The organism is Streptomyces sp. NPDC041129, assembly GCF_055592265.1.
In genome coordinates, this window is record NZ_JBVIYV010000002.1 from 748,277 (window position 1) to 859,061 (window position 110,785).

The 110,785-nt window shown below is 72.0% G+C and carries 108 protein-coding genes, 2 tRNA genes and 1 riboswitch (2 of these 111 cut by a window edge); of the genes, 56 read left to right on the forward strand and 54 right to left on the reverse strand.

What is annotated here, in order from left to right; genetic code table 11:
- The 4 genes from ACZ6B1_RS11580 to ACZ6B1_RS11595 all read left to right on the forward strand — a co-directional run.
- Window positions 1–272: the end of a UPF0182 family membrane protein gene (locus ACZ6B1_RS11580; protein ID WP_468777497.1), read on the forward strand. Its footprint begins 2,626 nt before the window's first position; the window shows 272 of its 2,898 coding nt (coding positions 2,627–2,898); the start codon falls outside the window, past its left edge; its stop codon occupies window positions 270–272.
- Between the two features lie 41 nt (window positions 273–313).
- Window positions 314–387 (forward strand) — tRNA-Met (locus tag ACZ6B1_RS11585).
- 208 nt (window positions 388–595) lie between these two features.
- Complete coding sequence (locus ACZ6B1_RS11590; protein WP_468777097.1) at window positions 596–2,416, forward strand: tetratricopeptide repeat protein; 1,821 nt, start codon at window positions 596–598, stop codon at window positions 2,414–2,416.
- A 67-nt stretch (window positions 2,417–2,483) separates the two neighbouring features.
- Window positions 2,484–2,557, forward strand: a tRNA-Met gene (locus ACZ6B1_RS11595).
- 129 nt (window positions 2,558–2,686) lie between these two features.
- Here the strand turns inward: ACZ6B1_RS11595 and ACZ6B1_RS11600 are convergent.
- Window positions 2,687–3,103: a Fur family transcriptional regulator gene (locus tag ACZ6B1_RS11600; RefSeq protein WP_468777099.1), complete on the reverse strand. Its 417-nt coding sequence runs from the start codon at window positions 3,101–3,103 to the stop codon at window positions 2,687–2,689.
- Window positions 3,104–3,246: 143 nt separating this feature from the next.
- Here ACZ6B1_RS11600 and ACZ6B1_RS11605 point away from each other — a divergent pair, with 143 nt between their 5' ends.
- Complete coding sequence (locus ACZ6B1_RS11605; protein ID WP_468777101.1) at window positions 3,247–4,701, forward strand: catalase; 1,455 nt, start codon at window positions 3,247–3,249, stop codon at window positions 4,699–4,701.
- Window positions 4,702–4,776: 75 nt separating this feature from the next.
- On the opposite strand, the gene ACZ6B1_RS11610 is transcribed toward ACZ6B1_RS11605, so the two are convergent.
- The gene (locus ACZ6B1_RS11610; protein ID WP_468777103.1) at window positions 4,777–5,172 is read right to left on the reverse strand and encodes a CBS domain-containing protein; all 396 of its coding nucleotides are present in this window, start codon (window positions 5,170–5,172) and stop codon (window positions 4,777–4,779) included.
- A gap of 150 nt (window positions 5,173–5,322) precedes the next feature.
- On the reverse strand, window positions 5,323–6,129 hold the full coding sequence (hisN, locus tag ACZ6B1_RS11615; RefSeq protein ID WP_468777105.1) for a histidinol-phosphatase: 807 nt from the start codon (window positions 6,127–6,129) through the stop codon (window positions 5,323–5,325).
- Between the two features lie 138 nt (window positions 6,130–6,267).
- Between hisN and ACZ6B1_RS11620 the strand changes: the two genes are divergently transcribed.
- Window positions 6,268–6,876, forward strand: coding sequence for a TetR/AcrR family transcriptional regulator (locus ACZ6B1_RS11620; RefSeq protein WP_468777107.1), 609 nt, complete (start codon window positions 6,268–6,270; stop codon window positions 6,874–6,876).
- 189 nt (window positions 6,877–7,065) lie between these two features.
- Here ACZ6B1_RS11620 and ACZ6B1_RS11625 read toward each other — a convergent pair whose 3' ends face one another.
- The 4 genes from ACZ6B1_RS11625 to ACZ6B1_RS11640 all read right to left on the reverse strand — a co-directional run bounded on the left by ACZ6B1_RS11625 (window position 7,066) and on the right by ACZ6B1_RS11640 (window position 10,556).
- Entirely contained in the window at window positions 7,066–7,389 is a 324-nt protein-coding gene (locus tag ACZ6B1_RS11625; RefSeq protein WP_358927546.1) for a DMT family transporter, read from the reverse strand.
- 84 nt (window positions 7,390–7,473) lie between these two features.
- The gene (gene rsgA, locus ACZ6B1_RS11630) at window positions 7,474–8,484 is read right to left on the reverse strand and encodes a ribosome small subunit-dependent GTPase A (RefSeq protein ID WP_468777109.1); all 1,011 of its coding nucleotides are present in this window, start codon (window positions 8,482–8,484) and stop codon (window positions 7,474–7,476) included.
- 16 nt (window positions 8,485–8,500) lie between these two features.
- Complete coding sequence (gene aroA, locus ACZ6B1_RS11635; RefSeq protein WP_468777111.1) at window positions 8,501–9,817, reverse strand: 3-phosphoshikimate 1-carboxyvinyltransferase; 1,317 nt, start codon at window positions 9,815–9,817, stop codon at window positions 8,501–8,503.
- A gap of 28 nt (window positions 9,818–9,845) precedes the next feature.
- The gene (locus ACZ6B1_RS11640) at window positions 9,846–10,556 is read right to left on the reverse strand and encodes a M50 family metallopeptidase (protein ID WP_468777113.1); all 711 of its coding nucleotides are present in this window, start codon (window positions 10,554–10,556) and stop codon (window positions 9,846–9,848) included.
- 50 nt (window positions 10,557–10,606) lie between these two features.
- On the opposite strand from ACZ6B1_RS11640, the gene ACZ6B1_RS11645 reads away from it, so the two are divergent.
- The 10 genes from ACZ6B1_RS11645 to ACZ6B1_RS11690 all read left to right on the forward strand — a co-directional run bounded on the left by ACZ6B1_RS11645 (window position 10,607) and on the right by ACZ6B1_RS11690 (window position 20,546).
- The gene (locus ACZ6B1_RS11645) at window positions 10,607–11,422 is read left to right on the forward strand and encodes an SOS response-associated peptidase (protein ID WP_468777115.1); all 816 of its coding nucleotides are present in this window, start codon (window positions 10,607–10,609) and stop codon (window positions 11,420–11,422) included.
- 10 nt (window positions 11,423–11,432) lie between these two features.
- The gene (locus ACZ6B1_RS11650; protein WP_468777117.1) at window positions 11,433–12,062 is read left to right on the forward strand and encodes an alpha/beta hydrolase family protein; all 630 of its coding nucleotides are present in this window, start codon (window positions 11,433–11,435) and stop codon (window positions 12,060–12,062) included.
- Window positions 12,063–12,316: 254 nt separating this feature from the next.
- Entirely contained in the window at window positions 12,317–13,018 is a 702-nt protein-coding gene (gene sigR / locus ACZ6B1_RS11655) for an RNA polymerase sigma factor SigR (protein WP_468777119.1), read from the forward strand.
- Window positions 13,015–13,326 (forward strand): mycothiol system anti-sigma-R factor, encoded by a 312-nt coding sequence (rsrA, locus tag ACZ6B1_RS11660; protein ID WP_468777121.1) that lies wholly within the window; start codon window positions 13,015–13,017, stop codon window positions 13,324–13,326. Before sigR ends, rsrA begins: the two co-directional genes overlap by 4 nt.
- Window positions 13,327–13,452: 126 nt before the next feature.
- A complete protein-coding gene (locus ACZ6B1_RS11665) occupies window positions 13,453–14,796 on the forward strand; it encodes an HD-GYP domain-containing protein (RefSeq protein ID WP_468777123.1) in 1,344 nt (447 codons plus the stop codon).
- Window positions 14,793–16,034: an HD-GYP domain-containing protein gene (locus ACZ6B1_RS11670; RefSeq protein ID WP_468777125.1), complete on the forward strand. Its 1,242-nt coding sequence runs from the start codon at window positions 14,793–14,795 to the stop codon at window positions 16,032–16,034. The genes ACZ6B1_RS11665 and ACZ6B1_RS11670 overlap by 4 nt, the downstream gene beginning before the upstream one ends.
- A gap of 100 nt (window positions 16,035–16,134) precedes the next feature.
- On the forward strand, window positions 16,135–17,115 hold the full coding sequence (locus tag ACZ6B1_RS11675; RefSeq protein ID WP_468777127.1) for a hypothetical protein: 981 nt from the start codon (window positions 16,135–16,137) through the stop codon (window positions 17,113–17,115).
- A gap of 69 nt (window positions 17,116–17,184) precedes the next feature.
- Window positions 17,185–17,835: a peptide deformylase gene (gene def, locus ACZ6B1_RS11680; RefSeq protein WP_468777128.1), complete on the forward strand. Its 651-nt coding sequence runs from the start codon at window positions 17,185–17,187 to the stop codon at window positions 17,833–17,835.
- 258 nt (window positions 17,836–18,093) lie between these two features.
- Entirely contained in the window at window positions 18,094–19,179 is a 1,086-nt protein-coding gene (gene cyc1 / locus ACZ6B1_RS11685; RefSeq protein ID WP_468777131.1) for an epi-isozizaene synthase, read from the forward strand.
- Complete coding sequence (locus ACZ6B1_RS11690) at window positions 19,176–20,546, forward strand: bifunctional albaflavenone monooxygenase/terpene synthase (RefSeq protein WP_468777133.1); 1,371 nt, start codon at window positions 19,176–19,178, stop codon at window positions 20,544–20,546. The genes cyc1 and ACZ6B1_RS11690 overlap by 4 nt, the downstream gene beginning before the upstream one ends.
- Before the next feature lie 19 nt (window positions 20,547–20,565).
- Here the strand turns inward: ACZ6B1_RS11690 and ACZ6B1_RS11695 are convergent, their stop codons facing one another.
- Window positions 20,566–21,531 (reverse strand): helix-turn-helix domain-containing protein, encoded by a 966-nt coding sequence (locus ACZ6B1_RS11695; protein WP_468777136.1) that lies wholly within the window; start codon window positions 21,529–21,531, stop codon window positions 20,566–20,568.
- 92 nt (window positions 21,532–21,623) lie between these two features.
- Between ACZ6B1_RS11695 and ACZ6B1_RS11700 the strand changes: the two genes are divergently transcribed.
- The gene (locus ACZ6B1_RS11700; RefSeq protein WP_390051347.1) at window positions 21,624–21,878 is read left to right on the forward strand and encodes a hypothetical protein; all 255 of its coding nucleotides are present in this window, start codon (window positions 21,624–21,626) and stop codon (window positions 21,876–21,878) included.
- Here the strand turns inward: ACZ6B1_RS11700 and ACZ6B1_RS11705 are convergent.
- The 6 genes from ACZ6B1_RS11705 to nagB all read right to left on the reverse strand — a co-directional run bounded on the left by ACZ6B1_RS11705 (window position 21,791) and on the right by nagB (window position 29,361).
- Window positions 21,791–22,804 (reverse strand): ribonucleotide-diphosphate reductase subunit beta, encoded by a 1,014-nt coding sequence (locus tag ACZ6B1_RS11705; protein ID WP_468777140.1) that lies wholly within the window; start codon window positions 22,802–22,804, stop codon window positions 21,791–21,793. The two genes, ACZ6B1_RS11700 and ACZ6B1_RS11705, sit on opposite strands and share 88 nt — an antisense overlap.
- Window positions 22,804–25,188, reverse strand: a complete 2,385-nt coding sequence (locus ACZ6B1_RS11710) for a ribonucleoside-diphosphate reductase subunit alpha (RefSeq protein WP_468777142.1) — start codon at window positions 25,186–25,188, stop codon at window positions 22,804–22,806. Before ACZ6B1_RS11710 ends, ACZ6B1_RS11705 begins: the two co-directional genes overlap by 1 nt.
- 124 nt (window positions 25,189–25,312) lie before the next feature.
- Window positions 25,313–25,437: riboswitch (cobalamin riboswitch) on the reverse strand.
- Between the two features lie 147 nt (window positions 25,438–25,584).
- Window positions 25,585–27,213 carry a monocarboxylate uptake permease MctP gene (gene mctP / locus ACZ6B1_RS11715; RefSeq protein ID WP_468777143.1) on the reverse strand — a complete coding sequence of 543 codons (1,629 nt, stop codon included), beginning with the start codon at window positions 27,211–27,213 and terminating at the stop codon, window positions 25,585–25,587.
- Window positions 27,210–27,473, reverse strand: a complete 264-nt coding sequence (locus ACZ6B1_RS11720) for a DUF3311 domain-containing protein (protein ID WP_468777145.1) — start codon at window positions 27,471–27,473, stop codon at window positions 27,210–27,212. Before ACZ6B1_RS11720 ends, mctP begins: the two co-directional genes overlap by 4 nt.
- Window positions 27,474–27,610: 137 nt before the next feature.
- A complete protein-coding gene (locus tag ACZ6B1_RS11725; RefSeq protein WP_390051355.1) occupies window positions 27,611–28,375 on the reverse strand; it encodes a GntR family transcriptional regulator in 765 nt (254 codons plus the stop codon).
- A 200-nt stretch (window positions 28,376–28,575) separates the two neighbouring features.
- Window positions 28,576–29,361, reverse strand: a complete 786-nt coding sequence (gene nagB / locus ACZ6B1_RS11730; protein WP_468777146.1) for a glucosamine-6-phosphate deaminase — start codon at window positions 29,359–29,361, stop codon at window positions 28,576–28,578.
- Between the two features lie 191 nt (window positions 29,362–29,552).
- Between nagB and ACZ6B1_RS11735 the strand changes: the two genes are divergently transcribed.
- Together ACZ6B1_RS11735 and ACZ6B1_RS11740 are read left to right on the forward strand one after the other, a co-directional pair.
- Window positions 29,553–30,182: a TetR/AcrR family transcriptional regulator gene (locus ACZ6B1_RS11735; RefSeq protein WP_468777147.1), complete on the forward strand. Its 630-nt coding sequence runs from the start codon at window positions 29,553–29,555 to the stop codon at window positions 30,180–30,182.
- A gap of 344 nt (window positions 30,183–30,526) precedes the next feature.
- The gene (locus ACZ6B1_RS11740) at window positions 30,527–31,993 is read left to right on the forward strand and encodes a sensor histidine kinase (protein WP_468777500.1); all 1,467 of its coding nucleotides are present in this window, start codon (window positions 30,527–30,529) and stop codon (window positions 31,991–31,993) included.
- Window positions 31,994–32,157: 164 nt separating this feature from the next.
- On the opposite strand, the gene ACZ6B1_RS11745 is transcribed toward ACZ6B1_RS11740, so the two are convergent.
- A complete protein-coding gene (locus tag ACZ6B1_RS11745; protein WP_003992873.1) occupies window positions 32,158–32,415 on the reverse strand; it encodes a WhiB family transcriptional regulator in 258 nt (85 codons plus the stop codon).
- A 321-nt stretch (window positions 32,416–32,736) separates the two neighbouring features.
- Window positions 32,737–33,705 carry a diacylglycerol/lipid kinase family protein gene (locus ACZ6B1_RS11750; protein ID WP_468777149.1) on the reverse strand — a complete coding sequence of 323 codons (969 nt, stop codon included), beginning with the start codon at window positions 33,703–33,705 and terminating at the stop codon, window positions 32,737–32,739.
- 157 nt (window positions 33,706–33,862) lie between these two features.
- Between ACZ6B1_RS11750 and ACZ6B1_RS11755 the strand changes: the two genes are divergently transcribed.
- Entirely contained in the window at window positions 33,863–34,315 is a 453-nt protein-coding gene (locus ACZ6B1_RS11755) for a hypothetical protein (protein WP_468777151.1), read from the forward strand.
- A gap of 19 nt (window positions 34,316–34,334) precedes the next feature.
- Here ACZ6B1_RS11755 and ACZ6B1_RS11760 read toward each other — a convergent pair whose 3' ends face one another.
- The 3 genes from ACZ6B1_RS11760 to ACZ6B1_RS11770 form a co-directional block, all read right to left on the reverse strand.
- The gene (locus ACZ6B1_RS11760; RefSeq protein ID WP_468777153.1) at window positions 34,335–35,408 is read right to left on the reverse strand and encodes an RNA polymerase sigma factor SigF; all 1,074 of its coding nucleotides are present in this window, start codon (window positions 35,406–35,408) and stop codon (window positions 34,335–34,337) included.
- A 17-nt stretch (window positions 35,409–35,425) separates the two neighbouring features.
- Window positions 35,426–35,839 carry an ATP-binding protein gene (locus tag ACZ6B1_RS11765; RefSeq protein WP_004925829.1) on the reverse strand — a complete coding sequence of 138 codons (414 nt, stop codon included), beginning with the start codon at window positions 35,837–35,839 and terminating at the stop codon, window positions 35,426–35,428.
- Between the two features lie 261 nt (window positions 35,840–36,100).
- Entirely contained in the window at window positions 36,101–36,361 is a 261-nt protein-coding gene (locus ACZ6B1_RS11770; RefSeq protein WP_468777155.1) for a UBP-type zinc finger domain-containing protein, read from the reverse strand.
- 62 nt (window positions 36,362–36,423) lie between these two features.
- On the opposite strand from ACZ6B1_RS11770, the gene ACZ6B1_RS11775 reads away from it, so the two are divergent.
- Complete coding sequence (locus tag ACZ6B1_RS11775; RefSeq protein WP_468777157.1) at window positions 36,424–38,019, forward strand: Na+/H+ antiporter; 1,596 nt, start codon at window positions 36,424–36,426, stop codon at window positions 38,017–38,019.
- A 52-nt stretch (window positions 38,020–38,071) separates the two neighbouring features.
- Here the strand turns inward: ACZ6B1_RS11775 and ACZ6B1_RS11780 are convergent, their stop codons facing one another.
- On the reverse strand, window positions 38,072–38,965 hold the full coding sequence (locus ACZ6B1_RS11780; protein WP_468777158.1) for a 1-aminocyclopropane-1-carboxylate deaminase/D-cysteine desulfhydrase: 894 nt from the start codon (window positions 38,963–38,965) through the stop codon (window positions 38,072–38,074).
- A 34-nt stretch (window positions 38,966–38,999) separates the two neighbouring features.
- Window positions 39,000–39,593 carry an N-acetylmuramoyl-L-alanine amidase gene (locus ACZ6B1_RS11785; protein WP_468777160.1) on the reverse strand — a complete coding sequence of 198 codons (594 nt, stop codon included), beginning with the start codon at window positions 39,591–39,593 and terminating at the stop codon, window positions 39,000–39,002.
- A gap of 289 nt (window positions 39,594–39,882) precedes the next feature.
- Here ACZ6B1_RS11785 and ACZ6B1_RS11790 point away from each other — a divergent pair, with 289 nt between their 5' ends.
- Both ACZ6B1_RS11790 and ACZ6B1_RS11795 read left to right on the forward strand, forming a co-directional pair.
- Complete coding sequence (locus tag ACZ6B1_RS11790) at window positions 39,883–41,289, forward strand: family 2B encapsulin nanocompartment shell protein (RefSeq protein WP_468777162.1); 1,407 nt, start codon at window positions 39,883–39,885, stop codon at window positions 41,287–41,289.
- 112 nt (window positions 41,290–41,401) lie between these two features.
- Complete coding sequence (locus ACZ6B1_RS11795) at window positions 41,402–42,532, forward strand: family 2 encapsulin nanocompartment cargo protein polyprenyl transferase (RefSeq protein ID WP_468777164.1); 1,131 nt, start codon at window positions 41,402–41,404, stop codon at window positions 42,530–42,532.
- A 184-nt stretch (window positions 42,533–42,716) separates the two neighbouring features.
- On the opposite strand, the gene ACZ6B1_RS11800 is transcribed toward ACZ6B1_RS11795, so the two are convergent.
- Complete coding sequence (locus ACZ6B1_RS11800; protein WP_468777166.1) at window positions 42,717–43,307, reverse strand: TetR/AcrR family transcriptional regulator; 591 nt, start codon at window positions 43,305–43,307, stop codon at window positions 42,717–42,719.
- A 143-nt stretch (window positions 43,308–43,450) separates the two neighbouring features.
- On the opposite strand from ACZ6B1_RS11800, the gene ACZ6B1_RS11805 reads away from it, so the two are divergent.
- Window positions 43,451–44,035: a dihydrofolate reductase family protein gene (locus ACZ6B1_RS11805; RefSeq protein ID WP_468777168.1), complete on the forward strand. Its 585-nt coding sequence runs from the start codon at window positions 43,451–43,453 to the stop codon at window positions 44,033–44,035.
- 323 nt (window positions 44,036–44,358) lie between these two features.
- Window positions 44,359–44,691: a DUF952 domain-containing protein gene (locus ACZ6B1_RS11810; protein WP_468777171.1), complete on the forward strand. Its 333-nt coding sequence runs from the start codon at window positions 44,359–44,361 to the stop codon at window positions 44,689–44,691.
- 125 nt (window positions 44,692–44,816) lie between these two features.
- Here the strand turns inward: ACZ6B1_RS11810 and ACZ6B1_RS11815 are convergent, their stop codons facing one another.
- The 3 genes from ACZ6B1_RS11815 to ACZ6B1_RS11825 form a co-directional block, all read right to left on the reverse strand.
- Window positions 44,817–45,566 carry a VOC family protein gene (locus ACZ6B1_RS11815; protein WP_468777173.1) on the reverse strand — a complete coding sequence of 250 codons (750 nt, stop codon included), beginning with the start codon at window positions 45,564–45,566 and terminating at the stop codon, window positions 44,817–44,819.
- Between the two features lie 42 nt (window positions 45,567–45,608).
- The gene (locus ACZ6B1_RS11820) at window positions 45,609–46,064 is read right to left on the reverse strand and encodes a VOC family protein (RefSeq protein WP_468777174.1); all 456 of its coding nucleotides are present in this window, start codon (window positions 46,062–46,064) and stop codon (window positions 45,609–45,611) included.
- Window positions 46,065–46,143: 79 nt separating this feature from the next.
- Entirely contained in the window at window positions 46,144–46,542 is a 399-nt protein-coding gene (locus ACZ6B1_RS11825; RefSeq protein WP_445049486.1) for a helix-turn-helix transcriptional regulator, read from the reverse strand.
- A gap of 138 nt (window positions 46,543–46,680) precedes the next feature.
- Between ACZ6B1_RS11825 and ACZ6B1_RS11830 the strand changes: the two genes are divergently transcribed.
- From ACZ6B1_RS11830 to ACZ6B1_RS11855, 6 genes are all read left to right on the forward strand, one after another.
- Window positions 46,681–47,127, forward strand: coding sequence for a GNAT family N-acetyltransferase (locus ACZ6B1_RS11830; RefSeq protein WP_468777502.1), 447 nt, complete (start codon window positions 46,681–46,683; stop codon window positions 47,125–47,127).
- 47 nt (window positions 47,128–47,174) lie between these two features.
- The gene (locus ACZ6B1_RS11835) at window positions 47,175–47,612 is read left to right on the forward strand and encodes a VOC family protein (RefSeq protein WP_468777175.1); all 438 of its coding nucleotides are present in this window, start codon (window positions 47,175–47,177) and stop codon (window positions 47,610–47,612) included.
- A gap of 162 nt (window positions 47,613–47,774) precedes the next feature.
- Window positions 47,775–48,752: a magnesium transporter CorA family protein gene (locus tag ACZ6B1_RS11840; protein ID WP_468777176.1), complete on the forward strand. Its 978-nt coding sequence runs from the start codon at window positions 47,775–47,777 to the stop codon at window positions 48,750–48,752.
- Window positions 48,753–48,946: 194 nt separating this feature from the next.
- Complete coding sequence (locus tag ACZ6B1_RS11845) at window positions 48,947–49,480, forward strand: DUF5994 family protein (protein ID WP_468777177.1); 534 nt, start codon at window positions 48,947–48,949, stop codon at window positions 49,478–49,480.
- Window positions 49,477–50,031: a hypothetical protein gene (locus tag ACZ6B1_RS11850; RefSeq protein ID WP_468777178.1), complete on the forward strand. Its 555-nt coding sequence runs from the start codon at window positions 49,477–49,479 to the stop codon at window positions 50,029–50,031. The genes ACZ6B1_RS11845 and ACZ6B1_RS11850 overlap by 4 nt, the downstream gene beginning before the upstream one ends.
- Complete coding sequence (locus tag ACZ6B1_RS11855; RefSeq protein ID WP_468777179.1) at window positions 50,028–50,519, forward strand: DUF5994 family protein; 492 nt, start codon at window positions 50,028–50,030, stop codon at window positions 50,517–50,519. Before ACZ6B1_RS11850 ends, ACZ6B1_RS11855 begins: the two co-directional genes overlap by 4 nt.
- 31 nt (window positions 50,520–50,550) lie before the next feature.
- Here ACZ6B1_RS11855 and ACZ6B1_RS11860 read toward each other — a convergent pair whose 3' ends face one another.
- The 6 genes from ACZ6B1_RS11860 to ACZ6B1_RS11885 all read right to left on the reverse strand — a co-directional run bounded on the left by ACZ6B1_RS11860 (window position 50,551) and on the right by ACZ6B1_RS11885 (window position 53,300).
- A complete protein-coding gene (locus ACZ6B1_RS11860; protein ID WP_380970841.1) occupies window positions 50,551–50,706 on the reverse strand; it encodes a DUF6131 family protein in 156 nt (51 codons plus the stop codon).
- Between the two features lie 86 nt (window positions 50,707–50,792).
- Entirely contained in the window at window positions 50,793–51,398 is a 606-nt protein-coding gene (locus tag ACZ6B1_RS11865; protein ID WP_468777180.1) for an alkaline shock response membrane anchor protein AmaP, read from the reverse strand.
- 28 nt (window positions 51,399–51,426) lie between these two features.
- Complete coding sequence (locus tag ACZ6B1_RS11870; protein WP_468777181.1) at window positions 51,427–52,053, reverse strand: DUF6286 domain-containing protein; 627 nt, start codon at window positions 52,051–52,053, stop codon at window positions 51,427–51,429.
- A 112-nt stretch (window positions 52,054–52,165) separates the two neighbouring features.
- On the reverse strand, window positions 52,166–52,573 hold the full coding sequence (locus tag ACZ6B1_RS11875; protein WP_468777182.1) for an Asp23/Gls24 family envelope stress response protein: 408 nt from the start codon (window positions 52,571–52,573) through the stop codon (window positions 52,166–52,168).
- A complete protein-coding gene (locus tag ACZ6B1_RS11880) occupies window positions 52,570–52,737 on the reverse strand; it encodes a hypothetical protein (RefSeq protein ID WP_030645371.1) in 168 nt (55 codons plus the stop codon). Before ACZ6B1_RS11880 ends, ACZ6B1_RS11875 begins: the two co-directional genes overlap by 4 nt.
- A gap of 74 nt (window positions 52,738–52,811) precedes the next feature.
- Window positions 52,812–53,300, reverse strand: a complete 489-nt coding sequence (locus tag ACZ6B1_RS11885; protein ID WP_468777505.1) for an Asp23/Gls24 family envelope stress response protein — start codon at window positions 53,298–53,300, stop codon at window positions 52,812–52,814.
- Window positions 53,301–53,454: 154 nt separating this feature from the next.
- On the opposite strand from ACZ6B1_RS11885, the gene ACZ6B1_RS11890 reads away from it, so the two are divergent.
- Genes ACZ6B1_RS11890 through ACZ6B1_RS11900 form a run of 3 tightly spaced genes read left to right on the forward strand, consistent with a single transcriptional unit; the run spans window position 53,455 to window position 55,081 of the window.
- On the forward strand, window positions 53,455–54,045 hold the full coding sequence (locus ACZ6B1_RS11890) for an RNA polymerase sigma factor (RefSeq protein WP_468777183.1): 591 nt from the start codon (window positions 53,455–53,457) through the stop codon (window positions 54,043–54,045).
- Entirely contained in the window at window positions 54,036–54,707 is a 672-nt protein-coding gene (locus ACZ6B1_RS11895) for a hypothetical protein (protein ID WP_468777184.1), read from the forward strand. Before ACZ6B1_RS11890 ends, ACZ6B1_RS11895 begins: the two co-directional genes overlap by 10 nt.
- Window positions 54,707–55,081, forward strand: coding sequence for an Asp23/Gls24 family envelope stress response protein (locus ACZ6B1_RS11900; protein WP_468777185.1), 375 nt, complete (start codon window positions 54,707–54,709; stop codon window positions 55,079–55,081). The genes ACZ6B1_RS11895 and ACZ6B1_RS11900 overlap by 1 nt, the downstream gene beginning before the upstream one ends.
- A gap of 318 nt (window positions 55,082–55,399) precedes the next feature.
- Here the strand turns inward: ACZ6B1_RS11900 and sodN are convergent, their stop codons facing one another.
- The gene (gene sodN, locus ACZ6B1_RS11905) at window positions 55,400–55,795 is read right to left on the reverse strand and encodes a superoxide dismutase, Ni (protein ID WP_004983535.1); all 396 of its coding nucleotides are present in this window, start codon (window positions 55,793–55,795) and stop codon (window positions 55,400–55,402) included.
- Window positions 55,796–55,939: 144 nt separating this feature from the next.
- On the opposite strand from sodN, the gene sodX reads away from it, so the two are divergent.
- A complete protein-coding gene (gene sodX, locus ACZ6B1_RS11910) occupies window positions 55,940–56,374 on the forward strand; it encodes a nickel-type superoxide dismutase maturation protease (protein ID WP_468777186.1) in 435 nt (144 codons plus the stop codon).
- Here the strand turns inward: sodX and ACZ6B1_RS11915 are convergent.
- On the reverse strand, window positions 56,278–56,907 hold the full coding sequence (locus ACZ6B1_RS11915; RefSeq protein ID WP_468777187.1) for a CGNR zinc finger domain-containing protein: 630 nt from the start codon (window positions 56,905–56,907) through the stop codon (window positions 56,278–56,280). The two genes, sodX and ACZ6B1_RS11915, sit on opposite strands and share 97 nt — an antisense overlap.
- A 101-nt stretch (window positions 56,908–57,008) precedes the next feature.
- Between ACZ6B1_RS11915 and ACZ6B1_RS11920 the strand changes: the two genes are divergently transcribed.
- Window positions 57,009–57,773, forward strand: coding sequence for a class I SAM-dependent methyltransferase (locus ACZ6B1_RS11920; RefSeq protein WP_468777188.1), 765 nt, complete (start codon window positions 57,009–57,011; stop codon window positions 57,771–57,773).
- Window positions 57,774–57,887: 114 nt separating this feature from the next.
- Here the strand turns inward: ACZ6B1_RS11920 and ACZ6B1_RS11925 are convergent, their stop codons facing one another.
- From ACZ6B1_RS11925 to ACZ6B1_RS11935, 3 genes are read right to left on the reverse strand one after another with little or no spacing between them, the layout of a single operon-like run.
- Window positions 57,888–58,691 (reverse strand): amino acid ABC transporter ATP-binding protein, encoded by an 804-nt coding sequence (locus ACZ6B1_RS11925; protein ID WP_468777189.1) that lies wholly within the window; start codon window positions 58,689–58,691, stop codon window positions 57,888–57,890.
- Window positions 58,688–59,629 carry an amino acid ABC transporter permease gene (locus ACZ6B1_RS11930; protein ID WP_468777190.1) on the reverse strand — a complete coding sequence of 314 codons (942 nt, stop codon included), beginning with the start codon at window positions 59,627–59,629 and terminating at the stop codon, window positions 58,688–58,690. Before ACZ6B1_RS11930 ends, ACZ6B1_RS11925 begins: the two co-directional genes overlap by 4 nt.
- A 37-nt stretch (window positions 59,630–59,666) precedes the next feature.
- On the reverse strand, window positions 59,667–60,623 hold the full coding sequence (locus tag ACZ6B1_RS11935) for an ABC transporter substrate-binding protein (protein ID WP_359545761.1): 957 nt from the start codon (window positions 60,621–60,623) through the stop codon (window positions 59,667–59,669).
- A 567-nt stretch (window positions 60,624–61,190) separates the two neighbouring features.
- Between ACZ6B1_RS11935 and ACZ6B1_RS11940 the strand changes: the two genes are divergently transcribed.
- Both ACZ6B1_RS11940 and ACZ6B1_RS11945 read left to right on the forward strand, forming a co-directional pair.
- Entirely contained in the window at window positions 61,191–62,411 is a 1,221-nt protein-coding gene (locus ACZ6B1_RS11940) for an NAD(P)-dependent malic enzyme (RefSeq protein WP_468777191.1), read from the forward strand.
- A 216-nt stretch (window positions 62,412–62,627) separates the two neighbouring features.
- Window positions 62,628–63,593: a zinc-binding dehydrogenase gene (locus ACZ6B1_RS11945; RefSeq protein WP_468777192.1), complete on the forward strand. Its 966-nt coding sequence runs from the start codon at window positions 62,628–62,630 to the stop codon at window positions 63,591–63,593.
- A gap of 72 nt (window positions 63,594–63,665) precedes the next feature.
- Here ACZ6B1_RS11945 and ACZ6B1_RS11950 read toward each other — a convergent pair whose 3' ends face one another.
- Together ACZ6B1_RS11950 and ACZ6B1_RS11955 are read right to left on the reverse strand one after the other, a co-directional pair.
- Window positions 63,666–64,742 (reverse strand): helix-turn-helix transcriptional regulator, encoded by a 1,077-nt coding sequence (locus tag ACZ6B1_RS11950; protein ID WP_468777193.1) that lies wholly within the window; start codon window positions 64,740–64,742, stop codon window positions 63,666–63,668.
- Between the two features lies 1 nt (window position 64,743).
- Window positions 64,744–65,625 (reverse strand): DUF4097 family beta strand repeat-containing protein, encoded by an 882-nt coding sequence (locus ACZ6B1_RS11955; protein ID WP_468777194.1) that lies wholly within the window; start codon window positions 65,623–65,625, stop codon window positions 64,744–64,746.
- Window positions 65,626–65,769: 144 nt separating this feature from the next.
- Here ACZ6B1_RS11955 and ACZ6B1_RS11960 point away from each other — a divergent pair, with 144 nt between their 5' ends.
- The 8 genes from ACZ6B1_RS11960 (at window position 65,770) to fxsT (ending at window position 78,364) form a co-directional block, all read left to right on the forward strand.
- Window positions 65,770–65,949, forward strand: coding sequence for a DUF6104 family protein (locus ACZ6B1_RS11960; RefSeq protein WP_003992906.1), 180 nt, complete (start codon window positions 65,770–65,772; stop codon window positions 65,947–65,949).
- 77 nt (window positions 65,950–66,026) lie between these two features.
- A complete protein-coding gene (locus ACZ6B1_RS11965) occupies window positions 66,027–66,437 on the forward strand; it encodes a CU044_2847 family protein (RefSeq protein ID WP_468777195.1) in 411 nt (136 codons plus the stop codon).
- Window positions 66,438–66,451: 14 nt separating this feature from the next.
- Window positions 66,452–68,899: a VMAP-C domain-containing protein gene (locus ACZ6B1_RS11970; RefSeq protein WP_468777518.1), complete on the forward strand. Its 2,448-nt coding sequence runs from the start codon at window positions 66,452–66,454 to the stop codon at window positions 68,897–68,899.
- A 297-nt stretch (window positions 68,900–69,196) separates the two neighbouring features.
- Complete coding sequence (locus ACZ6B1_RS11975) at window positions 69,197–70,210, forward strand: AAA family ATPase (RefSeq protein ID WP_468777196.1); 1,014 nt, start codon at window positions 69,197–69,199, stop codon at window positions 70,208–70,210.
- Between the two features lie 7 nt (window positions 70,211–70,217).
- Complete coding sequence (locus ACZ6B1_RS11980; protein ID WP_468777197.1) at window positions 70,218–73,637, forward strand: SAV_2336 N-terminal domain-related protein; 3,420 nt, start codon at window positions 70,218–70,220, stop codon at window positions 73,635–73,637.
- 91 nt (window positions 73,638–73,728) lie between these two features.
- A complete protein-coding gene (locus tag ACZ6B1_RS11985; protein ID WP_468777198.1) occupies window positions 73,729–74,001 on the forward strand; it encodes a hypothetical protein in 273 nt (90 codons plus the stop codon).
- Window positions 73,998–75,287 carry an aKG-HExxH-type peptide beta-hydroxylase gene (locus tag ACZ6B1_RS11990; RefSeq protein WP_468777199.1) on the forward strand — a complete coding sequence of 430 codons (1,290 nt, stop codon included), beginning with the start codon at window positions 73,998–74,000 and terminating at the stop codon, window positions 75,285–75,287. Before ACZ6B1_RS11985 ends, ACZ6B1_RS11990 begins: the two co-directional genes overlap by 4 nt.
- Before the next feature lie 74 nt (window positions 75,288–75,361).
- Window positions 75,362–78,364 (forward strand): FxSxx-COOH system tetratricopeptide repeat protein, encoded by a 3,003-nt coding sequence (fxsT, locus tag ACZ6B1_RS11995; protein ID WP_468777200.1) that lies wholly within the window; start codon window positions 75,362–75,364, stop codon window positions 78,362–78,364.
- A gap of 130 nt (window positions 78,365–78,494) precedes the next feature.
- Here fxsT and ACZ6B1_RS12000 read toward each other — a convergent pair whose 3' ends face one another.
- The 4 genes from ACZ6B1_RS12000 to ACZ6B1_RS12015 all read right to left on the reverse strand — a co-directional run bounded on the left by ACZ6B1_RS12000 (window position 78,495) and on the right by ACZ6B1_RS12015 (window position 85,255).
- Complete coding sequence (locus ACZ6B1_RS12000) at window positions 78,495–82,307, reverse strand: multifunctional oxoglutarate decarboxylase/oxoglutarate dehydrogenase thiamine pyrophosphate-binding subunit/dihydrolipoyllysine-residue succinyltransferase subunit (RefSeq protein ID WP_468777201.1); 3,813 nt, start codon at window positions 82,305–82,307, stop codon at window positions 78,495–78,497.
- Between the two features lie 302 nt (window positions 82,308–82,609).
- Window positions 82,610–83,731: a HAMP domain-containing sensor histidine kinase gene (locus tag ACZ6B1_RS12005; protein WP_468777202.1), complete on the reverse strand. Its 1,122-nt coding sequence runs from the start codon at window positions 83,729–83,731 to the stop codon at window positions 82,610–82,612.
- A complete protein-coding gene (locus tag ACZ6B1_RS12010) occupies window positions 83,728–84,468 on the reverse strand; it encodes a response regulator transcription factor (RefSeq protein WP_199211973.1) in 741 nt (246 codons plus the stop codon). Before ACZ6B1_RS12010 ends, ACZ6B1_RS12005 begins: the two co-directional genes overlap by 4 nt.
- Before the next feature lie 109 nt (window positions 84,469–84,577).
- Window positions 84,578–85,255, reverse strand: a complete 678-nt coding sequence (locus ACZ6B1_RS12015) for a spermidine synthase family protein (protein WP_468777203.1) — start codon at window positions 85,253–85,255, stop codon at window positions 84,578–84,580.
- A gap of 138 nt (window positions 85,256–85,393) precedes the next feature.
- Here ACZ6B1_RS12015 and lon point away from each other — a divergent pair, with 138 nt between their 5' ends.
- Window positions 85,394–87,814, forward strand: coding sequence for an endopeptidase La (gene lon / locus ACZ6B1_RS12020; protein ID WP_468777204.1), 2,421 nt, complete (start codon window positions 85,394–85,396; stop codon window positions 87,812–87,814).
- An 82-nt stretch (window positions 87,815–87,896) separates the two neighbouring features.
- On the opposite strand, the gene ACZ6B1_RS12025 is transcribed toward lon, so the two are convergent.
- Window positions 87,897–90,269: a SpoIIE family protein phosphatase gene (locus tag ACZ6B1_RS12025; RefSeq protein WP_468777205.1), complete on the reverse strand. Its 2,373-nt coding sequence runs from the start codon at window positions 90,267–90,269 to the stop codon at window positions 87,897–87,899.
- 130 nt (window positions 90,270–90,399) lie between these two features.
- Window positions 90,400–91,224 carry a lysozyme gene (locus ACZ6B1_RS12030; protein WP_468777206.1) on the reverse strand — a complete coding sequence of 275 codons (825 nt, stop codon included), beginning with the start codon at window positions 91,222–91,224 and terminating at the stop codon, window positions 90,400–90,402.
- 228 nt (window positions 91,225–91,452) lie between these two features.
- On the opposite strand from ACZ6B1_RS12030, the gene ACZ6B1_RS12035 reads away from it, so the two are divergent.
- A complete protein-coding gene (locus ACZ6B1_RS12035; RefSeq protein ID WP_468777207.1) occupies window positions 91,453–91,944 on the forward strand; it encodes a MarR family winged helix-turn-helix transcriptional regulator in 492 nt (163 codons plus the stop codon).
- A gap of 10 nt (window positions 91,945–91,954) precedes the next feature.
- Here ACZ6B1_RS12035 and ACZ6B1_RS12040 read toward each other — a convergent pair whose 3' ends face one another.
- Window positions 91,955–92,743 (reverse strand): hypothetical protein, encoded by a 789-nt coding sequence (locus ACZ6B1_RS12040; protein ID WP_468777209.1) that lies wholly within the window; start codon window positions 92,741–92,743, stop codon window positions 91,955–91,957.
- Window positions 92,744–93,127: 384 nt separating this feature from the next.
- Between ACZ6B1_RS12040 and ACZ6B1_RS12045 the strand changes: the two genes are divergently transcribed.
- The 5 genes from ACZ6B1_RS12045 to ACZ6B1_RS12065 are packed head-to-tail and all read left to right on the forward strand — an operon-like array spanning window position 93,128 to window position 98,646.
- On the forward strand, window positions 93,128–95,845 hold the full coding sequence (locus ACZ6B1_RS12045; protein ID WP_468777211.1) for a sensor histidine kinase: 2,718 nt from the start codon (window positions 93,128–93,130) through the stop codon (window positions 95,843–95,845).
- Window positions 95,842–96,339 carry a roadblock/LC7 domain-containing protein gene (locus ACZ6B1_RS12050; RefSeq protein WP_468777214.1) on the forward strand — a complete coding sequence of 166 codons (498 nt, stop codon included), beginning with the start codon at window positions 95,842–95,844 and terminating at the stop codon, window positions 96,337–96,339. Before ACZ6B1_RS12045 ends, ACZ6B1_RS12050 begins: the two co-directional genes overlap by 4 nt.
- Complete coding sequence (locus ACZ6B1_RS12055; RefSeq protein WP_199211981.1) at window positions 96,336–96,746, forward strand: DUF742 domain-containing protein; 411 nt, start codon at window positions 96,336–96,338, stop codon at window positions 96,744–96,746. Before ACZ6B1_RS12050 ends, ACZ6B1_RS12055 begins: the two co-directional genes overlap by 4 nt.
- A complete protein-coding gene (locus ACZ6B1_RS12060) occupies window positions 96,727–97,374 on the forward strand; it encodes a GTP-binding protein (protein WP_468777217.1) in 648 nt (215 codons plus the stop codon). Before ACZ6B1_RS12055 ends, ACZ6B1_RS12060 begins: the two co-directional genes overlap by 20 nt.
- Before the next feature lie 24 nt (window positions 97,375–97,398).
- A complete protein-coding gene (locus ACZ6B1_RS12065) occupies window positions 97,399–98,646 on the forward strand; it encodes a styrene monooxygenase/indole monooxygenase family protein (protein WP_468777219.1) in 1,248 nt (415 codons plus the stop codon).
- Here the strand turns inward: ACZ6B1_RS12065 and ACZ6B1_RS12070 are convergent.
- The 4 genes from ACZ6B1_RS12070 to ACZ6B1_RS12085 form a co-directional block, all read right to left on the reverse strand.
- On the reverse strand, window positions 98,625–99,683 hold the full coding sequence (locus ACZ6B1_RS12070) for a C40 family peptidase (protein WP_468777221.1): 1,059 nt from the start codon (window positions 99,681–99,683) through the stop codon (window positions 98,625–98,627). The two genes, ACZ6B1_RS12065 and ACZ6B1_RS12070, sit on opposite strands and share 22 nt — an antisense overlap.
- A 111-nt stretch (window positions 99,684–99,794) precedes the next feature.
- The gene (locus ACZ6B1_RS12075) at window positions 99,795–100,097 is read right to left on the reverse strand and encodes a hypothetical protein (protein WP_468777223.1); all 303 of its coding nucleotides are present in this window, start codon (window positions 100,095–100,097) and stop codon (window positions 99,795–99,797) included.
- An 11-nt stretch (window positions 100,098–100,108) separates the two neighbouring features.
- Window positions 100,109–100,762, reverse strand: coding sequence for a TetR/AcrR family transcriptional regulator (locus tag ACZ6B1_RS12080; RefSeq protein WP_468777225.1), 654 nt, complete (start codon window positions 100,760–100,762; stop codon window positions 100,109–100,111).
- Window positions 100,763–100,843: 81 nt separating this feature from the next.
- Complete coding sequence (locus ACZ6B1_RS12085; RefSeq protein ID WP_468777227.1) at window positions 100,844–101,782, reverse strand: AurF N-oxygenase family protein; 939 nt, start codon at window positions 101,780–101,782, stop codon at window positions 100,844–100,846.
- Window positions 101,783–101,902: 120 nt separating this feature from the next.
- On the opposite strand from ACZ6B1_RS12085, the gene ACZ6B1_RS12090 reads away from it, so the two are divergent.
- Window positions 101,903–103,012: a ferritin-like domain-containing protein gene (locus ACZ6B1_RS12090; RefSeq protein ID WP_468777229.1), complete on the forward strand. Its 1,110-nt coding sequence runs from the start codon at window positions 101,903–101,905 to the stop codon at window positions 103,010–103,012.
- A gap of 36 nt (window positions 103,013–103,048) precedes the next feature.
- Window positions 103,049–103,897 carry a hypothetical protein gene (locus ACZ6B1_RS12095; RefSeq protein WP_468777520.1) on the forward strand — a complete coding sequence of 283 codons (849 nt, stop codon included), beginning with the start codon at window positions 103,049–103,051 and terminating at the stop codon, window positions 103,895–103,897.
- A gap of 75 nt (window positions 103,898–103,972) precedes the next feature.
- On the opposite strand, the gene ACZ6B1_RS12100 is transcribed toward ACZ6B1_RS12095, so the two are convergent.
- The 4 genes from ACZ6B1_RS12100 to ACZ6B1_RS12115 all read right to left on the reverse strand — a co-directional run bounded on the left by ACZ6B1_RS12100 (window position 103,973) and on the right by ACZ6B1_RS12115 (window position 109,091).
- The gene (locus ACZ6B1_RS12100; RefSeq protein WP_468777231.1) at window positions 103,973–105,430 is read right to left on the reverse strand and encodes a penicillin-binding transpeptidase domain-containing protein; all 1,458 of its coding nucleotides are present in this window, start codon (window positions 105,428–105,430) and stop codon (window positions 103,973–103,975) included.
- A 139-nt stretch (window positions 105,431–105,569) separates the two neighbouring features.
- Window positions 105,570–106,931 (reverse strand): FtsW/RodA/SpoVE family cell cycle protein, encoded by a 1,362-nt coding sequence (locus ACZ6B1_RS12105; RefSeq protein ID WP_468777233.1) that lies wholly within the window; start codon window positions 106,929–106,931, stop codon window positions 105,570–105,572.
- A 184-nt stretch (window positions 106,932–107,115) separates the two neighbouring features.
- Window positions 107,116–108,357: an ATP-binding protein gene (locus ACZ6B1_RS12110; protein WP_468777235.1), complete on the reverse strand. Its 1,242-nt coding sequence runs from the start codon at window positions 108,355–108,357 to the stop codon at window positions 107,116–107,118.
- Window positions 108,354–109,091: a hypothetical protein gene (locus tag ACZ6B1_RS12115; protein ID WP_468777237.1), complete on the reverse strand. Its 738-nt coding sequence runs from the start codon at window positions 109,089–109,091 to the stop codon at window positions 108,354–108,356. Before ACZ6B1_RS12115 ends, ACZ6B1_RS12110 begins: the two co-directional genes overlap by 4 nt.
- 246 nt (window positions 109,092–109,337) lie before the next feature.
- On the opposite strand from ACZ6B1_RS12115, the gene ACZ6B1_RS12120 reads away from it, so the two are divergent.
- Entirely contained in the window at window positions 109,338–110,141 is an 804-nt protein-coding gene (locus ACZ6B1_RS12120) for a nuclease-related domain-containing protein (protein WP_468777522.1), read from the forward strand.
- Between the two features lie 74 nt (window positions 110,142–110,215).
- On the opposite strand, the gene ligD is transcribed toward ACZ6B1_RS12120, so the two are convergent.
- Window positions 110,216–110,785 carry the 3' portion of a non-homologous end-joining DNA ligase gene (gene ligD / locus ACZ6B1_RS12125; protein WP_468777238.1) on the reverse strand. It continues 312 nt past the right edge of the window, so the window shows 570 of its 882 coding nt (coding positions 313–882); its start codon lies off the right edge, out of view — the gene reads right to left on this strand; the stop codon is at window positions 110,216–110,218.

Sequence of the window (110,785 nt, forward strand, 5' to 3'; positions counted from 1 at the left end):
AGGTGTTCGGCGTGCAGGGTTCGACGACACCTCCGAAGACCGGGAACAACCCGCCCGACACCGGTGACCCGACGGTCAGGCAGGCGCTCGACGACGCCCAGAAGGCGTTCGAGGCCGGGCAGGAGGCCCTGCAGAAGCCGAAGCCCGACTGGGCCGCGTACGCCAAGGCGCAGGACGATCTCGAGGCGGCGCTGAAGCGGGCCGAAGAGGCGCAGGCCAAGGCGGACAAGGCCGCCGGCAGCGGCAAGGCCTCCGGCGGCGACAAGAGCTGATCAAGACCTCCCCGCGCCGTGATACGGTTGCTGAACAACGGCGCGGGGTGGAGCAGCTCGGTAGCTCGCTGGGCTCATAACCCAGAGGTCGCAGGTTCAAATCCTGTCCCCGCTACTGAAGACGAAGGCCCGGATTCCTTACAGGGATCCGGGCCTTCGTGGTGTGCGAACTCATGTACAGATCGGGGGAGACGGCCGCGCCGCCGTGGGGAGTTGGGCTGTCTGTGTTTGACTTATCTCTCTGTGGGCATGTCGACAAAACGCTGAAGTGACCTCACGGGCTGCGGTATACCGGGTGTACCCAGGTTGCAGGTGGTGCGACGATGGACGTTATGGGGGACAAGGCAACTCTGTTCGAGACAGGGCGATTTGTGCAGTCTGCGGGTGAGGGGCCGACCCGGGACGAAATGGGCGACATGGGGGATGCCGCCGAGGACGTACGCCTCCGGCTCGCCGCGCGGACCGGCGACACCGAGGCGATGAGCGTCCTCGGTGCCATGCTGCTGCGCAGCGGAGACCTCGACGGGGCCGAGCCCCACCTGCGCGCCGCCACCGCGGCCGGCGACCGCGCCGCCGCCAACAACCTGGGTGTCCTCCTGCACCAGCGCGGCTACGCCGAGGAGGCCGCCGGCTGGTGGCGGATCGCCGCCGTGGCCGGCTCCGCCGCCGCCGCGCACGCGCTGGGCCGCCACCACCGTGAGCGCGGGGACGAGCCCGCCGCCGAGTACTGGCTGCGCCAGTCCGCCGAGCAGGGCCATGCCCTGGGCGCCTACGCGCTCGCCGACCTGCTGGAGCACCGCGGGGACGCCTCGGCCGGGGACTGGATGCGGGCCGCCGCCGAGCGCGGGCACCGTGAGGCCGCCTACCGGCTGGCGCGCGTGCTCGACCGGAAGGCCGGAGCCGAGGACGAGGCCGGGTCCGACAACGCTGTCGAGGAGATCGAGCAGTGGTACCGGCAGGCCGCCGCCCGCGGTCACCGGCGGGCCGCGCTGCACCTCGGGGCGATCCTCGAGAAGCGCGGGGATCTCAAGGAGGCCGGACGCTGGTACCTGACCTCCGCCAAGGACGGGGAGGCCCGGGCCGCCTGCGCGCTGGGCTTCCTGCTGCGCGACGCCGGGGACACCGAGAGCGCGGCCGTGTGGTGGCTCAGGGCCGCCCAGGACGGCGACGGCAACGCGGCCAACGCGCTGGGCGCGCTGCACGCCGAGCGCGGCGAGACCCAGACCGCCGAGCGCTGGTACCGGGCCGCGCTGGACGCCGGGGACGACAACGGGGCCTACAACCTCGGGCTGCTCTGCGCCGAGCAGGGCCGGACCGCGCAGGCCGAGCAGTGGTACCGGCGAGCGGCGTACGCCGGGCACCGGGAGGCGGCGAACGCGCTGGCCATCCTGCTGCTCCAGGGCGACGACCCGGCCGGTGCGGAGCCCTGGTTCTCCAAGGCGGCCGAGGCCGGCAGTGTGGACGCCGCGTTCAACCTGGGCATCCTGCACGCCGGGCGGGGCACCGGGGAGGACGCCGGGATCGCGCTGCGCTGGTACGAGCGCGCGGCCGCCGCCGGGCACACCGAGGCCGCCCTGCAGGTCGGGATCGCCCGGCTGCGTGAGGGCGACGAGCAGGGGGCCGAGCGGCACCTGCGCTGCGCGGCCGGCGGTGGCAACCCGGAGGCGGCGTACCGGCTCGCGACCCTGCTGGACGCGCGGCGGCCCCCGGAGCCGGCGCACGAGCTGGGCGAGATCGTGCACGAGAAGACCGAGTGCGAGGAGTGGTACGAGCGGGCGGCCTCCCAGGGGCACCGCCGTGCCCAGGTGCGGGTGGGCATGCTCGCCGCGGCCCGGGGGGACGTGGTCGAGGCCGCGCGGTGGTACCGGGCGGCGGCAGAGGCCGGATCGCGCAACGGGGCGTTCAACCTCGGCCTGCTGCTGGCCCGGGAGGGCAGCGAGCCCGAGGCGGCGGTGTGGTGGACCCGGGCCGCCGACGCCGGGCACGGCCGGGCGGCGCTCCGGCTGGCCCTGGTCTACGCGCGTCGTGGCGAGCTGGCGGAGGGACAGAGATGGGCCGACCGCGCGGTGGCGCTGGGGCCGGCGGAGGTGTCCGAACGGGCGGGCCGGCTGCGGGACGCCCTGCGGGAGGAGCTCTCGGCGTGACCCCGGCCACTCGCCGGTAATGGATTTGCTTCCGCGGGCTTCCCTCCCGTAGTGTCGTGTTCACCGACGCGGGGTGGAGCAGCTCGGTAGCTCGCTGGGCTCATAACCCAGAGGTCGCAGGTTCAAATCCTGTCCCCGCTACTGAAGGCCGAGGGCCGGAATCCAGAAATGGATTCCGGCCCTCGGTCGTTTCGCTTCCCGGTAGCGAGCGCGCGAAAGGAGAGGGGCCGCGGCCCCTCTCCTCGTATGTCTGGCGTCAGATGCCCTGTGTCACGCGCCGGCGCAGTTCGGGCAGAGCCCCCGGTACGTCACCTCGACGTCCGACACCGTGAAGCCGAAGCGCTCGGTGTCGGGGAGGTCGGCGAGCGGGTTGCCCGTGGGATGCACGTCACGGATCGCGCCGCAGTGAGCGCAGACCAGGTGGTGGTGCGGCTGGTGTGCGTTCGGGTCGTAGCGCTTGGCGCGCTTGTCCGTCGTGACCTCGATCACCTCGCCGAGGGTCACCAGCTCGCCCAGCGTGTTGTAGACGGTCGCCCGGGAGATCTCCGGCAGCTTCGTGACGGCCCGCGCATGGACCTCGTCGGCCGTCATGTGGACGTGCTCGCCGTCGAGAACCTCGGCCACCACGCGTCGCTGTGCGGTCATCCGCCATCCGCGTCCGCGCAGCCGTTCCAGTAGGTCGCTCATGGAAGCAGCGTAACAGCAAGAGGACCAGATTCCGAACAGGTGTGACTTTGGAATAACATTTGACTTGGACAATGTCCAATGTAGGATCGAAGCCGGCTTTGACCAATGGACAGGACTGGTCGGTAATGACGCAGGAGGCGTACGTGACGCAGGGACCGCTCACCACGGAGGCCGGTGCACCGGTGGCCGACAACCAGAACAGCGAGACCGCAGGCGTCGGCGGCCCGGTGCTCGTGCAGGACCAGCTGCTCCTGGAGAAGCTGGCCCACTTCAACCGCGAGCGCATCCCGGAGCGCGTCGTGCACGCCCGGGGCGCGGGGGCGTACGGCACCTTCACGGTGACCGCCGACGTCACCCCGTACACGCGCGCCGCCTTCCTCTCCGAGGTCGGCAAGGAGACCGAGACGTTCCTGCGCTTCTCGACCGTGGCCGGCAATCTGGGCGCGGCGGACGCGGTCCGGGACCCGCGCGGCTTCGCGCTGAAGTTCTACACCGAGGAGGGCAACTACGACCTCGTCGGCAACAACACCCCGGTGTTCTTCATCCGCGACGCGATCAAGTTCCCGGACTTCATCCACACCCAGAAGCGCGACCCGTACACCGGTTCCACCGAGGCGGACAACGTCTGGGACTTCTGGAGCCTGAGCCCGGAGAGCACCCACCAGGTCACCTGGCTGTTCGGCGACCGAGGCATCCCGGCCTCGTACCGGCACATGGACGGCTTCGGCTCGCACACCTACCAGTGGAGCAACGAGGCCGGCGAGGTCTTCTGGGTGAAGTACCACTTCAAGACCGACCAGGGGATCCGGAACCTCACCGCCGAGGAGGCCGAGGTCCTGGCGGGCAGGGACCCCGACTCCCACCAGCGCGACCTGCGCGAGGCGATCGAGCGCGGCGAGTTCCCGAGCTGGACCGTGGGCGTGCAGATCATGCCGGCGGCGGACGCGGCGACGTACCGCTTCAACCCGTTCGACCTGACCAAGGTCTGGCCGCACGCGGACTACCCGGTCATGGAGATCGGCAGGCTGGAGCTGAACCGCAACCCGCGGAACGTCTTCGCCGAGGTCGAGCAGTCGATCTTCTCGCCCGCGCACTTCGTGCCCGGTATCGGCCCCTCGCCCGACAAGATGCTCCAGGGCCGCCTGTTCGCCTACGGCGACGCGCACCGCTACCGCGTCGGCGTCAACGCGGACCACCTTCCGGTGAACCGCCCGCACGCCGCCGAGGCGCGCACCAACTCCCGGGACGGCCACCTCTACGACGGCCGGCACGGCGGTGCGAAGAACTACGAGCCGAACAGCTTCGGGGGGCCGCGGCAGACCGGCCGGCCCCTGTGGCAGCCGTTCGACGGCTTCCCCGCCGGCACCGGCGCCCACCCGACGCCGCTGCACGCCGAGGACGACGACTTCGTGCAGGCGGGCGACCTCTACCGGCTGATGTCGGAGGAGGAGAAGGAGCGCCTGGTCGGCAACCTGGCCGGGGCGATCTCCCAGGTCTCGCGCGAGGACATCGCCGACCGCGCGATCGGCAACTTCCGCAGCGCCGACGCCGACTTCGGCAAGCGGCTGGAGGCCGCGGTACAGGCGCTGCGCGGCTGAGCCGCCCCTGCTGCCGACCTGAGCGCCCTTGAGGGCGGGCCGGATCCCCGATGGGGCCGGCCCGCCCTTATGCGCTCAGAGCGCCGGTGCCGGCTCCCGGGCCGGGACCCAGCAGCGGATGATGTCGCGGACCGACACGATGCCGACGGGCTCGCCGCGGTCGAGGACCACCAGGTGCCGGAAGTTGCCGCGGGTCATGGCCCGGGCCGCCTCCTGGAGGGTCCAGGTCGGGGTGGCGAAGACGACGTCGGTGGTGGTGTGGGCGTGGGTGCGTTCCGTGTCCGGGTTCTGGCCGAGGCCGACGGAGTTGAGGATGTCGCGTTCGGTGAGGATGCCGACGCCGCCGGCGTCGGGGTCGAGGACCACGGCGGCGCCGACGTGGCGGGCGGACATCAGGGCGGCTGCCTGACGCAGGGTGTGGGCGGGGCCGACGGTGAGGACCACCGTGCTCATGGCGTCTCGGACGAGCATGGGATGAGGCCACCTCCTAGGAATCCATGACGTTGTGCACGGATTCACAAGTTCACAAGTGGGGGTCGACCTCAGAGTGCCCGGTAAAGAGCGGGTCAACAAGAGGGCGCGCGCGGCCAGTTGAGGGCGTGCGCGGAACTCGCCGGGTGCTCAGGGGCGCCGGCGCTGGTCGAGGTGGTCCAGCAGGAGGTCGTGCAGCAGGCCGTTCGACGCCGCCGCGTTGCCGCTGTGCGGGCCCGGACGGCCGTCCAGCCCGGTGAAGGTGCCGCCGGCCTCGGTGACGATGATCGCGTTCGCCGCCATGTCCCACAGGGACAGCTCCGGCTCGGCGCAGATGTCGACGGAGCCCTCCGCGACCATCATGTAGGGCCAGAAGTCGCCGTACGCGCGCGTGCGCCACACCTCGCGGGTCAGGTCCAGGAAGCCGTCCAGGCGGCCCTGCTCCTCCCAGCCGGAGAGCGAGGAGTACGCGAAGGACGCGTCCCCCAGCTCGCCGACCTGGGAGACGTGGATGCGGGACGCGGAGGTCAGACTGCGGCCGGTGAAGGCGCCGTGGCCCTTGGCGGCCCACCAGCGGCGGCCGAGGGCGGGGGCGGAGACGAGGCCGACGACCGGGTGGTAGCCGCCCTCGCCCGCCTCCATCAGCGAGATGAGGGTGGCCCAGACCGGAACGCCCCGGACGTAGTTCTTCGTGCCGTCGATCGGGTCGATCACCCAGCGGCGGGGCCCCGTGCCCTCGACGCCGTACTCCTCCCCGAGGACCGCGTCCCGCGGTCGGGCGCGCTTGAGGTGGCCGCGGATGAGTTCCTCCGCCGCTTTGTCCGCCTCGCTCACCGGGGTCATGTCCGGCTTCGTCTCCACCTTCAGGTCGAGCGCCTTGAAACGGTCCATGGTGGTGGCGTCGGCCGCGTCCGCGAGTACGTGGGCGAGGCGGAGGTCGTCGAGGTAGTCCGGCATGCCTTGACCGTATCTGCCATGGACGCCACGGGGCCACAAGGGGCCGGGGCCGGGCGGGGTGGAAGGGTGGCCCGCGCACCCTTGACAGTGCGGGGGAGCGCGTCAAATCTGGGCAGAGTTGTCCGCCCCAGGGAGGCGATGATGCCTGCGGCCCGGGAATCCCTACTGGACGCCGCCGCCACGGCGCTCGCGCGCCGGCCGTGGTCCGCGGTGCGGATGGTCGACGTGGCCGCGGCGGCCGGGGTGTCCCGGCAGACGCTGTACAACGAGTTCGGGAGCAAGGAGGGGCTGGCCAGGGCGCTGGTGCGGCGGGAGGCCGACGGATATCTCGCCGGGGTGGAACGGGCCCTCGCCGCGCATACCGACCCGCGCGACCGGCTCACCGCCACCGCCGAGTGGATGGCGTCGGCTGCCCGGGGGAGCGCGCTGGTACGGGCCATGCTCACCGGGTGCTGGAGCGAACGCCTCCCGGCGCCGGCGCTCGCCGCGGTGCGGTCCTCCTCCCCGGTACCCGCGCAGCGCCGGGCGGACGGGCCGCTGCCCTCGCCCGGCGACTTCGTGCGGCTGGTACGGGACCGGGCGGTGACCGTGCTGGCCGGGCCCGCCGCGGCCACGGAGGACACCGCCGACCTGACCCGTTCCTGCGAACTGGCCGTACGCCTCGCCCTGTCCTGCGTCGCGGCGCCACCGGAGGAGGAAGGCGTGGCGGAACTGGTGCGCGGCGTCCTGGTTCGTCACCTGGTGTGACCCGCGGCCTCCGGGCCGGGGGCGAGAGAGAACGCCCGGCGGTGGCCCGAGCGGTGGCCGGCCTCAGGGCGTCGACGGCGAGCCGGCCGGGGCGCGCCGCCGTGGCAGGCTCAGGGTGGCGAATTCAGCCGCAGCCGTGCCACAGGGTGCCGGCCACGACCGGCCCCGCGGACGCGAGCCGTCGCTCTCTCAGTGCGCCGAGCCCGACAGCTGGAGGCCGATCACGCCGATGATGACGAAAGAGATCGAGACGATCTTCAGGGTCGACACCAGGTCGCCGAGGAAGACCATGCCGTAGATCGCGGTGCCCGCCGCGCCGATCCCGGTCCACACCGCGTACGCGGGGCCGACGTCGAGCTTCTTCAGGGACAGGGTCAGCAGGCCGAAGCTGCCGAGGGCGAAGGACGCGAACGCGATCGTCGGCCACAGCCGGGTGAACCCGTGCGAGAGCTTGAGGCACACGGCGAAACCGGTCTCCAGAATCCCGGCCACTATGACCAGCAGCCACGCCATGTGCGGTCCTCCCGTAGGTCCGGATCTCCGGCTCGGTGCGATTATGCACTTACCGAACGCGACCCCCGGCAAACCCCGCGGCCCTCAGTCGCCGTCCCTGCGGTCCCGCGTGGCCAGCAGCCGGCGCAGCGAGTAGAGCCGCGCCGGATCGGCGTGACCCTCCTCGACGTACGCGTCCAGCGCGCAGTCCGGCTCGTCGTGACTGCACGCGCGCGGGCAGCCCTCGGTGCCCGGCTGCAGGTCCGGGAAGGCGAGGATCACCCGGGAGGGATCGATGTGCGCCAGGCCGAAGGAGCGCACGCCCGGGGTGTCGACGACCCATTCGGCCGCCCCGGCGAGGGGCAGCGCCAGGGCGGAGGTGGTGGTGTGGCGGCCGCGGCCCGTCACCGCGTTGACATGGCCGGTCGTACGCCGCAGGTCCGCCGGGACGAGCGCGTTGACCAGGGTCGTCTTGCCCACGCCCGAGTGGCCCACGAACGCGGTGATCCGGCCTTCCAGGTGCTCGCGCACCCGGTCGGCGGCGTCGCCGTTCTCCAGTTCCTCCCGGCTGGTGACGACGTACGGGATGTCGAGCGCGCCGTACAGCTCCAGCAGTTTGTCCGGCGGGGCCAGGTCGGACTTCGTCATCACCAGCAGCGGCTCCAAGCCGCCGTCGTAGGCCGCCACCAGGCAGCGGTCGATCAGGCGCGGGCGCGGCTCGGGGTCGGCGAGAGCCGTGACGATCGCCAGTTGGTCGGCGTTTGCGACGACCACCCGCTCGTAGGGGTCGTCGTCGTCCGCGGTGCGGCGCAGCACCGAGGTGCGCTCCTCGATGCGCACGATCCGCGCGAGAGTGTCCTTCCTGCCGGACAGATCGCCGACCAGGGCCACCCGGTCGCCCACGACGGCCGCCTTGCGGCCCAGCTCCCGGGCCTTCATCGCCAGCACGGTCCGGTCCCCGACCAGGCATGTCAGCCGGCCCCGGTCGACGGTGAGGACCATGCCCTCGGCCGCGTCCTCGTGCTTGGGCCGGATATTGGTACGCGGCCGGTTGCCCTTGCGGTTGGGGCGGCTGCGGATGTCGTCCTCGTCGGTGTGCTTGCCGTAGCGGCGCATGATCCCAGTCCGCCCGTCAGTTCCCCAGCATCCCGGTCCACAACTCGGGGAAGTCCGGCAGGGTCTTCGCCGTCGTCGCCACGTTCTCGATCCGCACACCCTCGACCGCCAGGCCGATGATCGCACCGGCGGTGGCCATGCGGTGGTCCTCGTAGGTGTGGAACACCCCTCCGTGCAGCGGGCGCGGGCGGATGTGCAGGCCGTCGGCCGTCTCGGTGACGTCGCCGCCGAGTTCGTTGATCTCCTTGGTGAGCGCGGCCAGCCGGTCCGTCTCGTGCAGCCGCAGATGGGCCACGCCCCGCAGGGTCGAGGGGGAGTCGGCGAGCGCGGCCACCGCGGCGATGCCCGGGGTCAGCTCGCCGACGTCGCTCAGGTCGACGTCGATGCCGTGCACGGCGCCCGAGCCGGTGAACACCAGCCCGAACTCGGTCAGCTCGCAGGAGCCGCCCATTTCGGTGAAGATCTCGCGCAGCCGGTCACCCGGCTGGGTGGTCCGCTCCGGCCAGTCCGGGATCAGCACCTTGCCGCCCGTGACCAGGGCCGCCGCCAGGAACGGCTGGGCGTTGGAGAGGTCCGGCTCGATCGTCAGGTCCCGGCCGAGCAGCGCACCCGGCGTCACCCGCCACACGTTCGGCTCGCCGCCCGACTCCGGGGTGTCCACCTGGGCGCCGACCGCGCGCAGCATGTCCACGGTCATCCGGATGTGCGGCAGGGAGGGCAGGGAGGCCCCGGTGTGCCGGACCTCGACACCCTGGTTGAAGCGCGGAGCGGAGAGCAGCAGCGCGGAGACGAACTGGGAGGACGAGGAGGCGTCGATCGACACCGGACCACCGTCCAGCGCTCCGGCGCCGTGCACCGTCAGCGGCAGCGCGCCCCGGCCGTCGTCGTCGATCCGGGCACCGAGCACCCGCAGCGCGTCGATCACGCCGTTGAGCGGACGCTCGTACGACCGCGGGTCCCCGTCGAACCGGATCGGGCCGTCGGCCAGCGCGGCCACCGGCGGCAGGAAGCGCATCACCGTGCCGGCGTTGCCGACGTCGACCGTGGCCGGACCGTGCAGGCCGGTCGGCAGCACGCGCCAGGCCTCACCGGAGCCGTCCGGGCCGACCCCTTCCTCGATCTCCACGCCCATGGTCCGCAGGGCGCCGGCCATCAGCAGGGTGTCGCGGGAGCGCAGCGGACGGCGCAACCAGCCGGGCTCGGAGGCGAGGGCGGCCAGCACGAGGGCTCGGTTGGTCACCGACTTGGACCCGGGCACGTGGACCGTCGCGTCGACGGCTCCGCTCGCGTGCGGGGCGGGCCAGAGGGCGGGGTGGGCGGTGTTCGGGGCCATGGGGCCACTTTATAAGGAGGGCCCGGTATCAACCTTCCAGCAGCCAGCGGCCCCCGCCGATCAAGGAGCACAGGGACACCGCGTGGAACAGGAACAGCCACAGGCCCGCCGGGACGTGCGTGAGGCGGGAAAGCTGGTCCGCGTCGGAGTCGCCCGCGCCTCCCCGCGTCCGCTTGGCCTGCAGCTCGAACGGCGGCCGTACCCCGCCGAGCAGCAGGAACCACACCACCGCGTACGCGAACGCCGCCTGCACCTGCGGCCCGGTGAGCCACGACACCAGCAGGAAGGCGCCGCCGGCCAGCACCACGGTCAGTACGCCGTACGCGTTGCGGATCATCACCAGCATGACGACCAGCAGGGCGGTCGCCGCCCAGAGCAGCAGGGTGATGTGGCCGGCGGCCAGCAGCGCGGCACCGCCCAGGCCCAGCAGGGAGGGCGCCGTGTACCCCGCCGCCGCGGTGAGGATCATGCCCAGGCCGTACGGCTTGCCCCGGCTGAGCGTGAGGCCGCTGGTGTCGGAGTGCAGGCGGATACCGGTGAGCTGCCGGCCGGTGAGCAGCGCCACCAGGCCGTGTCCGCCCTCGTGCGCGATGGTGATGGCGTTGCGGGCTATGCGCCACAGGGTGTGCGGTACGACGACGGCGAGCGCGGCGACCCCGGTGGCCAGCACCACCCACAGGTCGGGATCGGGCTGGCTGCCGATGAGCCGGTCCCAGAGGCTGGCGGTGAGGCTTTCCATATGACCGAGTGGCTCCCTGTCCTCGTACGGAGTCTGGCAGTGTGGCACGTATGTGCGGACGGTATGCATCCAGTCGTAGGCCCGAGGATCTCGCAGGAATCTTCGAGATCGAGAAGTGGGAGCCGGAGGAGACCCTGGAGCCGGACTACAACGTGGCTCCCACCAAGGAGGTCTACGCCGTCCTGGACCGTCCGTTGAAAGACGCCGCGGACCCGCGTCCGGTTCGGCAGCTCCGCAGGCTGAAGTGGGGCCTGGTGCCCTCCTGGTCGAAGACGCCCGAGGGCGGCGCCCGGATGATCAACGCGCGCGCCGAGACCGTGCACGAGAAGCCCGCCTACCGCCGCGCCTTCGCCGCCCGGCGCTGCATCCTGCCCGCCGACGGCTACTACGAGTGGGTCACCGGCACCCAGGAGCGCGAGCTGGAGGTCGAGGGGAAGAAGAAGCGGCCGCGCAAACAGCCGTACTTCGTGCTGCCCGCCGACGGCTCGGTCTTCGCGATGGCCGGCCTGTACGAGTTCTGGCGGGACCGGACCCTGCCCGACGACCACCCCGGCGCCTGGTGGGTGACCTGCTCGGTGATCACCACGGAGGCGGAGCGGACCCCGCTGGCGGTCGCCCCCGCCGAGGGACCGCACTCCCTGGCCGACATCCACCCCCGCATGCCGCTCATGCTCACCCCGGACCGCTGGGACGCCTGGCTGGACCCCTCCCGCACCGACCCCGACGGCCTGCGCGAGCTGCTCGACCCGCCCCCGCACGGCCTGATGCGCGCCTATCCGGTCTCCACCGCCGTCAGCAACGTCCGCAACGGCGGCCCGGAGCTGCTGAAGGAGCTCGAGGCGGCGGAAGTCGGCACACTCTTCTGACGTGACCACCATGACCACACAGACCGTCCCGACCGACGCCGGCGACGCCCGGATCACCTGGCACCGGGCGGGCGGAGCCCGGCTCGTCCTCGCGGTGAGCCATGGCGCCGGGGGCGGCATCGAGGCCCGGGACCTCCAGGCGCTCGCCCGGGTGCTCCCCGCACACGGGGTGACCGTGGCCCTCGTCGAGCAGCCCTGGCGGGTGGCCGGCAAGAAGCTCGCGCCCGCACCGAAGACGCTGGACACCGGCTGGCGGGGCCTGTGGCCCGCCCTGGCGGAGCCGGGACTTCCCGTCGTCTCCGGCGGCCGCAGCGCGGGCGCCCGGGTCGCCTGCCGCACCGCCGCCGAGCTGGGCGCGCACGCCGTACTCGCGCTGAGCTTCCCGCTGCACCCGCCGGGCAGGCCGGAGAAGTCCCGCGCCGCGGAACTGCTCGGTGCCGGGGTGCCCACCCTGGTCGTGCAGGGCGGGAACGACCCCTTCGGCAGACCGGCGGAGTTCCCCGAGGGAGCCCACCGGCTGATCGAGGTGCCCGGCGGCGATCACGGCTTCGCCGTGCCCAAGCGCGCGGAGATCACCCAGGAACAGGCTCTGGAGATCATCACCGACGGCGTCGTGGAGTGGACCGGCTCACTCGGGTGACCCGGGAATGCCCGGCGACGGGGCGCTGTTGAGGCGGACAGAAGTGCTGAGGGATCAGCGCCGACGTCGTTGGAAAGGAAGTCCGCCGCATGGGTTCGACGTACTGCCCGAGCCGCAGCAGCCGCGCTGACCTGGACTGGACGGTGCTGCACGCGGCCAGGACCGCTCCTATTCGAGCGGCGGCAGGTACGGGTCGTGTTCTATCCTCCGAAACAGGTGGGACCGGTTTCGGTCCCGTCCGGGAACTTGAGGAGGTGGGTCCGGTCACCGGTACCGACGCAGGGACCGACAACGGCCAGGCGGAGCAGCCCGAGGGCCAGGGCACGAGCGCGGACACGGGGACCGGCTCCGAGTCGACCGCGGAGCGCAGCGCGCGCTTCGAGCGGGACGCGCTGGAATTCCTCGACCAGATGTACTCGGCCGCCCTGCGCATGACGCGCAATCCGGCCGACGCCGAGGACCTGGTACAGGAGACCTACGCCAAGGCGTACGGGTCCTTCCACCAGTTCCGCGAGGGCACCAACCTCAAGGCGTGGCTGTACCGGATCCTGACCAACACCTTCATCAACTCGTACCGCAAGAAGCAGCGCGAACCCCAGCGCAGCGCGGCCGAGGAGATCGAGGACTGGCAGCTCGCCCGCGCCGAGTCGCACATGTCGACGGGCCTGCGCTCCGCCGAGTCGCAGGCGCTCGACCACCTGCCCGACTCGGACGTGAAGGAAGCGCTGCAGGCGATCCCCGAGGAGTTCCGCATCGCCGTCTACCTCGCGGACGTAGAGGGCTTTGCGTACAAGGAGATCGCGGACATCATGGGGACACCCATCGGTACGGTGATGTCCCGGCTGCACCGGGGCCGCCGTCAGCTGCGCGGCATGCTGGAGGACTACGCCCGGGAACGCGGACTGGTCCCGGCGGGCGCCGGAGAGTCGAACGAAGCGAAAGGCTCGGGCTCATGAGCTGCGGAGAGCCGCACGAGACGGACTGCAGTGAGGTCCTCGACCACCTCTACGAGTTCCTCGACAGCGAGATGCCGGACGTCGACCGCGACAAGTTCCAGCACCACTTCGAGGAATGCTCGCCGTGCCTGGAGAAGTACGGCCTGGAGCAGGCCGTGAAGAAGCTCGTCAAGCGGTGCTGCGGCCATGACGACGTGCCCGCCGACCTGCGTGCCAAGGTCATGGGGCGGATCGACCTGATCCGCTCCGGGCAGACCGTCCCCGAGCACGACGTCACCAAGGCGCCGGTGACACCGCAGGAGTCCTGACCCGCGCCCTCCGGCCGGCCGCCCCTATCACCCGAACGTGCTAATCCTCGGGTCATGGGCCCCCGGACCCCCCGAATCCCGCCCTAGGCTCCGAGCCTGCACCGGCACGGTCGGGGGAGGGGCGCGATGGAGGCGGCGGTTCCGGCGAGAGCGCAAGGCTATGTGGCCTGTGTCGCCCTGCTCGCCGCGCTCTGTGTCCTGCCCCTGCACGCCACCCGCACGCCCTGGTGGGCGCTGGCCCTGCTGGCCGCGCTGTACGCGGCCTGCGAGCACGTCGTACGGCGCCGCTTCGGCGGAACGTTCTATCCGGTGCTGCTCGCCGGTGCCTTCCTGCTGCCGCCGCCCGCCGCCGCGCTGGTCCCGCTGCCGGCCGCCCTGCTCGCCCATGTCGAGCACGGGCCGGTGCTGCCCCGGCGCGTCTGGCGGGCCGCGCGGCCGGCGCTCGCCGTGTGGGCCGCGGCCCAGGTCCACTGGGCGCTGGGCGGCCGGGACGCCGTCGTGGCCCACGCCTTCCCCTACGCCCTCGTGCCCGCGGGGGCGGCCGTGCTCGCCTTCTGCGTGGTGCTCGCCGCGCTGGACGGCGGTGTCCTCGTAGCGGGCGTGGGGGCTCCCACGCCCGTCGGGCAGTGGGGGAGGGAACCGGCGCGCAGGGCCTGGCGCGGGCTGCTGTCCCGCTCGCTGGCGCCGGTCGCGGTGCACGGGCTCGCCGGGCTGATGATGGCCGTACTGTGGCGCAGCCGGTACGGCCCCGTCTCCGCGCTGCTCGTCCTGCTGCCGATGGGCGTCTCCTGCTGGGTCTTCGCCCAGTACCACCGGGAGCGGGCCGCCCACCAGGCCACCATCCGCGCCCTGGTGCAGGCCGTCGACATCAAGGACGGCTACACCCGCGGCCACAGCGAGCGGGTCGGCCGCGCCTCGGTGCTGATCGCCCGCGAACTCGGCCTGGACGACGAACGCGTCGAGGTGCTGCGCTTCGCCGGCATCCTGCACGACGTCGGCAAACTCGGCGTCCCCACCCGGCTGCTGCGCAAGGACGGCCCGCTGACCCCCGAGGAGCGGCGGATCATCGAACTGCACCCGGAGTACGGCCACGAGATGGTCCGCGGGATCTCCTTCCTCGGTGAGGCCCGCGCGGCGATCCTGCACCACCATGAACGGCTCGACGGCAGCGGCTACCCGTACGGGCTGGCGGGCGGTCAGATCCCCGAGTGCGCCCGTGTGGTCGCCGTCGCCGACGCCTTCGACGCGATGACCTCCACCCGGTCCTACAGCAGGGCCCGCCCGGTGGAGGCGGCGGTCAAGGAGCTGGAGCGCTGCGCGGGCACCCACTTCGACCCGCGCATGGTCACGGCACTCGTCCGGGCGCTGAGCCGGCACGGCTGGCACCCGGCCGTCACCGCCGACGACGCCCCGCCCACGGTCCCGGCCCAGCATCCGGCCGCGGGCCGCCACAGCGGGGCACACCGGTGACCGCTCTCCGCCTCATCCACGCCTGCGCCGCCCTCACCGCCGCCGTCTGCCTCGCCCTCACCCTGTGGACCGGCGTCGACGACCCGGGCGTCGCGCTCGCCTTCGGCGTGCTCATAGCCGTCGGTGAGCTGACCCGGTGGTCCGGCACCGGGGCGCGCCGGACCGCGCCGCTGGGCACCGCCGGGTCGCTGTCGTACGCCCTGCTGGGGCCCGACGCCGGACATCCCACCGGGCACAGCGCCGCGCAGGTCGTCACCGTCGTCCTCGCCGCCTCCCTGCTCGGCGGCGTTCCGCACATCTGGTGCGGCCGCTCGCCCACCCTCGACCATCTCGCCCGTCGCGTCCTGACCGCCGGCTTCGCCGCCGTCTGCTTCCAACCCCTCTTCAACAGGGGGGCGTTCCGGAGCTGGGACGGTCCCGCCTACGCCCTGCTGCTCGTCGCGCTGCTCGTCCTCACCGCGCTCTGCGACGCCGTCCTCGCCGCCGCCCTCGCCCACTCCCGCACCCGCTGGCGCTTCGGCCCGCTGCTGCGCGACGAACTGCGCGGACTGCTCGGCATCGGCTCCGCCGTGTGCGCGACCGGCGCGGTCATGGCGCTCGCGGTCGCCGTGGCCGGGCTCTGGGCGCTGCCCGTGTTCTGCCTGCCGCTGCTGCTCACCCAGCTCTCGGTCCGCCGCTACGCCGCCGTGCGGGCCACCTACCGGCAGACCATCGCCTCCCTCGCCCGGGCCACCGAGGTGGCCGGCTGCACCCCCGCCGGGCACGCCCACCGGGTCGCGGCGCTCAGCCGGGCCGTCGGCCGCGACCTGGGTCTTTCCCGGCCCGAGCTGACCGTGCTCGAGTACGCGGCGCTGATGCACGACATCGGCCAGCTCAGCCTCGTCGACCCGGTCCCGGCCGGAGCCACCGCCACACTGCCCGGCGATGAGCAGCGGCGCATCGCGCTGCTCGGCGGCGCCGTCGTGCGGCAGACCGGGGTGGACGCGGCGGTCGCCACGGTCGTGGAGCGGCAGGCCGATCCGTACCCGGAGCAGCCGCTGGCCGCGCGGATCGTGCGGGCCGTGAACGCCTACGAGGAGAAGGCCCGCGACGCCGGGCCCGAGGGGCCGCTCATGGCCCTGGAGGAGCTACGCCTGGCCACCGCGGGGGACTACGCTCCCGAGGTTGTCGAATCCCTTGCCCGGGTACTCTCCCAGGCGCTGTCTGACCCTGCGGGTGACGGGGTAACCCATGGGTAATGAGCGCCTTTGAGGCCGTACGTGGTTGGATGCGAGGGAGAGGGTGTCCGGGGGCACAAGCCAGCCCACTGTGCGGAAATGGAACTGGCAGGCGGGAATCGTGAGGATCTTCGGAAAGGGACGACACCGGCCCTCCGCCTCCTGGCGGCAGGCCACTGACCGGGCGTTCACGCTCATCGGCGACGGCCGGTACGAGGACGCGGGCGAGCTGCTGACACGCGCCGCGGACCTGGAGCCCTGGCTGGCGGAGTCCTGGTTCAACCTCGCCCTGCTGCACAAGTTCCGGCACGACTGGGAGCAGGCCCGCGCCGCCGGTCTGCGGGCGGTCGCGCTGCTGGACCGGGAGACCGGCGCCCCCGACTGGTGGAACGTCGGCATCGCCGCGACCGCCCTGCAGGACTGGCCGCTGGCCCGCCGTGCCTGGCAGGCCTACGGGCTGCGGGTGCCCGGCGGGGCCACCGCCGCCGGCGAGCCGCTCGGCATGGACCTGGGCAGCGCCGCCGTACGGCTCTCCCCGGAGGGCGAGGCCGAGGTGGTGTGGGGCCGCAGGCTGGACCCGGCGCGGATCGAGGTGCTGTCCATTCCGCTGCCCTCGTCCGGGCGGCGCTGGGGGGAGGTCGTCCTGCACGACGGCGTCCCGCACGGCGAGCGCACCACGTCCGCCGGGCACTCGTTCCCGGTGTTCGACGAGATCGAGCTGTGGGCCCCCTCGCCTGTGCCGACCTGGGTGGTGCTGCTGGAGGCGGCCACGGAGGCCGACCGGGACGCCCTGGAACAGCTCGCGGCGGACGCCGGGTTCGCCGCGGAGGACTGGTCCTCCTCGGTGCGGCTGCTGTGCCGGATGTGCTCGGAGTCGCAGATGCCGTCGGACGAGGGCGACGGCGTGCACCTGGACCCCCACGACCACAGTGAACCCGGTCACCCCGGACCCCTCGGGCACCGTACCGACGGGCAGCTCTGGGTGCCGGAGCGGGAGTGCGGGGTCGCCGCGCCGGCGTCGCTCGTCCGGGGGCTGCTCGACGGGTGGGTCGCGGACAGCCCGGACTCCAGGGACTGGCGCGATCTCGAAGAGGTTTGCTGACCACCGGTGACCGGCCACCTTTAGGCTGTACCCGAGAATTCAAGGCTTGCAGGAAGGCATACGTCGGTCATGGCGCAGCAGGACACCGATCAGCAGCACGCGGGCGTGCTCCCCGTCGACGACGAGGGCTACGTCGTGGACACGGGGGACTGCGAGGAGCGCGAGGGGACCTGGCGTGAGCGCGGCACCTCGCGGCCGATCACGGTCGTCGGCAACCCGGTGCTGCACAAGGAGTGCAAGGACGTCACCGACTTCGGCGCGGAGCTCGACCAGCTGGTCGCCGACATGTTCGCCAGCCAGCGCACCGCCGAGGGCGTGGGCCTGGCCGCCAACCAGATCGGCGTCGACCTGAAGGTCTTCGTGTACGACTGCCAGGACGACGAGGGCGTCCGGCACGTCGGCGTGGTGTGCAACCCGAAGCTGGTCGACCTGCCCGCCGACCGTCGCAGGCTGGACGACAGCAACGAGGGCTGCCTGTCCGTGCCCACGGCGTACGCGCCGCTCGCGCGCCCCGACTACGCCGAGGTGACCGGTCAGGACGAGAAGGGCAGCCCGATCAAGGTCCGCGGCACCGGCTACTTCGCACGCTGTTTGCAGCACGAGACCGATCACCTCTACGGCTACCTGTACATCGACCGCCTGTCCAAGCGTGACCGCAAGGACGCCCTGCGCCAGATGGCCGAGAACGAGCCACGCTACCCCGTGGTCGCCAACGACTGAGCCGCCCGGCCGGAACCCCGGCCACCGCGCGGAGCAGCGACGACGTCGGTCACGACGCCCGTCCGGGATCCTTCCCGGCCGGGCGTCGTTCATTTGTTCGTCAAGCGAATCCCGGCAACCTGGGGTGGTGATTGAAGCAAATCCGTTCCCTCGGCGGTCAGTTGTGGTGCTGAATGGGAAGTGCGGAGATACGCAACGGCGCACGCCCGGCACGACGACGAGGGCGGTGCGCGCCTGGCGGCTGAGAGGGGACAGTTCGTGCACGCTTTCTCACACGGCACCACATCGACGACCTCGGTGGCGGTACCGCCGTCTCTCGCACTTCCGGTGATCGAGGACTCCTTTCCACGACAACTCCACCCGTATTGGCCGAAGCTCCAGGAGAAGACCCGGCAGTGGCTGCTCGAAAAGCGGCTGATGCCGGCGGACAAGGTGCGGGAATATGCCGACGGACTGTGCTACACCGACCTCATGGCGGGGTACTACACCGACGCCCCCGACGAGGTCCTGCAGGCCATCGCCGACTACAGCGCCTGGTTCTTCGTCTGGGACGACCGCCACGACCGTGACATCGTCCACGGCCGGGCCGCCGACTGGCGGCGCCTGCGGCACCGGCTGCACGCGGCCCTCGACGAGCCCCGGCAGCACCTGGGCCATCCCGACCCGGTGGTCGCGGGGCTCGCGGACAGCGTGCTGCGGCTGTTCTCGTTCCTGCCGCACACCTGGAACCAGCGGTTCACCCGGCACTTCCACTCGGTGATCGACGCCTACGACCGCGAGTTCCGCAACCGCACCCGGGCGTACGTCCCGCAGGTGGAGGAGTACCTCGCCCTGCGGCGGCTCACCTTCGCCCACTGGATATGGACGGACCTCCTGGAACCGAGCGCCGGACGTGAACTCCCGGACGCCGTAAGGAAAAACCCGGCCTATCGTCGTCCGGCACTGCTGAGCCAGGAATTCGCAGCCTGGTACAACGACCTCTGCTCACTGCCCAAGGAACTCGCGGGCGACGAGGTGCACAATCTCGGAATCAGTCTCGTCACACATCAGGGACTGACCCTCGAGGAGGCGGTCGAGGAAATCAGACGGCGCGTCGAGAAATGCATCGCCGAATTCATCGGCGCCGAAGACGAAGCGCTCCGGTTCGCCGACGAACTCGCCGACGACGGAACGGTTTCCGGAAAGGAACTCGGCGCCGCCGTCCGCGCCTGTGTCGGGAATATGCGGAACTGGTTCAGCTCCGTCTACTGGTTCCACCACGAGTCGGGCCGGTACATGGTCGACAGCTGGGAGGACCGGTCCACGCCCCCGTACGTCAACAACGAAGCGGCAGGTGAGAAATGACCGTCGAGTCCGTGAAGCCCCAGACAGCCGAGACGGCGGAACCGCGCGAGGCACCCCTGGCCGGCGGCGCCGTCCCGGTCCTCGGCCACGGCCTGAGACTGGTCCGCGACCCGCTCGCCTTCATGTCCGGGCTGCGCGCGCACGGTGACGTGGTGCGCCTGAAGCTCGGCCCCAAGACGGTGTACGCCGTCACCACCCCCGAGCTCACCGGCGCGCTCGCGCTCAGCACCGACTACCGGATCGACGGGCCGCTGTGGGAGTCCCTGGAAGGCCTGCTCGGCAAGGAGGGCGTGGCCACCGCCAACGGCCCCCGGCACCGGCGTCAGCGGCGCACCATCCAGCCCGCGTTCCGGCTCGACGCGATCCCCGCGTACGGGCCGGTCATGGAGGAGGAGGCGCACGCGCTGACCGAGCGCTGGCGGCCCGGCGAGACCGTCGACTGCACCGCGGAGTCCTTCCGGGTCGCGGTGCGCGTCGCCGCCCGCTGCCTGCTGCGCGGTGAGTACATGGACGAGCGCGCCGAGCGGCTGAGCGCGGACCTCGCCACCGTGTTCCGCGGTATGTACCGCAGGATGGTCGTACCACTGGGACCGTTGTACCGGCTGCCGTTCCCGGCCAACCGCGAATTCAACCGGGCACTGGCCGATTTGCATCTCCTGGTCGACGAGATCGTCGCCGAGCGGAGGGCATCTGGTCAAAAGCCGGACGATTTGCTGACGGCCTTGCTGGAGGCGAAGGACGACAATGGCGAGCCCATCGGGGAACAGGAGATCCACGACCAGGTGGTGGCGATAGTCACCCCGGGCAGCGAAACAGTCGCCTCCACGATCATGTGGCTGCTCCAGGTGCTCGCGGAACATCCGGAACACGCGGAGAAGGTGCGCGCCGAGGTCGAATCCGTGACCGGAGGCCAGCCCGTTGGATTCGAGCACGTCCGCCGTCTCACGCACACCAACAATGTCGTCGTCGAGGCCATGCGGCTGCGGCCCGCCGTGTGGATTCTGACGCGGCGCGCGATCACCGACACCACGCTCGGCGGCTTTTCGATTCCGGCGGGCGCGGACATCGTCTACAGCCCGTACGCCATCCAGCGCGACGCCCGCTCCTACGGCGCCCACCTCGACTTCGACCCCGACCGCTGGCTGCCGGAGCGGGTCAGGGAAGTGCCGAAGTACGCCATGAGCCCCTTCAGCGTCGGCAACCGCAAGTGCCCCAGCGACCACTTCTCCATGGCCCAGCTGACCCTGATCACCGCGGCGATCTCGGCGAAGTACCGCTTCGAGCAGGTCAGCGGGTCGAACGACACCACCCGGGTGGGCATCACGCTCCGGCCGCAGAAGCTGCTGCTGAAGCCGGTGCCCTGGTAGGCCACCGCTGCCGGCGCGGTCAGGCGGCCTCCGGGCCCCGGAACGCGCGCCGGTAGGCGTTGGGGGTCGTGCCGAGGGCACGGACGAACTGGTGGCGCAGAGCCGCCGCCGTACCGAAGCCGGTGCGGGAGGCGATGGCGTCCATGGTCTCGTCCGTGCCCTCCAGCAATTCCTGCGCCAGCAGCACCCGCTGGCGCAGCAGCCAGCGGTAGGGGGTCGTCCCCGTCTCCTGCTGGAAGCGGCGGGCGAAGGTGCGCGGGGCCATGTGGGCGCGGGCGGCGAGCTGTTCCACGGTCACCTCCTGGCCGAGGTGCCCCTCCATCCACACCAGCACCTCGCCGACCGTGTCGCACGGGGTCTCGGGCAGCGGCCGCTCGATGTACTGCGCCTGTCCGCCGTCCCGGTGCGGCGGCACCACCATCCGCCGGGCGATCTTCCTGGCGACCTCCGGGCCCTGCTCCTTGCGTACGAGGTGCAGGCAGGCGTCGATGCCGGCCGCGGTGCCGGCGGAGGTGATCACGGGGTCCTCGTCGACGTAGAGGACGTCCGGTTCGATGACCGCCCGGGGATTGCGCAGTGCCAGCTCCCTCGCCTGCCGCCAGTGCACACTGCACCGCCGCCCGTCGAGCAGTCCGGCGGCACCGAGCACGAACACGCCCGAGCACACGCTGAGCACCCGGGTGCCCCGCTCCACGGCCCGCACGAGGGCGTCGAGCAGGGCGGGCGGATACTCCCGGGTCACGTACTCGCTCCCGGCCGGCACCGCGATCAGGTCGGCCTCCTCCAGCCGCTCCAGACCGTACGGGGTCGACACGGTGAGCCCGCCGACATGGGTGCTCAGCGCCGGGCCCTCCGCCGAGACCACGGCGAAGTCGTACACCGGCAGACCCTCGTCACTGCGGTCGATGCCGAACACCTCGCACACCACCCCCAGCTCGAAGGGATGCACGCCGTCCAGCAGCACTGCCGCCACGTTCCTCAGCATGCTGCCAGTGTGCCCCGAAGCTGGCAGTAAATCGAGGGTGGGCGGCAGTCCTGCCACTGTTGGTAAGGAGCATCCGGCGCGACAGTGGTGTCATGACCGGAAACCAGATCGAAGGCCTGATCGGAATGCTCACCACCCTCGGCATCCTGGTCCTCCTGATCCTCCCCTCCGTCCTCGGCATCGCCCGCGACAGGCGGGTCGACCGGCAACTCAGGGAGGCTCAGGAGGCCCGGGGTGCGAAGAGCCGGGAGAAGGAGGCTCAGAAGTCCTCGTCCAGGTCGACCGTGCCCTCCACGGCCACCTGGTACGCCGACGGGCGGCGCTCGAAGAAGTTCGTCAGCTCCTGAACACCCTGCAGCTCCATGAAGGAGAACGGGTTCTCCGAGCCGTACACGGGGGCGAAGCCCAGGCGCGTCAGGCGCTGGTCGGCGACGCACTCCAGGTACTGCCGCATCGACTCGGTGTTCATACCCGGGAGGCCGTCACCGCACAGGTCGCGCGCGAACTGCAGCTCGGCCTCGACGGCCTCCCGCAGCATGTCCGTGACCTGCCCGCGCAGCTCGTCGTCGAACAGGTCGGGCTCCTCCTTGCGGACGGTGTCGACCACGTCGAAGGCGAACGACATGTGCATCGTCTCGTCGCGGAACACCCAGTTGGTGCCGGTGGCCAGACCGTGCAGCAGACCCCGGCTGCGGAACCAGTAGACGTACGCGAAGGCACCGTAGAAGAACAGGCCCTCGATGCACGCGGCGAAGCAGATGAGGTTCAGCAGGAAGCGGCGGCGGTCGGCCCTGGACTCCAGCCGGTCCAGCTTCTCGACCTCGTTGATCCACTTGAAGCAGAACTCGGCCTTCTCCCGGATGGAGGGGATGTTCTCCACCGCCGCGAACGCCGCCGCCCGGTCGGCCGGGTCGGGCAGGTAGGTGTCCAGCAGCGTGAGATAGAACTGGACGTGGACGGCCTCCTCGAAGAGCTGGCGGCTCAGGTAGAGCCGGGCCTCGGGGGAGTTGATGTGCTTGTAGAGGGTCAGCACCAGGTTGTTCGCGACGATCGAGTCGCCCGTCGCGAAGAAGGCGACCAGACGGCCGATCAGATGCTGCTCGGCCGGCATCAGCTTCGCGAGGTCGGCGACGTCCGAGTGGAGGTCGACCTCCTCGACGGTCCAGGTGTTCTTGATGGCGTCCCGGTAGCGCTCGTAGAAGTCCGGGTAGCGCATCGGGCGGAGAGTCAGCTCGAAGCCCGGGTCGAGCAGGTTCTTGGCTTCGGTGGTCATTACTGGCAGGCCTCGCAGGACTCGGGGTTCTCAAGGGAGCAGGCGACCGCGTCGGGGTCGGCGATCTGCTGTACGGGGACAGTGGCTGGGGTCTGCGCCCGCGCGGCGCGGGCGATCCTCGTCGCCGGGCGGGAGCGCAGGTAGTACGTCGTCTTCAGGCCCGACTTCCAGGCGTAGGCGTACATCGAGGAGAGCTTGCCGATGGTCGGCGTCTCCAGGAACAGGTTCAGCGACTGCGCCTGGTCGAGGAACGGGGTCCGCGCCGCCGCCATGTCGATCAGGCCGCGCTGCGGGATCTCCCACGCCGTGCGGTACAGGGCCCGTACGTCGGCCGGGATCCAGGCGAAGTCCTGCACCGAGCCGTTCGAGTCGCGCAGCGCCTCGCGGGTACGGGCGTCCCACACGCCCAGGTCCTTCAGTTCCTTCACCAGGTACGAGTTGACCTGAAGGAACTCACCGGAGAGCGTCTCGCGCTTGAACAGGTTGGAGACCTGCGGCTCGATGCACTCGTACACGCCCGCGATGGACGCGATGGTGGCCGTGGGCGCGATGGCCAGGAGCAGCGAGTTGCGCATGCCGACCTCGGCGATCCGCGTGCGCAGCGCCGCCCAACGCTCCGGCCAGGTGAACTCGACGCCGTAGTGATCGGGGTGCAGGACGCCCTGCGCGGTACGGGTCTTCCGCCAGGCCGGCAGCGGGCCGTTGCGCTCGGCGAGGTCCGCGGAGGCCTCGTACGCGGCGAGCATGATCCGCTCGGCGATCCGCGAGGACAGGGCCCTGGCCTCGGGGGAGTCGAAGGGCAGCCGCAGCTTGAAGAAGACGTCCTGCAGGCCCATCGCGCCCAGACCCACCGGACGCCAGTTGGCGTTCGACCGGCCCGCCTGCTCGGTCGGGTAGAAGTTGATGTCGACCACGCGGTCGAGGAAGGTGACGGCCGTGCGGACGGTCTCGTCGAGCCTCTCCCAGTCGAGGTCGCCGGTCGCCGTGTCCACGAAGGCGCCGAGGTTGACCGACCCCAGGTTGCAGACCGCGGTCTCGCCGTCGTCGGTGACCTCCAGGATCTCGGTGCACAGGTTGGAGGAGTGCACGACATGGCCCGCGGTCGCCGTCTGGTTGGCGGTGCGGTTGGCCGCGTCCTTGAAGGTCATCCAGCCGTTGCCGGTCTGCGCGAGGGTGCGCATCATGCGGCCGTACAGGTCCCGGGCGGGCATCGTCTTCTTCGCGAGCCCGGCGGCCTCCGCCCTGCGGTACGCGGCGTCGAACTCCTCGCCCCACAGGTCCACCAGCTCCGGCACGTCCGCCGGGGAGAACAGCGACCACCGCCCGTCGGCGTCGACCCGGCGCATGAACTCGTCCGGGATCCAGTGCGCGAGGTTCAGGTTGTGCGTCCGGCGGGCGTCCTCACCGGTGTTGTCGCGCAGCTCCAGGAACTCCTCGATGTCGGAGTGCCAGGTCTCCAGGTACACCGCGGCGGCGCCCTTGCGCCGGCCGCCCTGGTTCACCGCGGCCACCGAGGCGTCCAGCGTCTTCAGGAACGGCACGATGCCGTTGGAGTGCCCGTTGGTGCCCCGGATCAGCGAACCGCGGCTGCGGATACGGGAGTACGACAGGCCGATGCCGCCGGCGTGCTTGGAGAGGCGGGCGACCTGGTGGTAGCGGTCGTAGATGGAGTCCAGCTCGTCCAGCGGGGAGTCGAGGAGGTAGCAGGACGACATCTGCGGATGCCGGGTGCCGGAGTTGAAGAGGGTGGGGGAGGAGGGCAGGTAGTCGAGCCGGCTCATCAGCCCGTAGAGCGCGGCGACTTCGTCCACCGAGCGGGCGGTGTCGTCCTCGGCCAGTCCGGCGGCGACGCGCAGCATGAAGTGCTGGGGCGTCTCGATCACCTCGCGGGTGATGGGGTGGCGGAGCAGGTAGCGGCTGTGCAGCGTGCGCAGGCCGAAGTAGCCGAAGCGGTCGTCGGCGGCCGTGTCGACCAGCGCGTCGAGCCGCTCGGCGTGCAGCCGTACGAACTCCGCGGTGCGGTCGGCGATGAGACCCTCGCGGTGGCCCACGGCGACGGACCCGGTGAAGGACGTGACGCCCTGCGAGGCGGCCTCGGCGCGGATGGAGATGGTCAGCAGCCGGGCGCCCAGCCGGGAGTAGGCGGGGTCCTCGGAGATCAGTCCGGCGGCCGCCTCCGTGGCCAGCTCGCGCAACTCCGCCTCGTCTGCCCGGGCGGACCGGCCGCGCAGCGCGGCCGCGGCGACCCGGCCGGGGTCGGCGTCGGGGAGGTCGGCGGTCAGCTCGGTCAGGGTCCGCAGCAGCGCGGCACCGGGACCGTCGGTCTCCACCGGGGCTCCGCTCGCCGGGATGGCTGAAGCCGGGTCGGCTGGCGCGATGGTCACGTGGGGCTCTCCCTCGCTCGGCATGGGGCCTTGCGGAGGGCAGGGGGCAGCGCGAGCGCGCACGGCGTCGCGTCCCCGGCCCATTCCGCGAGGCCCGGACGTCGATGAGCACCCGGACCGGACGGCCGGGCGCGCGCTGACGGCAGGTCCTCGGACTGGAACAGGCGTGCGGAAACACGCAGGTACACCGTTGCGGGACAGTTCCGGATTCGCACCGGATTCCCCTGCGGCGACAGCGAGCATGAGCATACATCTAGTGCCGGGCTGTCGTGTCACCCCCACATGTTGTGCCTGTTGCGTGTTGTGGTGGCTCCGCAGGGTCAGCTCGCACGACAGCGGGCCGCCGTGGGTGGTGCCCTCGGCGGCCCGCTGCGGGGTGGTGCGTGACCGGTCGCGCTAGTGGGTGCTTCCCGCGGTGGCGGGCGGGAGCTCCACCTCGACCCCCGGGTCGCCCGCGTCCGCCGTGTAGTCCTCCGGCCTGGTCTCGTCGAGGCCCTCCGGGGCCTTCACGGCCTTCAGGACGAAGGTGAGCACCACGGTGACCACGACATTGAGCACGAACGCGGTGAGGCCGATGTAGCCGATCTCCCCGATGCCCGGGATCTCCTTCGCGGAGCCGCCGAAGTGCTTCTGGGTCGGCGAGGCCACCCCGTACGCGGCGAGCGTGCCGTACACCATGCCGACCGCCCAGCCGGCGAGCAGCGCCCAGCGGTGGAACCAGCGGGTGAACAGACCGCCGACCAGGGCCGGGAAGGTCTGCAGGATCCAGATGCCGCCCAGCAGCTGGAAGTTGATGGCGACCGTCTTGTCCATCGTCAGGACGAAGACCAGCGCGCCCACCTTCACCAGCAGCGACACGATCTTGGAGACCCGGGTCTCCTCCTTCGGCGTGGCGTCCGGCTTGATGAAGTCCTTGTAGATGTTGCGGGTGAACAGGTTCGCCGCCGCGATGGACATGATGGCCGCGGGCACCAGCGCGCCGATGCCGATCGCCGCGAAGGCCACACCCGCGAACCAGTCCGGGAACATGTTCTCGAAGAGCTGCGGGATCGCCAGCTGGCCGTTGGTGACCTTCACCCCGGCCGCGATCGCCATGAAGCCGAGCAGGGCCAGCAGACCCAGCATCAGCGAGTACAGCGGCAGGAGCGTGGTGTTGCGGCGGATCACCTCACGGCTCTTGGACGACAGGGTCGCGGTGATCGAGTGCGGGTACATGAACAGGGCGAGCGCGGATCCGAGCGCCAGGGTGGCGTACGTCCACTGGCCGGCCTCCGGCGGTGCGAGCGCGCCGCGCGGCTTGCCGGTCGCCGGGTTGACCTGGCTGAAGGCGTCGCCGGCCTTGGCGAAGACGTCGTCGAACCCGCCCAGCTTGATCGGGATGTAGATGATCGCCACCGCGATGACGATGTAGATCAGCGTGTCCTTCACGAACGCGATCAGGGCGGGGGCACGCAGCCCGGACGAGTAGGTGTACGCGGCCAGCACGCCGAAGGCGATCAGCAGCGGCAGGTCCTTCACGAACCAGTTGGTGCTCTCGCCGCCGCCGACGCCCATCACGTCCAGCACCGCCTGGATGCCCACGAGCTGGAGCGCGATGTACGGCATCGTCGCGAGGATGCCGGTGACCGCCACGGCCAGCGACAGGCCCTTGGAGCCGAACCGGCCGCGCACGAAGTCCGAGGTGGTGACGTAGCCGTGGCGGTGCGAGACCGACCAGAGGCGGGGCAGGAACGTGAAGATCAGCGGGTAGACGAGGATCGTGTACGGGACCGCGAAGAAGCCGGCCGCGCCCGCCGCGTAGATCGCCGCCGGTACGGCGACGAAGGTGTACGCCGTGTACAGGTCGCCGCCGAGCAGGAACCATGTGATCCAGGTGCCGAACGACCTTCCGCCCAGGCCCCATTCGTCCAGGGAGTGCTCGTTGTCGGCCTTGCGCCAGCGTGCGGCCAGGAAGCCCATGACCGTGACGGCCAGGAAGAAGAAGATGAAGACGCCGAGCGCGACGCCGTTGACGTCGTCCTTCACTTCGCCGCACCCCCGTTCCGGGCACCGCGGTCGCGCTGGTCACGCTGCCACAGCTTGTACGCCAGCATCGTGAGCGCGGTGGAGATGAGCACCCACAGCATCTGGTACCAGTAGAAGAACGGGATCCCGATGAACGCGGGGTCCGTCTTGGCGTACGAGCCGACCCACAGCATCGCCACGAAGGGCGCGACGAGACACAGGCCGATGATCACCCGGCCCGGTGTCACCACCGGTGGTCTCACTTCTTGCGTTTCGGACATGCCACGGCTCCGTCCCCTCGCTGATCACCTGTGTAATGCGCAGGCAATCTAGGTGACGCCGTCACGGCAGCGGAAGACCTCGTCCGCATATCGGCATATCGATTTCGCGTGCGGAGCGTGAAGGTTTCCGGCGCCGGTCAGTCCTGGGGGCGCTTCAGGCGGGCGACGAACTTGTACCGGTCACCCCGGTAGACGGACCGCACCCATTCGACCGGCTGTCCGTCGCGGTCCAGGGAGTGGCGGGAGAGCATCAGCATGGGCAGACCCACGTCGGTGCCGAGCAGTCCCGCCTCGCGCGGGGTGGCCAGGGAGGTCTCGATGGTCTCCTCGGCCTCGGCGAGATGGACGCCGTAGACCTCGGCGAGCGCGGTGTACAGGGAGGTGTACTTCACCAGCGACCGCCGGAGCGCGGGGAAGCGCTTGGCCGACAGATGGGTGGTCTCGATGGCCATGGGTTCGGCGTTGGCCATGCGCAGCCGCTCGATGCGCAGCACCCGGCCGCCGGCCGTTATGTCGAGCAGCTCGGCGAGCCGGTCGTCGGCGGTGATGTACCCGATGTCCAGCAGCTGCGAGGTGGGCTCCAGGCCCTGGGCGCGCATGTCCTCGGTGTAGGAGGTCAGTTGCAGCGCCTGGGACACCTTCGGCTTGGCGACGAAGGTGCCCTTGCCCTGGATGCGCTCCAGCCGGCCCTCGACGACGAGCTCCTGCAGGGCCTGCCGGACGGTCGTGCGGGAGGTGTCGAACTCGGCCGCCAGCGTGCGCTCCGGCGGGACCGGCGTGCCCGGTGCCTGCGTCTCCGTCATGTCGAGCAGGTGCTTCTTCAAGCGGTAGTACTTGGGCACGCGCGCGGTACGGACGGTCGTGCCGGCCTCGTGCTCCGCACTGCTGACGTCGGTGCTCATGCTCTGCCTTCCCGGCTCCGGATGCCGAAAGCGACCGACCGACCGTCGGCCACGGCTCACATCGTGGCACGGCTTCGTGTGTCGGGCTCCACCCGCACGCTCCGTGATCCCCTCTGTATACCGGCGCGCCCTCTGCTGGTCTAGTCCAGCGGCCCCGGCGTGACCTCCGGGCGCGCCGGGGCGGGCGCGCCGGACGTCTCCTATATGCCCTGCCAGTCCGGCTTGTTGGCGTAGGTGTGGCGGAAGTAGTCGGCCAGCTTGAGCTTGGACGCGGCGGCCTCGTCGACGACCACCGTGGCGTGCGGGTGCAGCTGGAGCGCCGAGGCCGGGCAGACGGCCGCGACCGGCCCCTCGACGGTGGCGGCGACCGCGTCCGCCTTGCCCTCGCCGGTGGCGAGAAGCACCAGGTGGCGGGCTTCCAGGATGGTGCCGATGCCCTGGGTGATCACGTGGTGCGGCACCTGATCGATGTCACCGTCGAAGAAGCGCGCGTTGTCGATCCGGGTCTGCTCGGTCAGCGTCTTGATCCGGGTGCGCGAGGCGAGCGAGGAGCACGGCTCGTTGAACCCTATGTGTCCGTCCGTCCCGATCCCGAGGAGCTGCAGGTCGACCCCGCCGGCCTCGGTGAGCGCGCGGTCGTAGGCCTCGCAGGCCGCCTGGACGTCCTCGGCGGTGCCGTCCGGTCCGATGAAGGCCTCCATCCCGATGCCGAGCGGCTCCAGCACCTCCCGGCGCAGCACCGAGCGGTAGGACTCGGGATGGTCGGCGGGCAGTCCCACGTATTCGTCGAGCTGGGCTATGCGCGCCCCGGAGGTGTCCACCGCACCGGAGCGCCACTTGCGGGCCAGTGCCTGGTAGATGGGCAGCGGAGTGGAACCCGTGGCCACACCGAGCAGCGCGTCGGGCTTGCGTCGCAGCAGCTCGGCCATGGCCTCGGCGATCAGCTCGCCGCCCGCCGCGGCGTCCGGAACGATGACAACTTCCACGCTGGGCCTGCCGTTCTCAAGAGGGCTTGAAGTCTGGGAAACCTGCCATGTGGTTTAGACCAATCTAACAGAATGGACGGCCGAGGGCAGGGGGTCGTGAGCCGCTCGCCGTCGTTTTCTAGTGATCGCTACATTAAAACTGTACTACGCGGGCCGGACATTTCTCTAGGGGTCGCTATAGAATGCGGTCCATGGTGACCGCTCGGGAGACGAACGCGCAGGCCAGGCCGTCGAGATCGCGTGGGCGCCCGCGCTCCTTCGACCGGACGACCGCCCTGGAGAAGGCGCTGACGGCCTTCTGGCAGCACGGCTACGAGGCGACCTCGGTCTCCGACCTCACACGGATCATGGGCATCGGCGCCCCGAGCCTCTACGCGGCCTTCGGGGACAAGCGGACCCTGTTCGAGGAGGTCGTCCGGGTCTACACCGGTACCCACGGCGCCTTCGCCGACCGGGCCCTCGCCGAGGAGCCCACCGCCCGGGCCGCCGTCGAGCGCACGCTGCGCGAGGCCGCCGCCCGGTACACCGACCCCGAGCACCCCCGCGGCTGCCTGGTCGCGCACGCGGCCACCAACTGCACGAGCCCCGAGGTCGAGCGGCTGCTGCGGGACCGGCGCGACGCGTCCCTGGCCGCCCTGGACTCCCGGATCCGGGCCGACGTGGCGGCCGGCCTGCTGCCCGCCGGTACGGACGCCGCGGCCCTCGCCCGGCATGCGACCGCGGTGCTCCACGGCATGTCCCAGCAGGCCCGGGACGGCGCGGACCGGACGGAGCTGGAGGCGCTCGCCGAAATTGCCATGGCCATCTGGCCCCGCGGCTGAGCCGGGCGGGCTAGGCTGCGTGGCATCGCGTGCCGTCTCAACGCGTGCCCGCGCGCGCATGGACACGCCCTCGTGGTCTAGTCCACAATGCGTAAAGGGATTCCCTAGGGAAAAATGCACAGCTTCCGTCTTCCCCGCACAGGAAGACGGACCGAGGACCCGGAGCTCTCTGCCCTGACTGCCCCGGCTCCTCGGACTTCGGCCGGACGGGACCGCACACCCCGCGGCCGATGATGCTCCGGGCTGCGGTGCCGGAAGGGTTGAGGGTCCCTTCCAGGCGCCGCGGCCCGCGGGTGTTTTTCGGTCACCCGTGCGGCCCCGGGTACGCTCGCAGCGTGCCCTCCATGAACGAACTCGTACGCCAGCACACGGCCCTCGACGACTCCGACCTCGAGTGGCTCCACCTGCTGGTCTCGGAGTGGCAACTGCTCTCCGACCTCTCCTTCGCCGACCTGGTCCTGTGGGTCCCGACCAGTGACGGCACCCGTTACGTCTCGGTCGCCCAGATGCGCCCCAACACCGGTCCGACCTCGTATCAGGACGACATGGTCGGCCATCTGGTCCCGCGCGGCCGGCGGCCCATGCTGGACGCTGCGCTGGACGAGGGCCGGATCGTGCGCGAGGGCGACCCGGAGTGGCGCGAGGAGGTTCCCGTCCGGGTCGAGTCCATCCCCGTGCGGCGCTCCGGCCGCGTCCTCGGCGTCATCGCCCGCAACACCAACCTGCTCACCGTCCGCACCCCGAGCCGGCTGGAGCTGACCTATCTGCAGAGCGCCTCGGACCTCGCGCAGATGATCGCGGCCGGCTCCTTCCCCTTCCCCGACCAGCAGGTCGACATGGACGCCTCGCCGCGGGTCGGCGACGGACTGATCCGGCTGGACGCGGACGGCACCGTCCAGTACGCCTCACCGAACGCCCTGTCCGCCTATCACCGGCTCGGCCTCGCCGCCGACCTGGTCGGTCACCACCTGGGCCGGACCACCGCCGAACTCGCGCCCAGCCGGGGTCCGGTGGACGAGGCGCTCGCCAAGGTGGCGAGCGGCTGGGCGCCGCGTGAGTTCGAGATCGAGGCGAACGACGGGGTCATCCAATTCCGGGCCATTCCGCTCAAACCCAAGGGCACCCGCATCGGTTCGCTGGTGCTGTGCCGGGACGTCACCGAACTCCGGCGCCGCGAGCGTGAGTTGATCACCAAGGACGCGACGATCCGGGAGATCCACCACCGGGTGAAGAACAACCTGCAGACCGTCGCGGCCCTGCTCAGGCTGCAGGCCCGGCGCATCGGTTCCGACCGTGGCCGGGAAGCCCTGGAGGAGGCCGTCCGCCGGGTCGGCTCGATCGCGATCGTGCACGAGACGCTCTCCCAGAACCTCGACGAGCGCGTGGAGTTCGACGACATCGCCGACCGTGTGCTCGCGATGGTCGCCGAGATCTCACCGGGCAAGGTGGCCGGCCGGCGCAGCGGGCGATTCGGCATACTCGACGCCGAGGTCGCCACCCCGCTGTCGATGGTGCTCACCGAGGTGCTGCAGAACGCCCTCGAACACGGCTTCCGTGAGGGCGACACCGGCTCGGTCGAGGTCTCCGCGGTCCGTGGCGGCACCTCCAAGGAGGCCCGTCTGCTGGTCACCGTCCAGGACGACGGCGTCGGCCTGCCCGAGGGATTCGACCCGCACCGCTCGGGCAACCTCGGCCTGCAGATCGTACGGACTCTGGTGGAGGGCGAGTTGGGCGGCACCTTCGACATGGTCCCGGCGCCGGAGCGGGGGACCCGGGTGATCCTCGACATCCCGGTGCGCGCGCAGAAGTGAGCCCGCCCGGGCCCGAACAGCATTGAGCCCCGGACCACTTGGTGATCCGGGGCTAAAGCTCGAAGCTATGCGCATCGGGGGTACTGCGCGCTGCGGCTCGGGGGCGGGAGATGCGTACGCGGTGTACGCGCCGCCAAGCTCAGGCTGTCAGCAGGGGTGGGACGTCAGGCGGAGGCCTGACGGGCCCGGTTGCGGGCGGCGCGGCGCTTCATGGCGCGGCGCTCGTCCTCGCTGAGACCACCCCAGACGCCGGAGTCCTGACCGGACTCGAGCGCCCACTGCAGGCACTGCTCGATAACCGGGCAGCGACGGCAGACGGCCTTGGCTTCCTCGATCTGCAGCAGCGCAGGACCGGTGTTGCCGATGGGGAAGAAGAGCTCGGGGTCTTCCTCGCGGCAAACGGCGTTGTGACGCCAGTCCATGGCTGCTACCTCTCCTTGGTATTACGTGCAAGTTGCTTGTGAATGTGAACGCTTTCACGAATCCCTCAACAAGTGAAGGGCCGATCGCCGAGTCTTCCCCGGCGTGGTCCTGTGGTTTGAAGAGGGGTTCCGGTGATCAGTGGAGGCCGTTCCTGCGGGCCGTCCCGATCGCCACGTAGAGACTCGCAAACCTCAGCGGCGGATACAACCCCTTCCGGAAAGTTTTTTTTGATTCCTCGGTGTCGACTGGGTCACAGCCGTACTTCCATGGGGTGGATCCTGGCCTAAACGTTCGAGTGAAAGGACTTTTGCGTCTTCCGCTCACACAATCACACGCAGTGCGCGGCGTACGCCTGTGAACGTCACGCTCGTACGCAGCCCCAGGTGGTCACCGTCCATCTGAAGGGGCAGCGGCACCTTCGAATGCAAGGTGAACCGGTCCAGATCATGGAGTGAGACGGCATGCTTCCCATGAGGTCCCCGCTCGGGGGACGAAGTGAGCAACTGGGTGCCATACCGGGCAACCGCTGCCGTGGACAGGCGGCTGAGACCGAGTACGTCGAGGCCCGTGTCGAACGAGGCCTTAGGTGACGTGTACATCGGGCGATTGCCGAGATACGTCCACGGGGACGTGTTCGAGGCTATGGCGACCACGAGATCGGCGACCGGGTCCGCGCCGGCCCGTTCGAGCGTGATCGTGCCGTGCCGGCGGTGCTGCTCGCCGAGGAACTGGCGCATCACCTGACGCACGTACAGCGCGTGCGTCGACTTCTTCCCGCGCTCGCGCTGCTGTTCCACCCGGCCGACCACGCCCGCGTCGAAGCCCAGCCCCGCGTTGAAGGTGAACCAGCGCGCCGGCACCGACTCGTCCTCGGTGCCGGGCGTGCCCGAGGTCAGGCCCAGGCCGACGACCCGCTGGCTGTTCTCGCGCAGGGCGTCCAGCAGGGCGCCGGTGGCCTCGACCGGATCGTTGGGCAGACCGAGCGCGCGGGCGAAGACGTTGGTGGAGCCGCCCGGCACCACGGCGAGACCGGGCAGCCGGTCCGGGTCGGGGCCCTCGTGCAGCAGGCCGTTGACCACCTCGTTGACGGTGCCGTCGCCACCGAGGGCCACGACCATGTCGATGTCCGAGCTCTGCGCGGCCTGCCGGCCCAGGTCGCGGGCGTGGCCGCGGTACTCGGTGGTGACCGCCTCGAGCTTCATCTCGCTCGCCAGCGCGTGGATCAGGACGTCACGCCTGCGTGCGCTTGTGGTGGTTGCCGCCGGATTGACCACGAGAAGTGCACGCATGCATGGCAGCGTACCTACTGGGGGGTACCCGGCCCAGACCGAGGTAGGGATCCGGTAAGAGGAGGGGCGTGAGCCTGCCCACGCGGGCCTCCGTACGGCGGTCGCGAACGGCCCCTCCCCACGGCTGCCCGGGGCGGCCGGCGGATACCCTTCAGGGGTGAGCAGTGAGCAGAATTCCGCCCCGGACACCGCCGAAGCCCCCGCGACTCCCGAGCCGCGCCCGCGCCGGCTGACGTACGCGGCGGCGCTGACCGCGCTGGAGGGGGCCGCCCTCGTGATCGGCGGCGTGTGGATCCTGGTCCTCGGGCTCACCGGAGACCCGGACGACCGTCAGCAGGCGGTGACCGGCGGGATCACCCTGCTGGTACTGGCGCTGCTGCCGCTGCTCGCCGCGCGAGGCCTGCTGCTGCGGCGCGGCTGGAGCCGCGGGCCGGCGGTGATCACCCAGCTGATGGCCCTGCCGGTGGCCTACAACCTGCTCCAGGCCGACAGCATGGCCATTCCGGGTGGTATCGCCCTGGCCGTCGTGGCGGTCGCCGCCCTGGTGCTCCTGGTGAGCCCCGCGACGACCCGGGCACTCGGGATCAAGGGGCCGGGCCGGGCCGAGTAGACGGTCCGCTCCGGACCGGTCACTCCTCCACCAGCAGCTTCTCCCGCAGCTGGGCCAGGGTGCGGGCCAGCAGCCGGGAGACGTGCATCTGGGAGATGCCGACCTCCTGCGCGATCTGCGACTGGGTCATGTTCCCGAAGAAACGCAGCAGCAGGATCCGCTTCTCGCGGGGCGGCAGGTCCTCCAGCAGGGGCTTGAGGGACTCCCGGTACTCCACGCCCTCCAGAGCCTCGTCCTCGGCGCCGAGGGTGTCGGCCACCGCGGGGGACTCGTCGTCGGTGTCGGGGACGTCCAGCGACAGCGTGGAGTACGCGTTGGCGGACTCCAGCCCCTCCAGGACCTCCTCCTCGGAGATGGCCAGCTTCTCGGCCAGCTCGTGCACGGTGGGCGAGCGGCCGTGCAGCTGGGACAGCTCGGCCGTGGCCGTCGTCAGCGCCAGGCGCAGCTCCTGCAGCCGGCGCGGCACCCGGACCGCCCAGCCCTTGTCGCGGAAGTGCCGCTTGATTTCGCCGACGACGGTCGGGGTGGCGTACGTGGAGAACTCCACGCCACGTTCCGGGTCGAAGCGGTCGACGGACTTGATCAGGCCGATCGTGGCGACCTGGGTGAGGTCGTCCAGCGGCTCGCCCCGGTTGCGGAAGCGGCGGGCGAGATGCTCGACGAGCGGCAGATGCATACGGACGAGCTGGTTGCGCAGCTCCGCGTACTCCGCGCTGCCCGCGTTCAGCCGGCGCAGTTCGAGGAACATCGCACGCGCCCCACTGCGGTCCTGGGGATTGTGATGGGTGGCGTGCACGGCCTCGGAGCCCACCGCGTCGTCCTCCGCGTTTCGCTCGTGCTCGCTCATCGTCCCGCCCGTAGCCCTTCCCCGAGCCCTCGCCTCCGCGCGGGCGGCGGACCCGGATCCGCCGCGTGCCTTCGGAGGAGCGCTCTGCACGGCACCGTCGCCGGCGGCCTCCGCGGAGTCGTCCTCCGGGTGCGGCCTGGCCTGCTCGGGGATGCCGTCGATGCCGTCCGCCATGCGTCGGGCGCCGTCCGTGGGGCCCTGGCCCTCCGCCGGCAGCTCCCGTGTGCCGCGCTCTTCGTCCCGCACCGGCCCGTCCCCGTTCCTCACGCCGGCCCGGGGCCCGCGCCGCGCTGTTTGTAGAGGCTGATCGACACGGTCTTGTCCTCGTCGACGGCGGACGAGACCTTCCCGGCCAGTGCCGAGAGCACCGTCCAGGCGAAGGTGTCCCGCGAGGGGGCGTGGCCGTCGGTGGTCGGCGCCGACACCGTGACCTCGAGCGAGTCGTCGACGAGCCGGAAGACACAGCTGAGTACGGAGCCGGGCACGGCCTGCTGCAGCAGGATCGCGCAGGCCTCGTCCACGGCGATCCGCAGGTCCTCGATCTCGTCCAGGGTGAAGTCCAAGCGGGCCGCCAGACCGGCCGTGGCCGTCCGCAGCACCGAAAGGTAGGCACCCGCAGCCGGCAGCCGGACTTCCACGAAGTCCTGGGTCGCGGGCTCGCCTGCGATCTGGGACACCCTCACCTCCATGGTGGTACAAGCTTTACGGGGCCGAGGGTCGCCCCCCGGGGTAACGCATACGTGGTTCCGCGGTGACGCTATCGCGCTCCGAACGTTTCTGTCCCCGGGGCCCCAACCCCCTGGCGTCACTCACAGTAAAGCTGCGGATACGCTCCGTGTCTAGAGGGTCTGCGGGCCCAAATGGGAAGAGCGCGCGCCGGGTTGACGTACCCCGGCGTCACACGCCCGAACCGTCGGCGGTGACCGCTCCCTGAAGTGTCACACGAGTACGTGGTCGATGAAGCACCAGCGCCAGTCCTCGCCGGGCTCGAAGGTCCGCATCACCGGGTGGCCCGTCTCCGTGTGGTGCCCCGTGGCGTGCCGTCCCGGCGAGGAGTCGCAGCAGCCGACGTGGCCACAGGTCAGGCAGAGCCGCAGCTGGACCGGATGCGTGCCCTGCGCGAGACACTCCGGGCACGTCTCGCTGAGCGGCTCGGGTTGAGGGTGCGGCAGCGCGTCGGAGTGCGTGCACTGTTTCATGATTGCCAGGTTACGACGGGTGTGCGGGTGGCCGCGCGGAAAAACGAGGGTGGGCGAGGACCATGGACGTGATGCCGCTGCTCCTGCTGGTGGCGGGGAGTGCCGCGGTCGCGGGGGCGGCCCGGCGTACCCCGCTGCCGGCGCCACTGCTGCTGGTCGCGGTCGGCCTGGCGGTCTCGTACATCCCCGGCGTGCCGGACTACCGGCTCGACCCGGAGGTGGTCCTGCCGCTCGTGCTGCCCCCGCTGCTGTACACCTCGGCGAGCGACAGCTCCTACCTCGACCTGCGGGCCCAGCTCAGGCCGGTGGCGCTGCTGTCGGTGGGGTACGTGCTGTTCGCGACCGTCGTCGTCGGCTGGGCCGCCTACCTGGTCATCCCCGGGATGCCGCTGCCCGCCGCCCTGGTGCTGGGCGCTGTGGTGGCGCCGCCCGACGCGGTCGCCGCCACGGCGGTCGCCCGCCGGGTCGGGCTGCCGTCCCGGATCACCACGATCCTGCAGGGGGAGTCCCTGCTGAACGACGCCACGGCGATCACCGCCTACAAGGTGGCGCTGGCCGCCGCCATCGGCGAGGGCGCCACCTGGGCGGGCGGCATCGAGGAGTTCCTGATCGCGGCCGTCGGCGGTGTCGGCGTCGGCCTCCTGCTCATGGCGCCCCTGCACTGGCTGCGCACGCACCTGAAGGAGCCGCTGCTGCAGAACACGCTGTCCCTGCTGATCCCGTTCGTCGCCTACAGCGTCGCCGAGCAGGTGCACGCCTCCGGCGTCCTCGCGGTCGTGGTCGTCGCCCTCTACCTCGGGCACCGCGCGTGGGAGGTCGACTTCGCCACGCGGCTCCAGGAGGACGCGGTGTGGAAGATGGTCGCCTTCATCCTGGAGTCCGCCGTCTTCGCCCTGATCGGCCTCCAGCTCCCGGTCGTCCTGAAGGGCCTCGGCGAGTACGAGGGCGTCACGGCCGCCTGGTACGCGATCGTGCTCTTCGTCGTCGTCGTGCTGGCCCGGTTCGTCTGGGTCTACCCGGCGGCCTTCCTGCCCCGCCTGCTGTCGGAGCGGATCAGGACACGCGAGGAGAACCCGACCTGGCGGGGGGCGATGGTCACCTCGTGGGCCGGGATGCGCGGAGTGGTCTCCCTCGCCATCGCCTTCTCCATCCCGCTGACCGTGCACGGCGGCCACCCCTTCCCGCAGCGCAACCTGATCCTCTTCCTCACCTTCACCACCGTCATCGGCACGCTGGTCCTCCAGGGGGTGACCCTGCCGCCGCTGATCCGCCTGCTGAAATTCCCCAGCCGCGACCAGCGGGCCGAGACGCTGGCCGAGGCCAACGCCCAGGCGCAGGCCTCCCGGGCCGCGGAGAGCCGCCTCGAGGAACTCCTCTCGGACGAACGCAACGCCCTGCCGCCGCCGCTCGCCGACCGCCTGCGCTCGGTGCTGGAGCGCCGCCGCAACGCCGTCTGGGAGCGGCTCGGCCAGGTCAACCCGGTCACCGGTGAGTCCGTCGACGACACCTACCGCCGCCTGTCCCGCGACATGATCAGCGCCGAGCGCGAGGTGTTCGTCAGGCTCCGTGACCACCGCTACATCGACGACGAGATGCTCCGCGCGTTGCTGCGCAGACTCGACCTGGAGGAGGCGGCCGCCTACCGGGAGGCCGCCTAGGGCGCCTCGACCGGATCGTGCGGGACTCCCGGGGCCCGGATCGGGGGGCTTCCTAGGGGAAGGGCCGCCCGGTGACCACCGCCGTGACCGTCGTCCCGCGCGCGAAGGCACCCTCCTCGGCCAGGGAGACGAGTCCGTAGAGCATCTTGGCGACATAAAGACGCTCCACGGGCAGGGAATGCCGCTGCTCGAAGTCCAGTGCGAAGGCGTCGAGCGCGGGCGTCGTGCGGGCGTAGCCGCCGAAGTGGAAGCGGTCGTCCACGGACCAGCTCCCGCTGCGGGCGCCGAAGGCGCCTTCCTGCAGGGCCTGCACGTCGGCGGCCAGGAAGCCGCCCTTGAGCACCGGTATGCCGAGCGCCCGGCTGCCGGGGGGCAGTCCGGCGGCGAGTCCGGCGAGCGTGCCGCCGGTGCCGCAGGCCACCGCGACGACACCGGTGTGACCGCCCAGCTCCTCGCCCAGGCCGCGGCAGCCGCGCACGGCCGCGGCGTTGCTGCCCCCCTCGGGGACGACGTACGCGTGCTCGGCGCCGGCGGCCCGCAGGATCGCGGCCCGGGTCTCCGGTTCGTGCTTGTGCCGGTATGTCGATCTGTCGATGAAATGCAGTCGCATGCCGTCGGCCGCGCACCGGGCCAGCGACGGGTTGAGCGGCCGTCCGGCCAGCTCCTGACCCCGGACCACGCCGGTGGTCGGCAGCCCCAGCAGCCGGCCCGCCGCCGCCGTGGCGCGCAGATGGTTGGAGTAGGCCCCGCCGAACGTGACCAGCGCCCGGCCCCGTGCCGCCTCGATGTTCGGGGCCAGTTTGCGCCACTTGTTGCCGATCAGCTCCGGGTGGATCAGATCGTCCCGCTTGAGGAGCAGGCGCAGGCCGCGCCGGCCGAACCGGTCGTCCCGTACCTCCTGCAGGGGCGAAGGAAGGCGCGGGGTGAGCGGGTCGGTGCTGGTCACGCCCTCATTGTCGCCCGGCGACGGCCGCGGCCGGCTACGTCTTCAGGCGATCCCTCACCCGTTCCCGCAGCCACGCCATCGAGAAGCCGCGCGGGTCCACCTTGCCCGGCTGCCACTCCAGGTGGCCGATGACAGACCGTTCCGTCCAGCCGTGGTGGCGGCACACGGCCGCCGCGGCCCGTGCGATCGCGTCCAGCTGCGCCTCGGGCCACGGGTCGTCGCCGTCGCCCAGGTTCTCGCACTCGAAGCCGTAGAAGTGCCGGTTGCCGTCGGTGTTCGCCTCGTTGTCCGGCGGCAGCCGCTTCTCCGCGATCACGGCCCGCAGCACCTCGTCGTCGCCGAGCCCGGCGTGGTTGGCGCGGCCGTAGCCGACCAGGTGGATCCCGCCGTCCTTGGTGATCACTCCCTGGCACAACGGGCCGGGAAGCGCCTCGTGCCCGTCGCGGCAGATCTCGACGGTGCGGGCGCTGCCCCGGGTCACCGTGTGGTGGATCATCACGCCGTGGACCGGGCCCCAGGGACCCTTGTGGTTGCGGTTGTGGTGCCGCCAGTCGCCGACCTCGACGACCGTCGCGCCCTCCGCTCGCAGAGCGGCCAGAAACGCGCTCGCGGACATGGGTGGGGCCATGACCGCCTCCTTCGTGCTGTGCCCGGTCGGCCGCCGGTCGCGGCCCACTCGTACCGCTGCTTCTACCGAAACCGGACGTCCCGGACTACCTCGTTCGCACACCGTGCGAGCCGATCCGGACAGGCGGCGCATCCGGGGCGGTGCCGGCAAGATCCCACTTTCTGCCCAGTAGTGCGATGATCCATTCCCGCTCTTTCGGGTAATGGCACGGCCACGTTATGTGATGGAAGCTTGCTCGTGAGACCGGTGTGCGATTCGGCGCCGGGCATACATGAGAGGGCATCCCCATATGTCGGTAGGCGAAGAGGTCCGCACGGAGCAGGGCAAGCCGCAGCAGTCTCTCGGCACGGCGGCGGCGCGGAACCTGGCCACCACCACCAAGTCCGTTCCGCAGATGCAGGAGATCAGCTCCCGCTGGCTGCTGCGCACGCTGCCCTGGGTGGACGTCCAGGGTGGCACGTACCGGGTGAACCGGCGGCTGACGTACGCCGTCGGCGACGGCCGCATCACCTTCGTGAAGACCGGGGACCAGGTGGAGGTCGTCCCGGCCGAACTCGGCGAGCTGCCGGCGCTGCGGTCGTACGAGGACGACGAGGTGCTCACCGAGCTGGCCCGGCGCTGCCGCCAGCGGAACTTCGCGCCCGGAGAGGTCATCGCCTCCTTCGGCGCCCGGACCGAGAAGGTCTACCTGCTGGCCCACGGCCGGGTCGAGAAGATCGGCTCGGGTCCGTACGGCGACGACGCGGTCCTCGGCGTCCTCGCCGACGGGGCCTACTTCGGCGAGGCGGCGCTGCTGGACCCGGACTCCATCTGGGAGTACACCGCCCGAGCGGACACCGCGTGCACGGTGCTGGCCCTCGGCCGTGAGGACTTCGAGCAGGTCGCAGAGCGCTCCGACTCGCTGCGCGAGCACCTCCGGCGGCTGCGTTCCATCCCCGAGCAGCGGACCAACAAGTTCGGCGAGAAGGAGGTCGAGCTGGCGGCCGGCCACAGCGGCGAGCCGGACATCCCGCACACCTTCGTCGACTACGAGGCCCGGCCGCGCGAGTACGAACTGAGCATCGCCCAGACCGTGCTGCGCATCCACTCACGCGTGGCCGACCTGTACAACCAGCCGATGAACCAGACCGAGCAGCAGTTGCGGCTGACGGTCGAGGCGCTGAAGGAGCGTCAGGAGCACGAGCTGGTCAACAACCGGGACTTCGGGCTGCTGCACAACTGCGAGTACGACCAGCGGATCCAGCCGCACGACGGCGTACCCGGCCCGGACGACATGGACGAGCTGCTCAGCCGCCGGCGGGGCACCAAGCTGTTCCTCGCCCACCCGCGCGCGATCGCCGCGTTCGGGCGTGAGCTGAACAAGCGCGGACTGGTCCCGGAGACCATCGACATCGGCGGCAACCGCATCCCCACCTGGCGTGGTGTGCCGATCTACCCGTGCAGCAAGATCCCCGTCACCGCGGAGCGCACGACCTCGATCATCGCCATGCGTACCGGCGAGGCCGACCAGGGCGTCGTCGGTCTGAGGCAGTCCGGCATCCCGGACGAGATCGAGCCGAGCCTGTCCGTCCGGTTCATGGGCATCAACGAACAGGCGGTCATCAAGTACCTGGTGACGGCGTACTACTCCGCCGCTGTCCTGGTGCCCGACGCGCTCGGCGTGCTGGAGAACGTGGAGATCGGCCGGTGGAGGTGACATCCGCGCACCGCGCCGCCGTGTCCCCGCCCTCCTGGGCGGGTACATCCTCGGGGTGTGCGTTCACCCGGGGCGCAGGCGCCGCCGTCCGCGGGCATCGCGAGGGGGAGCCATGGCCGATTTCATGACGGAGACCAGACGGCGCGCACCCGGACCGCGTGAGCCGCACGAGTCCACCGGTGGCGCCGCGGCCGGCCCGCCGGACTTGCAGGAGGCGGCGGTGCTGCTGGAGCGCACCCGGGCCGTCGTGGACCCGGAACTGCGCGCCGCGGTCGACTCGTTACCCGGTTCCATGCGCCGGATCGCCCGCTATCACTTCGGCTGGGAGCACGCGGACGGCACCGAGGCGGCGGGCAACGCGGGCAAGGCGATCAGGCCGGCGCTCGTCCTCGCCGCGGCCACGGCGCTCGGCGGCCCGAGAGCCGGGGCGGCGGCGGTACGGGCGGCCGTGGCAGTCGAACTGGTCCACAACTTCACGTTGTTGCACGACGACGTCATGGACCGGGACACCACCCGAAGACACCGGCCCACGGTCTGGACCGTGTTCGGCGACGCCGACGCGATCCTCGCCGGGGACGCGCTGCAGGCGCTGGCCCTGCGGTTGCTCGCCGCGGACCCGCACCCGGTCTCCGGACCGGCCGTCGCCCGGCTCGCCGACTGTGTCGTGGAGCTGTGTGCCGGACAGCACACCGACACGGCACTGGAGGGGCGCGCTCCCGAGGAGGTGACCCTGGACGAGGTGCTCGCCATGGCCGAGGCGAAGACCGGCGCGCTGCTGGGCTGCGCCTGTGCGCTCGGTGCGCTGTACGCGGGCGCCGGGGAGGAGGACGTTGCGGCGCTGGACGGCTTCGGGCGCCAGGCCGGCCTCGCCTTCCAGCTCATCGACGACGTGATCGGCATATGGGGCGACCCGCTGCGCACCGGCAAGCCGGCCGGTGCGGATCTCGCCGCCCGCAAGAAGTCCCTGCCGGTGGTGGCGGCTCTGACCTCCGGCACCCCGGCGGGAGCCGAACTCGCCGCGCTGTACGGGAAGCCGTACGCCGAGGGGGAGGACGGGGACGGCGGGGAGATCGCGCGTACGGCCCTGGCGGTCGAACGGGCCGGCGGCCGGGACTGGGCGCAGGCCGAGGCGGCCGACCGGATGGCCCGGGCGGTGCAGGAACTGGCCCGAGCCGTCCCCGCACCGGAGACGGCGGGCGGTCTGCTGGCCCTCGCCGAGTTCGTCACCCGGCGCACCGGCTGAGCCGGCCGACGTCCGACGGCCGGCCGAGGACCCCGGAGTCACCGGGGCCGTGCGGCTCCTGACCCCGCACGGTCACCGGGGCTCCGGCCATGGGCGGGTCCCGCGCACCCCCACCGTGCGCGGGACCCGCCGCTTGTCCGTGAGCGGCCCGCTCCCCGCCTTCGGCCGGGAGACCCGCCGGGCGCTACGCCTCCGGTACGACCGTCCGCACGATCCTCTCGACCAGGCCCTCCGGCACGGTCACGCCCTCCAGGGCTCCGTCCAGGACGCCGGGGAGGGTGAGGTGTTCCAGCAGGAGACCGAGCATCGCCAGGTAGAGCACGGCGACGGTCTCGTCACCGCCGGGCAGGCCGGCCGCGCGGTGGAACTGCATGCCCTGCTCCAGGTCGCCGCGCAGCGAAGCGGTGAAGGAGGCCCGCAGTTCGGGGCGTCGGGTGGCCTCGAGGCGCATCTCGAACAGGGCCAGGTAGCCGGTGCGGTCACGTATCGCGCGCTCCATGAGGTCCCGCATGAACGCCGTGACCAAGGCGCGGTCGCGGGGGCCCTTCAGCAGCGCCTCCAGCACCTTCGGGTCCGGCGCGAGCCGCACGTGCAGCCGGGCGTCGATCTGGCGGAGCAGGTCGTCACGGCCGGTGAAGTAGTTGGAGGCGGTGCCGGTGGGCACGCCCGCCTCGCCGTCCACCGCGCGGAACGTCAGCCCGCGCGCGCCCTCCCGCGCCAGTACGGCGATGCCGGCGTCCACCAGCGCCGCACGCCGCTCCGGATTGCCCGCCATGCGGAACCCCTTCTCTCACTTGATCCCGGACACGATCCCGTCCCGGAAACACCTTGCAACCACTACGGGTGGAGTACTACAAATGAAGCACTACAAGCGAAGTGGTCATCCCGCCGCTCCGCAGCCTATGGAAAGAGACCCGCTTGCGAAAGCTCACGTACTTCGTCGCCTGCTCCCTCGACGGCTTCATCGGTGACGAACAGGGCGACGCCACCGCGATGCTCCGCTTCCTCGACGAGGAGTATCTCGACTTCCTCCGGGCGCAGTTCCCGGAGACCCTGGCCAGTCACGCCGGGGCGCACCTCGGCCTCGACCACCTGGAGAACCGGCGGTTCGACACGGTCATCCAGGGCCGCGGCAGCTATGAGCTGGCGCTGAAGGAGGGCATCACCAGCCCTTACGCCCATCTGCGCGAGTTCGTCGCCTCGCGCACCCTCGGCGCCTCGCCCGATCCGAACGTCGAGATCGTCGCCGACGACGTGGTCGGCCGCGTGCGCGAACTGAAGGCGGAGCAGGGCGGCCTGGACATCTACCTGTGCGGAGGCTCGCGGCTCGCCGGAACCCTGCTCGAGGAGATCGACGAACTCGTCGTCAAGAGCTACCCGATCGTCTACGGCGCCGGCATGCCGATGTTCGGCACCGGCTCGCGGATCACACAGTTCGCCCTGGACTCGTCGCGAACCTTCGGCAACGGGGTGATCGTGCGGACGTACCGCAGGGAGCGCTGAGCCTCCGCCCGTCCTACCCTGAGGGCATGGGCAGTGGGAACAGTGTCTGTCCCGTCTGCGGACAGCTCGTCGAAACGGTCGTCGGCCGGCACAAGACGCTGGGCGCGTGGGTGCCGAAGTGGGGCCCCGGCCCCTGTCGCAACCCCGACTGCGCGTCCCGCGCGGAGCACGCCGAGCCAGCCGTACCGGCCGCCCCGGACACCGGGACCGAGACCTCGCGGCCCGGTGGGACCACAGCGCGTCAGCCCTGAGCCCGCGCCGAGTTCTGTGCACCGGCTGCCTTCCCGGTGCGCGCGGCCCGGCCGAAGCCGTAGCGTGACCGCATGCCGAAGCTTCCGCACATCGTCCACATCACCGAACGCGCACTGTGGGACGAGGCCCGCGCACACGGCACCTACGAGGTGTCCACCCGTGGCCGCACCCTCCAGGAGGAGGGGTTCGTCCACTTCTCCACCCGCGAGCAGCTCCCGCGCATCGCGGCCTTCCTGTACGGCGAGTACGAGGGCCCGGACGAGCTGGTCGTGCTGGTCGTGGACCCGGCCCGGCTCGGCGTCCCGGTGAGGTACGAGGCCATGCCGCCGAACGGCGAGGAGTTCCCTCACGTGTACGGGCCCGTTCCGGTCGACGCCGTGGTGGACGTCGAGCCCTGGGGCTGACCGGGCAGGGGAGTGAGCGCCGGCGCCGCTGGTGGCGCCGGGCCGTGGGGGCCTGGCCCCGCCGGCCCCGGAGCCCGTTCAGGAGCCGTCGCGGGGCGCGACGAGGTTCGTCCGCGCGTACTCGACTACGGCTCCCTGACCGCCGTCGGCAGCTCGCCCGTGCCGGGGTCGCGGCCGGTCAGGCAGTAGGTGCCGCCTGCCGGGTCGCGCATCACCGTCCAGTGCGGCCCGCTCTGGACGTGGGTGGCGCCCAGCCGCTCGTGCCGAGTCCGGACCGCCGCGATGTCCGCGCAGGCGAGGTCCAGGTGGGCGGAGGCCGGACGGTCGTCGTCGAGCCGCTGGAGCAGGATCCGCACCGGCTGACCGGCCGGCGGCCTGAGCACCCGGAACTCCGGCCTTGACCCCGCCAGCAGGTCCCAGCCGGTCAGCGCGGCCCAGAAGGCGCTCTCGGCGTCGTACCCGGAGGGCGGGATGTCCAGGCACACCTGGTCCAGACGGCTGCCTCCGACCACTGGCGGCCGCACCTTCTCTCCCTGCCAGACCCCGGCACAGAACGGCTGCCCGCCCGGCGAGCGCAGCACGGCCCAGTCCGAGTGATCGGCGACCGTCGCCGCGCCGAGTCCGGCGGCCGTCGCCATGAACGCCCGCACGTCGTCGACGAAGAAGTCGAGATGGGCCCCGCCGTCCCCGTCCAGGACCCCTTGCAGCTTCAGGCAGGGATCGGCGCCGTCCGGCAGCAGGGTGACGAACTCCTGCCGCTCGCCCCGGAATCCGGAGAGCCGGGTGGCCGTGACGGCCGTCCAGAAGGCATGGGCCTCGGCGAGGCGGCCGAGGGGGCGGTCGGCGAAGGCGTACGTCCAGCGGATCGTGTCCATGACCGGGATCGTAGGGTGACGGCCCCGGCGAGCGGGGGGATTTCAGCCCGCCTCCGGGTCCACGGGCCAGCGGCCCGGGGCCGGGTCCGAGGGCCGCTGGAGGAACCGCAGCATGTTCCCGGCCGGGTCCCGGAACGCGCAGTCCCGCACCCCGTACGGCTGGTCCGTCGGCTCCTGCAGCACATCGCCGCCGGCCTCCCGGACCCGCTCGTACAGCGCGTCGCAGTCCGCGGTGGTGAAGATGACGCCGCGCAGCAGCCCCTTGGCGAGCAGTTCGGCGATCGCCTGCTTGTCGGCCCGGGAGATGTCCGGGCTCGCGCCCGGCGGCTCCAGCACGATCTCCACGTCCGGCTGCAACGGGGAACCCACGGTGACCCACCGCATCCCCTCGAAGCCCACGTCGTTGCGGACCTCCATGCCGAGCACGTCACAGTAGAAGTGGAGCGCCTTGTCGTGGTCGTCCACGGCGATGAAGCACTGCTTGAGTTTCAGGTCCATGGCCTCACGCTAGGCCCAGCCGGACCCCTGTGCGCGGAAGTCCCGGCCGAAGTGACGCCGACCTGCGGGCCTGCGCCGTTCAGTACGGCCGGCGGCGCGGCCGGGTGAACGAGCGGGCCACGCAGGACGGGATCACCGCGCTCTCCTCGTGGGAGCCGGCCCGGTAGGCGCTCGGCGTCTGGCCGACCAGCTCGGTGAACCGGGAGCTGAAGGAACCGAGGGAGGTGCAGCCGACGGCGAAGCACACCTCGGTCACCGTCAGATCGCCGCGCCGCAGCAGCGCCTTGGCCCGCTCCACCCGGCGGGTCATCAGATAGCTGTACGGCGTCTCCCCGTACGCCTTGCGGAAGCTGCGCTGGAAATGGCCGGGCGACATGTGGGCGCCACGGGCCAGCTCGGTCATGTCGAGCGGCTCGGCGTACTCGCGGTCCATGCGGTCGCGCACCCGCCGCAGCCGTACCAGGTCCTCCAGGCTCACCCCGACAGCTTGGCACGGCGCGACTGCGATACTCCAGCCATGAACACCGGGGTGACAGAGAGCGGCCGGCGGGCGTACACGGCGGAGGAGGGGCGGCGGGCGGACACGGCGGGGGAGGCGCGTGCCACGGACTGGTCGATGCGATCCGCGACGACCGCGGACGTCGAGACGATCGCCGAGCTGCGGGCCGAGGTGATGCGCCCGGACCTGGAGCGCCTCGGACGCTACGACGAGCACCGGGTCCGGCAGCGGCTGCGGGACTCCTTCTCCACCCGGTACACGTCGGTGGTCCTGAGCGGCGGCGAACTCGCCGGCTGCGTCACGGTCCGGCCCGCCGCCGGGGACAGGCAGTGGCTGGAGCACTTCTACCTCGCCCGGCACCTCCAGGGCCGGGGGCTGGGCTCCGCCGTCCTGCGCACCGTGCTGGAGCGCGCCGACGCCGAGGGGGCGACCGTCGCCCTGAACGTCCTGCAGGGCAGCGCCGCCCGCAGGCTCTACGAGCGCCACGGTTTCGTCATGGAATCCCAGGACCCGGTCGACGTGTTCATGGTGCGCCCGCCCGGCGGCATCGGTCTCCCGCTGTAGGTCCGCGGCCCGATCCGTCTTCCGCCGGCGTGTGCCAGCCTCGTCCCATGACGCACTCCTGGCCCGGTCACCTCGATGTGGGAGCGGTCCGGTTCGCCCGGCCGACCGCGCACTACGACGACGTCGTGGTCTTCTACCGCGACGTCCTCGGCCTGCCCGTGCTCGCCCAGTGGCGCGGCCACGCGGGCTACGACGGCATCGTCCTCGGGCTGCCCGGCACCCCCGTGCACATGGAACTCCTCCAGCACGGAGATCCGCCCCGCATCCCCGAGCCGCACCCCGAGAACCAGCTCGTGCTCTACCTGCGCGGCCCCGAGGCCGTCACCGTCGCCGCCGACCGGCTGGCCGGGCACGGCCACAGCCCGGTCCCCGCGGCCAACCCCTACTGGACCGAACGCGGTGCCGTCCTCTTCGAGGACCCGGACGGCTGGCAGGTCGTGCTGGCGCCCTGGGTCTTCGGCGAGGATCCGCCACCGGCGGTCTGACCGCGCGATCGGCTCACAAGAGTCGCGGGTACGGGGAGGCGGACCTTGACGGGGTGCGCCGACCACCGGTGATCTTCAGAGTCTGCCGCGCTGACAAAATGGATGAAGCGGACGAAGCGAACGAAGCGGAGTGATCGAGGCACGACGGACTAGCCTCGGGCCATGGTGACGCGCACCCGGCTGTATCACGACGGCACTCTCGTCCTGGAAGACTTTCCCGCCAGTGACGCCTCCGTGCATCTGGCCGATCCGGCATCGGTCCTGTGGCTGGACCTGTACCGGCCCGGAACCGCCGATTTCGCCATGCTCGGCCAGGAGTTCGGCATCCATGAACTGGCTCTGGAGGATGCCGCACAGCATGGGCAGCGGCCGAAACTCGACCGCTATCGCACCCATGAGTTCCTCAGCGCCTATGCCGTGACCGTCAACCCGGACGGTGCGGAACTGACGTACAGCGAGATCGCCGTATTCCTCACCGGCCAGGCAATGATCACCGTCCGTAAGGACGACGGTCTCGACATCGAGGACGTCGTCGCCCGCTGGGACGAGAGCCCGGACCTGACCGGCCACGGCGTCGGATTCCTGCTGCACGGCCTGCTCGACCATCTGGTGGACGGTCACTTCGCCGCGGTCCAGCGCCTGGACGATGGCATCGAGGAGCTGGAGGGTCTGCTCTTCGTGGCCGGGCGCCGGGAGATCGAAGCCGTGCAACGCCGGGCGTTCGCGCTGCGCAAGTCGCTCGTCCAGTTGCGCCGCGTCGTACTCCCGATGCGCGAGGTGGTCAACACCCTCATGCGCCCCGGCCTGCACGTGATCGCCGACCCTCTCGTCCCGTACTACCAGGACGTCTACGACCACGTGCTGCGTGCCACCGAATGGACGGAATCGCTGCGGGACCTGGTGGCCTCGGTCATGGAGACGAACCTCTCGGTCCAGGCCAACAGCATGAACCTGATCATGAAGAAGGTGACGAGCTGGGCAGCGATCATCGCCGTACCCACCGCGATCACCGGCTACTACGGACAGAATCTCCCCTACCCGGGTTTCGGCCGCCAGTCCGGATTCATCACCTCCGCGGCCGTCATCGTGATCCTGTCCGCACTGCTGTATGCGGCGTTCAAGCGCAAGGACTGGCTCTGACCGGTCCGATGCCGGGCACCGGCGACCAGCCGCCGAATGCTGGAAAATACCTGGTCAACCCCGGCTTTTCGGGCCGTGGGCGGAGTAGTGTGAAGGCACCGGGAGTTCTTCGCGTGCCGGCTCCGCCGCGGGTGCCGTTTCCGGTGATCGACAACGCCGGGCCGCACCCTCGAGCCCGGGGACAGGTCCGCGTCATGCCCGTGACCATTGACCGTACGACATCGAGCAGGCGCGCGCCGTCGTCGCCGGCGCGGCTGTCCCTGACGCCCGCGCCGGGCGGCCTGGACGGCATGTGGTGGCCTCGCTCCCGTGCCCTCACCCGTGAACTGCCCACCCTGACGGCCGCGCTGGGCGAACACTGGGGCCGCATCACAGGTGTCACCGTGCACCCGGCCTACTGGCCCGTCATCCCGCACTGGGTGTCCGTCGCCGGGCGCAGCGTGCGGGTGGACTGCTCCACCGAGGCTCAGGATCCGCACAGGCTGACCCTCTCCCTACCGGATGGCCGCCGAGACGTCCTGGTGATTCCGCCGGAGACCCGGGCGGAGGCAGCCGGGCACCTGATGGCAGGCGACGGCGTCGATGCCCCGGGCCGGGAGGAACCAGCAGACGGGATCAGTGCCCGATGCGGGGAAGAGGCATGGGAGACCGACGGCGGAGCGGGTCCGCCGTCGTCCCGGCTCGGCAGGGCGCCCCGCGGCCCGTCGACGGAGGTGAGGGGCGCATGACTGTCATCGCCCTCGCCGTGCTGCTCGTCCTGATCGCCGTCGGAGGCGTTCTGATCCACCGGCTCAACGCTCAGCACGACGAGCGGATGGCTGACTTCCACTACAGCGACGCCCTGCCGGGGGTCGGCCGCCGCCTGAGCCGGAGACACCGCCGGTCGGTGGCGGACACCGCCGTTCCGACACGCCTCACCGCGACAGCCACCGCGGAGGAAATCGACTTCGGCCCGGACAAGGGGGGCAGAGGAGAGCACATCATGGCCATGCTGCGTGAGCGGAAGGGGTACCGCGACAAGATCATGCGGGCTCTGTACCAAGCCGCTGAGGGCAATCGCCTCCTGGGCGTCGACGGGGCGGAGCTCCGCGACGACCTCGGCATCCCTGAACAGGATCTGGCCGCCGCCTGTACGTATCTGGTGGGCGAAGGCTGGGTCGTCGTCGACTGGGGGAGGGGCAACACGCCCGAGATGATCACGTTGACGCACCTGGGGCTCCAACAGATGGAGACAGAAGAGGAAAGTGCCCCTCCCCGCGAGGGACGGGCGACATCATGATCGGCTCCGGCACCCACGCGGTCTCCGGGCTGCTGCCCGACGCCGTCCACAAGGCGGTGAGACCCGGAACGGCCCTGCTGAGGCTGGAGACGACACACGCGCGGGAGGGAATCCTGGACGGTGCCTGGTGGCCGCGGTCCCGGGACATCGCCGCCGAACTGCCCCCGCTCATCACCGCGCTGACCCAGCACCTCGGCCCCGTCACCCGCGTCGGTCTGGACACCGGCGCCTGGGACGGACTGCCGGCCCGGCTGATGGTCGACGGCCGCGTCGTGCACATCGACTACTTCCCGGTCGGTGACGACACCATCCTTGTCACCCGAGGCGAGCGGGACCACTTCTCCCTGCTGGTGGTCCCGCCGGACACCCCGCCCGATGCGGCACGTGCCGCGATGGCCAGGGGCGTCAGGGCCGACAACGTCACCGAGGCCGAACAGATCCTCATCGACCTCACCACTGCCGGCGGCACACCGTCTCCGCCGGGCTGACATCTCGGTCGCGGGCGGGACCCGACATCGATCACCAGTAGTGGCGTCGACCGGCGACGGCGTGTCCCATCGCGCCGAGGATCCACAGGATGGCTCCTATGACCAGCAGGATGATTCCGATGGTCCACAGGATGGACAGGCCGGTGAGGAAGCCGACGACGAGCAGAATGACGCCCAGGATGATCATGATCTCTCCTTCGGGGAGTGGTGCCGGCGCCCCCGCGAACTGCGATGGGCCGCACGGGCGTCGGCGGGAACGGGCTGATCTCCTCCTTACTCGACGCGGTGTGGTCCGTGGCGGCTGACTTGTAGGCGGACCTCGGTGGGCATGTCGGTGAGGCCGGTGGACCGTCGCGCCGTGCTGAGCGGGCCTTCGCAGAGGGCACCGAGAGTGGCGCCGGGCGTGCCCTCGGGGGCGAGGGTGAGCCTGATGCGGGTGCGGTGGTGGGCCGGTCGGCCGGTGATGTGTACGGCCGCATGGTCGACACCTGGCAGGGCACCCGCCTCGGCCGCGATCGCGTCACCGAGGGCGCGGTCGCGAAGTTCTACGCCCTCCTGCGGGGGTGTGCCGCCGACGGGCAGGGAGCCGGGGCGGCGTCGGCTCAGCTGGGCGAGCAGCCACCACAGGGCGAGCAGGACGGCGAGGACGAGGGCGGCGATGACCGCCGGCCACCACCAGCCCTGGCTGCTCCAGCGGGCCCGGTCGGCTGAGCCGAGCAGGACGTCGGCCGGGGTGGTCAGGGGCCAGCCCGTGGGCGGGATCAGGTCGTGTCGCCGGTAGAGGTCGAGTCCGGCGAAGAGGATGAGCAGCCCGCCGCCCAGCAGGACGAGGCCTGCGAGGGCCAGCAGAGTGCGGTTGAGTGCGGATCGCGGCGTCATGGCGGGCTCCCGGTGGTCCGGTTGTCGGTCAGCCGGTGCGTTGCCGCACCCGTACGACGATGCGGGGAGGACGAGCGAGGGCCAGCCGGCCGCGTTCCTCGCCGAGGACGGCGGTGAGGTCGTCCTTCACCCGCCGGGGGTCGCGGAAGCGGACGTCCGCGCGGGCCTTGATGCGGTGGCGTCCTACGAGGACACGCGCCGCGCCGACTCCGGGAACCCGCATCGCGGCGTCACGCAGCAGGACGGCCGCGCCGTCGCGGTCCAGGAAGGCCCGCAGGCGCGGGCAGCCGGCGGGGGAGCGCAGCGGCAGCCAGCGGCGCTGACCTGGGGTGAGAGCCAGGACGATCAGCCAGACGCCGACGGCCGCGGCCACGGCGGCTCCCGTCAGCATCCACACGTCGTCCACCGGGCGGGTGGCCAGTTCGTCGGCCAGATGCCGTCGCCAGGCCGCCGCCGGACGTCCCGCCCGTACGGCGACGACGTCGACCAGCGCCGCGGCCGCGGCCACGAGGATCACCGCGGCGACCAGCGCCGCCGTGATGCGACGCGCGGACCACGCGCGGCGGGTCCGGCGCCCGCTGTCGCGCGCACCAGGTGGAAGGTCGGAGATGGACATGTCGCGCTCGGGCGGGTCGGACTCCTTCGTCAGCGGCACGGCGCCACGGTGCGCGGACGATGCGGAGGCGCGGCCCAAGGGGCCGGGATCGGGTGTCATCGCGATCGCCCTTCCCGCACGGCGTGCCCGGCGACCCGGTCCGTGCGGCCGCTCACCGGACCCGCCCCCGGCCCGCGTCGGCAACGGTCACCAGCCGCCGGACGGTGAGGAGGACTTCTCCCACCCGCAGGCCGGTCAGCTGGGCGACCTGTTCGGCGACGTCCTGCCGGATCCGCTCGCAGACACGGGGGACGTCGGTCGGATAGGGCAGGTCCATGGTCAGGTGCAGGCGCACCGATCCGGTACGGACCGCGGCGGAGGCATCAGGCGCCGCCGGGGCGCCTCGATCGGGCGGGACGGCGGCACGCCGGGACTGGGCCGCGCGTGCGGCCTGGGCGGCGATACGGGCGACCACCCTGTCCGGGATGACGGTGGCGCCCCGCTCGGCCGGGGGCGGCAGCCCGGCGGCCGGCGCCGGCGGGTTCGAGCCCTCGCCCGGGGGAGCGGGCCGGGTCCTCACCGCTGCCTCCGTGTCCGCAGGTCGAGGTCGCCCTGGACGACGAGGCCGACGATCAGCCCCGCCGCGCCCAGGACGAGCACCAGAAGAAAGGCCCAGAAGCCGCCGAAGTAGCCGGCGAAGCCCAGGGCCATGCCGGCTGCGAGGCCCGTCGTCGCTGTGTTCATCTCGCACTCCCGTCCCGCGTACGCACGTCACCGTGCGCGCGATCGCCCGCGCCCGCTCAGGGCGCGGCGGTGGATCACCTCACGCGGCCCACGTCCGGTTCGGCCTCTTCCTCCTCGTCGGGCAGGTGGACGTCGCCGACGGCGATGTTCACCTCGACGACCTCCAGGCTCGTCATCCGCTCCACGGCGCTGATGACATTGGTGCGCACGTCGCCGGCGACGTCGACGATGGAGACGCCGTACTCGACGACGACGTCCAGGTCCACCGCGGCCTGCCGCTCGCCGACCTCGACCTTCACTCCTCGCGTGACGGCCCCGCCTCCGCCTGCGCCGGGAACGCGTTCCCGCATGGCGCCGAAGGCGCGGGCCATCCCCGCCCCCAGGCTGTAGATGCCCGGTACCTCGCGGGCCGCCATACCCGCGATCTTGGCCACCACACCGTCCGCGATGGTGGTCTTCCCCCGTGTCTCGGCCGGAGCCCCCGGCCCGGTGCGGCCCTTGAGCGCGCTCACGCCCGCCTCGGGCCGGCCGCCTCCGCCGACGCTGGTGATGTTGTCCGTCATGGCGGTCGCCTCGATCGGTCGCTGGGACACCGGTGCGGTGCCTTCCAGACGTTGGACATATGGGGCGCCGCATTCCTCACGGATATGCAATGTGATGTGCGTCACATGCGACTCGTCGGGTACCCGGCTGGCCCAAGCCTTGTGTGGGGGCGTCATGATCGAAAGCGCTGTCTCCCCATCGCCGGACCGCGACCTGATGGGACGCGACCTGCCGGACGATCTGCTGGCTGCACGGGCGGCCGAGGGGGACGAGGACTCGTTCGCCGTTCTCGTCCAGCGGCACGGCCGGTCCCTCCTTGCCCTGGCCCGCTGCATGCTCGGCAATCCCCAGGACGCCGAGGAGGCGGTCCAGGACGCCTTCGTCAGCGCCTGGCGGCGACTGCCGGAATACCGCCACAGCGCGGAGTTCCGTACCTGGATGTACCGGATCACCGTCAACCGCTGCCTGACCATGCGCCGTCGCCGGCCGCCGCCCCTTTCGCTGGAAGCCGTCGCCGAACCCGCGGCGGGAGACGCCTGGAGCCAGCCCGCCCGGTCCGCCGAGCAGGAGGCGGCCACCGCCGCGCTGTCCCGCGCACTCGGCGATCTCGACGGCGGGCAGCGACTCTGCTGGATCCTGCGGGAGGTGCAGGGTCTGTCCTACAAGGAGATCGCCCATGTGACGCGGACCAGCGAACCCAAGGTGCGCGGCAGACTGTTCCGGGCACGCCGATCCCTGCAGGAGGCGATGGGCCCATGGCGCTAGACGACCCGCACGCGCGGCCCTCCGAACCTCTCGGAGCGGACGGGACCGGGTCCGAGCCGGGTGCCGCCGACCTCCCCCCGTTCGCAGGTGACGAGGCCCTGCCCTGTGGCCGGCTGCTCAGCGGGGTCTGGGAACAGACCCGGGACGCGGCGCCGGCCGCGGACCCGCACACCCTCTCCTGTCCACACTGCCGCGAGGCCGCCGAAGGACTGGCCGCGGTGGACGCGGCCACCCGAGGGCTGCGCGACGAGGAACCTCCCGGCCTGCACGCACTCGTCGAGCGGATCATGGACGTCGTCAGGGCAGAGGTGCGGCTCGGGCGGCTGCTGCCCCTGGCCGACCCGGACCGGGAGCTGCGAATCTCCGAGAGCGCCGCGGCGAAGGTACTGAGGCGGGCCGCGGACACGGTCCCCGGTGCCAGGGCCGCGACCTGCAGGCTCGTACCCGCGGGCTCCGGCACCGACGTGCGGGTGACCATGACCCTGGCCGCCGCCCTCGACCGCCCCCTGCCCGACCGGGTCCGCCAGGTGCGCCGATCGGTCCTGCACTCGGCCGGACAGGACCTGGGTCTGGCCGTGACGGCGGTCGACATCGCCGTGGTCGACGTCCTGGAGCCGGAGCCGCTCCTCGGTCCCGGCCTCCCGACCGGAGGCGGCACGTGATGACCGTCATCAGCGCGACCACACTTCTCGGCGCCGCGGTCGAGGCGGCCCTCGCGGTTCCCGGCGTGACGGGCCTGCAACCCCGTCTCTCCCATCGCCTGGCGGCAGCCGCAGCGCCCGCCCGGACGGATGCCGCGCCGCACCGCACGCCCGAGGCGGGCATCCGCGCGTGCCGGTCGCCGGACGGTTCGGGATGGCACATCGAGGTGCGCTGCGTCGTGTCCCAGGGTCGGCGGGCGCTGGATGTCGCCCAGAACGTCCACGACCGGGTGGCCGCCGCCGTCATCTCCCACCTCGCCGCCCCCGATGCCGTGGCACGGGTCACCGTCGAAGTCACCGTGACCGGAATCGCCACCCGGTACGACATGGGGTGAGCTCGAACCTCGGAGCGGCGCTCGACACCATGGAGGTCGCGCCGGGCGCTGCAGCCGGCGGTCGTGGCGCGGGCGAGTGTGTCACGGCGGCCCGTGCCCGGTCGGCGAGGCGGCCTGCGTGGTCGGGAAGGGCCGCGCGAAGGCCCTGCTCAAGGCGGCCGGCCGTCGTGGCGCGCGGAGCGCGGTGGGCGAGGGCGGCCGGGCGAAGAGGACCGCACCCGGACCGTCATGGACGCCGTGCTCGGCGGCCTGCGGACCGGGTGCGGACAGGGAGACGCTGCAAGAGAGAAATAGCAGGTCAGAGGGCGTAAGAGGAGATCACGCCTTCTTGGTCTCCCAGAAGATCTTGTCGATCTGCGCGATGTAGTCAAGCGCCTTCTGGCCCGTCGCCGGGTCGGTGGACGCCTTGGCGGCCGAGAGGGCCTTCAGGGTGTCGTTGACCAGCTGGTGCAGCTCGGGGTACTTCTCGAAGTGCGGCGGCTTGAAGTAGTCGCTCCACAGCACGGAGACGTGGTGCTTCGCCAGCTCGGCGCGCTGCTCCTTGATGACGGTGGCACGCGCCTGGAAGTGCGGGTCGTCATTGCCGGCCATCTTCTCCTGGACGGCCTTCACCGACTCCGCCTCGATGCGGGCCTGGGCCGGGTCGTACACGCCGCAGGGCAGGTCGCAGTGCGCGCTGACCTTGACCTTGGGGGCAAACAGGCGGGAAAGCATGGAGCATTCCTTCCTCGTGATCGTCTTCTCAGGTGCGACATTACTCCCTGGGGGACCTGTTTTCGTGAGTGCCCCCTAGGGCTTAGGACAAAAGTCCAGGGTCACACTGAGACTGGTGGAGGAACGGACCGGGGAGGTGCCGGGATGCCGGAGCTGTCGCAGGAGAGCGAGCGGGGGAGAACCGGGGCGCCCTTCGGGCTGGCCGAGGTGACGGGTCCGTCCATGGTTCCCACGCTGCACCACGGGGACCGGCTGCTCCTGCACTACGGGGCCGCGGTCCGGCCCGGTGACGTCGTGGTGCTGCGGCACCCCTTCCAGCAGGACCTGCTCGTCGTCAAGCGTGCCGTGGAGCGGCGCGAGGGCGGCTGGTGGGTGCTCGGGGACAACCCTTACGCCGGCGGCGACAGCACCGACTACGGGGTGGTGCCCGACGAGCTGGTCCTGGGCAGGGCGCGGCTGCGGTACCGGCCGCTGCGGCCCGGTCAGCGTTCGCCGCTGGCGCTCGCGCGCTGGGTGTTCTCCGCGGCGCGGCCGCTGCTCACCGACCGGTCGGCCTCCAGGCGTTTGCGGGCCCGGTAGGCGGCCACGTTGGCGCGGGTCGCGCAGCGGTCGGAGCAGTAGCGCCGGGAGCGGTTCGTGGACGTGTCGAGGTAGGCGTTGCGGCACGGGGCCGCCTGGCACAGGCCCAGCCGGTCGACGCCGTACTCGGTCAGGTGGAAGGCCAGGCCCATCGCCGCGATGGCCGCGTAGCCGGCGGTGGCGTTGGAGGGGTGGTCGGCCAGGTGCATGTGCCACAGGGGGCGGCCGTCCTCGTCACGGTGGTCGTGGCCGGAGATCTGCGGGCTGACCGGGAACTCCAGCAGCAGTGAGTTGAGGAGGTCGACCGCGAGGGTCTCGTCGCCCTTGTCCGCCGCCTCGAAGACCGAACGCAGCCGGGACCGCACCGAGCGGAAGCGGGTGACGTCGGCGTCGGCGGCGCGGCGGGCCGCCGAGGCGTTGGCGCCGAAGAGGTCGCGGACGGCCTCGACCGACGTCAGGGAGTCCTTGCCCCGGACCGGCTCCTCGCTGTTGACGAGACGTACGGCGTAATCCGAGTAATAGGCCAGTTCCACTTGTAGTCCTTACGGAGGCGCTCTATGGTCATGTCTGCGGTCGGGTAACAGCCGGTCGTGCTTCCAGGGTATTACGCGTGCACGAGGAGACGGGGTTTTCCATGACCACCAGTACCAGCACCGGAACCGACTGGGCCGCCTGGCAGGAGAGCTGGGACCGGCAGCAGGAGTGGTACATGCCGGACCGCGAGGAGCGGTTCCGGATCATGCTCGACATGGTCGAGGCGCTCGTCGGCACGGCACCGCGCGTGCTCGACCTCGCCTGCGGCACCGGCACCATCACCGCCCGGCTGCTTGCCCGGTTCCCCGACGCCACCAGCACCGGGGTCGACCTCGACCCGGCCCTGCTCGCCATCGCGCGCGGCACCTTCGAGGGCGACGACCGCGTCTCCTTCGTCACCGCCGACCTCAAGGACCCCGACTGGCCGGCGCGGCTGCCGTACGACTCCTACGACGCGGTGCTGACAGCCACCGCCCTGCACTGGCTGCACAGCGAACCCCTCGCGGCACTCTACGGACGGCTCGCGGAACTGGTGCGCGCCGGCGGTGTGTTCATGAACGCGGACCACATGATCGACGAGAGCACCCCGCGGATCAACGCGGCCGAACGCGCCCAGCGGCACGCCCGCATGGATCAGGCCAAGCGGGACGGCGCGCTGGACTGGGCCGAGTGGTGGCGGGTGGCCGCCGAGGACCCGGTCCTGGCCGAGCCGACGGCCCGCCGCTTCGAGATCTACGGCGAGCACGCCGACGGCGACATGCCGTCCCCGGCGTGGCACGCGCGCGTACTGCGCGAAAAGGGATTCGCGGAGGCCCGGCCGGTGTGGTGCTCGCCCTCGGACACGCTGCTGCTCGCGGTGAAGTGAAACCTGCGGCGCCTTCCCGGTCAGGGCTGGACCACGTACCTCCCCTGAGCGGCGGAAAGGGCCGGTGCGGGCGGGTTTCCCCGTCCGCACCGGCCCTTTCCCGACTCCTGACGGTCAGAGGACCTTCGACAGGAACGACTTCGTCCGGTCGTGCTGCGGATTCGTCAGCACCTCGCGCGGATGACCGGATTCGACCACCACACCTCCGTCCATGAACACCAGGCTGTCACCCACCTCGCGGGCGAAGCCCATCTCGTGGGTGACGACCACCATCGTCATGCCGGACTCGGCGAGGTCGCGCATGACGTCCAAGACGTCACCGACCAGCTCCGGGTCGAGAGCCGAGGTCGGCTCGTCGAAAAGCATGAGCTTCGGATCCATCGCGAGGGCCCGAGCGATCGCCACCCGCTGCTGCTGGCCACCGGAGAGCTGCGAGGGGTAGTTCCCGGCCTTGTCGGCGAGGCCCACCCGCTCCAGGAGCTGCATTGCTCGCTCCTTGGCCTGGGCCCTGCCGACGCCCTTGACCTGGACCGGCGCCTCGATGACGTTCTCCGCCGCCGTCATGTGCGGGAACAGGTTGAAGCGCTGGAAGACCATGCCGATGTCCCGGCGCTTCAGCGCGACCTCGCTGTCCTTCAGCTCGTACAGCTTCTCGCCCTTCTGGCGGTAGCCGACCAGCTCGCCGTCCACGTAGAGACGGCCGGCGTTGATCTTCTCGAGGTGGTTGATGCACCTCAGGAAGGTCGACTTGCCGGAGCCGGAGGGGCCGATGAGGCAGAACACCTCACCCTGCTTGACCTCCAGGTCGATGCCCTTGAGCACCTCCACGTGGCCGAAGGACTTGTGAACGCCCTCCGCCTTGACCATCGAGGCCGTTCCCGTGGGGACGGCGTCACTCTTGCTCAGCTTGTCGGTCATGCGCCCACCGCTCCCCTCGGGCCGCCCAGCGACAGCACGTTCGCCCGCACCTTCTGCCACGGGGTCGGCGGCAGCTGGCGGCTTGAGCCGCGTGCGTAGTAGCGCTCGATGTAGTACTGGCCCACGCTCAGCACCGAGGTCATGATCAGGTACCAGGCCGCGGCCAGGAAGTACATCTCCACCGGAGCGCCGGAGTTCTGGCCGATGTCCTGGGCGAAGCGGAACAGCTCGGGATACTGGACGGCCGCCACGAGCGAGGTCGTCTTCAGCATGTTGATCACTTCGTTGCCCGTCGGCGGCACGATCACGCGCATCGCCTGCGGGATGATGATCCGCCGCAGCGTCCTGCTGTGGCTCATACCGAGGGCGTGCGCCGCCTCCGTCTGGCCCTCGTCCACCGCGAGCAGACCGGCCCGGCAGATCTCCGCCATGTACGCCGCCTCGTTCAGACCCAGGCCGAGCAGCGCCGTCAGCAGCGGCGTCATGAAGTTCGACCAGTAGTCCTTGTAGAACGGCATCAGGTTGATGTACTCGAAGACCAGGCCCAGGTTGAACCAGAGGAAGAGCTGGACCAGGACCGGGGTGCCGCGGAAGAACCAGATGTAGAACCAGGCGATCGACGAGGTCACCGGGTTCTTCGACAGCCGCATCACCGCGAGGACGATGCCGCCCACGATGCCGATCAGCATCGACAGGACCGTCAGCAGAAGGGTCTTGCCGACACCCTTCATGATCCGGTCGTCGAAGAAGTAGTCCGGTACCGCGTGCCAGTTGATCTGGCCCTGGCCGAACGCGTAGATGATCGCGACGAGGATCGCGATGGCGATGACGGCGGTGACGTACCGCCCGTAGTGCCGGACCGGGATCGCCTTGATGGCCTCCGGGCCGGCCGGGGGAGTGTGCTGCCCCCCGGCCGCCGACTTGTCGATGTCAGTCACGGGTGTTGCCTCTCAGTGGCCGCTTCGGGTCCGCGGGTCACTTGCCGCCGTTGATCACGGACTGCTTGACGGCGCCGTCCTGCGCGCCCCACTTCTCCAGGATCTTGCCGTACTCGCCGCTCTTGATGACGGCGTCCATCGCGGCCTGGAGAGCGTCCCGCAGCTGGGTGTCCTTCTTGGCCACGGCGATGCCGTACGGCGCGGCCTCGACCTGGTCGCCGACGACCTCGAAGTCCTTGCCGCCGCCGGAGGTCTTCACCGCGTACGCGGCGACCGGGAAGTCGGCGGACACGGCGTCCGCGCCGCCCGAGCGCAGCCGGGTCTGGGCCTGCTGGTTGTCGTCGAAGGCCTCGATGGCGAGCTTCTTGCCGCTCGGACACTTCTTGGCCTGCTCCTTGGCCAGGTCCTCCGAAGTGGTGCCGCGCTGCACGGCGAGCTTCTTGCCGCAGAGGTCTTCCCAGGTGGTGATGCCCTTGGTGTCGCCCTTGCGGGTGTAGATGGAGACACCGGCGGTCAGGTAGTCGACGAAGTCGACGCCTTCGCCGACCTTCTTGCCGGTGTCCGGGTCGACGCCCTCCTGACGGTTCTTGTTGTCCGTCATCGCCGACATCGCGATGTCGTAGCGGTCCGAGCGCAGACCGGTGAGCAGACCGTCGAAGGTGCCGTTCTCGAACTGGAACTTCACCCCGAGCTGCTTGCCCAGGGCCGCCGCCAGGTCGGGGTCGAGACCGACGACGTTTCCGGAGTTGTCCTTGTACTCGACCGGGGCGTAGGCGATGTCCGACCCGACCCGGACGACGCCGCTGCTGCGGATGTCCTTGGGAAGCTTGCCGGCCAGCGGGGCGCTGCCGGCGGACGAGCTGCCGGAGTCGTTGCCGCTGTCCTTGGTCTGGTCACCGCAGCCGGTGAGGATCAGGGCGCCGGCGACCGCGATCGCACCGACCGCTGCAGTCCGGGCGCGGGCGGGAGTACGACGGGTGGAGCTTGCGGTCATGGTGGTTCCTCCGGCGGGTGGAAAGAGGTGCCGATGGGTCGACGGAAACACACACCTTCGGGTGTCGCGACCTCGTGGGTTTACGGCATCTTGCCATTCGGGTTAGCCCATCCAGGGGAGTCGCAATGTCAAAATCGGATAACGGGTGATCCCTCAATCGCGTCAGGACGGTCCCTCCCCGACCCCACACCCCGGACCATCTGCGGTGATCCCGGCCTCCGGCCGTAAAAACTTCTACCCGTCTCACCATGTGGTCGGTGAAGATCGTGGTTCTTCCCATCCAGCAGGGCCCTTGCCAACGGTGTGACCGTCCTGTCAGCCGCGTGTCACCCCTGTGTGGCTTTCTGGTTCCCAGATGTGACCTTGCACCTAATGGACTCGTCGTCAGCGCCGTCCGTCCGGTAAGAAGGTTCTTTACACCCCTCATCCGGGGCTCAGGGCGCGTGTGCGGCGCGCCCGTCGCGCAGCCGCTCGTACGTATCGGCAACCGGGCCTGCGCGGTGCCCGCCCACCCCTCACCAGGAGTGGTCGACCCTCAAACCATGCATACCTAAGGGGTAAGACAAAGTGGCAGCGGAGATCGTCAATCCTCGCAGCGACAACACGACGGACCAGGACGGGGCCGAGCCCCTCGATTCCTTCGATCCGGCGTTCGCGCTTCATCGCGGCGGCAAGATGGCCGTGCAGGCCACCGTTCCGGTCCGCGACAAAGACGACCTTTCCCTCGCGTACACGCCCGGCGTCGCGCGCGTGTGCACCGCGATCGCGGAGCAGCCGGAACTGGTCAACGACTACACATGGAAGTCCTCGGTGGTCGCCGTCGTGACCGACGGCACGGCCGTGCTGGGACTCGGGGACATCGGACCCGAGGCCTCCCTCCCCGTGATGGAGGGCAAGGCCATCCTGTTCAAGCAGTTCGGCGGAGTCGACGCGGTGCCCATCGCGCTCGACTGCACGGACGTCGACGACATCGTCGAGACCGTGGTCCGGCTCGCTCCCTCCTTCGGCGGAGTGAACCTCGAGGACATCTCGGCGCCCCGGTGCTTCGAGATCGAGCGCCGGCTGCAGGAGCGCCTGGACATCCCGGTCTTCCACGACGACCAGCACGGCACGGCCGTCGTGACGCTCGCGGCGCTGCGGAACGCGGCCCGGCTGAGCGGCCGCGAGATCGGGCAGCTCCGGGCCGTCATCTCGGGCGCCGGCGCGGCCGGTGTCGCCATCGCCAAGATGCTGGTCGAGGCCGGCATCGGGGACGTGGCGGTGGCGGACCGCAAGGGCGTCGTGTCGGCCGGCCGGGACGACCTGACGCCGGTCAAGCGCGAGGTCGCCTCCTTCACCAACAAGGCCGGCATCACCGGGTCGCTGGAGGACGCCCTGGCGGGTGCGGACGTGTTCATCGGCGTCTCCGGCGGTACGGTCGCGGAGGCGGCGGTCGCCTCCATGGCCGAGGGTGCCTTCGTGTTCGCGATGGCCAACCCGAACCCGGAGGTGCACCCGGAGGTGGCGCACAAGTACGCGGCGGTCGTCGCGACCGGGCGCTCGGACTTCCCGAACCAGATCAACAACGTGCTGGCCTTCCCCGGGATCTTCGCGGGCGCGCTGCAGGTGCGGGCCACTCGGATCACCGAGGGCATGAAGATCGCCGCCGCGGAGGCGCTGGCCGCCGTCGTGGGCGATGATCTCGCCGCCGACTACGTCATCCCGTCGCCGTTCGACGAGCGGGTCGCTCCCGCGGTGACGGCGGCGGTGGCGGCCGCCGCCCGTGCCGCGGGCGTCGCCCGTCGCTGACGTCGCGCCGAATGGCCCCGCCCGAACGGGCGGGGCCTTTCTTCTGCCCGGCCGCCCCCCGGCCGGGTGTGCTCCGGGCCCGGGCCCGGCGGTGCCGGTGGTGCTGCCCGGAGCCGTGCGCGCCGGGCTGCGCCGGTCGGGTGCCCTTGCGCAAGAGGGCATGTGTCACAGCCCCCCGCGGTTCCGTCGGCTGCACGGCGCACCTATCGTCGAGCCATGTTCGCTGCCTACGCCGCCCGAATCGACCGCGACCAGCCGCTCACCGGACTCGAGTTGGGGGAGCGTCCGGCCCCCGAGGCCCGGCCCGGCTGGAGCACCGTGAACGTCCGCGCCGCCTCCCTCAACCACCACGACCTCTGGTCCCTGCGCGGTGTGGGCCTCGCCGAGGACAAGCTGCCGATGATCCTCGGCTGCGACGCCGCCGGGATCGACGAGGACGGCAACGAGGTCGTCCTGCACTCCGTCATCGGGCAGAGCGGCCACGGGGTCGGCCCCAAGGAGCCCCGCTCCATCCTCACCGAGCGCTACCAGGGCACGTTCGCCGAGCGGGTCGCCGTGCCGACCTGGAACATCCTGCCCAAGCCGAAGGAGCTCTCCTTCGCCGAGGCCGCGTGTCTGCCGACGGCCTGGCTGACGGCCTACCGGATGCTGTTCACCAACGCCGGGGTGCGGCCCGGTGACTCGGTCCTCGTGCAGGGCGCCGGCGGTGGTGTCGCCACCGCCGCGATCGTGCTGGGCAAGGCGGCCGGACTGCGGGTCTTCGCGACCAGCCGGGACGAGGCCAAGCGGAAGCGGGCGCTGGAGCTCGGCGCGGTCGAGGCGGTGGAGTCCGGAGCCCGGCTCCCGCAGCGCGTGGACGCCGTCATCGAGACCGTGGGCGCCGCCACCTGGTCCCACTCGGTGAAGTCCCTGCGGCCCGGGGGCACGCTCGTGATCTCCGGCGCCACCAGCGGTGACCGTCCCTCGCACGCCGAACTGACCCGGATCTTCTTCCTCGAGCTGAAGGTCGTCGGTTCCACCATGGGCACCAAGGACGAGCTGGAGGACTTGCTGTCCTTCTGCGCCGCCACCGGCGTACGCCCCGTCATCGACGAGATCCTGCCGCTGGACCGGGCCCGCGAGGGCTTCGAACGGCTGGCGTCCGGCGAGCAGTTCGGGAAGATCGTCCTGACGAACGAGTGACCGTGCCCGCCGGCGGCGTGGCCCCGGTGACGGCCGGGGCCCGCACGGTGGCGTGCCCCGGCCGTCGGCGGGTCAGACCCTCGGGCGGCGGAGTATCGCGCCGATGTGGGCCGCGGCCGCCGAGAGGTGCCCGCGGGCGTCCTGGAGCTGGTCGGGGGTGACGCCGTGGTCGCGGGCCGCGTCGCGGATGTCGTCGCGGAAGCGGTCCAGCAGGCGGTCGAGGTCGCGGGCCGGGTCGCCGGTGGGTGTCTCGTGCGCCCAGGACGGTTCGTACTCGGCCGGGAAGTCCTCCGGGGGCATGGAGTACTCCGGTGCCGCCGCAGGGGCTGACTTGCGCGGGCCGGCGGCCGCTCCTTCCGCGGTGCGGCCGAAACCGCGGTCCTTGCCGAACTCCTTGCCGTACTCCTTCCCGAACTCGCCGAACTCCTTGGCGAGTTCGGTCAGGCCCTCGCGCACGCCGGTCGGCCAGTCGCCGCGGGTGAAGTGGTCCTGCACGCGCTCCTGGACCCGGTGAGCGATGCGCTGCATCTCCTCCTGCGCCTGGGCCCGCGCCCGCGTCTGGGCCTCCTGGGCCTGGTGGCGGGCCCGCTGGGCCTCCTCGCGGGCCCGGCGGCTCTCGTCCTTGGCGCGGCGGGCCTGCTCCTTCCACTCCTGCTTGACCCGGCGCATCTCCTCCTTGGCGGCCCGCCAGGCCTCCTTGTCGCCGAGGTCGCCGCTCTCGTCGGGGGGTCCCGCATCGCCGCCGTTCCTCCCGGAGCCCCGGCGGGCCTCGGAGGCGGCGGCGCGCATCTCGCGCCGCAGATCGCCGGCCGCGCCGCGCACGTCGGCCCTTATCTCGGCGGCGAGTTCCGCCACCGACTCACGGATCTCCAGCTCCAGGTCGGCCAGCTCGCCGCTGCGGTCGGCGAGTTCGGCGCGGCCGGCGTCCGTGATGGCGTAGACCTTGCGGCCGCCCTCCGTGGTGTGCGTGACCAGTCCCTCGGCCTCCAGCTTGGCGAGGCGGGGGTAGACCGTGCCCGCCGAGGGGGCGTACAGGCCCTGGAAGCGTTCCTCGAGAAGCCTGATCACCTCGTATCCGTGACGTGGGGCCTCGTCGAGCAGCTTGAGCAGGTACAGGCGCAGGCGGCCGTGGGCGAAGACGGGAGGCATGTCAGAGCACCTTCTTGTCGGTCGTGCCGTCGGCCGGGGAGCCGCTGGCGTCCTCGCGGGGGGTGTCGGGCTCGTCCTCGCCCGGCGGGCGGCGCAGCAGGGCGATGGAGCCGGACACCGTCGTGGCCCTGAGCTTTCCGTTGCCCGCACCGAGCCGGCCGGTGATCTTGTGGGCACCCCACTGGCCGTGCACGCGCAGTCCGTCGAAGGCGTTGGAGATCGTGCCGCTCGCGGTGTTGGCCTCCACCTCCGCGTCCGCCGGGTGCGGCAGGCGGATCGCGATCTCGCCGGAGACGCTGGTCAGGCCGACGTCGGTGGGGCCGTCCGGATCCAGGTCGATGATCATGGAGCCGCTGACCGAGTCGGCCCGGACGGAGGAGCCCGAGCCCTCGACCACGGTCAGATCGCCGGAGACGGAGTTGAATCGCAGGTCGCCCGTGACGGCCTGGGCCTCCAGGTTGCCGGACACGGTGTCCGCGCGGACCTGTCCGGAGAGGCCGACGAGGGTGGTGTCGCCGGTGACGCCCTTGATCACCGCCGGGCCGCTGGTCCCGGAGACGACGGCGGCGGCGCCGACCACGCCCACCTCCACGCGTGTGTCGGCGGGGACCGCGAGGGAGACGACCGCGCTGCGGCGCCAGCCCTTGCGGTCGAGCCACTTGAGGAAGCCCTTCCACGGCAGGTCGTCGTAGGCCACGGTGAGGGTGCCGCCCTGGTGGGTGACGATCAGCGGTGGGCCCTCGATGTCCGTGACCTCCAGGCGTGCGGAACCTTCGTCCGTGCCGACGACGTTCACCGTTCCGTTGACGATGCGGACGTGCAGGTCGCGTACCGGGGTGTCGAAGGTCAGCTTCTGGGGGTCGGTGATGGACCACTCGGACATGGGGCCTCCTTGGCCGGACACGGACACGCCATATCGCGTCTTCTGGAAAACACGATATATCGTGGATGGGGAAAGTCAAGGCGCCTGTGCATAGGCTGTAGGTGGACCCACAGGGGCTGGGTGGATTCGCAGGAGAGGCAGTTCATGTACTTCACCGACCGCGGGATCGAGGAGCTGGAGAAGCGGCGCGGCGAGGAAGAGGTCACCTTCGAGTGGCTCGCCGAGCAACTGCGCACGTTCGTCGATCTCAACCCGGACTTCGAGGTGCCCGTGGAGCGGCTCGCGACCTGGCTCGCCCGGCTCGACGACGAGGACGACGAGTAGCCCGTATCGTCCGATGCCCCTCCCCCTCACCTGTCACCGGAGTTAGCCTTCTTCTCCATTCGGTGAACGGGGGCGTCATGGGTGGAGGAGTCGAACGCGTACGGCTCGACGACGGAACGGTCGTCTGGGCCCGGATCGGCGGGCGGGACGACGAGGCGCCCGACGAGGGCGGCTACTGGGACACGGGGCTCGGTGACCGCGTCGTCGACATGGCGGGCGGGCTGGCCGACACGGTCGGTGGCGTCGTGCGCTCCTTGCGCGCCGGTCTGGACACGCCCGCCGCGGTCGAGGTGTCCGTGAGCTTCGGGATCGAACTGACGGCGCAGTCCGGCAGGATCGTGAGCGCCATAGCGCAGGGCGGCGGCACGTCCTCCCTGACGGTGTCTCTGACCTGGACCGAACCGGCGACGGCCGCGGACGGCGCGGATCCCGCGGCACCCGGCGGCGCGGTCGCACCGCCGCGCCCGCCGGCCCCCGGCTCCGCATGAGCGCCTTCGACGAGATGGTGCGCCCCTCTCTCGCGCGCATCGGCGCAGCGGGTGACGGGTATGCAACGGACCGTGACCCGTACTGGGGATCGGGGTTCTTCATCGCCCCGGGCTGGCTGTTGACCTGTGCCCATGTCGTGGGGAAGGGGGGAGCCGCGGTGTGCCGAGGGGAGAGCGCCTTACGCGTGACCTGGCAGGAACGCACCACCGGACCCACCGCCGCCGACGCCTGGGAGGAACGCTCGGGCACCGGCGCCGCCGTACTCCTGGCACCCCGGCCCGAGGAACCGGAGTCGCTCCGTGACCCCTGGCCGTTCCCCGACCTCGCGCTCGTCCGGGTCGAGGGCGCGGACGACGTGCGGTGTCTCTGGCTGGGCGACCGCGAGCCCGGCGCCCGTGCCCCGATCGGGCTCTACGGCTGGTCCCTGCAGACCGGCGAGCTGGGCGTCCGGCACGGCACCGGCGAACTCGCGGGTTCCGACGCCCGCGCGCTGCTGCTCGGCGGCAGCCTGCCGATCGGCGGACTGTCCGGCGGACCCGTGCTCGACCTGCGGCACGGCTCGGTCGTCGGCGTCATCAAGGGCCGCCGGCGGGAGGAGGGCGTCGCCGTGCCGGTCACCGCGCTGCACGAACTGCTGGACCGGCGCGACACGTCCGGCGTGCTGCGCGAAGTGCTGCGCGCACACGACCGGCACCATCTCCGCCTCCTGGACGACCCGTCGCCGTACGCGAACTGGACCACGCTCCAGGCCGCGCTGCCCGCACTCGCGCCGCCCGTCTCCGGGATCACCGCCGAACTGCGCGCCCGGCTCTACGGCCACCTCGCCGAGCTGCCGCCGCCGGCCGGAGCGGGCGAGATCGTCCACCTGGTGGAGGAGGTCAAGGAGCGGGTGCGCGGCGAACGGCTGCGCTCGCTGGTGCCGCGGAACGTGCGGACCTGGCGTGAGGGCGCGGCCCTCCTGTACGGACTGCGCACCCTGGACGCGGAGGGCGGCGGGACGCTGGTCGATCTCGACGCCGTCCTGCTGTACGCGGCGCAGGTGGTGCGGAAGACCGCGCGCGAGCGGCCGGGTGAGACCGACCCGGCCCGGCTCGGCGCGTTCACCGAATGGCTCGGCGCGCAGGCCGGGCGGCATCGGCACTGGGCGGTGAGCGGGGCCATCCGGGGACTGCTGAACGGGATCGACGGCAGTCGGGCCCCCGACGGAGGACCGGACGGAGTGACGTGTGGAGGGCCGGGCGCCGGCCGCACCGCCGCGATCACGCCCGTGACCGCTGCCGCGACCACGGCCGCGCCCGCTCCCGTGACCGTGTCTCCCCCTGCCTCCGAGCTCCAGGCCCCACCCACGTCCCCGGTCCCGCCCGTGCTCCCGACCACGCTCCGGGCCGTGCCCGAGCCCGTGAACATCCCCGACCCCCGGCTCGCTCCCGACCCCCGGCTCGCCCCCGTGGCCCCGGCCGTGACCGCCGAGGCCGCGGCCACCGGCCGTACCGACGTCCTCGTCAGGGTCGGCGCGTCCATGTACGGCGGGCTGCACCCCTGGAGCGTGGAGCTGATCCACGACGGCCTCGACGTCACCCCGGTGGCCGCCGACGACCGGGGGGTGCGCGTCGACGAGCTCGCGGCGGTGCTGCGCGCGCCGCTGGACCGTGCGCTGAACCTCGGTGACCACGGCGAGCATCTGGCCGGGATCGAGGTCTTCCTGCCCCGCAAGCTGTTCGACCTGCCGGTGGACGAATGGCAGTTGCTGCCCGACCTGCCGGAGGCCTTCCGCGACGACCACGACGACCACGACGACCGTGACCGTGACCGCGACCACGGCGACGGCCCCGACGACCGGGACGGAGAAGGCCACGATGACGACGAGGAGGACGACGACTTCGTGGACGAGCGGTCCATGCCGCTCGGCATGCGCCGGACCGTCGTCATCCGGGATCTGCGGCGCAACGAGCGGCCGCCCTCCCCGGAGTGGCGCAGGCGCTGGCGGGGGGTGTCCCGCGGGCCGCTCACGCACGAGCCGCTGCACGGCCGGGCCCCGGCGGACGGCCACGTCGCCATGTCCCGCTCCGGAAGCCGCTACCTCTACTACGGCACTCTGTCGGCGCTGGACGACACCTGTGTCGCGGTCTACTGCGGCCCCGTCGCGAGCGGGGAGGGGCAGGCGGCGATGAGGGACGCGCTGATGGCGGGTCATCCGGTGGTGCTGTGGCGCCGGGACCGGCACGACCACGACGAGTGCAAGGACTTCTACGAGCAGGCCGCCCACGCGGTGGGTACCGCCCGGCATGCCGAGGGCCTGCACGAACCGGTGCGTGACGTGCGTATCCGGCTGTACGACTCCGAGTCGGCCCGGGCCCGGGGCCTGCGCGGGAAACTGGCCGTGCTGTTCGATCCGCCGGACCGCCCGCCGCGCGCCGCCGGGACGATGCGGCCGCCGCCACTGGCCGCTCCCGACGGCTGACCCGCCTGATGGAGACGGCGGATGGCCAGGCGGATGGCGAGGCGGTGGGTCCTAGGGCCGAACCGCCCGCCGAACCGGCCGCGGAACCGACCGCCGCCGCTCCGACGGCCGCTCCCGCGGCCGATCCGTCCGGCGCGCCGGACGCACCGTCAAACCCCGCTCGTGACAAGGCTGTTCGGAGGTCCGGAAGTGAACGACGGGCCGTTCGAACCTCGGCAGACACGGCCGCCTGACGGTAGCCTCTAGGTCAAATGGCCGGGCCCGCTGCATGATCACCAGATTTGGGAGGAGCCCAAGGTGAACGACTGGCGGATCTACAGCGGAGTGGGTCAGCCGCACGACGGCATGCGGAGGTTGCCGCCCCCGCCGCCCTGGCGCGACTTCGCGGCCTCCCACGAGGGTGCGGAGGACGGCACGGAGGACCCCAGCAGCGCCCGTCGGCTCGGCGTGCGCCGCCGTCTGGTGGAGAGCTACGCGCCCCGGCCGGCCGAGGTGGACGCGGTCAACGCCGCCCTGTATCTGCGCCGGCCGCTGCTGGTCACCGGCAACCCGGGCACGGGCAAGTCGACCCTGGCGTACGCCATCGCCCATGAACTCGGGCTCGGCAAGGTGCTGCGCTGGCCCATCGTCAGCCGCACCGGCCTCCAGGACGGGCTGTACCGGTACGACGCCATAGGCCGCCTCCAGGACGTCCAGCTCGAACGGGCCCGCGGCGGCGAGCGCGGCACGGCCGCGCCAGGCATCGGCTCCTACATCCGGCTCGGCCCGCTCGGCACCGCCCTGCTGCCCGCCGAGCAACCCCGCGTGCTGCTCATCGACGAACTCGACAAGAGCGACCTCGACCTGCCCAACGACCTCCTCAACACCCTCGAGGAAGGCGAGTTCTCCATCCCCGAGCTGGAGCGGCTGGCCGACCGCGAGCCCGTCGTCGAGGTGCTCACCCACGACGGCGACCGGGTGGCCGTGCACGGCGGGCGTATCGCCTGCACCGCCTTCCCCGTGATCGTGCTGACCTCCAACGGCGAACGCGACTTCCCCGCGCCGCTGCTCAGGCGCTGCATCCAGCTCGAGCTCGACCCGCCCGGCGAGGAGCAGCTCACCGCGATGGTCGAGGCGCACCTCGGCACGGACGGTGTCGCCGGCGGGGCCGATCTCATCCGCAGGTTCCTGGAGCGCGAACCCGGCGAGGTGCTCGCCGCCGACCAGCTCCTCAACGCCCTCTTCCTCACCCGTCACGACCCGCGCGCGCAGAGCCTCACCCGGGAGCGGATCGCCGAGATGCTCATGCAGCCGCTCGACCGTACGAGGTGAGGGACGGATGCCCGGGATGCACCTGGACGAGCTGATCGGCAAGCTGCGCCAGGGCGGGCTCGACCTCACCGCGGAGGACGTGGCCGACGCGGTCTGGCTGGCCCGGCGGCTCGGCGCGGCCCCGCCCCGCGACGCGCCTGTACGGGAGCCCGGCACCGGTCCCCTGGACCCGCCCGCCACCGGGTCCGACGCGTCACCCGCCGGTGCCGACGCGGCGCCGCCGGCCGCCGAACCGCCCCGGCCCCGGGCGGACGCCCCCGCCGCCCCGGTGCCACTGCTCACCCCTGGCCTCCCGGCGCGCCCGCACGGCGGCGCCGGCACCCCCACCGCCGTTCCCGTCCGGGCGCCCGCCGCCGGCGCCCTGCCCGGGCTGCTCGGCCTGGAGAAGGCGCTGCGCGCCCTCGGCCGCTACCAGGTCGCCGCCGCCCCGCCCCGGGACGAGCGGATCGACGAGGAGGCCACCGCCGAGCGGGCCGCCGCCAGCGGCATCCTGCTCCCGGTCACCCGGCCCGGCCGCCGCCGGCGCTGCGACGTCCAGCTGCTCATGGACACCGGGCCCAACATGACCGTCTGGGGACAGCTGGTCGAGGAACTGCGCCAGGCCTGCCAGCAGTCCGGCGCGTTCGCCTCCGTCCGCGTCCACCACCTGTACGCCGACGACTCCGGCGCCCTCCTCGTCGGTACGACCGCCGGTCCCGGACGGCACACCCGGCTGCGCCCGGCCGACGAACTGCACGATCCCACCGGCCGCCGGCTCACCTTCGTCATCAGCGACTGCGTGGGCCCGCTGTGGCAGAACGGCAGCGCGCAGCGGCTGCTGCACCAGTGGCCGCGCAGTGCCCCGCTGGCCGTCGTCCAGCCGCTGCCACCCAGGCTGTGGGGCCGCACCGAACTGCCCGCCGAGCCGGGCCTGCTGGAGCGTCCCGACGGGGTGGCCGGCCGGCTGACCTTCGAGCCCGACGACGAGCCCTGGGAGGAACCGGCGCCGCACGCCCGGCCGGTACCGGTGCTGCAGCCCACCCCGGAGGCCTTCGAGGCCTTCGCCCGGCTGCTCGGCGGCAGCGGCCCCGTCAGGGAGCGGGCCTGGGCGGCGATCACCCATCCCGGTACGGCCCCGGCGCCCACGGCTTCCGCCGGCGCTGACGGCCGACCGTACGGCGACGGCGATCCGTACGGCGACGACCGACCGCGCGTCCATGACGAGCCGCGCAGCGACGACGAGCTGCTGCGGGCCTTCCGCGCCGGAGCCTCGCCCGGCGCCGTACGGCTGGCGGTCTATCTGGCCGCGGCCCCGCTCACCCTGCCCGTGATGCAACTGGTCCAGCGGGCGATGCTGCCGGACACCGGGCCCATGGAACTGGCCGAGGTGCTGCTCGGCGGGCTGCTCAGACAGCTCCCCGGCACCGGGGAACAGCCCTGCTTCGCCTACTCGGGCCGGGTGCAGAACCTGCTGCTGTCCTCCCTCGACCAGGACACCGCCGGGCTCGTCCTCAAGCACTGCTCGGCCTACGTGGAACGGCACTTCGGCCGGGGCACCCGCAACTTCGCCGCCCTCGCCGCGGCCCGGCTCGCCGACCACGCCCCGTCCACCGGCGCCGGCCGCCTCTCACCGGACGGCGTCCCACCGGAGGGCGGCGGCAGTGTCGAGGCCGAGCTGTTCGCCCGTATCCCGGCCCGCGTCCTGCGCTTCTACCTGCCGGACCTCGTCACGCCCGACCCGCTCACCGAGGCCGAGCGCCTGCTCGACCAGTGGCACCACCTGGCCGACCCGGAGGTGCTGCGCCGCGCCCGTGAACAGGCCCGCGCGGCGACCGACCCGGCCCCCGCGGTCCTCCCGGCCACCGGCGCCGCGGTCCGGCCCCACCTGGTCCTCGGCCGCATCCTGCGCGCCGAGGCGGGCACGGCGGCCGCGCGCGCGGCGGGACGCCGCGCCGGGCTGCTGCGCGAGGCGGCGGCCGAACTCGCCGCCGCGCACGCCGCGGCCGGCGCGGCCAGCCGCCAACGCGCCGACTCCGCCCTGGAACTCGCCTCCTGCCGACGCGAGTTGTGGCGTCTGACGGCGGAGAGTGACCAACTCGGCGCCGCCCTGGACGTCCTGGACGCCGAGGCCGCTCCCTGGCCGTTCCTGACCGAACGGGCGCGGGCCTGGTCCCGGGCCGGGCACCGGGAGGACCAGGACACCTCCGCGCGGCCCGACGGCCCCGGGGAGAGCGCCCGGACCGGCCCGGACACGGGGGACGGGACGCCCGGCGGGACCGAGCCGGCCGCCCAGGACGCGGACGAAGCGGCTCGCGGCGGAACCCCGGCGTCGCACCGCGCGCCCGCGGATGCCGGCCAGGTGCCCTGGCCCGTCACCGCCCACCGCTCCCGGCTGCTGCTGCGCGGCCGTATCCTGCTCGACCTGCGGCACCCCGCCGCCGCCATCGGTGAACTCCGCGAGGCCTGCGCGACGCTGGACCTGGAGCGGGCCCCCGACGCCGTACGCGGGCCCGCCCTGCTCGACCTGGCGCGGGCGCTGCGGGAGGCCGGGGCCGACGACGGCGAGACCCGGCAGGCACTGCTGCGGGCCCGGCGGGCCGCCGGGGACGACCCCGATCTGCTGCTGCCCGCCCTGGCCGCGCTGGCCGCGTTCCTCGACACGGCGGGCGAGGCCCCGGAGGCCGACGAGGCCTACGAGCGCGCCGCGCTGCTCGCCCCAGCCGACGGCGCCCTGCGCTGCCAACTCCTCACCTCCTGGGGCGAGTCACTGCTACGGCGGGCCTCGACGCGGGACGGCGCGAGGATCGTGGACCGGGCCGAGTACGTACTGCGCGAGGCACTGCAGGCGCTGCCCGCCCGGTCGGCGCACCGCGGGCGCCTGCAGGGCCTGGTCGGCAGCGCGCTCGCCCAGCGCTTCCGCCACCTGGGCTTCCTGCCCGACCTGTTCGAGAGCCGCCACCTGCTCGGCCAGGCGGTGCGCGCGGCCGCCGACGCCGCCGTACGGGCCGAGGTCTGGCTGCAGTTGGGACGGGTGCGGCTGGAGGGCTGGCGCCGGGCCGGTGCGCCGGTGCTGGTGGACGCCCTGCAGGCGTACGAGAACGCGGAGCGGGAGGCGCGGGCCGCGCACGGGGAGGACCCGGGCTCGGTGACCTCCGCCCGGGCGCGGCACGGCAGCGGGGTGGTGCTGGCCCTGATGGGCCGGCCCGCCGCGGCGCGCGAGGCCTACCGGTCGGCGCGGGAGCAGTGGCAGCGGCTGGTCGGGGCCCTGCGCCAGGTCGACTGGGCGGACGTCGAGCTGACCCGGCGGGCGGAGGCGGAGCCGGTGAGGGGTGAGGGATCGACGCGTGCGGTACGGGGACTGCCGGACGAGGACTGGGAGCGGATCGCTCCGCCCTGGTGGCCGTGGACCGGAGAATGGGCGAACTGGTCAGAACTTGACCGGAGTTGATCTGGCCAGGGTTTCCACTTCCGGGCTGTCGGGAAGAACTGGGCAGCCATGGCGACGGAGCGGGCCGTTCGCGGGCGGGGAGGAGCCGAGTGTGGCGGAGCAGTGGAGCGGGGTGGCCGCCCCCGGTCGGGACGCCGGGCGTGCCGCGCGCCTGCCCGACCTCACCGACGTCGACCTGCGTACCCTGCGGTTTCTCGATGATCCCGCCCTGACCGCCGAAGTCGACCGGGTGCTGCGGGATGCCACCGAGTGCCAGCAGGTCTGGCACAGCGGGGAGGGCGAGGGAGAGGTGCAGCCGTCCGCCGTGGATATGTTTTCGGCCGGACTCGCCGAACCCGGCCGGCTGCCGGACGAGCGGAGATGACCTCGGCGCCGATACCCGCCGAGGTCTTCGGGGCGCTCGCCGGCACCCGCCCCACACCCCGGGGCACGCGGGCACTGCGTGCCGCGATCCACGCGCGTCGCATGCTGGTCCTCAAGTCCCTCCTGGTGCGCACCGACCGGCAGCGCCGGCACCTGGGTCCCGCCGCGCGCCGGGATTTCGAGCGGGCCTGGGCGCTGCTGGCGGCCGCGGAACGGACCGGCCCCTCCGCGGTACGTGAGGTGCTCGACTACCCGACGACCGGCGCCTGGCTGGCCGCCGCGCTCGCCGCACACCCGGGGCCCGCTTTCGAACGGCAACTGGCCCACCTGGCCGGTGTCGCCGTCGCCGCGGCCGTCCGCGCGGGCCACTCCACGACCGGTGCCCTGAACGTGCCCACCGGCCTGCTGGTCCTGCCCGGCCTCGGCGTGCTGCGCTGCCCGTCGGGCCGGGTCCGGCTGAGCGCCGTACCGGGCGGGACACGGATCGCGGACGACGGCGGGCACACCGAGGCGGTCATGCCGCACCCGGCGGCGCGCCCCGGGCCCCGCCCGTCCCGGCGGAGCGACGACGGGACCGGCTGGAGGGCGCTGCGTACGCTGCCCGGCGGCACCGTACGCCTCGACGACCTCGATCCGTACCGGGCCCCCTCGCCCGGCACCGGCCCGGGATCGCTGCGTGCCGCCGACCGCCCCGACTCCCCCTGGGGGACCTGGGCCCGGCGCTGGCGTCGCGCCCACGAACTGCTGACCGCTGTCGACGGACGGCGCGCCGCCGAGACCGGCGCCGTGCTGCGCGCCGTCGTACCGCTGGCCGCCCCGGACACCGGTGCCACCCCGATGGGAGCCACGCTCAGGTCCGCGCCCGGCGCCGCGCTGATCCAGCTCCCGGGCACGGCGCTGGAACTCGCCGAGTCACTGGTCCACGAGACCCACCACACCAAGCTGGCGGCCCTGGACGAGCTGGTCCCGCTGTGCGGGCCGGGCGGGAGCGCGGTGCACCGGGTCGGCTGGCGCCCCGACCCCCGGCCGGTACCGGCCGTGCTGCAGGGCGCCTACGCCCATCTGGCGCTCACCGACCTGTGGTGGAGGGTGCGCACCGGCGCCGGGGCCGCCCCGGCTTGGCGGCGCCGGGCCGGCGAGCGGTTCGAGGCGTTCCGCGAGGAGGTGGGGCAGGCCTTGTCCCTCCTGCTGGAATCCGATGAACTGACCCCAGCGGGAAGGGAGTTCGTCCAGGGCATGGAACGCCACCACGCCGGTCTCGGCGTGACGGCCCAAAATGTTCTGTGACGCTCCGCAGGGGCGTAATTTCTGTGCGTTAGCGTGTGCCGTGAGAGTGCGGTGGCGGGAACAGGGAGCGTGCGATGGCGGAACAGCGGCGGTCGGGCGGGGACGGGGCCCCGGCATCCGAACGCATCCTGGTGGTCTTCCCCGGCTACCACCGGGCCTGGGCGGCCTGGATCGCCCAGTGCCTGGAGAGCCACGGGCACCAGGCCACGCTGCAACGCTGGGACCCCCCGCGCGAGATCCCGCTGGAGGACTCCCTCGCCGACCTGCTGCTGGCCTCCGGACCGGTGCTGCTCGTCCTGGACGACTGGTTCTTCGAACTCGGACCCCGCCCGGCGGGCGAGTGGAACGACGCCCTGCGCGGCTTCGTCGCGGCGAACGCCGACCGGTTCGCCGCCGTCAACCTCACCAACCGGTCACTGCTGCCGGCCACCGCGGTCCTCGAACCGGCCAGCCTGTGGGGTCTGAGCGAGGAGGCCGCCGAGGAGCGGCTGCTGCGCCGGCTGGGCCTGGAACGCCGCCGGGTGCCCCGGCCGACCGCCCACCGGGCCCGCTACCCCGAGAACCGGTGCGAGATCTGGGGCGAGATCCCCCGCCGCAACCCGCGCTTCACCGGCCGGGACGACCTGCTCACCAGCCTCCACCAGCAACTCGCCGACGCCGACCGGGGCGCCGCCGTCTGCACGCTGCTCGGCATGTCCGGTATCGGCAAGACCCAGCTCGCAGCCGAGTACGCCCACCGGTTCAGCACCGACTACGACGTGGTGTGGTGGGTCAACTCCGACGACCGCAACATCCAGCGCGACCGGCTCGGCGAACTCGCCGTGGAGCTCGGCCTGCGGGTCGGCAACGAGCCCGGCGAGCGCATCCGGGCCGTCCGGGAGGCCCTGCGCCGCGGCGAGCCCTACGGCCGCTGGCTGCTGATCTTCGACGGCTGGGACGACACCGAGGGCATCGACACCCTGCTCCCGCAGGGCGCGGGCCACGTCCTCGTCACCTCCCGCAACCGAGGCTGGGGCGAGCACACCGACATCCTCGAGATCCCCGCCTTCCTGCGCGCCGAGTCCACCGCCTACCTGCTGCGTCGCGCGCCGCACATCAGCGCCGCCGAGGCCGACGAGGTCGCCGCCGAGTTCGGCGACGTGGCACTGCCGCTCGTCCAGGCCGCCTCCTGGCTCGGCGAGTCACGCATGGAGGTGCCCGAGTACCTGCGCATGGTCCGCGAGCGCCGGCTGTCCACCGTGGACGAGCCCGCCACCGGCGAGGGCTTCCCGCGGTCGTCCATGACGTCCTGGTCGATACTGCTCAACCGGCTGCGCGGCGCACAGCCGCAGACCATCGACATCCTCGGCCTGTGCACCTCGTTCGCCCCCGGACGCATCCCGCTAGGCCTCATCCGCGCCTACCCGCACGCCGACCTGCCCGAGCAACTGCGCTGGATGTCCGGCGACCTGACCGCCTGGACCCGGGCCCTGGACACGCTGGTCAACTACTCGGTGCTGACCCGGGAGACCCGCGGCCCGGTCGGCGTCGAGATGGGCCCGCACCAGGAGTCGGTCCACATGCACCGGCTGGTCCACGACATCGTCTCCAAGCTGACCAGCGAGGACAGCCGGGTCGTGCACCGCCAGGCGGTCCGCACCCTGCTGGCCCAGGCCGACCCCGGCAACCCGCTGGACAGCCGGAACTGGCCCCGGTACGCGGAACTGCTGCCCCACCTGGAACCCTCGGGCGCCCTCGGCAGCGCCCAGCCGCGCGTCCAGGAGACCGTGCTGAACTGCCTGCGCTACTGCTACCGCAGCGGCGAGTACAAGGGCGGTCTCGACCTGGCCCGGCGGATCCGCGACCACTGGTCCCGGATCATGGACCCGCTGGCCCAGCCGATGCTCGACCTCACCACACAGGAGAGCAACATCCTGCGGGCCAGCGGCCGGTTCCGCGACGCCTACGAGCTCGACCGTGCCGTCCACCAGCGCCTCGGCGCCGCCGGGTCGCGCTCCGAGCTGGCCGAGCTGTCCACCAAGGGCGCCATGGCCGCCAGTCTGCGCCACCTGGGCCGCTACGACGACGCGCACGAGCTGCAGAGCGAGGTCCTCGACGGCTACGGCAGACTGCTCGGCCCGGACGAGGGCCCCGCCCTGATCGCCCGGCACAACCACGGCGTCGGACTGCGGCTGCTCGGCCGCTACCAGGAGGCGTACGAACTCGACCTGGACACGCTCGCCCGCCGGGACAACGTGCTGCGCGCCCGGCACATCAGCACCCTCAACTCGGGCGGCGCCGTCGCCCACGACCTGCGGCTGCTGGGCCGGTACCGGGACGCGCTGGCCCGTCAGGAGACCGTGGTCCGGCTGAGTCTGCAGGTGCTCGGCGCACGGCATCCGCAGACCCTGTCGGCCCGCGGCCAGCTCGTCATGTGCCGCCGCCGGGAAGGCGGCCACACCCAGGACCTCGGGCCCGAGATGGCGAGCCTCCTCGAGCAACTGGCGCAGGTGCACGGCCGTGAGCACTACCGGACCCTGGCCTTCACCACCAACTACGGCAACTACCTGCGGGAGCACGGCGACCTCGCGCAGGCCCGGGAGCTGATCGACCGGGCCGAGGCCGGCTACCGCGCGCTGCTGGGGCCGGCCCACCCGGTCGCCACCGGCATGCTCTCCAACACCGGTCTCGTCATGCAGGCCGCCGGTGAACGCGCCGAGGCCCTGTCCATGTTCGAGGCGTCCTTCGCGGGCCTCACCGCCACCCTCGGCGCCGACCACCCCTGGGTCCTCGGCTGCGCCCTCAACGCGGCCAGCGCCCGCAACCTGGGCGACCGGATCACCGACGCCGTGGAGCTGAGCCGGGAGACCCTGCGCCGGGCCCGGCACACGCTGGGGCACGAGCATCCGCTCACGCTCTCCTGCCAGGTGGCGCTGGCCGCCGATCTGCGGGCCGCGCGGGAGCACGAGGAGGCCGGGAAGCTGGAGGAGGACGGCCTCCTGGGCCTCACCCGCTCCCTGGGCGCCCAACACCCCCACACCATCTCGGCCCGCCAACGAACCCGCCCCTACTGGGACTTCGAGCCCTACCTGGGCTGACCGGGAACGTCACCCCACGTACCCGCGGCCGCACACACGCTCAACAGCCCCACCGCATAGGCGAAGGGCCCGCCCCCGAGTCCACAGGAACTCGGAGCCGGGCCCGACATTCGGCTGAACCGCCGGAGGCCTACGCCTCGAACACCTCACGCACCAGCTGCTCCTGCTCGGCCTGGTGCCGCTTCGCGGAGCCCACCGCCGGGGACGAGCCGTGCGGACGCGAGATGCGCCGCAGCCGCTCGCCGGCCGGGATGTCCGCGCCGACCGCCAGGTCGAGGTGGTCGATCAGGTTGAGCGCGATGAACGGCCAGGCACCCTGGTTCGCCGGCTCCTCCTGCGTCCACAGGTACTTCTCGGCGTTCGGGTACTTGTTGACCTCCGCCTGGAGCTCCGCACCCGGCAGCGGGTACAGGCGCTCGATGCGGATGATCGCCGTGTCCGTGGCGCCGCGCTTCTGACGCTCGGCCTCCAGGTCGTAGTAGACCTTGCCGGCGCAGAAGACGACCTTGCGGACCGCCGCCGGGTCGACCGTGCTGTCGCCGATGACCGGACGGAACTCGCCCGAGGTGAACTCCTCCGCCTTCGAGGCCGCCGCCTTCAGGCGCAGCATCGACTTCGGCGTGAAGACGACCAGCGGCTTGTGGTGCGGGTTGTGCACCTGCCACCGCAGGAGGTGGAAGTAGTTCGCCGGCGAGGTCGGCATCGCGACCGTCATGTTGTTCTGCGCGCAGAGCTGCAGGAACCGCTCCGGGCGGGCCGAGGAGTGGTCCGGGCCCTGGCCCTCGTAGCCGTGCGGCAGCAGCAGGGTGACGCCGGAGGTCTGGCCCCACTTCTGCTCGGCCGAGGAGATGAACTCGTCCACGACCGTCTGCGCACCGTTGACGAAGTCGCCGAACTGGGCCTCCCACATCACCAGCGCGTCGGGACGGGCCAGCGAGTAGCCGTACTCGAAGCCCATCGCCGCGTACTCGGAGAGCAGCGAGTTGTAGACGTTCAGGCGGGCCTGGTCCTCGGAGAGGTACTGCAGCGGCGTGTACTCCTCGCCGGTGCTGCGGTCGATCAGGACCGCGTGGCGCTGGCCGAAGGTGCCGCGCTGGGAGTCCTGGCCCGCGAGGCGGACCGGGGTGCCCTCCAGCAGCAGCGAGCCGACGGCGAGGGTCTCGCCCATGCCCCAGTCGATCGTGCCGTCCTCGACCATCGCCGCCCGGCGCTGCAGCTGCGGCTGCAGACGCGGGTGCACGGTGATGTGGTCGGGGACGTTGACCTGGGACTCGGCGATCCGCTTCACGACCTCCGAGGAGATCGCGGTCGGGACCGCGACCGGGAAGCCGTCCTGCGGCGCCTGGGTGTCACCGGCGGCCGGCTGCGAGGTGGCCTCGCGGACCTCGGTGAAGACCTTCTCGAGCTGGCCCTGGTAGTCCTGCAGCGCCTGCTCGGCCTCTTCCAGCGTGATGTCGCCGCGACCGATCAGGGACTCGGTGTAGAGCTTGCGCACCGAGCGCTTCTTGTCGATCAGGTCGTACATCAGCGGCTGGGTGAAGGCCGGGTTGTCCGACTCGTTGTGACCGCGGCGGCGGTAGCAGATGAGGTCGATCACCACGTCCTTGTTGAACGCCTGGCGGAACTCGAAGGCGAGCCGCGCCACGCGCACGACGGCCTCCGGGTCGTCGCCGTTCACGTGGAAGATCGGGGCCTCGATCATGCGGGCCACGTCCGTCGCGTACATGGAGGAACGCGAGGACTCGGGGGCCGCGGTGAAGCCGACCTGGTTGTTGATGACGATGTGGACCGTGCCGCCGGTGCGGTAGCCGCGCAGCTGCGACATGTTCAGGGTCTCGGCCACCACGCCCTGGCCCGCGAAGGCCGCGTCGCCGTGGATCGCCACCGGCAGGACGGTGAAGTCCGTGCCGCCCTTGTTGATGATGTCCTGCTTGGCGCGGGCGACGCCCTCGAGGACCGGGTCGACGGCCTCCAGGTGCGAGGGGTTCGCGACCAGCGACACCTTGATCTGCTCGCCGTCCAGGCCGGTGAAGGTGCCCTCGGCGCCCAGGTGGTACTTCACGTCGCCGGAGCCGTGCATCGACTTCGGGTCGAGGTTGCCCTCGAACTCGCGGAAGATCTGCGCGTACGACTTGCCGACGATGTTGGCGAGGACGTTCAGGCGGCCGCGGTGGGCCATGCCGATGACGACCTCGTCCAGGCGGGACTCGGCCGCCGAGTCGATGACCGCGTCCAGCAGCGGGATGACGGACTCGCCGCCCTCCAGCGAGAAGCGCTTCTGGCCGACGTACTTCGTCTGCAGGAACGTCTCGAAGGCCTCCGCCGCGTTCAGGCGGCGCAGGATGCGCAGCTGCTCCTCGCGCTCCGGCTTGGAGTGCGGGCGCTCGACGCGGTCCTGGATCCACTTGCGCTGCTTGGGGTCCTGGATGTGCATGAACTCGATGCCGGTGGTGCGGCAGTACGAGTCGCGCAGCACGCCGAGGATGTCGCGCAGCTTCATCATCGACTTGCCGGCGAAGCCGCCGACGGCGAACTCGCGCTCCAGGTCCCACAGGGTGAGGCCGTGCTCGGTGATGTCCAGGTCGGGGTGCTTGCGCTGCTGGTACTCCAGCGGGTCGGTGTCGGCCATGACGTGGCCGCGGACCCGGTAGGAGTGGATCAGCTCGAAGACCCGGGCGGCCTTGGTGACGTCGTCGTCGTGCGAGGCGTCGATGTCCTTGAGCCAGCGGACCGGCTCGTAGGGGATGCGCAGCGCCTCGAAGATGTCGTCGTAGAAGCCGTTCTCGCCGAGCAGCAGGTTCGCGACCTGGCGGAGGAACTCGCCGGAGGCGGCGCCCTGGATCACCCGGTGGTCGTAGGTCGACGTGAGCGTCATGACCTTCGAGATGCCGAGCTTGTTCAGCGTGTCCTGGCTGGTGCCCTGGAACTCGGCCGGGTAGTCCATGGAGCCGACGCCCATGATCACGGACTGGCCGGGCATCAGACGCGGCACGGAGTGGACGGTGCCGAGACCGCCGGGGTTGGTCAGCGAGACCGTCACGCCGGTGAAGTCGTCCATCGTCAGCTTGCCGTCACGGGCGCGGCGGACGATGTCCTCGTAGGCCTGCCAGAACTCGAAGAAGTTCAGCGTCTCGGCCTTCTTGATGGCGGCCACGACGAGCTGGCGGTCGCCGTTGGGCTTCACCAGGTCGATGGCCAGGCCGAGGTTGACGTGCGGCGGCTTGACGAGGGTCGGCTTGCCGTCCTTCTCGCCGAACGCGTAGTTCATCGACGGCATGGCCTTGATGGCCTGCACCATCGCGAAGCCGATCAGGTGCGTGAAGGAGATCTTCCCGCCCCGGGCGCGCTTCAGGTGGTTGTTGATGACGATCCGGTTGTCGAACAGCAGCTTCACCGGGACCGCACGGACCGAGGTGGCCGTCGGCAGCTCCAGCGAGGCGTTCATGTTCTTCGCGACGGCGGCGGACGGACCGCGCAGCGTCACGTACTCCGGACCCTCGGGGGCCTCCGCGGCGGGGGCGGCCTTGGCCTTCGGCTGAGCGGGCGCCTGTGCGGGCGTCGCCGGCTTGGCCGGGGCGGGGGCCGCGGCCTTCGCCGCGGGAGCGGGAGCGGCGGCCGGGGCCGCGGCGGGCTTCGGAGCGGCCGCCGGCGCCGGCGCGGGGGCGGCCTGGGCCGGAGCGGCCGGCTGGGCCGGGGCAGCCGGAGCGGTGGTCCCTGCGGCCCCCGCGGCCGCAGTACCCGCCGGAGCCGACGCGGCAGGCGCGCCCGGCTTGTAGTCGGCGAAGAAGTCCCACCAGGCACGGTCTACGGAATTCGGGTCCTGGAGGTACTGCTGATAGATCTCGTCGACGAGCCACTCGTTGGGACCGAACGCGGCAGCGGGGTTCTTCCCGGCTTGGTGGTCGGTCGAGATGCTCGAGTTACTGGGGGACTGTGGCGACACGGCGGCAACCGCCCTCTTCCGCTTCACAAGGTTATGGACAGCGGGAATAAAGGCTACGCCTCCCTGACCGTGAAGGTCAGGTCGGGCCCGTCCATCGTCGCGTAAGTCACATCAGAAATCTTGTTTCAGGGCTTGATATGGCGGGAAACAAGTGTGGTTCCGGATGCGTGAGTGGGTGCGCGGGATCGCCGAGCGGCGCCCGGTGCCGCCGGCCGGCGTGCGTCTTCCGGGCCCGCCCCTGATCACACGTGTCCCGCTGCGCGGACGCTCGTGGATCTTGAGGTTCCGGTTCGGACCCTACGTCAACTTCGGATGGAAGTCTCTCCCGGAAGAGTGACGATGATCCGGCAGCCCCGCTCGGATTCGGCCACACCGATCCGGCCGCCGTGGAGATCGACGGCCCACCGGGCGATCGCCAGGCCGAGGCCCGTGCCGCCGTCGCTGCCCGGACCGTGCGGCCGGGTCACCGCGCCGCGGTTGAACCGCTCGAACACGCGGTGCCACTCCGACCGCGGGATGCCCGGGCCCTCGTCCAGGACCTCCAGCTCCAGCGAGTCCGGCTGCGGCCCGCGCCGCGCCTTCAGGGTCACCCGCCCGTGCGGCGGGCTGTGCTTGACCGCGTTGTCGACCAGGTTGGCGACCACCTGGTGGATGCGCTCGGGGTCCGCGTGCGCGGTCAGCTCCGGCGGGGAGACGTCGAGGTGCAGATGCACGTCCGTCCGGGTGTGGCTGCCGGAGCCCGAGGCGATGCCCGCGCGCGCGGAGGCGACCATGTTGGCCTCCTTCAGTACGCCGGACAGGTACGGCCACACCTCGAAGCGCCGCGTCTTCAGCGGTACGACGCCGTTGTCGAGCCGGGAGAGGTCCAGCAGGGTCTCCACGAGCCGGCCGAGCCGCTCGGTCTGTTTCAGGGCCGTCCGCATGGTCTCCGGATCGGCCTCGGTGACCCCGTCGACGATGTTCTCCAGCACCGCGCGCAGGCCCGCGATCGGGGTGCGCAGCTCGTGCGAGACGTTCGCCACCAGCTCCTTGCGCTGGCGGTCCTGGGCCTCCAGCTCGTCCGCCATGACATTGATCGTCACGGCGAGGTCGCCCAGCTCGTCCCGGCGGCCCTCACTCACCCGGCGGGTGTAGTCACCCTGCGCGATCGAGCGGGCGACCGTGTTCATCTCGTCCAGCGGAGCGGTGAGCGAATGGGCCACGAACTGCGTTATCAGCAGTGTGGCGATCATCGAGAAGACCGTGATGAAGCGCAGCTCCGTCTTGGTGTGCACCGCGATCATCGACAGACCGGTGGTGATCAGCACCGAGATGACGACCAGCGCGCCCAGCTTGGTCTTGATCGAGAACGGGCGTACGCCGCCCCAGGGTTCCTCCGTGGGGTTCCCGGGGCTCCTCCGTGCGGCCTCCCGCCGTTCGCTCATGGCGTCGGCGTCTCCAGCGCGTATCCGACGCCGTGCACCGTGCGGATCCGCTCGGCGCCGATCTTCCGGCGCAGCGCCTTGATGTGGCTGTCCACGGTCCGGGTGCCGGAGGCGTCCGCCCAGTCCCACACCTCGGCCAGCAGCTGCTCCCGGGAGAGCACCGCGCGCGGGGTGTTCGCCAGGCACACCAGCAGGTCGAACTCGGTGGGCGTGAGGTGGACGTCCTCGGACCGCACCCGTACCCGGCGCTGCGCGTGGTCGATCTCCAGCTCGCCGAGCCGCAGGATGCCCGAGCGGGGCGTGGAGGCGGCGACGGCCGCCCGCTCCACCCGCCGCAGCAGGACGTGCACCCGCGCGGCCAGCTCCCGCATCGAGAACGGCTTGGTCATGTAGTCGTCGGCGCCGACCCCGAGCCCGACCAGCATGTCGGTCTCGTCGTCGCGCGCGGTGAGCATCAGCACCGGCACCGGGCGCTGGGCCTGCACGCGGCGGCAGACCTCCAGGCCGTCGAAGCCGGGCAGCATGATGTCGAGGATCAGCAGGTCGGGCTGCCAGGCCTCGGCGGTGTCCACCGCGGCCGGTCCGTCGGCCGCGGTCTGCACGAGGAATCCCTCGGCGCGAAGCCGGGCCGCGATGGCGTCGACGATCGTGGGATCGTCCTCGACCACCAGGACCCGGCGCTGCGCGCCGGGGGTGGTCGTGGTCGCGCCGGTCTGGGAGGTGTGTGTCTGCTCCATCGCCCGCCCCTGTTGCTTTCCGGAATCAGTGGGGTGATCCCATGACTGCGATTGACGCTTGAATGATCCGCGCCAGGGCAGCACATTACGGGGACAGACCGCGCCGTCGCTATCCAGGGCGGACGGCGAGGTGCACGGCGTCCGGAACGCCCCGGGCAACGGGGACCTCTTCGGTACGCACCTGACGGAATCCGGCATTCCGCAAGGTTCCTTCAAATTCCGGAGAGGGCTCGGCCGACCATACTGCAAACACCCCGCCGGGCTTCAACACCCTTGCGCACGCGGTGAGTCCGGCCGGGGAGTAGAGGCCGTCGTTGTCCTCGGTGACGGTCCAGCCCGGCCCGTTGTCGATGTCGAGGCAGAGGGCGTCGAACGTGTCCGATGTCTCGTCGAGGTAAGTGAGGAGATCCGCCTCGACGATCCGGGTGCGCGGATCGGCGAGCGCCTCGGCGGACAGCTCCGCCAGAGGGCCCTCGCGGTGCCAGTCGATGACGGCCGGCTCCCGTTCGGCGACCGTGATCCGCCCCCACCGTCCGTCGGCCGCGGCGTGCGCGAGCGAGAACCCCACGCCCAGCCCGCCGATCAGCACCTCGGGCGCCGGGCGCCCGTCCAGCGCGTCGTACGCGGCGTCCACCAGCAGCCGCTCCGAGCGGCCGTCGGAGGTGTCCATCAGGAAGCAGCCGTTGGCGATGATCTGGAGCAGCGTGCCGTGCCTGCGCAGCACCACCTCGCCGTAAGGGCCTTCGCGACGGTCCAGGACCACGGGGGATTCGTGCACGGCAGTCATGCGCCCATCCTGCTCCGGTCCGGCGTCGGGGGCACCGCAATTCTGGTGATCGCTCACAGCGAACGGTGAGCCGGGAACAACGGAGAGGCGTCGGACATTGAGTCGGCATAGCTCAAGTTGACTGCCTAAGGGGAGATCATGGCTGCTGAGTCCACGGCGTTCACGCTCATACTGCCGGTGCTGCCGCTCGACGACGAGGTCGTGCTGCCCGGCATGGTGGTTCCGCTGGACCTGAGCGACGCCGAAGTGCGGGCCGCGGTCGAGGCGGCGCAGGCCGCCGCCCGCTCGGAGCCCGGCAAGCCCAGGGTCCTGCTGGTGCCGCGCGTCGACGGCACCTACGCGAAGACCGGTGTGCTCGGTACCGTCGAGCAGGTCGGCCGGCTGGCCGACGGCGACCCGGGCGCGCTGATCCGGGGCCGTGGCAGGGTGCGCATCGGCGCCGGTACGACGGGCCCGGGCGCGGCCCTGTGGGTGGAGGGCGCGCGGATCGACGAGACCGTGCCGGAACCCCTGCCCGGCCAGGTCGCCGACCTGGTCAAGGAGTACAAGGCCCTGGCCACCGCGTGGCTGCGCAAGCGGGGCGCCTGGCAGGTCGTGGACCGGGTCCAGGCCATCGAGGACGTCTCCGCGCTCGCCGACAACTCCGGGTACTCGCCCTTCCTGACCATCGAGCAGAAGGTCGAGCTGCTGGAGACCGCCGACCCGGTGGCCCGGCTGAAGCTCGCCACCCAGCAACTGCGCGACCACCTCGCCGAGCAGGACGTCGCCGAGACCATCGCCAAGGACGTCCAGGAGGGCGTCGACAAGCAGCAGCGCGAGTTCCTGCTCCGCCGCCAGCTCGAGGCCGTCCGCAAGGAGCTGCGCGAGCTGAACGGCGAGAGCGACGGCGAGGAGCCGGACGACTACCGCGCCCGCGTCGAGGCCGCCGACCTGCCGGAGAAGGTCCGCGAGGCCGCCCTGAAGGAGGTCGACAAGCTGGAGCGGTCCAGCGACCAGTCGCCCGAGGGCTCGTGGATCAGGACCTGGCTGGACACGGTGCTGGAGATGCCGTGGAACGAGCGCACCGAGGACGCCTACGACATCCAGGGCGCCAAGGCGGTGCTCGACGCCGAGCACGCGGGGCTGGAGGACGTCAAGGAACGCATCACCGAGTACCTGGCCGTGCGCAAGCGGCGCGGGGAGCGCGGCCTGGGCGTGATCGGCGGGCGGCGCGGGGGCGCGGTGCTGGCGCTCGTGGGCCCGCCCGGCGTCGGCAAGACCAGCCTCGGCGAGTCCGTCGCGCACGCCATGGGACGGAAGTTCGTCCGGGTCGCCCTCGGTGGCGTACGCGACGAGGCCGAGGTCCGCGGTCACCGGCGCACGTACGTCGGCGCGCTGCCCGGCCGGATCGTCCGCGCAGTCAAGGAGGCCGGGTCCATGAACCCGGTGGTGCTGCTCGACGAGATCGACAAGGTGGGCTCCGACTTCCGGGGCGACCCGGCGGCGGCCCTGCTCGAGGTCCTCGACCCCGCGCAGAACCACACCTTCCGGGACCACTACCTGGAGGTCGAACTCGACCTGTCCGACGTGGTCTTCCTCGCCACGGCGAACGTCCTGGAGGCCATCCCGGAGGCGCTCGCGGACCGTATGGAGATCGTCCGGCTGGACGGCTACACCGAGGACGAGAAGGTCGTCATCGCCCGTGACCACCTGCTCCCGCGCCAGCTCGAGCGGGCCGGCCTGGACCGGGACGAGGTCACGATCGACGAGGGCGCGCTGCGCAGGCTCGCCGGCGAGTACACCCGCGAGGCGGGCGTGCGGACCCTGGAGCGGTCACTCGCGCGGCTGCTGCGCAAGGTCGCGGCCCAGCACGAACTCGGCGAGCGCGAGCTGCCGTTCACCGTCCGGGACGAGGACCTGCGTGCGCTGATCGGGCGCCCGCACCATGTGCCCGAGTCCGCCCAGGACCCGGCCGAGCGCCGTACCGCGGTCCCGGGTGTGGCGACCGGCCTCGCGGTCACCGGCGCCGGGGGTGACGTGCTCTTCGTGGAGGCGTCCCTCGCCGACCCGGAGACCGGCGCGGCCGGGCTCACCCTGACCGGACAGCTCGGCGACGTGATGAAGGAGTCGGCGCAGATCGCGCTGAGCTTCCTGCGCAGCCACGGCGCCGAACTGGAGCTTCCGGTGGGCGACCTGAAGGACCGCGGTGTGCACATCCACTTCCCGGCGGGCGCGGTGCCGAAGGACGGGCCGAGCGCGGGCATCACCATGACCACCGCCCTCGCGTCCCTGCTCTCCGGCCGGCTGGTCCGCACCGATGTGGCGATGACAGGCGAGGTCTCACTGACCGGCCGGGTGCTGCCCATCGGCGGGGTGAAGCAGAAGCTGCTCGCCGCCCATCGCGCCGGGGTGACCACAGTGATCATCCCCAAGCGCAACGAGCCCGACCTGGACGACGTCCCGGCCGAGGTGCTGGACAGGCTCGACGTCCACGCAGTGACCGACGTCCGCCAGGTCCTGGAGCTGGCCCTCGCGCCCGCCGCGAACGGCGCGGAGCCGGAGGTTCCGGTGGCGGCGTGACGGACGCCCCCGGATGAGGGAGGGCCCGGGTCCCGTGCGGGGCCCGGGCCCTCACCGCGCCCCGAGGCGGGGCGGCGCCGTCTCAGCCCGCGGTCAGGGACTGCTCCGCCCACACGGTCTTGCCCACCCTGTCGTGCCGGGTGCCCCAGCGTTCGGAGAGCTGGGCGACCAGCAGCAGACCCCGGCCACCCTCGTCGTAGATCCGGGCGCGCCGCATGTGCGGGGTGGAGCCGCTGGCGTCGTAGACCTCGCAGATCAGGGTGGAGACCTGGTGGATGAGCCGCAGCCGGATGGGCGGCCGGCCGTAGCGGATGGCGTTGGTGACCAGCTCGCTGACCATCAGCTCGGTGGTGAAGACGGCCTCCTCCAGCCGCCAGGCGGAGAGCTGGTCGCTCGCGTACTTGCGGGCCCGGGCCACCACCGTGGGATCGCTCGGCAGCTCCCAGGAGGCCACCCGGTCGGTGCGCAGCGCCCGGGTACGGGCGACGAGCAGCGCCACGTCGTCGTCGGGGCGGTGGCTGAGCAGCTCGGTCAGGACCCGGTCGCAGACCGCGTCCAGGGTCGGCGCGGGCCGGCCGAGCGCGTCGAACATCCTGTCCAGCGCCTCGTCGATGTCGTGGTCGCGGGCCTCGAGGAGTCCGTCGGTGTAGAGGGCGAGCAGGCTGCCCTCGGGCAGCTCGGTCTCGAGGGCCTCGAAGGGCAGCCCGCCGAGGCCGAGCGGCGGACCGGCGGGCACGTCGAGAAAGCGGAGGGCGCCGTCCGGGGTGACCACTGCGGGCGGAGGATGACCGGCCCGGGCGAGGGTGCAGTGGCGCGAGACCGGATCGTAGACCGCGTACAGACACGTGGTCCCGATGCCGCCCGCCGTCTCGGCGGCCGGGTCCGCGCTGCCCTCGTCCGCCGCCAGACGCAGCACGAGGTCGTCGAGATGGGTGAGCAGCTCGTCCGCCGGGAGGTCGACGTCGGCCAGGGTGCGCACCGCCATGCGCAGCCGGCCCATGGTGGCGGAGGCCCGGCTGCCGTGGCCGACGACGTCGCCGACGACCAGGGCGACCCGCGCCCCGGACAGCGGGATCACGTCGAACCAGTCGCCGCCCACCCCGGCCCGGGTGGCGGCGGGCAGATAGCGGCCGGCGATGTCCAGTGCCGCCTGGTCGGGAAGCGGGTGCGGCAGCAGGCTGCGCTGCACGGCCATGGTGGTGACGTGGGTCCGGGAGTACCGCCGCTCGTTGTGCAGGCCGGTGGCCGCCCGGGCGGTCAGCTCCTCGGCGAGCCGCAGGTCCTCCGGGCCGAACGGCTCCGCGCGCCGGTCGCGGACGAAGAGGGCGACACCGAGCGTGCTGCCCTCGGCGAGCAGCGGCACCGCGATCAGCGAGTGGGTGCCGGACGCGCTCAGCCACGCGGCGTCCGGGTCCACGGCCGCCCACGCCGAGATCACCGGGTCCGGGGCGTCGTGCAGGACGGACCGGCCGGTGGCCAGGCACTCGGCGGGAGGCGACCCCGGCCCGTAGGCGACCGTCCCGCCCACCCCCGGCCCGGCCGGGGGGCCGCCGTTGTCGGATTCGGCCCGCACCGCGGCGCGGCGCAGGACGACCGGGCGGGTGCCGGTGCCGGGTGCGTCGTCCGGCCCGCCGGGGCCCCGTGGGGAGTCGAAGAGGTCCACGGCCATGAAGTCCGCGAGCCGGGGGACGGTGGCGTCGGCCAGTTCCCGCGCGGTGCGCTCGAGGCCCGGGGCGAGGGGATCGTGGGCGGCGGCCTCGTCCGGTGCGCGCTGCCGGGCCGTGGGGCCGGGGGCGTGCCGCTGGGTCGCGAGACAGACCGCGCGCACCGCGCCGGACCCGTCCTTGAGCGGGGTGAGGACGGTGGGCCGGTCGAGGGCGGGGCCGAGGACGGCCTGCACCTCGCGCGGCTCCCCGGTCTCCAGCACCTGGCGCATGGTCCGCTCGGCCTCGTCCCGCGCCGGCCCGGGCGCGATGTGCGTCAGCCGCAGCCCGCGCATCGCCGCCTCGGGCAGGGACAGCGCCCGTTCCAGCCGGCGGTTGGCACGCATCAGCCGCAGTTCGGTGTCGAAGATCCCCAGCGGGAAGGGGGACTGGATGAAGGTCCACTCCTCCAGCGGCTCACCGCGCGGCGGCTGCGGCCGGTCCGCCACAGCGGTGACCACGAGCCACTCGGACTCCCCGGCGCGCGGGATCCGGCGGTGGGCGAGCAGCCCCTGCTCCAGTCGCCGGCCGTCCTGGTGCCGCAGCGGAACCGTGCCGTGCCAGCGGTCCCGCCCCGCCAGGGTGTTCCGGACCGTTGGTCCGTCTCCGGTGGCGAGCAGCGCCGCGGCCGGCCGTCCGACGACCGCCGCGTCCTCGTAGCCGAGCAGCCTGCGGGCACCCTCGCTCCAGCCGGTGAGGATGCCCTGCTCATCGATGGTGGCCGTGGCCGTGTACGTCGACTGTCGCTCCATCGCCGCTCATCTCGCCCTTGTCCGGCAGGCTCTCCCTGACCAGCATGATCCCGGGCGGCGCGGAGCACCAACGCAGCGAAACGGCGGCCGTCCGCGGGGACGGCCGCCGTTTCGGAACACGGGGCGGGGATCAGCCGTTGGCCAGTGCCTGCACCCGGTCCAGTGCGCCGTTGAACTTGTCGTGGTCCCCGACCGTCGGGCCGGACGAGGTGTACTGCCACATCGTGTAGTACGACCATCCCGCCGGCAGCGTCCCCACCGTGGAGGCGTAGCGGGCGATCCACAGCGGATTGTTGGCGGCGAAGCCGCCGTAGTTGCCGGTGCAGTCGGTCCACCAGCTCGTCGCCGTGTAGATCACGGCGTCCCGGCCGGTGCGCGCCTTGTACGTGTTGAGGAAGTCGGCGATCCAGCTGACCATCCCGCTGGCGGTCTTGCCGTAGCAGGCGGCGCCGTACGGGTTCCACTCGATGTCGAGCACGCCGGGCAGGGTCTTGCCGTCCCGCGACCAGCCGCCGCCGTGGTCCACGAAGTAGTTGGCCTGGGTGGCGCCGCTCGTGGTGTCCGGGGTGGCGAAGTGGTAGGCGCCGCGGATCATGCCGACGTTGTACGAGCCGTTGTACTGCTGGGCGAAGTACGGGTTCGTGTAGTACGTGCCCTCCGTGGCCTTGGTGTAGGCCCAGCGGACGCCGCTGTTCCAGAGGGTGGACCAGGCGACGTTGCCCTGGTGGCCGGAGACGTCGACGCCCTCGGTCTGGGTGGCGTCACCGGTGCTGGGGGTGCCGTGCTGCCCGTCATGGGCGGCCACCCCCATGCCCATGGACGCCGAGCCGCGGCTGGGGGTGGTCGCCGCCTGGGCGGAGGTGAGCGGGAGGGCGAGGCCGAGCGCCACGAGCAGGGCCGTGACGAGGACGGCGAGCGGGCGCGGACGGAGGGAACCGGGTCTGTGCTCGGGCATGACGTGCCTCCGGGGAGAGGGGTGGGGGGATCGTGGGGTGACCGCTGGACCACTGGCGTGGGCATGTCATCGCTTGCCTGGCAAAGAAGCTACGCACGTAGATGACACCGTGGGAAGGGGATCCGGATGCTGCCGTTGGTCTAAGCCTGCGAAATACTTGAAGAGCTGCGGCTATGACGGCGGTTGGCAGAAACTTTCAGGACGGCGAAACCGATCAGGGGTGCTGACGTGCACGAGGACGGAAACGGCGGCGGACGCCGTGTCACCGGTCAGGTGACGCCCAGTGGTGCAGACCAGGAATTCCTGGCACTGGAACGGGAGTTGACCGTGCTGCTGAGGAGGGCCCGGGCGAACCAGGGCGAGATGGCCCGCGAGGTCCACCCCGACCTGGAGTCCTCCGCCTACGGTCTGCTCATCCGCCTCGACGAGCTCGGCGGCCAGCGCGCCACCGAGCTCGCCGCCTACATCGGCGTCGGCAAGGCCACCATGTCCCGCCAGCTTCGGGCCCTGGAGGAACTGGGGCTGATCGCCCGCGAGCCCGACCCGGCCGACGGCCGTGCCTGGCTGGTCACCCTGACCGACGAGGGCCGCGGTCGCGTCGGCACGGTCCGCCAGGCCCGCCGCGCCCGCTACGTCAGCCAGCTCGCCCACTGGGACCGCCGCGAGGTGGCGGAACTGGCGAGACTCCTGCACGAGTTGAACGGCGTCATGGAGCGCTGAGCATCCGCGCTCACAGCTCGGCGTACACCACCGTCGCGTCGTCGTGCGTCTTGCCGCGGCCCAGGAACGCCCGCTCCTCCCGGTCCGCCGACTCCAGCCCGCGCACCCGGTCCACCAGCGAGCGGGCGCCCTCCTTGGCCACGAGGGCGAACAGATCCGCCCAGTCGCCCTCCCCGAACCGCTCCGTCCAGCGGGTCGCGCCGTCCGACAGCGCCGCAAGCGCCCGGACCCGGCCGCGCGGGAGGGTGCCGACGACCGCGCGGCCGGCGACCGAGGGGTCGGCGGCGGCCGTGAAGAAGCCGCCCTCCCGGTTGCGCAGGCCCGCGTCGACCAGCGCTTCGGTGGCCAGGGCGGAGCGGGGCAGCCGCGCCAGCCGGTCGTCCAGCACCGCGGTGACCGTGCCGTCGAGAGCCTGCAGGAGCAGGGCCGCGTCGGACAGCACCAGGTACTCCACGAGGTCGGCGGACCAGCGGGCCAGGGCCACGGTTGCCTGGGGAGTGCGCGGGTGAGAAAGGTCACAGGTGGCCGCGTGGGCCCCCGCCGTCCGCGCGATACCCCGCGACAGGACCTCCGGCAGCGTCAGATCTCGGCCGGAAACGGCCAGTTCGGTCAGCGCGCCGCCGAGCCGTGACGTGAACCAGGGCACGGAGTGTGTGCAGCCCGTGGCGCCGCGCGGCGGAGTCACTCCGTCCAGCAAGATCACACAACCACCCTGACCGGAAGCGGGTAGTCCGACGCCCGCGAAGTCCTCGTTGGGGCGGTTCGCGTCGCCGGGTTCCGAAACGAGATCTGTTCGCATCCGGCCAGTCTGCACCAGCTCTTCACAGCCTCTGCCAAAGGCTGGCAACCGTCGTTGAATTGGCACGGCCCCGCAGGTCAGGTGCCTGCTTTGGGGGCAAATGACGGCCTCCGGCAAGGCGTGGTGGCGAATACTGCCAAAGCCTGCCGCGCGCGTCCAACCGGCCCGCCGCGCCCGCGTGGCGCACGCGCCGCCGGAACTTGCCCGCCAACTCCCCTCCGATGTTCACTCCTTCGAGTGGCGGGTCAGGTGATGCGCGACCCCTGCCCACCGGCGCTGGGAGGGTCGGGAGCCGTATACACCGGGTGTAAGCACCACTTGGCCCCGAGACGACGGGGCGCCACCCGGGCCCTTGAGCAGACGAGTTCAGGAATGCGAGCACCGGTGCAGAAGAAGTGGCCTCGGCGCACAGGCAGGCAGACGGCTCCTGAAGGGGGCGTCGAGCAGACCCCCGTGGGCACGGGCCGCCCCCGTCACGTGCGCACCCGGCTGATCGTGGCCGTAGCCGTGGTGGCCGCCGCCATCGCCGGAGCGGGAGCACCCTCGCTGCTCACCGCCTCCCAGGACGTCAGTGACTCACAGGACCTGGTCACCCTGTCCGCCCGCACCCAGGACGCCCTCGCGCTCGCCCACTCGCTGGCCGACGAACGCGACGAGGTCACCTCCTACATAGCCGCGGGCCGCCCCAAGTCCAAGGCGCCCACCGAGCAGCGCAGCGCCCGCGTCGACCGCCAGGCCGAGGACCTGCGCGCCGATCCCGACACCCCGGCCGCCCTGCGCACCGCCCTCGACCGGATCGCCGCCGTCCGGCACGCCGCGCTCACCGGCAAGTCCGACGCGCTCGGGACCCACCAGGCGTACTCGGCCACCATCACGGAACTGCACCGGCTCGCCGAGGAACTGGCGGGGCGGATGCCGGCGCGCGCCGGCTCCGGCGGCCACGCGCTCGCCGAACTGGACTCCGCGGTCCAGCAGTCCGCCGCCGCCCGCGGCCTGCTGCTGGCCGCGCTCGGCATCCCGTCCACCACCCGGACGGTGATCGATCCCGCCACCGGCCTGCCCAGCACGACCAGCGCGCCCACCGAGGACGGCCGCAAGCAGCGCGACGCGCTCACCGCCGCCGCCCAGCAGGCCCGGCTGCGCGCCGACGCGGCCCTCGCCGACTTCCGGGAGACCGCCCCCAAGGCGTCCGTCGCCTCCTACGACTCCACGGTCACCGGCCCCGAGGTCAACTCCGCCGACAAGTACCTCGCCGCCCTCACCGACCAGCCCGCCTTCACCGGCAGCGACCCCGCCACCAACTCCAGGAAGCTGGACGCGGCCCTGTCCGCCCGGGTGGACCTGATGCGGGGCGCCGAGTCGGCCCTCTACGACCACCGCACCAAGGACCTCGAAAAGCTCCGGGACGACGACGTCACCGCGCTGGAGATCCGCATCGCCGTCCTCGGCGCCCTGATGCTGCTCGCCGTCGGCATCGCCACCGCCATGGCCCGCACCCTCACCCGCCCCCTGTCGGTGCTGCGCCGCGGCTCGGCGCGGCTGGCCGAGGCGGAGGACCCGGTCGGCCAGGAGCCGGTCGCCTTCACCGGCCGCAACGACGAGTTCGCCCAGGTCGTCCGCTCGGTCAACGCTCTGCAGGCGCGCGCCGCCGCCCTGCAGGAGCGGGTGGCCACCCTGGAGGCCGACCGCAAGCACCTGGTCGGCCAGCGGCAGAAGATGGCCGACGCCCGCGAGGAACTGCGCGCCGAACTCGACGCCTCCGCCGCCCAGCTGGAGCGGCTGCGCACCAGCATCGGCGGCACCTTCGTCAGCCTCGCCCTGCGCACCCTCGGCCTGGTCGAGCGGCAACTGGCCGTGATCGAAGGCCTGGAGGAGCGCGAGCAGGACCCGGAGCGGCTCGCCACCCTCTTCAAGCTCGACCACTTCGCCACGGTCATGCGCCGGCACAGCGAGAACCTGCTGGTCCTCGCCGGTACCGAGCACGTCCAGCAGTCCCACGGCCCGGTCCCGCTGGTCGACGTGGTCCGCGCGGCGGTCAGCGAGATCGAACGCTACGAGCGCGTCCGCATCGCCGCCCTGCCCCCGCACGCCCACGTGGTCGGCTTCGTCGCCGACGACCTCTCCCACCTGCTGGCCGAACTCATGGAGAACGCGGCCTCGTTCTCTCCGCCGGACCTGCCCGTCGAGGTCTCCGGCTGGCTGCTGGAGTCCGGCGAGGTGATGCTGTCCGTCCAGGACGGGGGCATCGGCATGACCACCGACCGCCTGGACCGCCTCAACTCCCGCCTCGCCGAGTTCGACCCCGAGTCGCCGTACGACCACGAGGGCGAGGACGGCCTCGGCCTCGGTCTGTACGTCGTGGCCCGCCTCGCCCACCGCCACGGCATCCGCGTGCAACTGCGCGAGCAGAAGCAGGGCGGGGTGGCGGCGGTCGTCGTCCTGCCCCGGACCCTGCTAGCCGAGGCCCCCATGGCGGCGGCCCCACGCCCGGCCTCCCTCTCGGACACCCAGAGCTTCTCCCTCCCCGGCGCCGACGCCGAGGTCAACTCCAACGTCCTGCACGCCCGCACCAAGGACACCGACCCCCTGGTCGCCCTCGCCGAGAAGGCGGCCCGGGAGGCCGAGGCCGGTCCGGCGGAGGACTCCGAGGTCCACGCGCGGGCGGAGGCGGCGGAGCCGGCCGCCGAGGAGACCGTGGCCCGGCCGAAGGAGCCCGCGGAGACCTTCGCCGAGACGACGATGGAGCTGCTGCTCCCGGAGGTCGCCACGCAGCCGTCGGCCGCCGACGGCGAGCACGCCCCACCGGTGCCGCCCGTACCCGACGACGAGAGCCGCACGGGTGGCGCGAGTGGGAACGAACCGACCGACGCCGAAGGCGAGGCGCTCACCAGCAAGGGCCTCCCCAAGCGCACACCCAAGATCACCGCTCCCGCCGCCGCCCAGCCCCGTCGGCGCGGCACGTCCGTCGACGCCGACGCCCTCCGCCGCAGGCTCGGCGGCTTCCGCCAGGGAGCGCAGGCCGGCTACCGGGACGTGGAGGCGGAGATCGCAGAACGCACCGAAGACACCACGGGGGGCACCGTCGAGGAGGCAAGCAGTTGACCGCGCCCAGTACCTTCGGACTGAGCAGGGAGGCCCGCAACCTGCACTGGCTGCTGACCAACCTGGTCGAGGAAGTCCCCGGCATCCAGTCCGTCGCCGTGGTCTCCTCGGACGGCCTGCTGCTCCTGTCGTCCGACCCCGGCCACGCCGAGCAGTCCCGCAGGTCCCGCCCGGTGAAGGGCCCCCGGGGCTCCGCCGCCGACCTCGCGACCATCGTCTCCGGCATCGGCAGCCTCACCATCGGCGCCGCCAAGCTGATGCAGTTCGGCGGGGTCAAGCACACGATGGTGGCGATGGACGAGGGCAGCCTGTTCGTGATGTCCATCAGCGACGGCTCGCTGCTCGGCGTGCACGGCTCCGCGGAGTGCGACATGAGCGTCGTGGCGTACCACATGGCGCTCTTCGTCGGCCGGGCCGGACATGTCCTGACCCCCGAACTCCGCAGCGAACTGCGGAAATCACTGGAAGCCGAGTCGACGGGGAGCGCCCGATGAGCGGCACACCGAAGAAACTTCCCGTGCGCGGCGGCGAGCGCAAACCCGCCCGCGTCCGCCCCTACTCGCTCACCGGCGGCCGCACCCGCTTCGGCCACGTGCTCCTCGTGGAGACCTTCGTGGCCGCGCTGGAGGCCCCCGAGGAGCGCAAGGAACTGACGAATGGTTCCCTCGCCACCCGGGTCATGCCCGAGCTGCGGGCCATCGTCGAACTGTGTCGCCGTATGCGCACGGTGGCCGAGATCGCCGCGCTGCTGAAGATGCCGCTCGGCGTGGTCCGCGTGCTGCTGAGCGACCTCGCGGACCAGGGAAAGATCCGTGTGTACGGCACCGGAACCGGTCACGGCACCGGCCGTCCGGACCGCGCTCTGCTGGAAAGGGTGCTGAGTGGACTCCGCCGTCTCTGACGCCACGGGCGTCGCCCCCCTCGTCGCCGGGTTCAGCGAACCCGACGAGGACCTGAAGGCCTGGCAGCAGGACCGCGCGCAGGCCCCCGTAGCCACGAAGATAGTGGTGGCGGGCGGCTTCGGGGTCGGCAAGACCACGCTGGTCACGGCCGTCTCGGAGATCACGCCGCTGCAGACCGAGGCGCTGATGACCGAGGCGAGTGAGGGCACCGACGACCTCACCGCCACGCCGGGCAAGTCGACCACCACCGTGGCCATGGACTTCGGCCGCCTCACGCTCGACGACGACCTGGTGCTCTACCTGTTCGGCACGCCGGGCCAGCAGCGGTTCTGGTTCATGTGGGACGACCTGGTGCGCGGCGCGATAGGCGCCGTCGTGCTGGCCGACACCCGCCGCCTGAAGGACTGTTTCCCCGCACTGGACTACTTCGAGAGCTGCGGACTGCCGTACGTCGTCGCGGTCAACCACTTCGACGACAGCGAGCTGTTCGAGCCGGAGGACGTACGCGAGGCGCTGACCATACCCGCGCACATCCCTGTCATGATCATGGACGCGCGGCGCCGGATCTCGGCCATCGAGACCCTACTGGCCCTCGTGGGCCACGCGCTGGACGAAACCCCCGAGTAGTCCCGACCTAGGAGCACCACCCGCATGCGGAAGATACTCGTCGTCGGAGCCGGCCAGTCCGGCCTCCAGCTCGCCCTCGGCCTGCAGTCGCACGGCTACGAGGTCACCCTGATGTCGAACCGGACCGCGGACGAGATCCGTTCCGGCCGGGTCATGTCGACGCAGTGCATGTTCGACACGGCCCTGGGGCACGAGCGCGACCTCCAGCTCAACTTCTGGGAGTCGCAGGCCCCGAAGATCGAGGGCCTCGGCGTCTCGGTCGCGGCCCCCGGCTCCTTCGACCCGGGTCCCTCCCAGCGCGCGATCGACTGGGTGGGCAAGCTGGACGGGTACGCGCAGTCCGTCGACCAGCGGGTGAAGATGGCCGGCTGGATGGAGACCTTCGCCCAGCGCGGCGGCCAGCTCGTCATCCACGGCGCGGCCGTCGGCGACCTCGACTACTTCTCCCGCGCCTACGACCTCGTGCTGGTCTCCGCCGGCAAGGGCGAGCTGGTGTCGATGTTCAGCCGCGACCCCGAGCGCTCCCCGTACAGCGAGCCGCAGCGCGCCCTCGCGGTGTCCTACGTGCACGGACTCGGCCCGCGCCCGGAGCACCCGGACTTCGACGCGGTCCGCTGCAACCTCGTCCCCGGCGTCGGCGAGCTGTTCATCATGCCGACCCTCACCACCTCGGGCCGCGCCGACATCCTGTTCTGGGAGGGCATCCCCGGCGGCCCGCTGGACGTCTTCAGCGGCGTCAAGGACCCGGCGGAGCACCTCTCCCTGACCCTCGAACTCATGGAGAAGTTCACGCCCTGGGAGTACGCGCGCGCCACGAAGGTCGAGCTGACGGACGCGGGCGGCACCCTGGCCGGCCGCTACGCCCCGACCGTGCGCAACCCCATCGGGCGCCTGCCCTCGGGCGGACTGGTCCTGGGCGTCGCCGACGTGGTGGTGGCCAACGACCCGATCACCGGGCAGGGGTCCAACTCCGCGTCCAAGTGCGCCGCCGCGTACCTCGCCTCGATCCTCGAACAGGGCGACAAGCCGTTCGACGAGGACTGGATGCGCGCCACCTTCGACCGGTACTGGGCCACCGCCCAGCACGTCACCAAGTGGACGAACGCCATGCTGGCGCCGCCGCCGGAGCACATCCTGAACCTCATCGGCGCGGCCGGTCAGCTCCAGCCGGTCGCCGACCGGTTCGCCAACGCGTTCAACGACCCGGCCGACTTCGAGAACTTCTTCTACGAGCCGGAGAAGACGGCCGCCTACCTGGCCTCGGTGGCCTGAGCCGTCGGGGGACCGTCCGGACGTACGGCACCGAGGACCGGAGCGGACGCCAGCGGGGAGACCTCGACCCGCCGGCCCGGCCTCGGTGCCTGCACGACCCGGCCGCCCCCGACGTACAACGCCACATGGGTCGCCCCGGGGAAGTAGACGACCAGGTCACCGGGGCGCAGCCCGTTCAGCGGGACCTTCGGCAGCCGGGCCCACTGCTCCTGGCTGGTACGCGGGATCGGGGTCCCGGCGTGGTCCCAGGCCTGCGAGGTGAGCCCCGAGCAGTCGTACGACGCCGGGCCCTGTGCTCCCCACCGGTACGGCTTGCCGACCTGGGACAGGGCGTAGCGGACGGCCCGGTCGGCCTCGCCGGAGGGCGGCTTGTCGTCGCCGAGGGCGCCGGAGGCCGTGAGCCGCTGCTGGGCCTCGGCGACCCCGGTCCGCTCCAGCGCCGCCACCGCGGCAAGCTGCTCCGGGGTCAGTGAGGCGAGGAGCCGCTCGACGTCCCCGAGCCTCGCCGTGACCTCGTCGCGCTGCTTCTGCTGCCTCCCGGTGAGGGTGAGCTGCTCGTCCAGTGCCTTGCGGGCCGCCCTGGCCACAGCGTCGCGCTTCCGCTCGGCGCCGGTGAGCCGGTCCACGGTCTCGGCACGCTCGTGGGCGAGCCGGCCGATGACATGGCCCTCGTCCAGCGCGTGCTGCGGGTCGCGGGCGAGCAGCAGACGGACGTAGGGGGAGAGGTCGCTGCTGTTCTGGTACTGCTGCCGGGCCAGGCGCCCGGCGTCGCTCCTGCCGCCCTGCAGCGCGAGCCGGGCGCGGGCCAGTTCGCCGTCGAGGCGGGTCACCTCGGCGCGCTTGCGCTTCAGCCGCTCCGCGGTCGCGTTGTACGACTCGGTGGCCTCCTCGGTCTGCCGGTACAGCCGCTGAAGGTCCGTCAGTAGTTGTGAGACGGACCGCGGCGGCGCGGGTTCGGCCACTGCGGGCACGGGTGCGAGGACGGCCTGGGCCGCCACCGCGGCCGTACAGGCCAGGCGCAGGAGTGCTGCTGACACGTCATCACCTCCGGTACGGGGCGGACGGTCCGTCCGTCCGCATCCGCACGGTGATATTCAGACGTGTTCATGGGCTTGTGTGCCGATTGTGGGCGAGACGGCCCAACGCTCTCACCCGGTCGTGTCATCCGGCTTGCTGGACGGCCCGCTGTCCGGCTTGGACCAGGGCCACCTGAGCCGCTCACCGGGCCCGCCCTCCGGGTCGTACCGGTACTTCCAGCCCCGGACCAGGCCGAGCCGCTTGCTGTGCCCCCTCGGTACGCGCCGGTAGACGTGCACGGTGGGCGGTCCACCGGCCGCGTCCGGCACCGGAACGCTGTACGTCTTCGGGGGATGGCCGGTCAGGCCCAGCAGCACCGGCAGCACGCGCCCGTCCAGGGGTCCGCCCTCGAAGGGGGTGTCCTCGCTCTTCACCGGTCCGGCCCTCAGCCTTCCTCGGCGAGCGCGCCGACCAGGTCCGCCGTCTGCGGGTCACGCTCGGCGGTCACGGTCAGGACGGCCACGAACTGTTCGACCAGCCAGTCGCGCAGCTCCTCGACCGGCGGCTGCTTGTCCTCGTCCAGCCAGATCAGCGAGGCGGCCTCCACCGCCGTGATCCACATCCGGACCGTCATGCGCAGGCGCGGCCCCGGAGCCGAGACGCCGAGGTGGCTGTAGATGTGCTCGGCCGCGGCCCGCCGTACGCCGTCCACGATGGCCGTCGTACGGGAGGTCTCCACCACGCTGCCGCCCTGCAGCAGCGCGCTGAAGCCGGTGTCGTGCTGGTCGACGAAGGCCAGGTAGCGGTCGAGAGCGCGGGACAGGCGGGGCAGTAGAGGACCGAGCCGGGGCTCGTCGAAGCACTGCTGGAGCTCCTCGCCGGCCGACCTGAGCGCGGCCTCGTAGAGCTGCTGCTTGCCGCCGGGGAAGTACCGGTACACCAGCGGACGGGAGACCCCGGCCGCCTCGGCCACGTCGTCCAGCGACACGTCCTCCGGTGCGCGCTGCGCGAAGAGCGAGAGAGCGGCGTCGAGGAGCTGGCTGCGCCGCTCCTCGACACTGAGGCGGCGATAGGCGGGGGTGGCGGCCTGCGGGGTCATGCCAAGCAGCGTAATCGGACCGTGAAGAAGCCGCGCAGGCACGGCCGCACCCGGCGGTCCCCCCCCGTACCCGGTTCCCGCCTACGCCAGCAGTCCGGACGACTTCCACAGCCGCCGGCCCACGCCCCGCAGCACGCCGATGTCGTCCAGGAAGTCGGTGAGCCGCTTGGCGCCGGTCTGCATGACCTCCCGTCGGTGCCCGCTCGCCTTCACCTGCGCCATCGCCTCCCGCTTGTCCAGTCCCACGTTCGTGTAGACCTCGGGGTTGATGAACGCCACCGAGAACACCCGCGCGAACTCGCCGGACGTGACCCGGGTGAACTCCTGCGACCACTTCGGCGCCGTCAGCATCTGGCGTCGCAGCTCCTCACGCGCGTACCGCACGTGCCGGGCCTCCTCCACCACGTGGATGCGCGTGACGCCCCGGATCAGCGGCTGCACCCGCTCGTCCGGGAAGGTCAGCCGCTGCATCCAGTCCAGCACCTCCTCACCGAGCAGCGTGGCCGTGAAGGAGCCGGGGGTGGTGGAGATGGTCTTGAACAGCCGGCCGAGGTTCTGGTGGACCCGGCTCACCGGGTACCAGGGGGTGCCGCCGTGCGAGATCAGCCGCGCGAACATCTTCGAGTGCCGGCACTCGTCCTCGATCTCGGTGAGGGCGTACCGCACGTGCGCGCTCGTCGCCGCCTTGTCGTAGATGTGCCGGACCAGGAGCTGCATCAGGATCAGCTCGAACCAGATGCCGAGCGAGGCCAGCGCCGCGGCCTCGTGCTGGGAGAGCAGGATCCGCTGCTCCTCGCTCATCCGCTCCCACAAGGGCGTGCCGTAGAGCGAGACGAGCTCAGGCGGCCAGAACCACTTGCCCTCCTCGAAGGGCGCGTCCCAGTCCAGCTCCTTGTCCGGGTCGAAGGAGTGCTTGGCGGAAGAGACGAGCAGCCGTTCGGCCACCTGTTCGCGGTCCTTGAGCAGGCCGAGCGCGTCGCGCAGTCCGTCCAGCGCGTCCGCCTCCGTCAGGGTCGTCATGGCTCCCTCACCTTGTTACCCGGGGTACGTTCCGCTACTTATGAGACTGCCTGTCAGCAAGCCCGTCAATCCCTTGCGCAGGACTTGTTGACTCGGCGTCTACGTGTGAGCCTGCGAAGTATGCCGACGCATGACCTGTACACCGACGAGCCGGGAGACTCCCCCTGGCAGGTGCCCGCGAGCGGGGCGGCCAGGTTCAGCTGGGAGTACGACGAGGGCCGTGACCGCCTGCTCGCCCTGTACCAGAAGGGCAAGGACAAGCAGTGGGACGGGCAGCGGCGCATCGACTGGGAGCTGGAGGTCGATCCGTACGACCCGCTGGGCACACCCGATGAGGCGATGTCCCTCTACGGCACCCCTCACTGGGACAAGCTCACCGACCGGGACAAGGGCGAACTGCGCAAGCACTACGCCTCCTGGCAGTTCAGCCAGTTCCTGCACGGCGAGCAGGGCGCGATGATCTGCGCGGCGCGGATCGTCGAGTCCGTGCCCGACATGGACGCCAAGTTCTACTCGGCGACCCAGACCATGGACGAGGCCCGGCACGCCGAGATCTACGGCCGCTTCCTGCACGAGAAGATCGGGATGCTGTACCCGATCAACGACAACCTCCAGTCCCTGCTCGGCGACACCCTGCGCGACAGCCGCTGGGACATGCCCTACCTCGGTATGCAGGTCCTGATCGAGGGACTGGCGCTCGCCGCCTTCGGCATGATCCGGGACACCACCAACAAACCGCTGCCCAAGCAGATCCTCGCCTACGTCATGCAGGACGAGGCCCGGCACGTGGCCTTCGGCCGCATGGCCCTGCGGGACCACTACAAGCAGCTCACCGACGCCGAACTGCGCGAACGCGAGGAGTTCGTCATCGAGGGCTGCTATCTGATGCGGGACCGGCTGCGCGGCGTCGAGGTGCTGGAGAACTTCGGCATCCCGCGCGCCGAGGCCGAACGGATCAGCGAGAACTCCGAGTTCCTGCGGCTCTTCCGCAAGCTGCTGTTCAGTCGCATCGTGCCCTGTGTGAAGGACATCGGCCTGTGGGGCAAGCGGCTCCAGCAGGCCTATGTCGACATGGGCGTCCTCGAGATGGGCGACTCCAGCCTGGACCTGCTGATGGCGCAGGACGAGGAGATCGCCGAGCGGCTGGACGCCGAGCGCTTCGCCGTGGAGGAGCGGGAACGGGTGGCCGAGGTGGGGGAGGCGATCGAGGCGGGGGCGGCCGAGGCCTGAGGCGCACCTCGGGTGCAGTACCGTTCTGGCGTGTCCATGCCTCCACCCCCTCAGCAGCCGCAGTACCCGTACGGCCAGCAGGCCCCCGGGCCCTACGGTCAGCAGGCCCCGGGGCCCTACGGCCAGCAGCCTCAGCAGGCTCCGCCGGCCCCGGGCCCGTACGGCTCCCCGTACCCGCAAGCGCAGCCATACCCACCGCAGCCCCACCCCCAGCAGCCCTACCCCGGCTGGGGCGTGCCGCCGATGGGTCCGCCCCCGAAGAAGCGCGGGCCCGGTCTGGCGCTGGGCATCGTGGGCGGGGTCATCGGCCTCGTCGTGCTCGGCTCCGTCGGCGTCGGGGCGGTGCTCGAGACCGGCTTCCCCGCCGCCGAGAACAGGCTGGCCCTGCCCCACGGGCTGCTGGAAGGGAAGTACGAACTCGCCGAGGACCTCTCCGACACCGAGGGGCAGAAGGTCGAGGACGAGGCCGACGGCGCCTGGGACGCCAAGGACATCAGCGCCGTGGTCGGCCGCTACAGCCCGGGCGGCGACGACACCAAGGGGATGCTGCTGGTCTCCGGCATGTACGGCCGGTTCAAGAACGAGGCGGACGTCCGGAGCGGCATGCTCAAGGGCGCCGGCGAGGCCGACGGCGTGACGGTCGCCGAGCCCGCGCGGGACGTCACCCCGGCGGGCGCGGACGTCACCGTCTCCTGCGAGGTGCTCACCCAGAAACAGGCCCTGGTGACGATCACCTACCCGGTCTGCACCTGGGCGGACGGCAACACGGCGGCCGTGGTGGGCGAGGTCGACCTGCGGCGGAAGGACTCCGCCGACATCGACCTCGACACCGCCGCCCGCAACACCCTGAAGATCCGCTCCGAGATGATCAGGCCGATCGGCTGAGCCGCTCCGCGACCGCCGGAGGAGGCCCTCCGGGGTGTCCGCCGTGGCGGCCGGCGGTGCCCCGGTACCCCCGTCTCACAGGCCGAGAACCGCCCGCATCACGTCCTTCGCGATCGGTGCCGCGTCCCCGCCGCCACTGATCTCGCCCCGGTCCGCCGACGCGTTCTCGACCACCACCGCGACCGCGACCTTCGGTTCCAGGTCGTCATCGGCCTGCGCCCAGGAGACGAACCAGGCGTACGGCACACCGGCGTTGCCGAGGCCGTGCTGGGCGGTGCCGGTCTTGCCGCCGACCGTGGCGCCGGGAATGGCCGCGTTGGTGCCGGTGCCCTCCCGGACCACGTCGGTCATCAGCTCCATCAGCCGCGCGGCCGTCGACGGGCGCATCACCTGCCGGTCCGGCCGCATCCCGCCGCCGGTGAGCGTCTCACCGCCCCGGCGGGTGGTCGACTCCACCAGATACGGCGGCCGCAGCCGGCCGCCGTTGGCGACGGCCGCCGCCACCATCGCCATCTGCAGCGGAGTCGCCCGGGTGTTGTACTGCCCGATCGACGACAGCGCCAGCTGCGCCTTGTCCACACGGGTGTCGAAGGTGCTGGGGGAGACGGCGAAGGGGACGCGCAGCCGGGTGTCGTTGAAGCCGAACGCCTGCGCCGTGGCCGACATGCCCGGAACCCCGACGTCCACGCCCAGCTTGGCGAACACCGTGTTGCACGACCACTTGAACGCCTCCCGCAACGAGGCGTTCCTGCAGCCGTCGGCCTCGTTGGTCAGCCGGGTCCTGGTGCCGGGCAGCCGGTAGGGGTCGGGGGAGCGGGTGAGCCCGTCCAGGTCCCGGACCACCCCCGCGTCCAGCGCCGCCGCCGCGGTGACCACCTTGAACGTCGACCCCGGCGGATAGGTCTGCCGCACCGCCCGGTTGAGCATCGGCTTCTCCGGGTCGTGGTTGAGCCGGGCCCACGCCGAGGCCGCCGCCTCACTGTTCCCGGACAGCTCGGCGGGGTCGTACGACGGAGTCGACACCAGCGCCAGGACGCGGCCCGTGGCCGGCTCGATCGCGGCCACCGCGCCCTTGCGCCCGTGCAGCCCGTCGTACGCCGCCCGCTGCGCGTTCCGGTCGAGGGTGGTGACGACGTTGCCGCCCGGATTGGCGCCCCGCGTCACGTCGTTCCACAGCGGCAGCGGCGCCAGCATCGGGTCGGCGCCGGAGAGCACCCCGTCCTCCGCGTCCTCCAGGTAAGTGGTGCCGTAGAGCTGCGAGGCGTGGCCGGTGACCGGGGCGTACAACGGGCCGTCGCGGTAGGTGCGTTCGTAGCGCAGTTGCTCACCGGTGTCCGTGGAGCCGGTGACCGGCTCGCCGCCGACCAGGATGTCACCGCGCGGCTGCTGGTAACGGGCGATCGTGGCGCGGCGGTTGGCCGGGTTGTTCTCGTAGGAGCCGGCCTGGAACACCTGCACCCGGGCGGCGTTGACCAGCAGCGACGTCAGCAGCAGGGCGCAGAACGCGGAGGCGTGCCGGATGTACCTGGTCATGGTCAGCCCACCGCCGTACTCGGTCACGAGGCCCCCTGCCCGCCGTGCCCGGTGAACGGGTCCGGCCTGTCACCGTGCCCGGTGACCGGGTCCTGCCCGCCGCCGTACCCGGTCACCCGGTCCTGCCCGCCGCACTCGGTCACGACGCCTCCTGGCCGTCGTACTGGCTGCGGGCCGAGTCGCTGACCCGGATCAGCAGCGCCACGATCGCCCAGTTGGTGACGACCGAGGAACCGCCCTGGGCGAGGAACGGCATGGCCATGCCTGTCAGCGGGATCAGCCCGGTGACCCCGCCCGCGATCACGAACACCTGCAACGCCAGGATCGAGGCCAGCCCGACCGCCAGGAGCCGCCCGAACGGCTCGCGCAGGGCGAGACCGGCCCGGTAGCCGCGCTCCACCAGCAGCGCGTACAGCAGGAAGATCGCGGCGAGGCCGGCCAGGCCCAGCTCCTCCCCGGCCGTCGCCAGGATGAAGTCCGACTTGGTGGCGAAGCCGATGAGTACGGAGTGGCCGAGCCCCAGCCCGGTGCCGAGGACCCCGCCCGCCGCGAAGGCGAACAGGGACTGCGAGAGCTGGTTGGGGCCCTGCCCGGCCTCGATGGTGGCGAACGGGTGCAGCCAGTCCTCGATCCGGCCGCCCACGTGCGGTTCGAGCCGGCCGACGGCGACCGCGCCGAGCACGGCGAGCAGCAGGCCCACCGCGATCCAGCCGGTGCGGCCGGTGGCGACGTACAGCAGGACGACGAAGAGACCGAAGAAGAGCAGCGAGGTACCGAGGTCCCGCTCCAGGACCAGCACGCCGACGCTCAGCAGCCAGATCGCCACGATCGGGCCGAGCACCCGCCCGGTCGGGAACTGCATCCGCCACAGCCGTCGGCCCGTGTAGGCGAGCGCGTTGCGGTTCGCGGCCAGATAGGCGGCGAAGAACACCGCGAGCAGCACCTTCGCGAACTCACCCGGCTGGATGGAGAACTGGCCGATCCTGATCCAGATGCGGGCGCCGTTCACCGCGGGGAAGAGGATCGGCAGCAGCAGCGCGACGAGGGCGGCGACCACACATACGTAGGCGTAGCGCTGCAGCGCCCGGTGGTCGCGCAGCATCAGCACGACGAGGATGAACAGCCCCACGCCGAGCGTCGACCACACCAGTTGGGCCGGTGCCGCCCGGTCGCCCGGGGTCTCCAGGTCCAGCCGGTAGATCAGCACCAGACCGAGCCCGTTGAGCAGCACGGCGATGGGCAGCGGGAGCGGATCGGCGTACGGCGCCCGCTTGCGGACCACGAAGTGCGCGAACAGGGCGAGCACGCCGAGCCCGGCACCGTACCCGGCGGCCCCCGGCGGGACCGTGCCGCTCCTGGCCAGACCGACGGCGCAGTAGCCGTACACGGACAGCAGGACGGCCAGCACGATCAGCGCGAGCTCGACGCCACGGCGCCGGGGCAGGCGTGCGCCGTGCGCGGGTGCCCGGGGCTCGGCCACGGCGGTTCCGGCCTTGGTCATGCCCGGAACTTACCCAAACAGGACAGTCCGGGCGGGCAGGCGCCCCGGCCGGGCAGGAGCCCCGGGCCGCGGGGCGCGCCAGGAGCGCGGGGCCGTGACGTCAGCGGCTCCGCCGCGCGGGCCCGGCCGGCCTCGGACGACCCGCGGCCGGCGGGCATCCCGTGGCCCCGAGCTCTTCCAGGCCCTACGCCTCGGGCAACGTCAGCCTCGCCACCGCGCCCCCGTCCACCGCGTTGCCGAACGCCAGCCGGGCGCCCAGCACCTCCGCCTGCCCGACCGCGATCGTAAGCCCCAGCCCGTGGCCCTTGGCGCCGCCCTCGGTCCGGAACCGCTGCGGGCCGTGCGCCACCAGGTACTCCGGATAGCCGTCCCCGTGGTCCCGCACCGTCACGACCGGACCGTCCACCGTCAGTGTCACCGGCGCCCGCCCGTGCTTGTGCGCGTTCGCCACCAGGTTGCCCAGCACCCGCTCCAGGCGCCGCCGGTCCGTCTCCACCCGGGCGTCCCGCACGATCCGCACCTCGGTGTCCGTTCCCGAGGCCCGCACCACCCGCGCGGCCAGCGCGCCCAGCTCCTCGAAGTCCAGCTCGCGACGCTCCCGCCGGGTGTCCAGGCGGGAGATCTCCAGCAGGTCCTCGGTGAGCGTGCGCAGCGCCGCCACCCGGTCCCGGACCAGCTCGGTCGGCCGGCCCGGCGGCAGCAGCTCGGCCGCCGCGTGCAGCCCGGTCAGCGGGGTGCGCAGCTCGTGCGCCACGTCCGCGGTGAACCGCTGCTCGCTCAGCAGCTTGCTCTGCAGCGACGACGCCATGGAGTCCAGCGCGGCCGCGACCACGGCCACCTCGTCCTGCGGCCGCGTCGGATCCTTGGTCCGCGGGTCGTTCACCCGGGCGTCGAGATCGCCCGCGCTGATCCGCCGGGCCACCCGCGCGGTGCCGTTCAGCCGCCGCGTCACCCGGGTCACCGCGAACGCGCCGACCAGCACCGTCGCCCCGATCGCCAGCGCAGACGACCACAGGATGGAGCGGTCGAGCCCCGCGATCGTCCGGGCCTGCTGCGAGTAGTCGACCTCCACCGCCAGCGCCCGGTGGCCGTTGGCCGGACCCGCCGCCCACATCGTCGGCCGCCCCAGGTGCGAGGAGACCATCGTGCCGCGCTTCCCGGCCACCGCCAGCGCCCGCAGCCGCCCGGGCAGCCCCTCGGGGTCCAGCCCCGCACCCGGCAGCAGCGCGTCCCCGGCCTCGTACGCCGCCGTCGCGTCGTCAAGCCGGGACAGCGCCAGGTCACGGGCCCGACCGACCGTCTGGTTGGTGACCGACACATGCACCAGCACCCCGAGCAGCGCCGCCAGCGCACAGCTCATCACCGTGATGAACGCGGCCGCCTTCACCGCCAGCGCCCCGGCCCACCGGGGCAGCGCGAGCCTCATGAGCCGCTCGCGGACGCGCCGGGGGAGGCCGACGGAGACGGCTTGCGGTCGTGCGGGACCCTGCCGGTGCGCAGGAACTCGTCCCGGGAGAACACCATGGCGCGCCGGTCCGGATCCCAGATCCAGGTGGTCCGGTACTCGTACCCGGCGATCCCGGCCGGGGAGCGCTCGATCAGGGCCCGGCCGGCCAGCTCCACCCCGATGATCGCGTCGTTGTCGGCCAGCACCTGCACCAGCCGGTGCTTCTCGACCGTGTAGACCCGCACCGCCGTCTGGTTCGTCGGGTACAGCCGGAAACCGAGCGTCATGTCGTCCCGGCCGTCCCCGGTCAGATCCCGGTAGTACGCCCTGAGCAGCGGACACCGTGCCCGGACCCCGCCCGGCTCGCACTCGCGCACCCGGTCCACGGTCGCGTGGTACGCCCCCTTCGACCCGTAGTCGTCCGGGTGCGCGGCGATCTCCGCCCGCACCACGTCCACCGGATCGACCTTCCGGATGTCGTCGCCGGGCACCGCGATGCCCTTGACGGTCTCCCGGGTCGCCACGGCGTACGGGTACGCGGGGCTGGAGGCCGGCCGCAGATCCGGCCAGAGCCGCGCCGGGCTGACCGCCGTCGGTGTCGCCCCGGCGCCCTCGAGCCCGCCCCGGTCCCCGCAGCCCACCGCCGCCACCGCCAGAAGGGCGACGACGGCCGCGGCACGGGCGGTGCGACGGGCTGGCCTGTGGGCTGGCACGGGGCTCCAGGTGCTTCAGGGGACGGTGAGGGCGACGGTGACGACCGAGGCCGGTACACCCTATTCGCAACTCGTAGGAAAGTCCTTTTTGCGCACTCGCCTGCCCGACGGGGCCCCGCCCGGACCCCACCCGGACCCGCCGTCCGAGGCCGACGTTGTTCTTGCCGTCACCGCGCCCGCCTGTTCCCATGGTCAGGGGGTGATGCACGCATGAGCGGCACGAGCGGCATGGGCGGCGAGGGCGGCATGAACGGACTGCGCGTGGTGCCGGCCCGGCAGCAGGGCCACGAGCGCCTGTACGTGTGCGGACCTGACGGAGCGAACGTCGCCTGGTACGACCGTGACACCGGCCGCGTGAACCTGATCGCGGCGGACCGCGAGGCGGACGTCATGGACGCCCTCAAGCCGTTCCTGACCGGCCCGGTGACCGCGGGCCCGCCCCCGGTGCCCACCCCCGCCGAACTGGCCCGGCTCACCCTCCACCCCGACGACGATCTCGCCCCCAACCGCCCCGGCGAGGCCCTGCTCGTCGCCCTCGACCGCGACCCCGGCCCCGCCCACCGCCTCCGCCCCGACCCGCGCCGCCGAGCCCTGTCCGCCGAGCAGACCGCCGGCGAGGCCCTGGACCGACTGGAGGGCGCCGGCTGGCACGCCCTGCACTCCCTCCCGCTCCCCGGCGGCGACCGCATCCACCACCTGCTCATCGGCCCCGGCGGCCTCTTCGCCGTACACGCCCTGTACGCCCGCAAGCAGCGGGTCCTGGTCGCCGACCCGATGATCACCCTGGGCCGCCGCGACCCCGAGCCCGTCCTGCGCCGCCTCCGCGCGGACGCCGACCGCGCCTCCCACGCCCTGACCGCCGAGGTCCGCCCCCTCCTGGCCCTCCTGGACCCCGCCGACATACGCACCCCCACCCCGCCCCGGGGCGTCCGCATCCTCCGCACCGCGGACCTCCCGACCCTGGCCCGCCTGGGCGCCGTACTGAAGCCGGCCGACGCCGAGGCCCTCCACGCGATGGCCCGCGACAGGAGAACGTGGGCGAGCCTGTAGCCGGGCACCTTGATCTTCCACCCCGGGCACCGGCCTCAGGGCAGCCGCCCGATCCTCCGCCCCGGGCACCGGCCTCAGGGCAGTCGCCCGACCCCCCGCCCCTCCACCAGCCCCCTCATCAGGTCCCCCGACTCCCGCACCCGCTCCACGACCTCGCCCGCCATGAACTCCAGATCCTCCGCCCCCCGACAGCCCTCCACCTCCCCCCAGGTCACCGGCGTGGAAACCAGCGGAGCGACCCGCGCCCGCACGGTGTACGGCGCCGCCGTCGTCTTCCGCCCCGCGTTCTGACTCCAGTCCACGAACACCTTCCCCGGCCGCAGGCTCTTCGTCATCCGGTGCACCACCAGCCGCGGCATGGCCAGTTCCGCCTCCACCGCCAGCGCCTTCGCGTACTCACTCGTCCGCTCCGACGAGCTACCCCGCACCGCCGCCAGCAGATGCAGCCCCTTCGACCCGGCCGTCTTCGCGTACGCCTCGATCCCGTCCGCCGCCAGCCGCTCCCGCAGCCACAGTGCGACCTCGCAGCACTGGACGATCGTCGCGGGCGGCCCGGGATCCAGGTCGAAGACCAGTCGGTCGGCCTCCTCGGGCGACTGCACCAGCCACTGGTGCGTATGGAACTCGGCGACCAGGTTCGCCGC

Coding starts and splice junctions, on each gene's coding strand:
- ACZ6B1_RS11895 (WP_468777184.1), top strand. CDS start 54,036: ATGGCGCTAGACGACCCGCACGCGCGGCCCTCCGAACCTCTCGGAGCG.
- ACZ6B1_RS12015 (WP_468777203.1), bottom strand. CDS start 85,255: ATGACTGCCGTGCACGAATCCCCCGTGGTCCTGGACCGTCGCGAAGGC.
- ACZ6B1_RS11815 (WP_468777173.1), bottom strand. CDS start 45,566: ATGGACACGATCCGCTGGACGTACGCCTTCGCCGACCGCCCCCTCGGC.
- sodX (WP_468777186.1), top strand. CDS start 55,940: ATGCCGGAGCTGTCGCAGGAGAGCGAGCGGGGGAGAACCGGGGCGCCC.
- ACZ6B1_RS12010 (WP_199211973.1), bottom strand. CDS start 84,468: ATGGAGCAGACACACACCTCCCAGACCGGCGCGACCACGACCACCCCC.
- ACZ6B1_RS11645 (WP_468777115.1), top strand. CDS start 10,607: ATGTGCGGACGGTATGCATCCAGTCGTAGGCCCGAGGATCTCGCAGGA.
- ACZ6B1_RS12055 (WP_199211981.1), top strand. CDS start 96,336: ATGAGCGGCACACCGAAGAAACTTCCCGTGCGCGGCGGCGAGCGCAAA.
- ACZ6B1_RS11980 (WP_468777197.1), top strand. CDS start 70,218: ATGCCCGGGATGCACCTGGACGAGCTGATCGGCAAGCTGCGCCAGGGC.
- ACZ6B1_RS11855 (WP_468777179.1), top strand. CDS start 50,028: ATGATCGGCTCCGGCACCCACGCGGTCTCCGGGCTGCTGCCCGACGCC.
- ACZ6B1_RS11790 (WP_468777162.1), top strand. CDS start 39,883: ATGTCGGTAGGCGAAGAGGTCCGCACGGAGCAGGGCAAGCCGCAGCAG.
- ACZ6B1_RS11810 (WP_468777171.1), top strand. CDS start 44,359: ATGCCGAAGCTTCCGCACATCGTCCACATCACCGAACGCGCACTGTGG.
- ACZ6B1_RS11860 (WP_380970841.1), bottom strand. CDS start 50,706: ATGATCATCCTGGGCGTCATTCTGCTCGTCGTCGGCTTCCTCACCGGC.
- ACZ6B1_RS11850 (WP_468777178.1), top strand. CDS start 49,477: ATGACTGTCATCGCCCTCGCCGTGCTGCTCGTCCTGATCGCCGTCGGA.
- ACZ6B1_RS11795 (WP_468777164.1), top strand. CDS start 41,402: ATGGCCGATTTCATGACGGAGACCAGACGGCGCGCACCCGGACCGCGT.
- ACZ6B1_RS11590 (WP_468777097.1), top strand. CDS start 596: ATGGACGTTATGGGGGACAAGGCAACTCTGTTCGAGACAGGGCGATTT.
- ACZ6B1_RS12040 (WP_468777209.1), bottom strand. CDS start 92,743: ATGCGAACAGATCTCGTTTCGGAACCCGGCGACGCGAACCGCCCCAAC.
- ACZ6B1_RS11955 (WP_468777194.1), bottom strand. CDS start 65,625: ATGTCCGAGTGGTCCATCACCGACCCCCAGAAGCTGACCTTCGACACC.
- ACZ6B1_RS11925 (WP_468777189.1), bottom strand. CDS start 58,691: ATGACCGACAAGCTGAGCAAGAGTGACGCCGTCCCCACGGGAACGGCC.
- rsgA (WP_468777109.1), bottom strand. CDS start 8,484: ATGCGCCGCTACGGCAAGCACACCGACGAGGACGACATCCGCAGCCGC.
- ACZ6B1_RS11960 (WP_003992906.1), top strand. CDS start 65,770: ATGTACTTCACCGACCGCGGGATCGAGGAGCTGGAGAAGCGGCGCGGC.
- ACZ6B1_RS11840 (WP_468777176.1), top strand. CDS start 47,775: ATGGTGACGCGCACCCGGCTGTATCACGACGGCACTCTCGTCCTGGAA.
- ACZ6B1_RS11835 (WP_468777175.1), top strand. CDS start 47,175: ATGACGCACTCCTGGCCCGGTCACCTCGATGTGGGAGCGGTCCGGTTC.
- ACZ6B1_RS11705 (WP_468777140.1), bottom strand. CDS start 22,804: ATGACCACCGAAGCCAAGAACCTGCTCGACCCGGGCTTCGAGCTGACT.
- ACZ6B1_RS11990 (WP_468777199.1), top strand. CDS start 73,998: ATGACCTCGGCGCCGATACCCGCCGAGGTCTTCGGGGCGCTCGCCGGC.
- ACZ6B1_RS11600 (WP_468777099.1), bottom strand. CDS start 3,103: ATGAGCGACCTACTGGAACGGCTGCGCGGACGCGGATGGCGGATGACC.
- ACZ6B1_RS11700 (WP_390051347.1), top strand. CDS start 21,624: ATGACCGGAAACCAGATCGAAGGCCTGATCGGAATGCTCACCACCCTC.
- ACZ6B1_RS12025 (WP_468777205.1), bottom strand. CDS start 90,269: ATGGAGCGACAGTCGACGTACACGGCCACGGCCACCATCGATGAGCAG.
- ACZ6B1_RS12095 (WP_468777520.1), top strand. CDS start 103,049: ATGCCTCCACCCCCTCAGCAGCCGCAGTACCCGTACGGCCAGCAGGCC.
- ACZ6B1_RS11920 (WP_468777188.1), top strand. CDS start 57,009: ATGACCACCAGTACCAGCACCGGAACCGACTGGGCCGCCTGGCAGGAG.
- ACZ6B1_RS11650 (WP_468777117.1), top strand. CDS start 11,433: ATGACCACACAGACCGTCCCGACCGACGCCGGCGACGCCCGGATCACC.
- ACZ6B1_RS11690 (WP_468777133.1), top strand. CDS start 19,176: ATGACCGTCGAGTCCGTGAAGCCCCAGACAGCCGAGACGGCGGAACCG.
- lon (WP_468777204.1), top strand. CDS start 85,394: ATGGCTGCTGAGTCCACGGCGTTCACGCTCATACTGCCGGTGCTGCCG.
- ACZ6B1_RS11625 (WP_358927546.1), bottom strand. CDS start 7,389: ATGGCGTGGCTGCTGGTCATAGTGGCCGGGATTCTGGAGACCGGTTTC.
- fxsT (WP_468777200.1), top strand. CDS start 75,362: ATGGCGGAACAGCGGCGGTCGGGCGGGGACGGGGCCCCGGCATCCGAA.
- ACZ6B1_RS11970 (WP_468777518.1), top strand. CDS start 66,452: ATGGTGCGCCCCTCTCTCGCGCGCATCGGCGCAGCGGGTGACGGGTAT.
- ACZ6B1_RS11820 (WP_468777174.1), bottom strand. CDS start 46,064: ATGGACCTGAAACTCAAGCAGTGCTTCATCGCCGTGGACGACCACGAC.
- ACZ6B1_RS11785 (WP_468777160.1), bottom strand. CDS start 39,593: ATGGCCCCACCCATGTCCGCGAGCGCGTTTCTGGCCGCTCTGCGAGCG.
- ACZ6B1_RS11640 (WP_468777113.1), bottom strand. CDS start 10,556: ATGGAAAGCCTCACCGCCAGCCTCTGGGACCGGCTCATCGGCAGCCAG.
- ACZ6B1_RS12080 (WP_468777225.1), bottom strand. CDS start 100,762: ATGACCCCGCAGGCCGCCACCCCCGCCTATCGCCGCCTCAGTGTCGAG.
- ACZ6B1_RS11890 (WP_468777183.1), top strand. CDS start 53,455: ATGATCGAAAGCGCTGTCTCCCCATCGCCGGACCGCGACCTGATGGGA.
- ACZ6B1_RS11695 (WP_468777136.1), bottom strand. CDS start 21,531: ATGCTGAGGAACGTGGCGGCAGTGCTGCTGGACGGCGTGCATCCCTTC.
- ACZ6B1_RS11620 (WP_468777107.1), top strand. CDS start 6,268: ATGATGCCTGCGGCCCGGGAATCCCTACTGGACGCCGCCGCCACGGCG.
- ACZ6B1_RS11935 (WP_359545761.1), bottom strand. CDS start 60,623: ATGACCGCAAGCTCCACCCGTCGTACTCCCGCCCGCGCCCGGACTGCA.
- ACZ6B1_RS11950 (WP_468777193.1), bottom strand. CDS start 64,742: ATGCCTCCCGTCTTCGCCCACGGCCGCCTGCGCCTGTACCTGCTCAAG.
- ACZ6B1_RS11880 (WP_030645371.1), bottom strand. CDS start 52,737: ATGAACACAGCGACGACGGGCCTCGCAGCCGGCATGGCCCTGGGCTTC.
- aroA (WP_468777111.1), bottom strand. CDS start 9,817: ATGGCCCCGAACACCGCCCACCCCGCCCTCTGGCCCGCCCCGCACGCG.
- ACZ6B1_RS11965 (WP_468777195.1), top strand. CDS start 66,027: ATGGGTGGAGGAGTCGAACGCGTACGGCTCGACGACGGAACGGTCGTC.
- ACZ6B1_RS11865 (WP_468777180.1), bottom strand. CDS start 51,398: ATGACGCCGCGATCCGCACTCAACCGCACTCTGCTGGCCCTCGCAGGC.
- rsrA (WP_468777121.1), top strand. CDS start 13,015: ATGAGCTGCGGAGAGCCGCACGAGACGGACTGCAGTGAGGTCCTCGAC.
- ACZ6B1_RS12030 (WP_468777206.1), bottom strand. CDS start 91,224: ATGCCCGAGCACAGACCCGGTTCCCTCCGTCCGCGCCCGCTCGCCGTC.
- def (WP_468777128.1), top strand. CDS start 17,185: ATGGCGCAGCAGGACACCGATCAGCAGCACGCGGGCGTGCTCCCCGTC.
- ACZ6B1_RS11830 (WP_468777502.1), top strand. CDS start 46,681: ATGCGATCCGCGACGACCGCGGACGTCGAGACGATCGCCGAGCTGCGG.
- ACZ6B1_RS11845 (WP_468777177.1), top strand. CDS start 48,947: ATGCCCGTGACCATTGACCGTACGACATCGAGCAGGCGCGCGCCGTCG.
- ACZ6B1_RS11770 (WP_468777155.1), bottom strand. CDS start 36,361: ATGAAACAGTGCACGCACTCCGACGCGCTGCCGCACCCTCAACCCGAG.
- ACZ6B1_RS11800 (WP_468777166.1), bottom strand. CDS start 43,307: ATGGCGGGCAATCCGGAGCGGCGTGCGGCGCTGGTGGACGCCGGCATC.
- ACZ6B1_RS11900 (WP_468777185.1), top strand. CDS start 54,707: ATGACCGTCATCAGCGCGACCACACTTCTCGGCGCCGCGGTCGAGGCG.
- ACZ6B1_RS11745 (WP_003992873.1), bottom strand. CDS start 32,415: ATGGACTGGCGTCACAACGCCGTTTGCCGCGAGGAAGACCCCGAGCTC.
- ACZ6B1_RS11665 (WP_468777123.1), top strand. CDS start 13,453: ATGGAGGCGGCGGTTCCGGCGAGAGCGCAAGGCTATGTGGCCTGTGTC.
- ACZ6B1_RS12100 (WP_468777231.1), bottom strand. CDS start 105,430: ATGACCAGGTACATCCGGCACGCCTCCGCGTTCTGCGCCCTGCTGCTG.
- ACZ6B1_RS11725 (WP_390051355.1), bottom strand. CDS start 28,375: ATGAGCACCGACGTCAGCAGTGCGGAGCACGAGGCCGGCACGACCGTC.
- ACZ6B1_RS11945 (WP_468777192.1), top strand. CDS start 62,628: ATGTTCGCTGCCTACGCCGCCCGAATCGACCGCGACCAGCCGCTCACC.
- ACZ6B1_RS11610 (WP_468777103.1), bottom strand. CDS start 5,172: ATGCTCGTCCGAGACGCCATGAGCACGGTGGTCCTCACCGTCGGCCCC.
- ACZ6B1_RS12120 (WP_468777522.1), top strand. CDS start 109,338: ATGAACGGACTGCGCGTGGTGCCGGCCCGGCAGCAGGGCCACGAGCGC.
- ACZ6B1_RS12065 (WP_468777219.1), top strand. CDS start 97,399: ATGCGGAAGATACTCGTCGTCGGAGCCGGCCAGTCCGGCCTCCAGCTC.
- ACZ6B1_RS11735 (WP_468777147.1), top strand. CDS start 29,553: ATGGTGACCGCTCGGGAGACGAACGCGCAGGCCAGGCCGTCGAGATCG.
- ACZ6B1_RS12105 (WP_468777233.1), bottom strand. CDS start 106,931: ATGACCAAGGCCGGAACCGCCGTGGCCGAGCCCCGGGCACCCGCGCAC.
- ACZ6B1_RS11885 (WP_468777505.1), bottom strand. CDS start 53,300: ATGACGGACAACATCACCAGCGTCGGCGGAGGCGGCCGGCCCGAGGCG.
- ACZ6B1_RS12005 (WP_468777202.1), bottom strand. CDS start 83,731: ATGAGCGAACGGCGGGAGGCCGCACGGAGGAGCCCCGGGAACCCCACG.
- hisN (WP_468777105.1), bottom strand. CDS start 6,129: ATGCCGGACTACCTCGACGACCTCCGCCTCGCCCACGTACTCGCGGAC.
- ACZ6B1_RS12110 (WP_468777235.1), bottom strand. CDS start 108,357: ATGAGGCTCGCGCTGCCCCGGTGGGCCGGGGCGCTGGCGGTGAAGGCG.
- ACZ6B1_RS12090 (WP_468777229.1), top strand. CDS start 101,903: ATGCCGACGCATGACCTGTACACCGACGAGCCGGGAGACTCCCCCTGG.
- ACZ6B1_RS11775 (WP_468777157.1), top strand. CDS start 36,424: ATGGACGTGATGCCGCTGCTCCTGCTGGTGGCGGGGAGTGCCGCGGTC.
- ACZ6B1_RS12085 (WP_468777227.1), bottom strand. CDS start 101,782: ATGACGACCCTGACGGAGGCGGACGCGCTGGACGGACTGCGCGACGCG.
- ACZ6B1_RS11750 (WP_468777149.1), bottom strand. CDS start 33,705: ATGCGTGCACTTCTCGTGGTCAATCCGGCGGCAACCACCACAAGCGCA.
- ACZ6B1_RS11740 (WP_468777500.1), top strand. CDS start 30,527: ATGAACGAACTCGTACGCCAGCACACGGCCCTCGACGACTCCGACCTC.
- sodN (WP_004983535.1), bottom strand. CDS start 55,795: ATGCTTTCCCGCCTGTTTGCCCCCAAGGTCAAGGTCAGCGCGCACTGC.
- ACZ6B1_RS11720 (WP_468777145.1), bottom strand. CDS start 27,473: ATGTCCGAAACGCAAGAAGTGAGACCACCGGTGGTGACACCGGGCCGG.